The organism is Microbacterium proteolyticum (assembly GCF_014192415.1).
GTDB classification, from domain to species: Bacteria; Actinomycetota; Actinomycetes; order Actinomycetales; family Microbacteriaceae; genus Microbacterium; species Microbacterium proteolyticum.
In genome coordinates this window covers 1,312,420-1,427,408 of the sequence record NZ_JACHXY010000001.1, presented here as the reverse complement: position 1 = coordinate 1,427,408, position 114,989 = coordinate 1,312,420, and the positions used below count along the sequence as shown (strand labels likewise).

Here is a 114,989-nt window from a genome sequence, read left to right as displayed (position 1 = left end):
GCAGCACCGCCACCATCGTCTTCGTCATCAGTGCCGAACCTCCTCATCGAGTATGGCGTGAAAGGCCCATCCGGCGCGAGGAATGGTCAGGAATTCATCGGTGAAACAGACGGGGAAAGCGCCTTTCCGCGTCGTATTGCACGACTCTCGGCGGCAGTCCGCGACCCCGGGCTTGCGGACTGTGGTCGACCCCCGCCGTGGCGCCCACCCCGACGCACCGCTCGGTCCGCGCGGGAGCGGCGAGTCTCGGAGGTCCACCCCCCGGGACTCACCGGCGCGGGTGTTACGGTGCCGAGGTGACTCCGGATGCCATCACCCCGCGCCGCATCCACGTCTCCGCCGCGGTGATCACCGACGCCGACGGCAGGCTGCTGGTCGTGCGCAAGTCCGGCACGACGGCGTTCATGCAGCCCGGAGGCAAGCCCGAGCCCGATGAAACGCCCGCCGAGACCCTCGCGCGCGAGCTCGCCGAGGAGGTCGGCCTGCGCGTCGAGCCCGAGCACCTCGAGCCCCTCGGACGCTTCACCGCGAGCGCCGCGAACGAGCCCGGCTTCGAGGTGGTCGCCGACGTGTTCCGTGTCGACATCGGCGACCAGCAGCCGGTCCCGGATGCCGAGATCGCCGAGCTGCGCTGGGTCACCGCCGCGACGGCATCCGGGCTCGAGATCGCCCCGCTGGCCCGCGAGTACTTCCTGCCCGCCTGAGCCTCACCCTGGTCGAGTGTCCACGACACGCCGTCGGTCGGGAGCGTATGCGGCGTGTCCGGGACGCTCAACGGGCGGGCGGGGCCGCGCGCTGACTCACCAGGAGCTCTTGCGGTAATCCTTCAAGAAGATGCCGAAAAGGTCTTCGCCCGCCTCGCCGCGCACGATCGGGTCGTACACGCGGGCCGCTCCGTCCACGAGGTCCAGCGGGGCGTGGAAGCCCTCCTCGGCCAGGCGCACCTTGGTGAAGTGCGGGCGCTCGTCGGTGATCCAGCCCGTGTCGACGGCCGTCATCAGGATGCGGTCGTTCTCGAACATCTCGCGGGCGCTCGTGCGCGTGAGCATGTTGAGGGCGGCCTTGGCCATGTTGGTGTGCGGGTGGCCGGGGCCCTTGTAGCCGCGGCCGAACACGCCCTCCATCGCCGAGACGTTGACGATGTACTTGCGCTCCGCGGTGGATGCCGCCATGGCGGGACGCAGGCGGCTGACGAGCAGGAACGGTGCCGTCATGTTGGCCAGCTGCACCTCGAGCATCTCGAGCGGCTCGACCTGGTCGACGTGCTGCGTCCAGCTGTTGATGCGGTCCTCGTCGGGGATGAGGCCGCCCGCGTCGATCGCGGTCCCGGTCATCAGGCGTTCGAGCGACGAGGAGCCGGCCGCCATGGCCTCGGCGGTGAGCTCGTCGGCCGTCCGCGCCGCCGATGCGAGGATCGGATGCGCCGACACCGACTGCGCGAGCGCGAGCGGGTGGGCGTCGTTGGTGTGGCCGAAGGTGAGCAGCTCGGGCAGCGGGCCGTCGGGGAGCGGTGCCAACTCGGCATCCACCAGGGGTTTGTACGCGCCAGGGGAGCGCCGGACGGTCTGAGCGGCGTTGTTGATGAGGATGTCGAGCGGACCCGCGGATGCCACGGAGTCGGCGAGTCCGATCACCTGGGCCGGGTCGCGCAGGTCGATGCCGACGACCGTGAGGCGGTCGATCCACTCGGCACTGTCGGGCAACGACGAGAAGCGGCGCACCGCATCGCGCGGGAAGCGCGTGGTGATCGTCGTGTGCGCGCCGTCGCGCAGCAGCCGCAGCGCGATGTACATGCCGATCTTGGCGCGGCCGCCGGTGAGCAGGGCCCGACGGCCGGTGAGGTCGGTGCGGGCGTCGCGCTTCTCGTGGCTCATCGCCGCGCAGTCGGGGCAGAGCTGGTGGTAGAACGCGTCGACGAGGGTGTAGTCCTGCTTGCAGATGTAGCAGGCGCGCGCCTTGATCAGCTCGCCCGCGAACGGCATCGAGGTGCGAGCGGCAAGCGGGATGCCACGGGTCTCGTCGTCGATCCGGTCGGCGGCGCCGGTGGCGGTGGCGGCGACGACCGCGCGGTCCGCATCGGCGATGCGCTGACGCTTCTCTTTGCGCGACTGCCGCTTGACGTCCTTGTAGAGCTTGCCGGTCTGGCGACGCAGGGCGATGTAGGCGGGGTCTTCGGGGTCGAGCGAGGAGGCCGCGTCGATGACGCGTAGCGCGATCTCGAGCTCGTGCGGGTCGATGGCGGTCGACCGCGCGGCATCGCGTTCGGGGTCCAGCAGTGTTTCGGGCACGGGGCATCGTACCGGAGCGTTGCTGAAGAGCGGGTGGGCCGGGCGTGTCGGCCGGGCTAGCGCTGGCCGCCGTCGACCCAACGGGTATGCGCCTTCAGCGCGTGCAGGACCGCGAGCCGCACGACGAGGTAGAGGACGGCACCGATCACCGCGAGGGTCGCTCCCCACGTCAGGATGATGATGAGCAGGTGCGGTCCAGCGAGTCCGGAGAACATCCGGCGAGCCTAGCCGCGAGCGGATGTCGACCGCCGTCGGCGGCGCACGACTCCTGCGTTCCGCAGCAGCCACCGCTGCGCCGGGATCTCCACCAGCTTGTGCATCACCCAGGCGATGGCGAGCGCGATTCCGAAGGCGGCGAGCGCCAGGGGCACCGCCTGCCGCCAGGGGAGTTCGGGATGCCCGTCGGGCCAGCCCGACGACACCGACGCGATGACGAGCAGGTGAACGAGGTAGAAAGCGAACGACACGCGCCCGAGCTCCTGCCAGAGCGGCCGGGCGAGGAAGGTCGAGCGTCCGCGCGCGTCGGCGTTCGCGAGCGAGGCGACCAACAGCGCGTAGAAGCCGACGGTGGCGGCGAGCCCCGGGTGGATGTCGGTACCCGGCACCAGCGGCGCCTCCGACAGCGCGTATCCGGCGACGGCCAGGGGCAGCGCGATGCGGAGGCGGAGCGGCATCCATTCCCCGCGCTTCATCATCACGGCGAGGGTCATGCCGATGACGAATTCGGGCAGGCGGAGGAGGGGAGTGGATGCCGAAGACAGCACGCCCGGCGCGAAGGCCGCGATCTGCGGGGCGAGCGCGACGAGCACCAGGGATGTCACGGCCACGACCGTGAGGATCCGGTTCGAAGCCCGCACGAGGGGGCGGATGAGGAACGGGAAGCTCAGATAGAAGAAGGCCTCGCACACGAGCGACCAGCTCGCGGGGTTGCCCGCCTGCCACCAGTCGGGCACCCAGCCGTTGACGAGGAAGACGTTGGCGACGAGGGGCGCGGCACCGTCGGTGCGGATCTCGGGCACGAGGGTCGCCGCGGCGATGAGCGCCAGCACGACACCCACGACGTGCAACGGGTAGATGCGCGCGACGCGGTGCCACCAGAACGAGCGGACGGTCTGTTGCGGGCGGTATCCCCAGGCGAGCACGAAGCCCGACAGGATGAAGAACAGCGTCACGCCGGTCTTGCCGGCCTCGAACAGCACGCCCCACGCGACCCCGGCGTTGCCGCCGAAGTAGTTGACCGCCATGAGGTGGTGGCCGAAGATCAGCAGCGCCGTCGCCCAGCGCAGGCCCGTGAGCGACGGCAGATTGCGCACGTGGTCGAGCGGGCCGGGGGCCGCCGCCATCGGGGGTGCGACGGGCGCGGTCATCGTGCTGATGGCGATCGCCTCCCGTGTCGTTACCGAGCGCGACCGTGCACCCGTCGACGACACCGTTGGAGCCGACCTGAGCACGTGGAGTCGCGCAGACCTCCCGAGACGGTACTCCCCCGCGGTCCGGAGAATCCTGAAAGGGGAGGGGGTTGACCTCGGGCGACGGCGTTTGCGGCGGCTCGCCGAGACCGGCTCAGCCCTCCGCCGGCAACGCCCGCTGCGCCACCACCCGCCGCGCCTCGACGACGGCCTCCGCGAACTCCGTGTCGGGGTCGTCCATGACGATGGCCGTGGCCCGTGCATGCGCGCTGACGACGTCGTAGGGCGAGGCCGCTGCCCGCTCGACCGCCGCCTCGGCGCGGAATCCGATCGCCGCGAACGCGCGGCTGAGGCTGCGCTGGGTGTCGTGGTCGCCGCGTCCGAACTGGGTGGACAGCTCCTCGGCGAGCGCCTCGTGGGCGTCGTCGGGGACGAGACCGGATGCCGTGCGCCACGCCGCCCGTGCCACCTCGGGGTGCCGGTCGCGCAGCACGGCCGGCGTGATCACTGCGAACGCGGCGGGGTCGCCGATCTTCGACAGCGTGTGCAGCGCCTGGCTGCGCGCCTGCGGGATCTCCGACCCCACTTCGGGCATGAGAGTGACGACGGCCCGAACGGGGTCGTGCCGCGTGAGCGCCCAGGTCAGCATGTCGCGCACGAAGAAGTCGGTCTCGACCGCGCACCTTGCCACCAGCTTGGCGATGTAGTCGTCGTGCGGCCGCGTCCCCGCGGCGAGCGCGGCCTGCAACCGGGCGGACGCGTCGGGGTGCTCGAGGGCTGTGCGGAGGCGTGCAGCGGGGGTGGCGTCGGTCATGGTGCCTCTAGCGTTCCACGGCCCGGGAGGTGTCGGGGCGGCGGCGGACGGTCACGAGCGGAGGAGATTCTCCGAAGGGAGGACCTCCTCCGCGGCATCCATCCTCCACTCGCCGAAACTCCTCCGCTCCACGCGCGACAGCGGTCAGCGCCTGCCCACGCGTCTCTCGACCAGCTTGCGCGCGACGTCCATGAAGCTCGGCGCGTACTTCGCCCACTCCTGGTCGAGCTTGCGCACGTCGATCTTTCCCGTGTGCAGGAGCTCGCAGATCTTCATCCAGCTCTCCCCGGTCGCCGCGGTGAGCGCGCCCGCCACCGCCGCGTTGACGACGACGCCGGCGCCGGGGATCAGCTTCAGGAAGCTGGTCGCCAACGCCCGTCCTGCGACCTGCACACCGAACTGCGCGAGGGCGCCCGCCGAGAGCATGGTCTTGACCTCGAGGTCGTAGATGGCGGCGATCCGCCCCATCATCGTGAGTTGGATCGGCGCAAGAGTGAAAGCATCCGAGACAGGAAGCGGAACGGTCGCCGCTCCCGCAGCCGCCGCGGCCGCCGTCGCGATGATCGGGCGAGCCATCTCGCGCTTCCACGGGAGGTTGAGACGTTGTGCGATGCGAAAGGCATCCTTGTCACGCTCGGGAGCGAGGGCGAGCGTCTCGGTGACAAGGTCACCGAGGCCGTGCCCCTTCCCCTTCCCGTGCCGGTCTCGCGTGGAGGTGAGGATGACGCGCCGGTAGGGCACGCGCAGGCGTTCACCGGTCGCGGCATCCACCGGATCGTTGAGCCAGTCGACGAAGGCCTGCACGTCTTTGGCGACACCCTGATGCCCGGTGAGGGGGTTCTTGATCCAGTCGACCTTCGTGAGCACGAGGATCACCGGAAGTCCCCGCGCGTCGAGTTCGCGGATCATGGCGATGTCGGCGGGAGTGAGGCGATCGTCGTTGGCCTGCACGCAGTACCAGACGACGGATATCTGGTGATCACCGGAGTGCGCCGCGATGGCGTTCAGGTGATCGCGCAGCTGCTGGGCGGGAGGAACGGGCGAACCGATCTCGAAGCCCTCGACATCCCAGATGCCGAGCGAGTCGTCGCTGTAGAACTGCACGCCCCGCGTGACGGGTAAGCCTCGGCCGACCTTGGCCCAATCGCGGCCGAACACCGCGTTGACGAGCGACGACTTGCCGACGCCGGAGCTCCCGACGATGGCGAGGTTGAACCGGCCGTAGCGCGACTTGGCCTCCGAGGTCGCCTCGACGAAGGCCTTCTGATCGAGGTCGGGTGCGTCCGCGTTCTTCTTCGCCATGATGTCTCCTTACCCCCGAAGGAAATCGAGATCGGGCGTTCTTCCCGCGGGATGCGGATGCCACGAATCTACGGCCCGGGGTCCGTCGCGGCGTTTTCGGCGCCTCCCCTTGCGTTCACGGTCGCGACGGGAGGGAATTCCGCACCGCCCCTTGCGCTCACAGTCGCGACGGGAGGGGATTCGGCCGGCGGAGGACCTCGCCCTCAGCGCCGGTCCTCCGCCCGCCGAATCTCCTCCGCTCCACGCGCAGGAACGGGTCAGGGCCGCGGCGCTCTCCGCCGCTCGCGGGAAGGCGGGGTCACGGCTGCCGCCGCACCGCAGCCCACTCCCCCGCCGGGTCGTCGCGTGTGAACACGATCCGGTCGTGCAGGCGCGACGGCCGGCCCTGCCAGAACTCGATCTCGCGCGCGTCCACCCGATATCCACCCCAGTGCGGCGGTCGCGGCACGGGCTCGTCGCCGGGGAAGCGGGCGCCGAGCTCCGCCATCTGCTCCTCGAGGGCGGCTCGGGATGCCACGGGCTCGGACTGATGGCTCGCCCAGGCCGACAGTTGCGAGCCGCGTGGGCGGGACGCGAAGTACGCGTCGTCGCGCTCCGCCGGCAGGGGCGTCGCCGTGCCGAGCACGATGACCTGGCGCTGCAGCGCGTACCAGGGGAAGAGGATCGACACCGACGGGTTCGCAGCCAGCGCCCGGCCCTTGCGCGACAGCCGGTTGGTGAAGAACCACAGCGCCCCGTCGTCGTCGACTCCGCGCAAGAGCACGGTGCGCGAGGTCGGTCGGGCTTCGGCATCCACCGTCGACACGACCATCGCGTTCGGCTCGGGGAGGTCGGATGCGTCGTCGAGCCAGCGCCGCAGAAGAGCGAGAGGGGATGCCGTCAGCGCGCCGTCATCGAGCTCGTCGAGCGTGTAGTCGAGGCGGTGGGCGAGGGGGTTCTCGGTCATCGCGGTCCTCCGGTCGGTCGCGGGCGGCACCATCGTATGACTGTGTCCCCCGCGCGGGTCCCCGCTTGCGGGCGATCGAGATGCGGTGCCGTGCCCGACCGACGAGGGGCCGCCACGAGGGATCTGGCCGGTGTCGGTGGCCCGGAGTACCGTCGTCGCCATGACGCCCGCCGAACTGTTCCTCCGCTCCGACGCCGCGCTGCGCGACGTCATCGACCGCCTCGATTCCGCCGACTTCTCGGCCCCGGTGCCGAAGGAGTGGAGCCAGCTCGAGTCGGCCACGCTGCTCGACATCATCGGGCGGCACGCCTATGACGAAGCCTGGATCCCCGACGTGATCGCGGGTCGCGCGGCGGCCGACGGCGACCCGTTCGCCGAAGGCGACCTCCTGAGCGGCGACGATCCGATCGCCGCGTACGACGCGCTCAACGACGCCGCCACGGCCGCGGTGCACAAGGGCGACATCGCCGACACGTTCCGCTTCACCTACGGCGACTACCCGGCGGCCGAGGGGTTCGCGCATATGGCGACGTACCGCGCGTTCCAGGCGTGGTCGATGGCGAAGCACTTCGGCATCCCGTTCCACCTGTCCCCCGAACTGATCGACGGGTTCACCGAGCACGTCGTGCCGCACGCCGACGAGTGGCGGCAGTGGGGCGTGTTCGGCCCGGCGATCGACCCGCCGGCAGATGCCGATGACGAAACGCGGCTGCTGTGCACGCTGGGGTTCTGGATGCCGTAAGGGGCGGCGGCGCTGCGGACGAGGGCGCCTGTCCTAGGTAAGAAGACCAGCGCCTACGTCTTCACCGGCGAATCGGTGAGCCAGCCTGGGCGTGCACGCGTGTCGGGCAGAGTTCACGAGAGCGGCCGGGATCACGGTGAGCAAGCCGGCGACGGTGGTGGTGCGGCGGCCCGCGGCGGGGGGGGGAGGGGAGCGGATGATGCCTGGGCGTCGGCATCCGTTCCCCTCCATCACGATCAGCTGTCCCGGTCTCCTGTAACCGTCGGAGGTTGTTCCGCTTCCTCTCGTCGGTACTGCATGTCGGTTGCGACCGTCCAGGCCGTGAAGGTCAGGAGAGGGATCACCGACAGAGGCCCAAACACATCAGCCCCTTGCCCTCGGCCCATGTACAGCGCGCTCACTCCGGCGAACCACGCGAACGATGCGACGCAGAGCAGCAGGCGGATGGGGGCGAAGAGGAGCGACAGCCGTAGTCGAAGGGAGGTGCGGTATGTCGGGGGCATCAGCGGCACGACCCTCCGGAGTACGTTCCGAACCACGGCAGAAAGGACGGCTGAATTGTGAAGATAACCGTTGCGTACATCTCCAGGCATCGTTGGGGGCGAGAATTCTGCGCCACTCCAGCCGTGTATACCGCGGCTCCGCCAGCTGCCAGGCACGCCGCGCTTCCGATCGCCGCTCCGGGGGGACCCGCAAGAGCAGAGCCCACGAGGCCACACGCCCCTGCCGCTCCCGTCGCGCCCCACCCGCCCGCAGAGATTGTCGCAGTCTCGGCACGGTTCCAGCGCATGCGCGCGTGGTTCCAGCTTGTCACGGACCACTGCGGGTCAGCAACGACCGGATAGGTCGTGGCGGAATCGGTCTGGACGTGTTGAGTGAGAACGCCATCCTCGATCTCGTAGGAGGTGGGAACGTCCCGCCCGGCGGCGTCGATCGCCCAAGCGGGTTCCACATATCCGACGATCTTCGAGACCTCCACCTCGCCCTTATCGACCTCAACCTCGATCTGCTCTGTCAGCTCGACGCGGCCATCGCTGCGCAATTCCGCCGTCACCCCGTCTGGCAGTACGTAGTCGAATGACCGACCGGCCGTATCGCCTTTGATGACTGTGGTGACGCGCGCGCCCGACGGAAGCGCTTCCACTGTCACGTCCGGACTGTCCCCCTTGCCCGCGAAGACCATCATGCCGTCGGACGATTCCACCCCCGTGTGCAGATCCACAGCATCGGGAAGGGATATCTCGAGGACGGGGTCCTCTTGCAGGCCGACAATCACGTTCGCGTCTGGGTCTCGGGGAAGGGCGACCGTCGCGTCGGCGGTGAGTATCCCGGGAATTGCATCCTGCGAAGCGGTTGCCTCCGCCGCCGCAGTTTGGACGAGGTCGGCGACTGCATCAGCCGCAGCGCCCTGTTCTTCCGCATATGACGGCGGCGCGATGAGTGTCGAAACGGTCACGACCGTGGCGATGACTGCAACCCCGCCTCGGGATCGCATTATCTTCTTTCGCATCTCTCTCCTTTGAGCTTGAGCGTTCTCTCCAACGGCGTTGGAGTGGGTGGTTTCTACCTCTGACGTCCTGTCCGCTACTTGGGGGACAAGGATGGATCCGGCGCCGGGTGAGAAGCGTCAGGAAGGCAGGACGGGGCAACGCGCGTGGTGCTTCAGCAGTAGTCGAGCGGCGAGGGGGCGACCGTGCTCACCTCGCCCGCCGATGGTGGTGGGTAACGCATTGACGCGGCGTGGCCACGTTTCGCCCGCAAATTCACCCATGAGAGCCTTCTGGACGAGATCGGCCTGCGCCTCGCCCTCGCCGACCTCCTCCACGTCGAGGTGGATGTCGCGGCATTCGACACTCTGCGTGGCGAGTTCCGCGAGCGAGTGCTGCGCGGAGCTGTCGAGCTGTGACCGCCGACCTTCACAAGACTCGGGATGCCGCGGCACGGGTCGTCGCGGTATGAAAAGTGATCGCGCAGATCGTCGCGCAAGGTCAGCAGCGCTTTCTCGATGACGTGCAGGCGCAGTGGGCTATCGAGAGGGGACTGATTCGGATCGGCGAGGCCGTCGCCAAGATCCCCGCGCCCGTTCGCGAGCGCTTCGATGGCCAGCCGTGGCGGCAGATCATCGACATGCGAAACCTCGCCGCACATCAACACGACGACCTCGACCCCCACCGGGTGTGGCGCACACTCACGCGGGACGTACCGCGGCTCCGCGAGTACCTCGCGAGGTCGTGCTGCCTGCCCTCTGACGGGCCTGGTCACGCGTCAAGCCTCCCGGTCCACTGAGATCGCCCGTGTGGAATAGGCAGCCGCCGCCCCTCGTTGGCATGGCGTGGCCCCTGTTCCCCACGAAAGGACCCCCGTGAGCCTGTTCAGCCCCACCACCGTCGGCGATGCCGACGTTCGCAACCGCGTGTCGCTCGCCCCGATGACCCGCCTCCGCGCCGACGCCCACGGCGTTCCCGGACCCATCGTCGCGAAGTACTACGCGCAGCGCGCGGGCATCGGCCTGCTGGTGACCGAGGGCGTGTTCCCGAGCGCCGAGTCGCGTGCGTACCCGGGCCAGCCCGGCATCGTCACCGACGCGCAGGCCGCCGGGTGGGCGAAGGTCGCCGACGCCGTGCACGCCGAGGGCGGCACCGTCTTCATGCAGCTCATGAACGGCGGACGCGTCACGCACCCCGACATCACCGGCACCGAGCGCATCGTCGCCCCCTCGGCGATCGCGATCGAGGGCGAGACCCGCCTGGCCGACGGCACCAAGGTCGCCTACGCGGTCCCCCACGCCCTCGAGACCGACGAGCTCGCCACCGTCCGCGACGAGTTCGTCGCCGCCGCCCGACGGGCAGTGGATGCCGGCTTCGACGGCGTCGAGCTGCACGGCGCCAACGGATACCTCCTGCACGAGTTCCTCTCCCCCGCCTCCAACCAGCGCACCGACGAATACGGCGGATCGCCCGAAGCCCGCGCCCGCTTCGTCATCGAGGTCGCCGAGGCCGTCGTGGCCGAGATCGGCGCCGGACGTGTCGGCATCCGGATTTCGCCCGCCCACAACATCCAGGACGTGTGGGAGAAGGATGACGCCGAGACGCGCGCCACGTACGAGGCACTCATCGCCGGACTCGCGCCCCTGGGACTTGCGTACCTGAGCGTGCTGCACGCCGACCCGGCTGGCGAGCTGATCCAGGACCTCCGCCGTGCGTTCGGCGGGACGTTCATCGTCAACACCGGCTTCTCGAGCGTCACCACGCGCGACGAGGCCGTGTCGGCCGTCGACGAGGGCATCGCCGACCTGGTCGCCGTCGGTCGCCCCGCGATCGCGAACCCCGACCTCGTGACCCGCTGGCAGAAGGGCGCCGACGAGAACGAGGTCGACCAGCCCACCGTCTACGGCGGCGACGAGCGCGGGTACACGGACTACCCGTTCCTCCAGAGCTGAGCGACGGGGCGGGGTGGAGGAAGTCCATCCCGCCCCGATCCCGGGCGTCTCACATGCCCGTCATGCCCGCGTCGATCGTGTAGATGCTGCCGGTGACGTACGACGCCTTGTCGGATGCCAGGAACGCCACGACCTCGGCGATCTCCGACGGCTCCGCGTAGCGCTTCAGCGCGACGAGGTCGGCGAAAGCCGCCTGCACGCCCGGGATGTCGTCCGGCGACATCCCCTGCTCGATGCCCCGCATCATGCGCGTGTTGACGGGGCCGGGACACACAGCGTTGACGCGGATGCCGGCCGGCGCCGCCTCCTCCGCCGCGACGCGGGTCAAACCGATGACGGCGTGCTTCGACGCGGTGTAGACGCCGAGCCCCTGGAACGCGATGACTCCCGCCATCGATGACGTGTTGACGATCGCCCCGCCGGTTCCCTGCTCCGTCATCGAGGCGATGACGTGTTTGAGGCCGAAGAAGCTCCCCTTGACGTTGACGTCGAGGATGAGGTCGAGTGTGGCCGCCGTGGTCTCGGTCAGCGGGCCGGTCGCGCCCTCGACGCCGGCGTTGTTGAAGAAGATGTCGATCGATCCGAAGCGGTGACGCGCGATCTCGACGTATTTCTGCACCTCGGCCTCGCTTCGCACGTCGGCTGCGACCGTCTCCGTCCGGTCGGGGTCGAGGCCGAGCTCGCTCACGACGCGCTCGAGAGCCTGCGGATCGATGTCGACGAGGATGACGTTGGCGCCGCCCTCGGCGAAGATCTTCACGGCGGCGCTCCCGATGCCTCCGGCGGCTCCGGTGACGAGCACGTTCTTGTCGGCGAATTCCATGAGGGGTCCCTTTCTCGAGGTGTGAACTCACTGTCTGCGGCGGGCAGGAACGACGGCATGGACGGCGGCGCACGGATCGTCGACCTCCGTGCAGCGCAGCCGGGGGTGGGTGCCACGTGTCGCGCGTGTTTCGCCGCGCTCTCCGCTCTCGATCGCGCGGGAGAGGAATCGTTCACGATCCCCCCTGACGGGGAAACACCCTCGTGACGACGGGATGCCATCGTGGGAGCCGACGACATCTCCGATCGGCTGAGAGGTGGCGAACCGTGTCCGCGACATGGAGCCTGAACGACGTCCGTCCGCGTGAGCGCCATGCATTCTGGCGCGAGACCCTCACGACGGCGTTCACCCCCTTGCGGCCCGAACCGGTCGACGGCGGGCGCTGGGGCGATGGCGCCTCGCTGCGCGGAGACGTGACCACCCGACCGCTCGGTCAGCTCAACATCGCGACGATCCGCTCGTGCGCTCAGCAGAATGTGCACGGCGCGGCCGAGGTGCGACGCAGTGACGAAGAGGTGTTCTTCGTCAATCTCATCGTCCGCGGGCGCTGCTTCGGCGAGCAGCAGGGCAGGGAATGCGACCTCGGACCGGCGTCGATCGGGATCTTCGACGCCCGGCGCCCGTTCCGCTTGACCTACACCGACGACTGGGATGCCATTTCCGTGCGGGTGCCGACACGGGATGCCGCGATGGTGGCGTGGGCGACGAGCGCGCCGACCTCGAGACGCGTGGCCGCCGACCGGGGAACGGGTCGGCTCCTCGCGGGTGTCATGACGGGACTCGCCCGCGCAGACGGGAGTGACATCGACGGCACGCGTGAAGCCCTCGTCGACGCCTTCCTGCTGCTGCTGGGGGCCGCGGCATCCGGAACCGGCGGGGCGATGCCGTCGCACGCCGAGGTCGACGCCCAGCTGCACGACCGTATCCGCGCGCACGTCCGCGACACGCTCCGCGAGGGCCCGGTGGAGCCGAACGACGTCGCGCGACGGTTCCACATCTCGGTCCGCAAGCTCCACCAGCTGTTCGAGCAGTCCGACCGCTCGTTCGGCCGCACCGTGCTCGCGATGCGTGTCGACGCGGTCGCCCGCGACCTGGATGCCGGCTCCCCCGCCACGCTGTCGGAACTGGCCGCCACCTGGGGCTTCGCCGACGCCTCGCACCTGCACCGTGCGTTCCGCGCCCACACCGGGCGCGCGCCCGGCGAGTATCGCCGCACCCGGCTCGCGGCATGACGCTCGCGACCATCGCGGCTCTTGCGACCCACGCCGTCCACGGTCACTCCCGGGTGGTGACCGACGGCGTCTCGATCGTCGTCCTCGCAGGAGAGGGCGACACCGAGGTGCTCGTCGGCGTCGCGGCGGTCCGCCTCTCCCCCGGTGATCTCGTCGTCGTTCCGCCCGGCTCCGACCTGACCGTGACGCCGCTGCCCGGTTCTCGGGCGCTGTACGCCGAGCTTCCCGCCTTCGTCCTCGAGCCGTGGTGCCCACCCTCCGAGAGTCCGGCCGTCGCTCGGGGCGATCTCGCCCGCGTGGCCGCCGGAGCGCTCGTCGCTCTGCACGCCGACCCGCCGGCCGATCCCGCGGCCCTGGCCGACGTGCTCGGAGCGCTGGCCCGCCTCCTCGCGGCGGCCACCGCCGGAGCCCGCCCCGACGTTTCCCCCGACGCGCTCTTGCGCTCTCGCATCCTGCGTCACATCGACACCGCGATCCGGCTGGGTCCGGTCGCACCCGGCGACACGGCGCACCGCTTCGGGATCTCGGTGCGCAAGCTCCACCAGCTCTTCGCGGGGCAGTCGCGCAGCTTCATGCAGACCGTGATGGACCGTCGCGCGTCCTGGTGCGCGCTGGAGCTGCGCACGATCGCGGATGCCACCCCCGCCGCGCTCGCACGACGGTGGGGCTTCGCCGACTCGTCGCACTTCGAGCGGGCGTGGAGTCGCCTCGACCCGTCCGCGGCGGGAGGCCGCGTGCACGGTGGTTGACCCGACGTGCGCCCTCGGACATGCCGTGCCCCGAACCCCCGGCGCAGACTGAGGCCACCCCGGGCCACTCCCGAGCCCCTTCCCTCAGTCAAGGAGCCACGATGACGATCACCGACACCCCTGCCCCTTCGCTCCCGGCCACTTCGCTCCAGGCCATCGAAGAGATCCGCGCCCTCGGTGCGCGCTACAACTACGCCGTCGACGAAGGAACGCCCGAGGAGTGGGCCGCGACCTTCTCGACGGACGGTGTGTTCCATGCCCTCATCGAGGGCCAGACCCCCAAGGGGCACGCCGAGCTGGCCGCCTTCGTTCCCCTGTGCCGCGAGACCTTCGGACCCATGCGCCACCTCACGATGAATGAGCTCATCGAGGTCGACGGCGACACCGCCACACAGACCGCCTACCTGCTGTTCTTCGCCCAGAAAGACGGCGTCGTCGACGGAACCGTCTGCGTCTACGAAGACGAGTTGGTGCGCGAGGACGGCGCGTGGAAGTTCTCCGACCGCAAGGTGCGCCCGGTCATGCCGTTCACGCAGCTGGTGACGCCGGCGTCCTGACGCGGACGACCGAAAGGGCCTCGCACGGACGGTGGATGCCGTTCGCGCGAGGCCCTTCTTCCCATCCCGGGACGCGAGCCCGCGGGGACTCAGCCCATCGAGGCCCGGATGCTCGCCCGCTTCCGGGCCTCGCTCTCGAGCTTCTGTTCCGCGAGGTCGACGATCGTGTCGAGCTGTGCGCGCGGGATGAACACGACGCCGTCGGCGTCGGCGACCACGACGTCGCCCGTGAGCACGGCCACTCCCCCGATCGCGACCGCGCCGCCGATCACCCCGGGACCGTTCTTGTACGGGCCGGCCGGTGTTACTCCGCGAGCGAAGACGGGGAGTCCGAGCTCGCGGATGGCGTCGACGTCGCGCACGCACCCGTCGACGACGAAGCCCGCCACCCCGAGGCTGAGCGCCCGCTCGGCGATGAGGTCGCCGATCAGCGCCCTCGTGGTGTCGCCGAAGCCGTTGAGCACGATGACCTCGCCCGGCTGGACGACGTCGAGCGCGGCGTGGACGATCTGGTTGTCGCCCGCCGCCGTGAGCACGGTGAGCGCCGGACCCACCAGGCGCGCACCCACCCACGTCGGTGAGATGCCGGCATCCGGAGACCCGAGGCGCTGCATCGAGTCGACGACCGCCGAGGCGGCCAGGGGCGCGAGGCGCTCGCGCTCCGAGGCGCTGAGGGGAGCGCGCTCGATGACGGCTGTCGCCACGGCCGAGGTCACGGCGAGACCTGCAGCAGTTCGTCGATGATGGGCGAGATCGTGGCTTCGCGCTCTTCCCAGAGCTTCGCGACCTCGGCTCCCGGCATCCAGGATGCAACGGTGGCGGCGTTGGTGAGCTTCTCGATGACCTCGGGGTCTTCCGCGGCGACCTTGAGGGCGGCCTCCAACGAGGAGCGGATGTTCTCGGGCGTCTCTGCCGGCACCGACAGGGTGAAGCGGCTGTTCATCGGCGCCACCTCGTAGCCCTCGCCGGACAGCGTGGGCACGTCGGGCATGAGTTCGCTCTGCTCGTCCTCGACGATCGCCAGCAGGCGGATGTCGCCGGACTTGTACGGGCCGTAGAAGCTCGACACCCCGCCGAGAGCGAAGTTCACCTCGCCCGACATGACCGCGGCCACCTTGTCGGCACCGCTGTTGTAATGGACGATGTTGAACTCCAGGTCGAGTTCGTTCTCGAGGATCCGCAGGTTGACGTGGTCGTCGCCGGCGCGCGAGTCCGTGCCCGCCGTGATCGTGCCCGGGTCGTCTTCGACGGCGGCGAACAGGTCGTCGATGGTCTTGTAGGGGCTGTTCGCGGCAACGCCGATCACGACCGAGTTGGTGGCGAACGAGCCGACCGGCAAGAAGCTCTCACGATCGAAGGGGGCGTTCTTGGAGGGGTCGAGGTAGCGACCGAGGATCGACGGGATGTTCGTGTAGCCGAACGTCGTCCCGTCGGGTGCCGAGCTGGCGAGCTTGCTGAGTCCGACGACCTGGCTGCCGCCCTCGAGGTTCACGACCTGGATGTTGGCGCCGAGGGAATCCTGCATGGCCGGCGCGACGATGCGGGCCAGGATGTCGTTGCCGGCTCCGGCTGCCGAGGGGACGATCCATTCGATGTCGGTCCCGGCGGCGGGCCAGGCCTCGTCGGCGCCGGCGCCGCCCGAGGTCGACCCGGTGGCGGACGAGCATCCGACGAGGGCCACGGCAGCCAGGGCTGCAACGGCGGTGAGGGTCAGGGAGCGGATTCGCATGCTGTTTTCTCCTTGTGGTGGGGATGACGAAAGTGCGGGGATGGCGAGGGTGCGGGGACGGGACTAGGCGTCGACTCGCGCACGGGAACGGGACCGCGACCGCGACCGCATGAAGGCGGCGAGCGCGGGGCGACTCGCGCCGAGCGCGACCGCGAGGGCGCAGACCACGAGGAGGCCGGTCGCGATCGGGCTGCTCGTGAACACTCCCCAGTCGCCGCGCGAGAGGGCGAGCGACCGCTGGAAGTTCTCCTCGAGCATCGGGCCGAGGATGATCGCGAGCACGAGCGGCGTCAGCGGCACGCGCAGCAGGTGGAAGACGTACCCGATCACGCCCGCCGCGACCATGACGAAGATCTCGAAGGTGCTGCCGTTGATCGAGTAGGTGCCGAGGAACATGAACGCGAGGATCGCGGCCATCAGGTAGGCGAACGGCAGGCGCAGCACGGCGATCCAGACGCGCACGAGGGGCACGTTGAGGATCAACAGGATGACATTGCCCACCAGGAAGCTGGCGATGATGGCCCAGGCGACCTCGGGGTTGTCGCGGAACAGGAGCGGTCCCGGGATGAGGCCGTTGACGGTGAACGCCCCCGCCATGATCGCGACCGTCGCCGACGTCGGGATGCCGAGGGTGAACAGCGGGATCATCGACGACACCGCGAGGGCGTTGTTGGCGGACTCGGGCCCGGCGACGCCCTCCATGGCGCCCCGACCGAACTCGGAGCGGTGCTTCTTCGAGAAGCGCTTCTCGGCGGCGTACGAGGCCAGCGATGTCGCGGCTCCGGGCGAGCCGGGGAGCAGGCCCATGAAGAAGCCGATGATCGAGCCGCGGAAGAACGGCTTCCACGAGCGGCGGAAGTCGTCGCGGGTGGGATAGAGGCGTCCGATCGAGAGGGGCTTGGCGATGCCTGTGGGGCCGCGCTGGGCCTGGGCGAGGATCTCGCTGAGCCCGAAGGCGCCCATGACGATCGCGACCAGGCCGATGCCGTCGAAGAGCTGCGGCATGTCGAATCCGAAGCGGACGATACCGACGCCCGGGTCGAGGCCCACCGTCGCGATCGCGAGGCCCACGCCGGCGCTGATGAGCGCCTTGGCGGGGTTGCTGCCCGCGAAGCTCGTGATGAGCAGCAGCCCGAGGAACGACACGAGGAACAGCTCGGGGGCGCCGAACTCCAGCGCGATCCGCGCGAAGGGGGCGACGAGCACGAACCCGACGACTCCGACCAGCCCGCCGATGAACGACCCCACCGCCGCGATCACGAGGGCCGGGCCGCCGCGCCCGCGCTTGGCGAGCTCGTACCCGTCGAGGGTCGTGGCCACCGATGAGGCTTCGCCGGGGATCCGCAACAGGACGGCGGTGATCGTGCCGCCGAAGGCCGCCCCGTAGAGGATCGCGGCGAGCATGATGATCGCCGTCGTGGGCGAGAGCCCGAACGTGACCGGGATGAGCAGCGACACGGCTGCTGCGGGCCCGAAGCCGGGCAGCACGCCGACGAGCATGCCGAGCACGCAGCCGAGGAGGGCGAACAGCAGGTTCTCGGGGGTGAGGACGGTGAGGAGTCCTTGGAAGAGAGCGCCGAATTCCATGTCAGAGGCCGATCATGCGGAGCACGGTGATGCTCGAGTGCGGGAGGGCGGTGCCGAGCAGGTCGGCGAAGACGAACCGGCTGATGACGGCGACGCCGGCCGCGATGAGAAGGGCGACCCACCAGCGGCGAGCGCTCACGAGCGTCATCACGCTGAAGAGGAGAAGCGTCATGGTGAGGAGGTAACCGAGCACCGGCAGGAGGATCGCGGCGAGCACGAGCGACCCCGCCACGATGGCGACGCGCAGGATGCCGCGACGGTCGGGGAGGGCGATGTCGTCGTCTTCCTCGTCGATCCCGTCGACGACGAGCACGCCGATCGCGGTGTCGGTGGGCGGGTCGACGCGGCTGCCCTCGAAGGGCGTCCGTGCGTCGAGCTCCGACCGGTTCCCCTCGCGCCGCTGCGCGGCAGCCGCACCGAGCAGCTGCAGCGCCCAGAGGACCGCGCCGAGGGCGATCGTGGCTCCCGCGACGACCGGGAAGAATCCGGCGCCCACCCCGGTCACGTTGGTCAGGCCGTAGCCGAAGCCCGACACCATGACCGTGATGCCGGCGACGGCACCGATCGCCACGACAGACCACTCCAGGTACTGCCGCGCCCTCGTCGGGGACGAGGTTTCCACCACATCAGACGCCATCGTCATCCGCCTCTCTGCGGGTTTCCGTGCTAGGTGTGTGTGCAAGGCCGTTGACGCAACTTGCGCACTTGCACAGGATTGCAGGATGGTCCAGACTTGTCAACAGGCGACCCGTTCGATCGGCGTCGCGCCCTCGAAGGAGAGAACATGAGCTTCCGCGCCGTTGCGACTCGCAACACCGCCGCCCTGAGCACCACGGAGCAGAAGGTCATGACGGTGCTGCTGAGCGCCGCGACATCGTCGACGACGGCGGCCGACGTGGCTGCCCAAGCCGGCACGCACGAATCGACCGTGGTGCGCCTCGCGCAGAAGCTGGGCTACCGCGGATACCCCGACCTGCGCCGCGACCTGCGCGCCGACGAGGTGAACCCCGCGCTCTCCGGTGCCCCTATGCGGCAGGAGTCCGGGGCCGACCTGGCATCCTTCGTCGCCGACGAGCGGGCCGGCCTCGAACGCCTGTCGGAGTTCGTCCCCCAGTCGGCGATCGACGCCGCCGCCCGCGACATCGCCGGCGCCGGGGTCGTCTACATCTTCGCCAACGGCGACGCCCGCTCGCTGCAGGAACTACTGGCCCGCCGCTTCCGGCGCTTGGGGATGGTCGTGGTCACCCTCTCGCCCCAGGCGAAAGACCTCGCCGAGCGCTTCGTGCCGTTCGACTCCACCAGCATGCTGATCGGCTTCGCGCTGCGCGAGACACCGCGGATGCTCCCCGCCCTCATCGCCGAGGCGCAGCGCCGGCGCGGGCGCAGCCTGCTCATCACCGACGTGCCGGGCGCGCAGTTCCGGCCCGCGCCCGACCACCTGATCGCTGCCCTCCGCAGCGCCGACAGCGAGTACCGCACCCTCTTCGTGCCGATGGCCATCTGCTATGCGCTCCAGCTCGCGGTCTACCACCTCGACTCCGAGCGGTACCACGCCGTCCGCGAAGACATCGACGGTCTCACCCGCATGCTCGGCGGCACCGACGAGATCCCTCTCCGGCCGTGACCGGCCCCGCCTGGCGGGCTGCGCTCAGCACCCAGGCGGCGCTGTCGCAGGCATCGTGGGTCGGTGTCCGGCTGATGGTCGGCTACCGCGCGCTCGAGCTGGGCGGCGATCCACTGCTGCTCGCCGCGCTCGCGGCATCCTTCGCCGTCCCGACGATCGTCGCGGCGCTTCCCGCGGGTCGCATCTGCGACCGCGTCGGCGGCAGCACCGTCGCCTTCGCCGGCCTGCTCATCGCCTCGGCCGGCGCGATCGTCGTGCTCACCCTGCCGTCGACCGTCCTGCTGCTGTTCGCCGCGACCCTCACGATCGGCCTGGGTCACCTCTGCGTGATGATCGGCCAGCAGACCTTCGTCGCGCACGCGAGCCGCGGGGGTTCGATGGACAGCGGCTTCGGCACGCTCAGCGCCGCGGCATCCATCGGTCAGCTGATCGGTCCGCCGGCCGTCACCATCGCCGCGACCCTCGCCGCGCGCGATCAGCCCGACACGACCGCGGGCTTCGCCGTCTGCCTCGCCTTCACGGTGCTCGCCTTACCTCTGATCCTCTTCCTGCGTCGCGGCGACACGCACCGCCGAACCACCGCCGCGAAGGCCCCGCGCGCTCCGCTCTCGGCGGTGATGAAGGCCCCCGAGTTGTGGCGGGCTCTCGCCGTCAGCGGAGCCGTGCTCGTGACGGTCGACCTGCTTTACACCTTCGTGCCGCTGTGGGCGGTCGAGAAAGGCATCGCCCCGGTCACCGTCGGTCTGCTGCTCGCCCTGCGCGCCGTCGTCTCGGTGGTGAGCCGTCTCGGCCTCGCCCGCATCGTCGCTCGTTTCGGTCGCCGCACCCTGCTTGTCGTGGCGATGCTCACGGGCGTCGCGAGTCTCGTCGCCCTGCCCTTCGCGGACCAGTGGGGCGCGATCCCCGTGATGATCGCGCTCGGTATCGCCCTCGGCCTCCCCCAGCCCCTGACGATGGCGTGGACCACCGCGATCACCCCGCCCGCGGTGCACGGCGCCGCCCTCGGCCTGCGGCTGACCGCCAACCGCGTGCTGCAGGTGCTGATCCCGGTCAGCGTGGGCCTCATCGCCGGCCCCTTCGGACTCGTGGCGATCTTCTGGTCGAACGCGGCCGTGCTCGCGGTGGGGGTGGCGGTTGTCGCGACGTCGCGGACGAGTGATCGCGATGGGGAGGGTTCGGAGTAGCGGCGGCCGCTACGAGACGGCTCGGTACCGCTGCGACTCCCACGAGGTCTAATCGAGGTCGGCCGGCATATTCGGTCGTGCGACCGCCCACGCGCGACGGTCGATCTGATGGAGCACGTCGACGCTCGGCGCGGATCCTCTTAGCGCCGCCGACCTCTCCCCGATCAGGCGCGCTCGGCTCGCCTCGATCTGCGCCGACCGGCAAGAGAGCAGACGCACGACACCGACGAGTTCGGCGATCTCCCCCCGAGTCGTCGAGCGTGTGTCGTGGCGCGCTAGCTCGGCAACCTACGCGGGGGCTGTGCGGGCGGCAAGCTCGCCATCGGCGTTGATGACCGTTTACAGTTTCATCGCGACGCGCGAGTCAAGGTTTGACCACTCGCCATCCGAGCCGATCCTTTTCATGTTCAGCCATTTCAGGCCTGCTCGCATGGCGCCAGAGTACGTTGGGCTTGCGCCTTCCCGGGTGGCCGACCGCGAGATGCATTGGCTCGACCAATCTGCACTTCACAGGACCCGCTGGGCACAGTTGCGGTGCGCGTGGACGACACCAACTCCTTCGACGCGCTCCGTCGGCACTGAAGCCGCCATCTTCCCGCATTCGGAGCCACCGGCCCCTGTATTTCATGAGCGATCACCCGAATACGTGCCACACTTCTTTGACGGGCCCTCGCGTGATGCGCGGCTCCCAAGCAAGGGGACGACATTTGAGCAACACGACCGATACCGAGGCGCACACCGAGCGCGTCGCCCTGGAGATCGACTCTGACGATGAGTTTGCAGGCGACTACGAAGATCCGGGCTCACTCACAGCGAGCGCGATTACGGGCGCGGTCGTTTACACAGTGGACTGGACGGTGGCGACCGTAGTAAATCAGATCGATGCAGATCCGACCGATCCAGAGAGCCAGGGTGTCCTCGTGACAGCGCCTCCGTTCCAACGACGGACTGCGTGGACTGACGAGCGGCAAGGACTATTCATTGAGTCGCTGATGCTTGGATTACCCATTCCGCCACTGGTGCTTGCCGAAAGCATGCAGCACGAGGGCCAGTTCTATGTCCTAGACGGTAAGCAGCGCCTGACAGCTCTGAAGCGATTCTTCGACCCGGCGGATCCGTTGCCACTGAAGGGCTTGGAGATTCTGGCGACCGAACTTGGCGGTAAGACTCTCGCGACCATTCAGGCCTCTGCTGAACTGAGAAAGTTTTCTCGGACTTTGGCGAGTCAACCAATTCGGACGATAGTGGTTAGAAATTGGCGCACTCCATCTCTGCTGCACTTGATCTTTTCCCGCCTTAACAAAGCAAGTGTGCCGCTGGCTTCGCATGAACTTCGACAAGCACTTTTCCCCGGGCCATTCACCAATTTCATAAACGAACAGAGTGGCCTGAGTCGGGAGCTCCAGCGCGCGCGGCGACTTTCGGCGCCCGACTTCCGCTTGCGCGACGCAGAAACACTACTGCGCTATTTAGCGTTTCGAACAAATATAAGCAGCTACAGGGGGGACCTGCGGTCGTTCCTTGATCGAGTACTCAAGGGCGGAAATGATCATTTCGAAGACGCCAGGCCCGAGATCGAGGGGCTCGTCCAGGAAATGGATGCGGGAATCACTACAACATTCGAGGTATTCGACTCAGCGGCCTTTCTGCGATTCGACGGAGAGCGTAACAAGTACATGCCTCGGTTCAACGTGACCGTGTTCGATACCCTGACCTGGTTTTTCAGCGACGCAACTGTCCGAGATGCCGCATCGAAAAACGCCGACGGAGTGCGGCTGGCCTTCGAGGAACTGTCGGCTTCTGACCCTGTTTTCTCGGCCTTCTTGACGTCTACAACAAAGACAAATGACGCCACAGTCGGGCGGCTGGGGCGGTGGGGAACAGCTCTGGGCAACATCCTCGACATGGATCTGGACTACAGGGCATTCGTGTCCCCGGTCATTCCAATAGCGTCGAGAGCGCACGGCTAGATGGAGCTCGGGGAGCCCCTGCGGAGGCCTGCAAGGCGCGCTCGAAGCTATCGGTATTTGACCGTGCGGATCAACCAGCTCGGTCACGAGTTAGGTGTGCGCAGGTCTTTCGTGCCCTCGAGTCAAGGTGAGGTAGACCGGGTTCATGCGTTCCGGCTCCTTGTCCACTCCGAGATACAGGCTTTCGTAGACGATCTCGCGCTACGGATTGTCGATACGACAGCCGATATTGCTGCCAGGACAGGTGCATTAACGCATGCGGGACACTGCTTGTTGGTCTACTATTCGTTCGCACCGCTTGCCACGCCCCGAAATGCGGGGGACGGCCGGTATCCGCCATTCAATGCACAGACCGCTCAGCGAGTTATCGGTCATTCACAGTCCAGGCTAGATAGCGCCATCAAGTCTCATCGGCATGCGGTGGGATCCAACAACGGCATCAAGACCGGGAACGTTCGCCGACTCCTGGTCCCGCTCGGCTATCGCGAGGACGTCTACGCCATCGGTCTGTTCGACAAGCTGGACGACCTTGGAGTGCAGAGGGGGGAGGTCGCGCATAAGTCCGGCCTGATCGGGCTTAGAACTATTCCAACCGGCTCAAACGAGTGGACGCGCTTGGACGCGGTATTGCCCGGGCTCGAAATGATGGAGCGTTTTGCGCCGCGATTGCTTCGCCCTGTCTGATGCAGTGCGACGATGCCGTGGCGCGGATGTGACGGTGCAGAGACTTGAGGGCCGCGAGGTAGGCGTCAAGCACTTAAACCGCTCGAGGACGCCAGCTACGTCTCAGAAGTCATACTCGAGCCCCGGACAACCTCGAAGGCAGATCCCGCAAACAAGAGGCGCGCCAGCCGGGGCAGATCGTAAGGCGCGCTGGACGTCCGCCGCGGGTATGCCCCTGGCGTTAATACGTGCGTCCGCGATTCGGGGTCTCGACACAAGCGCGGCCCCTGTGATCGTCGCCCGAGAGATCTCTTGTATGCATTCGCCTTCGCCGTACACCTCGCCGGCTACGTGGGCACATTCCCAATATTCAACTCCGCAGATGCTGCACTCGGATTGTTCAATGATGAGTTCGACGCTGATTCCAACGCGCTGATGCCCCAGCGCCACTGGGCAAATTTGAGTGTATGAACCCTCCGCATACCTCAGAACGCACATGGCCGGCACACGACGGCGAATGTAATTCCCTATCCGATCCAGGAGTGCGTGCGCACGATCGAACTCTTCACCTTCCTCCAGCCAGTCCATAGCGGAGCGGGCGAGCGCGCGAACCTGATCAAGCTCGGCTTCCAACCCGGCCCAACCGCCCCGGCTCTTTGCATTGCGGAACCGCGCGTCGGCTTCTACCAGACGCTTGACACCTCCCTCTCGGCGTCCTTCAGTCGCCATCGTCCGCAGATCGAGCGATCGATTCGAGCCGATCAAGGATGTCGATCGCAGCTGTAGCGGGACCGTCGTACTTGAACCGCGCCTCTTTCCCGTTGGAAGCTCTGAATTTCCAGTCCACGTGGACGACCGATTTCTCGCGAGGTTCCGGCAACAATCTGGCGATTATCTCTCCAAGCGCTGAGCCCAGACCGTTACTGATCACATCTACGGCATAGGAAGCGACGGGCAACCACACTTCTATCGAGTTGTAGGAGATGAGGTCGCGTTGATCGGAGGTGAGCAACACGTCGGCGCCAGCGGCACGTAAGTACTTTGAGAACGCAGGGGTGCTGTCGGGATAGCCATCTGCATCGCGCCGGGTTGGCATGCCCTGATCGATCCGTACGCGCACACCGTCGAGATACTTCGACGAAAGCATCGCGCTCCTTTCGGTTCGTTATTACTCCACGGGCCCGCCGACGTCGTGCTGCACTTGCATGAAGGAGTCTTGACGGGCCCCAAGTTCTCCCGATGCTATTGACCTTCTATTTTATCTGCGACAGGTCCAACCTTGTCGCTGCCACTGGAACGCCACGGTGATCGTGTCCGTCGGCCCGTTACGGTGCCTCGCCACGATCAAGTACGCCTCACCCGCACACTGGCTGTCTTTTTCGTACGCGGCTCGCGGAGCAGCACCATCATGTCGGCGCCCTGCTCGATCGAGCCCGACTCCCGCAGGTCGGAAAGCGCCGGCTCCTTGTCGGCGCGCTGCTCGGCGCCACGGTTCAGCTGCGACAGGGTGATGACGGGAACCTGCAGCTCCTTCGCCATCAGTTTCAGGGCACGCGAGAACTCGCTGACCTCCTGCTGGCGGGACTCGACGCGCTTACCGCTCGTGAGCAACTGCAGGTAGTCGATGACGACCAACTTCAGGCCCTCGCGCTGCTTCAACCGGCGGCACTTCGCCCGGATCTCGACCAGCGTCATATTGGGGCTGTCGTCGATATAGAGGGGGGCGTCGTTGATGCGACCGCGCGTGGAGGCCACAGTTGTTCAGTCGGGCAAGTCGAACGCGGCCGCGGACCCCCGCGGTGCCCTCGCCGACAGGGTCGCGCACCCGACGCATCAAACCCCGCGGTACCGCTCCACCACGACCCCCGACGCGAACTCCCGCCGCTCCTCTAACTCCAACGCCACCTGCTCCCGCACCCCCTCCAACAACCGCGGCCCCCGCCCCGCGACCACCGGGTGCACAACGAACGTGAACTCATCGATCAGCCCGAGGTTCGCGAGCGCCGCCGGCAACCGCACCCCACCCACCGAGATCCCCCTCCCCGGCTGCGCCTTCAACTCCTTGACGGCCGCGGCAAGGTCACCCCGCACGAGCGAAGCGTTCCAATCCACGGCATCCAATTCCGTCGACACGATGTACTTCCGTATCGGGTCCATGACCTCCGAGAAGGCGACCTCGCTGGCATGCATCCAGTCGGGCCACTCCCCCGACTCCGGCCGGCGCCAGGCCGACTCCATCAGCTCGTACGTCGCGCGGCCGTAGAGCAGGGCGTCGGAGCGGCGCAGTTCGTCGGTCCAGAACGCCATCGATTCGGCATCGGGAGGCAAGCCCGCCTCGTGGTGGACGCACCCATCGAGGGTGACGTTGATGCCGTAGCGAAGCGGTTGGGTCATGGCGATCTCCCTCGACGCGGGCGGTAGTGGCGTCAGGCTAGCGCGGTCACCGGAGCGCCGACAGGGCACGGGCGGTCGCGCCCACCATCTCGTCACCGCCCTGCACGACAAGTCCGCGGCAAGGCAGCGCGGCCCCGGCCGATGCCGCGCTCCCTGCCGCTCGCAATGCGAAGAGCCGCGCCTCAGTACGACATGATCGGCGGCTGATGAATCCGCACCTTCTTCCCGTTCACGATCATGACGAGCCACGTGCATCCAGACCCCGTGGCTTCGAGCACCGTCTCGACGTCCATCCTGAATCCCCCGTCGAATGCGGCATCCTTATCGCTCATCTGATCGAGCGCTTCCTCCATCACCGCCGCAACGATGCTGCGCCCGAACGATTCGTAGTTGTGTGCGCCCAGGTGTTCCTCGACGTACTGCCTGTTCAGTGTGCCGGCCATGTGTCCCCACTCCTTCGTGTGACAGGAACGACGCGGCGTGGTCTCTGATCGCACGCAACTTACGCGCTCCGCACTGAGCATCCACCCGACTGACGTCGCGGTCAATATGCCCCCAAGTGGACGTCTCCGGCGCGCGACGGGCGCTGCTTTCAGACGACCCAAGACGACTCACCGACCTTGCCCTCAGCCTGCCGATTTGCTGCCCGGCTCCGGGTGAAGCGCGTCGTAGTAATCGTCGGCGACGGGCTCGAGCCACTCGTTCGAGGTATTCTCGCCCGGCACGGCGATGGCGACGTGACTGAACCACGAGTCGGCCTTGGCGCCGTGACAGTGCTTCGTGCCGGCGGGGATCACGATGACCGTGCCGGGGGTGAGGCTGACGGGCTCATCGCCCTCCGCCTGGTACCAACCGCGGCCGGCCGTCGCGAGCAGGATCTGACCCCCACCGGCGGTGGCGTTGTGACGGTGCCAGTTGTTGCGGCATCCCGGCTCGAAGGTGACATTTGCGATGCTCATTCCGACAATCGCGAGGGGAGCAAGGTAGGTCTGCTCGCGCGGAAAGAGGCTGTCGAATGTCATCTCAACCGTCCGTCTCGTCGGTGATGTCTTTCAACACCGTCATCGCGGCCATGCCGTTGGGCCAGCCCGTGTAGAACGCGAGGTGGAGGATCGCTTCCTTTAGCTCCTCGGTGGTGACCCCGTTCGTGCGGGCGTAGTCGAGGTGGAATCGCAGCTGATCGGTCCGGCCCATCGCGGTCAGCGCGGCGACGGTGACGAGGCTCCGGTCACGCGGGGAGAGGTCGCTGCGCTCCCACACCTCGTCGAACAGCACCCTGTCGGTGTAGTGGACGAGGCCCGGTGCGAAGTCTCCGAAGGTGCGCTGCCCTCCGGTCCATCCGTTCTGCTCTACGGTCATGCTGTCCTCCCTGTCAGACATCACCACTGAACTGCCTCCCGCGCAGAGGAGGGAGTCTCGGGCGTGACGTGTACTGACAGGGCATCCCACGGCGCGGTGGCCCGCGCGTAACGTCGACCTCATGGACAACAGGGCCGAGGTGCGGGAGTTCCTCACCTCTCGTCGCGCGAAGCTCACCCCGGACGACGTGGGAATCCCCGGCGGCAGCAACCGGCGGGTGCCGGGCCTGCGCCGAAACGAAGTCGCGACGCTCGCCGGCGTGAGCATCGAGTACTACGCCAAGATCGAGCGCGGGCAGATCGCCGGCGCGTCCGAATCCGTGCTGCACGCGATCGCGCAGGCCCTGCAGCTCGACGACGCCGAACGCGAGCACCTGTTCGATCTGGCCCGCGCGGCGGGACAGACGCCGCCGAGATCGCGCCGCAAGCCGGGCACCCCGGCATCCGTCCGCTCCGGAATGGAGCTGATGCTCGACGCGATCACCGGTGGCGCGGCGATGGTGCGCAACGGTCGGATGGACATCCTCGCCGTCAACGCCCTCGGACGCGCGCTGCAGACGGAAGTGTTCGAGTCACCCGGCGACGGAAATCTCGCCCGGTACGCATTCCTCGATCCTCGCGCCCGCGACTTCCACCCGAACTGGGAGAAGGCGGCGGACATCACGGTCGGCATCCTCCGCACCGAGGCCGGGCGCGACCCCTACGACCGCGGCCTGCAAGATCTCGTCGGCGAACTCTGCACGCGCAGCGACGACTTCCGCGTCCGATGGGGTGCCCACAACGTGCGACAGCACGGCGCCGGGAACAAGCACTTCACGCACCCCATCGTCGGAGCGCTGGAGCTGAGTTACGAAGACATGCAATTCGTCCAGCACCCCGGACTCACGTTGCTCATCTACGTTCCGCAGACCGGTTCGGAGAGCGAGGAGCGGTTCCGACTGCTCGCCAGTTGGCAAGCGACGAACGATGTCGCGGCGTCCGCCACGCCGGGAATCGACGCATATACAGCACGGAGGAAGGACTGAGAATGCACACCCGCACACTGGGGCAGGGACTCGAGGTCTCGGCGGTCGGACTCGGCTGCATGGGCATGTCGCAGAGCTACGGGCCCAACCCCGGAAGCCGCGACGACATGATCGGCGTGCTGCGCGCTGCCGTCGACCGGGGAGTCTCGTTCTTCGACACCGCGGAGGTCTACGGCCCCTACGTCAACGAGGAGCTCGTCGGCGAGGCGCTCGAACCCGTCCGCGACCAGGTCACGATCGCGACGAAGTTCGGGTGGAACATTCAGGATGCCAAGAGCGTCGGGCTCGACAGCCGGCCGGAGCAGATCCGCGCCGTCGCAGACGCCTCGCTGAAACGACTGCGCACGGACGTGATCGACCTGTTCTATCAGCACCGTGTCGACCCCGACGTGCCGATCGAGGATGTCGCCGGCACCGTCGGAGAGCTGGTCGCCGAGGGCAAAGTGCGTCACTTCGGGCTGTCGGAGGCATCCGCCGCGACGATCCGACGCGCCCACGCGGTCTTCCCCGTGACCGCGCTGCAGAGCGAGTACTCGCTCTGGACCCGCGACCCGGAGGCGGAGGTGCTGCCCACGCTGGCCGAGCTCGGTATCGGGTTCGTGCCGTTCAGCCCGCTGGGCAAAGGGTTCCTCACGGGCACCGTCGATCAGACTACGTCGTTCGCCGACGGCGACGTGCGATCGACCATTCCCCGCTTCACGGAAGAGAATCGCGAAGCCAACCACGCCCTCGTGACGCGCATCGCCACGGTCGCCGAGACGCGACGAGCCACACCCGGGCAGGTCGCACTGGCCTGGCTGCTGGCTCAGCACCCGTGGATCGTCCCGATCCCCGGTACGCGACGCATCTCTCGCATCGAAGAGAACGCGGGGTCCACGGCGGTGGCACTGTCGGCCGATGACATTGCCGACCTCGACACCCTCGCTCAGAGCGTGGGCGTGCGCGGCGATCGCTACAACGCCGTGCACATGGGGTACGTGGGGCGCTGACGGACAGCTACATCCCCGGCGCCATATCCGCGAACCGCGAATAGTGCCCCTGGAACGCCACCGTGATCGTGTCGGTCGGGCCGTTACGGTGCTTCGCCACGATCAGATCCGCCTCGCCCGCGCGCGGCGAGTCCTTCTCGTACGCGGCCTCGCGGTGCAGCAGCACCACCATGTCGGCATCCTGCTCGATCGAGCCCGACTCACGCAGGTCGGAAAGCGCCGGCTTCTTGTCGGCGCGCTGCTCGGCGCCACGGTTCAGCTGCGACAGCGCGATGACGGGAACCTGCAGCTCCTTCGCCATCAGCTTCAGCGCACGCGAGAACTCGCTGACCTCCTGCTGGCGCGACTCCACGCGCTTACCACTCGTGAGCAGCTGCAGGTAGTCGATGACGACCATCTTCAGACCCTCGCGCTGCTTCAACCGGCGGCACTTCGCCCGGATCTCCACCAGCGTCATGTTCGGGCTGTCGTCGATGTAGAGCGGGGCGTCGTTGATGCGACCGCGCGTGGAGGCGACGGTGGTCCAGTCGCGCGAGTCGAGCGTTCCCTTGCGCATGCTCTGCAGCGGGATCGACCCCTCGGCGCTGAGGAGGCGCATGGCGATCTCGGAGCGGCCCATCTCGAGCGAGAAGAAGATGCACGGCGCGTTCGACTTGATCGCGGCGGCGCGGGCGAAGTCGAGCGCGAGCGTCGACTTACCCATGGCGGGGCGCGCGGCGAGCACGATCATCTGGCCCGGGTGCAGACCATTCGTGAGCTGGTCGAGACCGGCGAAGCCGGTGGGGATGCCGGTCATCGACCCGTCGCGACCGCGAGCGGCTTCGATCTCTTCGACCGCGGCATCCACCGCCATCGTCAGGGGGATGTAGTCATCGGCGCTGTCGTCGCCCGAGACGTTATAGATCTCGGCCTGGGCGCTGTTGACGAGATCGACCGGATCGCCCTCGCCGGCGTAGCCCATCTGCACGATGCGCGTGCCGGCCTCGACGAGGCGACGCAGCAGCGCGCGCTCGGCGACGATCGAGGCGTAGTAGCCCGCGTTGGCCGCGGTGGGCACGATCGAGGTGAGCGTGTGGAGGTAGTCCGCTCCCCCGGCTCGCTGCAGCTCGCCGGTCTTGATGAGCTCGTCGGTCACGGCGACGACGTCGGTCGGTTCACCGTGCGAATAGAGGGTGAGGATGGCCTCGAAGATCAGCTCGTGCTTCGGCACGTAGAAGTCGCCGCCGCGGAGCGTTTCGATGACATCGGCCACCGCATCTTTCGACAGCAGCATGCCGCCCAGCGCACTCTGCTCGGCGAGGATGTCGTGCGGGGGCGTGCGCTCGGGACGCGGCGCTTTTCCGAGACGCTCCTCGGCGATGTCAGCGATCGACACGGGCTCTCCTTCTGCTCTCGGGCCGCCCCTGCGCCCCCCTCACGCGCGCGCGAAGGATGCGATGGCGAGAGGTGGAACGACCTCGGGAGCATCTGATCACTGACGTCCGACATCGACGCGCGCGGCAGTGTGACAGGGATGCCCGAGGGGCTGCCCCCACGGTAGATACCACCCTCGACACACGCAAATGTGCCTGTGGATAACTCTGTGGAGAGTGTGCGGGAAACGCCGCAGTCTCTGTGCACAACTCCTGTGGACAAGTCGGTGGATGACTGTGGATTTAGCGCTGCATGTACCGTCTCACCTGGGATTTGTTTGTCCACAGGTTGTGTGGGGAAATCCCGGTTGAAGTAGGCCTTGAAGGTTGCTCGACTTGACAAATGCATGTGTACAACTCGGGGGATAACTCGGCGTCGGTCTACTGACGCACGGCATCCGATGTCAAATCTCCCGACACCTGGGCGTGTCGCCGCGCCACCATCTCGTTACGTAAGCACTACTGGTGGTTCACCCGCCCTCTTTCGCCCGCGTGGATCCAGGCGTATCGTCGCCGACCTGGAGTCACCGACGATTCACCTTGGGGGGCGAATCATGGATGCCACGCTGAGGACGGGGATGCCGCGCACTCTGCGCGTGTTCCTGCTCGGTGTGCTCGTGTCCGTCGCCATCGCCGTGCTCTCGCTCTTCGCCACCTCGACGTCGGCCTCCGCGGACGACTCCGGGTCGGGTCTGCTGGGGGCCGTCGGATCGACGGTGAACGGCGTGACCGACACCGCCGGAGACGTCGTGGAACCGGTTGCGACCGCCGTTGTGGAGCCGGTCGCGAAAACCGTCTCGGAGCCGGCGGCCAGCGACGCCGCGGATCCGGTCGCTCGAACGGCGGAACCCGTCACCCGGGCAGTCGAGCCGGTCGTCGAGACCGTGGAGCCGGTCAAAAAGGCCGTCGAACCCGTCGTCTCCGAGGTGGTTCGACCCGTCGCGACCGCCGTCGTCGAACCGGTGGCCACCGCCGTCATCGAGCCGGTTGCCGACGACGTCGTCACGCCGGTCGCCAGCCTCGTCGCCGACACGGTCGAACCCGTCACCGAGGCCGTCACGGCCCCCGTGGCGCAGCTCGTCTCCCCCGTGGCCGGAGTCGTCACCGACACGGCCCCTGCCCTCGTGGACACCGCTGACACGCTCGTACGCGGCACGGTCGGCACCGTGGCAGGCGTCGTTACCGACGTAGCTTCCTCGGGCGTCGTGGGCGCGATCGTCGACCCGGTCGTCGACACGACCGAATCCCTCCCCATCCTCGGTCCCATCGTCGAGCAGACCGGCCTGGGTGGCATCGTCACCGGCGTGGCCGGGGCTGTCGACGAAACGCTCCCGGTCGTCGTCGGTACGGCGCCCGAGATCGCCCCGGTCGTCCCGTCGCTCCCCGGCGACGGAGGCGAGGTGCCCTCCCCTGCACCCGGCGTCACGGCTCGTCCCGTGACGCCGCCGGCGGAACCCTCGGACATCCCGGCGCCGGCCGTACCGGAGGCTCTCGAGACGGTGACGGCTCCCCCGGGCCCCGCCGTTTCGGCCGCGGCCGCAACGACACGCGTGGCGACGTCGGTTGCGCAGGTCGCGCGCTATTTCGAGGCTGTGGCCCCGGCATCCGCCCCCTCCTCCACCGACGCACCCGCCACCCCTCTGGGCTCCCAAGACGCCGCTCCCGCAGCGCTTGGGGTCAGCACCGGCGCCGGATCCTCGGCATCCGCAGGTTCGGGAGCGGTAGGAACCACCGCCGCCACCGCCGATCACGGCGCGCTCTCGTTCGCGCTGACACTTCTCGCTCGCGGGGGCGACGTCGACGACGACCTCCCCGGCATCCCCGTCTACGACACCGACGCTTCTCCTGACTGAGGCCGGTCGCGCCGTGCTCTGCACGGCAGACGACCCCGCGCGTTCGCGCACCCTCACTCATCTACAGGAGAAATTCTCATGCGCAAATTCTACTCGCGTGCCCTCTGGGGCGCGCTCGTCGGGAGCGGCTTGGCCGTTCTCGGATGCGGCATCGCGAATGCCGCAGACACCTCGGGAGCAGGCGGACTACTCTCGGGCGACCAGGCCCTCGTCTCGGTCGACCTGCCCGTCACCGTCGGCGGCAATGCCGTCTCGGTGATCGGCGACAGCCACACCTCGGATGCCACCACGACCGGTGGATCGTCCGACTCGGGCGACAGCGGCTCCGGGCACGGTGGTTCCGGGCACGGTGGCTCCGGCCACGACGGTGGCGGCTCCAGCTCGGGTGGCTCCGGCCACGACGGCGGCGGTTCCCGCTCGGGTGGCGACGTGACCACTGACGGGTCGGACAGCCTGCTCGGCGGCAACCAGGGCATCGTGTCGGTCGAGGTTCCCGTCACCGTCGGCGGCAACGCCATCTCGGTGATCGGCGACAGCACCACCTCGGATGCCACCACCACGGGCGGATCGTCCGGCTCGGGCTCCAGCGGCGATGTGCAGACCGACGGATCCGACAGCCTGCTTGGCGGCAACCAAGCCGTCGTGCCGGTTGCGGTGCCCGTCACCATCGGTGGCAACGCCGTCTCGGTGATCGGCGACAGCACCACCTCGGATACCACCACCACGGGCGGCACGAGCGGCATAGGCCACCCGAGCACCGGCCACCCCAGCACGGGGCACTCCGGCACCGGCCACTCGGGCTCCGGTGGAGGCGGCGACGTCACGACCGACGGCACCGAGAGCCTGCTCGGCGGCAACCAGCTCGTCACCCCGATCTCGCTGCCCGTCACCATCGGTGGCAACGCGGTCTCGGTGATCGGCGACAGCACGTCGAAGGATGCCACCACCACCGGCGGCACGAGCGGCTCCGGCGCGGGCGGCGACGTCACCACCGACGGCACCGACAGCCTGCTCGGCGGCAACCAGCTCGTCACCCCGGTATCGCTGCCCGTCACCATCGGCGGAAACGCCGTCTCGGTGATCGGCGACAGCTCCACCGAAGGCGCCACCACCACGGGCGGCACCACCGGCGCGGGCATCGGCGACGTGACCACGGACGGAAGCGACAGCATCCTCGGCGGCAACCAGGCGATCCTGCCGATCTCCGTTCCCGTCACCATCGGCGGCAACGCCGTCTCGGTGATCGGCGACAGCACCTCGAAGGATGCCACCACCACTGGCGGCACCTCGGGCGGCCTGCTGGGCGGTATCTCGACCGACGGGAGCGACAGCATCCTCGGCGGCAACCAGCTGATCGTTCCGATCAGCCTGCCCGTCACGATCGGCGGCAACGCCGTGTCGGTGATCGGTGACAGCACAACGGTCGGTTCGAACACCGGAACGCCGGGTACCCCGGGGACGCCTGGTCACCCGGGGACGCCGGGGACGCCTGGCAACCCCGGGACGCCCGGCAATCCCGGCACTCCGGGAACACCCGGGACTCCCGGCAACCCTGGAACGCCCGGCATCCCCGGAACACCTGGCACCCCCGGAACACCCGGAACACCCGGAAATCCCGGCACCCCGGGAACACCCGGGACTCCCGGTAACCCCGGCAACCCGGGAACACCTGGCAACCCCGGAACGCCCGGCACATCCGGAACACCCGGAAACCCCGGCACCCCCGGCACCCCCGGCAAAACCACGCCGGTGACGGGCTCCATCGCGTCGGTCTCGGCGACGTCGTACTCGGCCGCGGCTCCCGTCGCGTCGGGCACGGCCACGGCCACCGGCAAGACGCTCGCCGTCACGGGAGCTGATGGGTCGGCCGCCGCCGGCCTCGGGCTGGCGGGCTTGCTGGCACTCCTCCTGGGAGGCGCGCTGCTGCTGCGTCGTCACCGCGCGACCGCCTGACGCACAGACCCCGGGGAGGGGGTGACCCCTCCCCGGCAGGCGACACCGGATGCCGGCTATTGGGGGCGGCATCCGGTGTCGTGGCGCGCCCGCGAGCTACAGGGCGCCGCCCCGGCGTTCGCGCTCGAGGAAAGCGATGGTGTCGGGGTTCTGCGGAGCGTCGAGGATCTGCGCGGGCGTGCCCTGCTCGACGATGCGTCCGCCCTTCATGAAGACGATCCGGTCGGCCACCTCGCGCGCGAACGACATCTCGTGCGTCGCCATGAGCATGGTCGACCCGCGGGCGCGCAGCACCCGCACCAAGTCGAGCACCTCGCCGACGAGCTGCGGGTCCAGCGCCGACGTGATCTCGTCGAGCAGCAGCAGCTCGGGGTCGGTCATCACCGCGCGCACGATCGCAACGCGCTGCTGCTGGCCGCCCGACAGTCGGTCGGGGAACTCGCGTGCCTTGACCCCGAGGCCGAGCTGCTCGAGCAGTTCGGTCCCGCGGGCGTAGGCGTCGGCTTTCGGCATCCGGTGCACTTTGCGCGCGGCGAGCGTGACGTTGTCGATCACGCGCAGGTGCGGGAAGAGGTTGAAGTGCTGGGAGACGACGCCGATACGAGCCCGAGCGGCATCCTGGTCGACCGTGGGATCGGTCAGGTCGTCGCCGTTCAGCAGGACCTGGCCGTCGTCGACACGCTCGATGAGGTTGATGGTGCGCAGCAGCGTCGACTTGCCAGACCCCGAGGCGCCGATGAGCACGACGACCTCGTGCTGGTCGATCGCGAGGTCGATGCCGTCGAGCACGACGTGATCGCCGAAGGCCTTGCGCACGCCGCGGACGTCGAGCACGCTCACACGACCCCGCCCATCTGCTCGCGCTTCGCCAGCCGCGCCGAGACGTAGTCGGTGAGCCGGATCATCGGGAGCGCCATGGCCACGAACAGCAGTGCCGCGACGATGTACGGCGTGAAGTTGTAGTACTCGGCCGCAGCGATCTGCGCCGCACGCACGGCATCCACCGCTCCGAGAACCGAGATGAGCCCCACGTCCTTCTGCATCGACACGAAGTCGTTCATCAGCGCCGGTACGACCTTGCGCACGCCCTGCGGGATGACGACGATGCGCAGCGTCTGCCCGTGAGTGAGGCCCATCGAACGGGCGGCGATCCGCTGCGAGGGATGCACCGCCTCCATTCCCGCGCGGAGCACCTCGGCGATGTAAGCCGAGTAGGTCAGCACGATCGCGATGGTTCCCCACAGCACCACCGGCACCCGGCCGAAGACACCCAGGGCGGGCAGGCCGAAGCCCACGAGGTACAGCACGATCAGCAGCGGGATGCCGCGGAACAGATCGGTGTACACCGTGGCCAGGGCGCGCAGTGGGAAGAAGACGGGACCCCGCAGCGAGCGCAGCACCGCGAGCGTCGTGCCGAGGATGGCAACCGCGAACGCGGCGACGAACAGCACCTGGATGTTCAGCCACAGCCCGACGAGGATCGACGGGAAGCTCGCGATCGCGATGTCGACGTCGAAGAAGCTGCGGCGTACGTCCTCCCAGCCGGGGCTGGAGAGGACCGCCCACCCCACCACGACGACGAACACGACGGAGCTGACGAACGCGATCAGCACCGATTTCGTCGACTGCCGACGCCGCTCGAGGCGACGACCGAGTTCGAGCTCGCTCGGACGCCACTCGGCCTCGAGGGGGGTGGATGCCACGACTGCTACTTCAGAACGGGAGCGGCGGCCGTGCCGCCGAGCCACGTCTGCTGCAGTTCGTCGAGCGTGCCGTCCGCCCGGAGGGCATCGACCGCCTCGCTGACGGGCGCAGTCAGCTCCGAGCCCTTGGGGAGCACGAAGGCGAGCTCGTCACCGCCGGCGGAGGAATCGGGCAGCTGGCCCACGACCTTGCCGTCATCGAGCACGGCACCGGCGAGGTAGAACGCGGTGGGGAGGTCGACGATGATCGCATCGACCTGGCCCGCCTGGAGAGCGGCGACGGCATCGTCGTTGGAGTTGTAGACGCTGAGGTTGGCGGTGCCGAGCTGGTCTTCGGCGACCTGGTAACTGGTCGTGGCGCTCATGACGCCGACGGGGATGCCCTTGAGCTCGTCGACGGTGGTGGCGGACACGGCCGGCGACGATCCCGTCGTCACGACGGCCTGCGTGGTCGTGTAATACGGCGACGAGAAGTCGACGGCGTTCTTGCGCTCGTCGGTGATGGAGAACTGCTGCACGTTGAGGTCCCAATCCTTCGAACCCGGTGCAATGGCGCTGTCGAAGGTGGAGCGAACCCACACGACGTCGTCCTTCGAGAAGCCGAGCTGCGTGGCCACGGCGTCGGCCACGGCCGCTTCGAAGCCCTCCCCGGAGGCGGGGTCGTCGTTCTCGACCCAGGGCGAGAACGCGGGTTGACCCGTAGCGATGGTGAGCTTGCCGGCCGTGACGGTCTGCAGAGCGCCCTCGGACGCGGGGGCGGCACCGGCGTCGGAGCCCGTCGGGGCGAAAGCGCAGGCGGTGAGCGAGACGACCGTGACGGCGGCCACGGCGGTCAGGGCGGCGGCGCGGCGCAGGCGTGCGATAGCGGTCACGGTGTCTCCTTGTGGACGTATCGGGGGCATCCCCGGAGTGCTGTGTGGAGCAAATGGTACCTACTCGGCGAGGCTCCGGCCGTCTGCGGAGAAACCCGGCGACACAGGGATGGACGTTGCGCAGGGGGTGGCGGAGCCCTCCGCGGCCTCTCTGAGCCCCTCGATCGGCTCCCGCCTCCCTTCACGCACGGGTCCGGGGCGATTCCCTGGGTTCGGGCGTGGTCTGCGCGCCTCCCCCGACTACGGGGCGTGCCATATGCACCGGGGCGGGCAACGGACGCCCAAGTGCACATCCGAGGCCCCACAGCACGGCGAGCCGCACAGGATCCCCGCGACAGTGCGTAGCGGCGCCTCCCCGCGCCGTCCCCCCCTCCCCCGGTTCGGGGCGCGATCCGCGCATCGGGGCGCGCAATACCCGCCCCAACACACAAACTCCGCCCCGAACCGTGGCACGAAGCGCCGCAACGCCCACCAGCGGAGACGCGGAACGGCCCCGCCCTGCCGAAGCAGGAACGGGGCCGTTCTCGAGAGTGCTGCGAATTACTTCGCGGCGACCACCTGGAGGGTGATCACGGCGGTGACGTCGTCACGCAGGCGAACGGTCGCCTCGTGCTCGCCGACCGACTTGATCGAGGAGGTGATCTGGATCTTGCGCTTGTCGAGCTCGCCGAGACCGGCGGCCTTGACGGCGTCGGCGACATCGGCGGTCTTGACCGAACCGAAGAGGCGACCCTCGTTGCCGGCCTTGACGGCCAGCTTGACGGTGTTCGACTCGAGCGAGTTCTTCAGGGCCACGGCGTCTTCGTGGTCGTGGATCGCGCGGGACTCGCGGGCCGCGCGGATCGACGCGACCTGCTTCTCGCCACCGCGGCTCCAGGCCACGGCGAAGCCCTGCGGGATGAGGTAGTTGCGGGCGTACCCGCTCTTGACCTCGACAACGTCACCGGCGCTACCGAGCCCGGTGACCTCATTCGTGAGAATCAGCTTTGCCATCGGGTGCTCCTTAGCGGCCGGCGCCGGCGTAGGGCAGGAGAGCCATCTCGCGCGCGTTCTTGATGGCGCGGGCGATCAGGCGCTGCTCCTGCACGGAGACACCGGTGATACGACGGGCGCGGATCTTCCCGCGCTCCGAGATGAACTTGCGGAGGGTTGCGACGTCCTTGTAGTCGATGACGCCGACGCGGATCGCCTTCGCGGGGGCTGCGTTCTTTGCGCCCTTCCGCGGCTTGCGGCGGTCGCCAGTGGCCTTGCCAGCCATGCTTCCTTCTTTCGTATGGTTCGGATGCCGAGGCGGTCACGCGGACCGGGGCATGGCATCCGGAATTTCAGGGGTCGTCGCGCCGTGAGGCGCAGCGAAGATCAGAACGGGGTGTCGTCTCCGTAGGAACCGGGAGTGCTCCACGCGTCTGCGCCGCCGTTGTTGCCGCCGCCGTTGTTCGAGCCGGGGGTCGACCACGGCTCGTCGTTCGACTGCTGCACCTGCGGGCGCTGACCGCCACCGCCGCCACCCCCGCCGCCGGAAGCGGCACGGGTGACCTGTGCGGTCGCGTAGCGGAGCGAGGGGCCGATCTCATCGACTTCGAGTTCGATGGAGGTGCGGTTGTTTCCCTCACGGTCCTGGTACGAACGCTGCTTGAGGCGACCGGTCGCGATGACACGGCTGCCCTTCGTCAGCGAACCGGCGACGTGCTCGGCGAACTCGCGCCACACCGAGGCGCGCAGGAAGAGCGCCTCGCCGTCCTTCCACTCGTTCGCCTGACGGTCGAACGTGCGGGGGGTCGACGCGATCGTGAAGTTCGCCACCGGCAGACCGTTCTGCGTGTAACGCAGCTCGGGGTCGGCGGTGAGGTTGCCCACGACGGTGATGACGGTTTCGCCGGCCATCGTCGTTACTTCGCAGCCTTCTCGGCGGACTCGACCTTGCGGGGAGCGGCGGCCTTGCGGGCAGCCTTCTCCTCGGAGCGCTTGGCCTCGGCGGCGACCTGAGCGATCGCTTCTTCGGCGCGCAGGACCTTGGTGCGCATGATCTGCTCGTTCAGCTTCAGCTGACGGTCGAGCTCGTTCGTGGCCTCGCTGGTCGCGACGAAGTTGACGACGGCGTAGATGCCCTCGTTCTTCTTGCGGATCTCGTAGGCGAGACGACGGCGGCCCCAGATGTCGACCTTGTCGATGGTTCCTCCATCGGCCGTGATGACCTTGAGGAATCCGTCGAGCTTCGGAGCGACCTGGCGCTCGTCGACCTCGGGATCGAAGATGACCATGAGTTCGTACTGGTGCGTCACTAACCCACCTCCTTCGGACTAGAACGGCTGACGGGCATTTCCCGGCAGCAGGAGGGTGTGGTGCACGTCATCACGGGCTTACACGCGCATGGGCGTCACCGGACAACCTTCGTAGTCTAACGGATGCCGTGGGTGCGGCGGAATCGCGGGGCGTCGCGGTCGTGCGCACCACCACCGAGAAACGCGATTCGCCGGAGGAAACGCCTCGTCACAGCGTTCCTCGCACAACGCAGCGTTTCTCGCACAGGGCGGCGTTTCTCAGCGACCGCCAGCGCCGGCGCCCGGCCGGGACGGCGCGGGAACGCCTGCGCACTCCCCTCCCCCGATGTCGGACGCTCCCGATACGGTCGAAGTGGGGAGGCGATACATGACGACACTCGCGCAACTCGACACGACACCGCTGACCGAGCCCGTCGACAAGAAAGCGGTCACCGCGTTCACCGCCGAGCTCCGGGCACGCGGCGCTCTACGGGGTCGCACCCTGTCGATCGTCGTCCTGGCGATCATCGGGGTGGCGTTCGCGCTCGTGGTCGTGCCGATCTTCTTCTCGCTGATCGTCTCGATCGTCTCCGAGAGCAGCGGCAATGCCGTCGTCGCCCTACCCTTCCTCGTGATCGCCGCCATCGTGGCGGTCGTGGCCGTCGCGGTCATCCGCGGCTTCGGCGGCACGGCCGTCCGTCGCTACCGGCTCGACCGCTTCGCGCGCGCGAACGACATGACGTGGCATCCGGGATACACGAATCCCCCGCTTCCGGGCATGATCTTCGGCATCGGCAACGACCGGGGCACGCACGACCTCTTGCGACGGGAAGCGCCGCGATTCATCGAGGTCGCCAACTACAGCTACGAAACCGGCTCGGGCAAGAACAAGCAGACCCACCGGTGGGGTTATGCCGCGCTGCGCCTCGACACTCCACTCCCCCACATCGTGCTGGATGCCGTGGGAAACAACGGCCTGTTCGGCGGCTCCAATCTGCCGGTCAGCTTCGGGCGTGGGCAACGACTGAGCCTCGAGGGCGACTTCGACCAGCACTTCGCGCTGTACTGCCCCGAAGGGTACGAGCGTGACGCCCTCTACCTGTTCACGCCCGATGTCATGGCCCGTTTCATCGACAACGCCGCGCAGCTCGACGTCGAGATCGTCGACGAATGGCTGTTCCTCTACTCCCGGCGCGACCTGTCGACGCTCGACCCCGCGACCTGGCAGTGGGTGATGTCGACCGTGGGCGCGCTCGACGACAAGCTCGCGCAGTGGGCGCGGTGGCGAGACGAGCGCCTGGCCGCAGCCCCGACCGCAGGCGCGGTGGCATCCGGAGTGCCGGGGGCGTCGACCGAACCGGCGGCCCTGCTCACCCCTCCCCCGGTCGGCGTCGCGGCGCCCGGGCGACGCCTGCGACGAGGCTTCTCCTGGGTGACCGTGCTGATCGCCGTGGCGATCGGCGCGTGGTGGCTCCTCACCATCGTGTTCGACGTGCTGGCGTCCTGACCGCCGGCACGGGGCAGCGCATCGAACTCGCCTCTGCCGAAGCGACGCGTCAGTGCGCCGACCACCCGCCGTCCATCGTGTAGCTCGCGCCGGTGACCATTGCGGCATCCGGTCCTGCCAGCCACAGCGCCAGGGACGCGACCTCGGTCGGCTCGACGAGGCGCTTGATCGCGGCATCCTGCAGCAGGATCGTCTCGAGCACCTCGTCCTCGGCGATTCCGTGGGCGCGGGCCTGGTCGGCGATCTGCTTCTCGACCAGCGGCGAGCGCACGTATCCCGGGTCGATGCACACGCTCGTGACGCCGTGCGGGCCGCCCTCGAGCGCCGTCGTCTTCGAGAGACCCTCGAGGCCGTGCTTCGCGGTGACATACGCCGACTTGAACGCCGACGCGCGGATGCCGTGCACGCTCGAGACGTTCAACACCCGCCCGAAGCCGCGCTCGTACATGCCCGGCAGCGCCGCTCGGATGAGGAGGAACGGCGCCTCGAGCATGAGCCGGAGCATGAACGAGAAACGCTCGGGGTCGAACTGCTCGATGGGGCTGACGTGCTGGATGCCGGCGTTGTTGACGAGGATGTCCACGTCGAGGCTGAGCTCGCGAAGCGCCGCCGTGTCGGACAGATCGACGACCCACGGGCGCCCGCCGATGTCCGCGGCCACGCGCTCGGCGCCCTCGGCGTTCAGGTCGGCGACGGTGACCTCGGCCCCGGCGCCCGCGAACGCCCGCGCGATGGCCTCGCCGATGCCGCTCGCTCCCCCGGTGACGAGGGCACGACGGCCGGTCAGGTCGGTGCTCATGCGGATCCCTTCGCTCCCACGCGTTCGGCGGTACGGGCCGCGTCGGCGGCGTCGATGTCGCGCAGCGAGATTCCGCGCGTTTCCTTCAACGACAGCACGGCGATCGAGGTGACGATGCACGCCGCGACGATGTAGAGCGCGATCGGCAGCCACGAGCCGAAGTCGCGCAGCCACTGCGTCGCGAGGATCGGGGCGAGGGATCCCGCGAGGATCGCCGTCACCTGGGCGCCGAGCGAGACGCCCGAGTAGCGCATGCGCGTGGGGAACAGCTCGGCCATGACGGCGGGCTGCGGGGCGTACATGCCGGCGTGGAACACCAGGCCGATCGTCACGGCGAGCACGATCATCACGGGGTTGAGCGTGTCGAACATCGGGAAGGCGAAGAAAGCCCAGGTCGCACTGAGGATCGCGCCCGCGAGGTACACCGGGCGGCGTCCGACCCGGTCGGCGAGCCGGCCGAGCGGCGGGATCACGGCGAAGTGCACGACGTGGGCGATGAGCAGCGCGAGCAGCAGCTGACTGGTGTCGTAGGAGTGCACGACCTTCAGGTACACGATCGAGAAGCTGACGACGATGTAGTAGACGATGTTCTCCGCGAAGCGCACGCCCATCGCCTGCACGACGCCCTTGGGATAGCGACGCAGCACCTCGACGACACCGAACGAGGTCGCCTTCTCCTGCTCGACCTGTGCCTTGGCCTCGAGGAAGATCGGCGCTTCCTCGACGTGGCGGCGGATCCAGAAGCCGACGAGCACGATCACCGCGGAGAGCCAGAAGGCGATGCGCCAGCCCCAGTCGAGGAACGCGGCGGGGCTGAGGACGAACGACGTGATCAGCAGCACGAGGGTGGCCAGCAGGTTGCCGACGGGCACAGCGGCCTGCGGCCAGCTCGACCAGAACGCGCGGCGACGGTCGGGGCTCTGCTCGGCGACGAGCAGCACGGCGCCGCCCCACTCCCCTCCGACGGCGAAGCCCTGGATGAAGCGCAGGGCGACCAGCATCGCGGGGGCCCAGTAGCCGACCGAGGCGAAGCCGGGGAGGCAGCCCATCAGGAACGTCGCGGCACCGACGATGATGATCGTCGCCTGCAGCGTCGGCTTGCGGCCGAACCGGTCGCCGATCTGGCCGAACACGATCCCACCCAGCGGACGCGCGACGAAGCCGACCGCGTAGGTGACGAAGGCGGCGATGATGCCGTCGAGCTGAGAGCCCGACGACGGGAAGAAGAACGTGCCGAACACGAGGCTGGCAGCGGTGGCGTAGAGGAAGAACTCGTACCACTCCACGACCGTGCCGGCCATGGAGGCGGCGACGACCCGGCGGATCCGATTCGTAGGGGGTTCGGCACTCTGACGTGCGCGGGTGGGGGAATCCATGACGCTCCTTCGGTGTCGGCGGTGACATCCGCATGCCAGTTTCGGTGGGTGCACGCCCTGCGGCAATGCCCAGTTGCACGACGCCGGTGTGCAGAATTGCAGAATGGATGCCGATACCGTCCGCGCCGACGACCTGCTCATGCTCCTGGCGGTGGCGCGCACCGGCCGGTACACCTCCGCCGCGCAGCTGCGCGGGGTGGACCACACCACGGTCGCGCGCCGCATCGGCGCTCTGGAACAGGCGCTGGGCGGCCGGGTGGTGGCGCAGTCCGGGCGCGGGTGGGAGCTCACCGCCCTCGGCCGGCACGCCGCCGAGACGGCCGGTCGCATCGAAGCGGCCATGTCGCAGCTCGCAGCCGGGGGAGAGGAGCCCGATCCGGTGTCCGGCGTCGTCCGCATGTCGGCGACCGACGGCTTCAGCGCCTTCCTCGCCGCCCCCGCGATCGCGCGTCTGCGCGAGCGGCATCCTGATCTGTCCGTCGAGATCGTCGCCGCCCAACGGCGCGCCTCTCTGCACCGGCCGGGGCTCGACCTCGAGGTGGTGGTGGGCCAACCGCAGACTACGCGGGGGTCGAGCGTCGAGCTCGGGTCGTACACGCTCGGCATGTACGCCTCCCGCGCGTACCTGTCGACGCACGGAAGCCCCCGAGACCTGGAGGAGTTGCAGCGCCACCGCCTCGTCTACTTCGTCGATGCGATGCTGCAGGTGGAGGCCCTCGACCTGCCGCGTCGCGTCGTTCCGCGGATGCGCGACGGGGTGACCTCGACGAACGTCCTCGTGCAGGTCGAGGCCACCCGCGCCGGCGCCGGAATCGGGATGCTGCCCTGTTTCGCCGCAGACCGCCACGACGATCTCGTGCGGCTGCTGCCGGAGGTCGTCAACGAACGGTTGCCGTACTGGATGGTCGTGCGCGCCGACTCGCTGCGCATCCCCGCGGTGGTCGCGCTGGCGGAGGCCCTGCGCGAGCAGACGGCGCGATCGCAGGCGATGCTCGACGGTGTGTGACGCGGGCCTCGGTCGGCTCACCACCCGCTCTGCGCCGACGCCGCGTGGTGCGGTGGCTTCGACAGGCTCAGCCATCGGGGCACCGGCCCGGAGGCCGTCACGGGTGATGACGTCTAGTCGAGCTCGCGCGTGAGCGAGATGGTCTCGCTGACCGTCCCTGTGGCGCCCTGAACCGTGAGGGTGAACACCTGGTCGGCGTCGCTGCAGGCGAAGACAAGGCCGGAGAAGCCGGCTGAGCTGAGGTCGACCTCGGCGGCGGGCTGCGCTGACGCATCCGAGGTTCCGACGCCGATCCACGCGCGCTCGGCGCTCTCGCTGGTCCACGAGAACGTCAGCGGCAGCGTGCTGGCGCGGTCGTCGGGACAGGCGGCGACCGCCGGTTCGACGGAGAAAGCAGAGATGACCGGGCCGTCCGTCGGGATCGACAGGGGAGTGGATGCCGCAGGCGCGGGCGTCGGCGCCGCTTCGGCCGCGGGAGGCGTCGAGGCCGTCGAGACCGTACCCGCAGACGTCGGCTGCGCCTCCGGTGCGGTCGAACCCGTCGCGGTCACCGCCCAGATGGCCAGGGCGATGCCGCCGAGGACGAGGACCGTACCCACGGCGAGCACCGCGCGGCGGGGAGGACGGGGGGATGCCGGGTCGGAGGCCGTGGCATCCGGTGTCTGCGAGGGGTCTTCGGGGTGGGTCATGGGTGGAGCTCCGGAGTCAGGGACTCCGGGGAGGGGCGGGCGCCCCTCCCCGGAGCGGGGTCAGCGCGTCGAGGTCTTCGAGCGCGCCCGGCCGATCACGACCAGCCCGACACCGACCATGCCGGCGGCGAGCGCGAGCCAGCCCAGCGATGACACGTCGGCGGCGCCGGTCTGCGCGAGCGGTCCCGACCCGGTGCCGGGGACCGGCGTCGCCGAGGCGGTGGGAGCGAGCGTCGGTCCGGGTGCGGACGTCGGCTCGGCCGTGGGCTCGTCGGTCGGCTCGGGGCTGGGCTCAGCCGTCGGCACCGCGGTCGGCTCCGGAGTCGGGGCGACCGTGGGCTCGGGCGTCGGCTCCGGGGTGGGTGCCACGGTCGGCGTCGGCGTGGGCGTCGGTTCGACGACCACGGGCTCATCCGCGGCCCAGAACACCGCGCGCGCGATGTCGCTGAAGGCGCCGACCGGGTGCGCGCGGAACGTGGGCGACGTGCCGAACACGAAGGCGCGCGTTCCGGACGGACCCGTGAGCGAGACCGCGGACGCCTGGCCCGCGGCATCCTGGATCGACTGACCGGGAGTGCTGCGCCAGTGACCCGCCACGAACGTGTGGTCCGCCGCGTAACGCTGCTCGACGGTCACACCGGGCGCGGGGTTGGGGAACCAGGCGAACGGATACCCGAACGCCGTGCCCTGCGTGCCCTGCAGCACACTCTCGAACGGCGTATCGACGATGGCGATGCCGTTGGACCCTCGGGTTCCCGTCACCGCGGTCAGCGGAGCGACGTACGCGCTCACGAAGGCGGCGCCGCCGGCACCACGCCCGACCACGGGCTTGCCGGCCGCGATGAACGCCGTCACCCGGTCGACCCCCGCCTGCTGTTCAGGCGTGAAACTGAGTCCGGTTCCGACGTAGAGGAGATCGATCGTCGACAGGTCCACCTCACCCGTGGCCAGTGTCGCGGCGGTGACCGGCACCAGTCCCGTGAAGCCGACCTTGGTGAGGGCGTCGCGGTCGCCGGCGTCGCCGACGTAGCCGATGCGCACGCTATCCAACTCGATGCTGCCCTCGGCCGGGCTCCCGCCGCTCAGGCGGAAGTCCACTCCGAACGTCGCCGCGGCCTCCTCGAGCAGCACGCGCGTCGCCGCGTCACCGCTGACCTCGATGAAGCCGTTGGACCGCTGGGTCAGCGCGACCCCCTCGGCCAGGAGTGCATTGACGGCCTGCCAGTCGGCGACGCCCCGCGGCTGGAAGCTGAGGGTGCCCGAACCGGTCGACACGAATCCGGTGAGCGGGGCCTCGGTGACCGGCTCGACCGCGGTAGTCGGCGCCGGGTCGGTGGTCTCGCCGATTCGCGTGACCTGCGCACCCCACAGCAGCGAGAGACTCCACGCCGAGATGTCGTACATGTCGGGCACGCGGTCCGAGATGTCGGAGCCGTCGGCCAGGAGCACATTCGCGAGGCCGCGCAGCGGCTGATGCATGTCGACGTAGAACGATCCCTCCGGGTAATCGTTTCCGTCCAAGCGCGCCGGGGCGGTGAGGCGATCGACGCGGATGCCGTTGACGAGCAGCTGCTGCACGAGCGTCTGCGCGTCGGAGTCCGAACGCTGCCCGGGGCCCACGGGAATGACGTATGCGCGCGGGAAGTCGGCGTTGTAGATGTCGGTCTCGTCCCAGATATCGGTCCACTCCGCGGGCACGCCCGGGGCGAGGTCCTCGGGTGCGACGTCGGCGGGGATCTCGCGGCTGGGCTCGCCGGCCTCGCCGCGACGGAAGATCTCGATCTGGTTGTCGAGCAGCGCGTCGCTGTGCTCGTCGACGTAGTCCACGACGGTGTCGATGACGACCTCCGCGACCTCGATGTTCACCTTCGCGCGAGCGGGCTGGTCGCCCGAACGCCCGAGCGGCAGCTCGACGGTGTTGGTGATGGCGCCCTGGTACGCCACGTACTGGGGAGCGAAGATCGGGGGCCAGTCGTCCCAGCCCGACCGCTGGTCGCGGTAGGGGATGTTGATGAAGCCGGTGTTGGTCTCGGTCACGCCGGCGGTCGCCGGGTCGTAGTAGGTGTTACCGGGGATGTTGGCCGCGGTCACGGCATCCTCGATCTCCAACGCCGTGGCGTAGGCGTGCGGCACGAAGAGGTCGTACTCGTAGTTCTCACCGTGCGGGGGGCCGCAGGGCTCGACCTGCAGCACGTCCGTGTAGCCGTGCAGGTCGATGAAGTACGTCGGCTGGATGACGCTCGCCAGGTCGCGCACGATGGATGCCTCGGCCGTGGCGCCCGTGATGAAGTCGCGGTTCGGGTCGTAGCCGTTCGCCGTTCCGCGCTGTCCGAGGGCGCGGCCGTCGGGGTTGTTGGTCACCGTGAAGTACACGCGGTGATCGTCGAGCATCTCGGTCGTGGCCGGGTCGCTGGAGGTGGCGAGGTCCTCGATGTAGTTGAGGGTCGCGTCGGTGCCCTCCCACTCGTTGCCGTGGATGTTGCCGTTGAACCACATCGGCACCTTGTACTCGCTCTGCAGCGTCGCATCCGCGGCGGCGGCCGTCGGGTCGGCCTTGACGAGGTCGCGCCAGTCGGACTGCTGCGCCGTCTGCCTGGTGGTCTCGGGGGTCGTGACGGTCACGAGGTAGATGTCGCGACCTTGCGCCGAGGTGCCGACGACCTGCGCCGAGACGCGGTCGCTGGTGTCCATGAGCGTGTTCAGGAAGGGCGCGATCTGGTCGTACGGGCGCACGCCGCGAGCGATCGACGCGTCTTCGGGGAGGTCCGGGAACACCTTCAGCTCGGGCTGGACGGGATAGCTGGTCGGCATGTCGATCAGCGGCGACACAGGTCGCACCACGCTCAGCGAAGGGGGAACCATCGCGGCCGAAGCCGGGAGGGCGGCGAACACGGTGGTCGCGGCGAAGCCGCAGACGACAGTGCCCGCGAGGATGCGTCTCTGCACGGGGTCTCCATGGGGGGTTGCGACCGCGCGATGTGGGGCACTTCGCGCGGCAGGGGGGGACGGTCCGGTGAGCCGAACCTGACAGAAATCTATGGATGCCGTGTTACGCCGCTGTGACAGACCCCGGTCGTCGTGTTACCGCCGCCACAGAGCGCATCGTTCCGCGCGCGACGTGACCGCGAGTGTCGGGGCCGACGCCACACCCCCGCAGACCCGGAAAGATGGATGCCATGACCTCCCCCCAGCGTGTGCGTTTCGGCTATTGGACCCCGATCTTCGGTGGGTGGCTGCGCAACGTCGACGATGAGCAGACCCCCGTCTCGTTCGCCCACATCGCCGAGATCGCCCGCGCCGCGGAGGAGGGCGGGTTCGACCTGACGCTCATTCCCGAGCTGAACCTCAACGACATCAAGGGCGTCGAAGCGCCGTCCCTCGACGCCTGGGCGGTGACCGCGGCGCTCGCGGCCGTGACGTCGTCGCTCGAACTGATGACCGCTGTGCGTCCCGGTTTCCACAGCCCGTTCCACACCGCCAAGCAGGCCGCGACCATCGACGAGATCAGCGGTGGCCGCTTCACCCTCAACGTGGTCTCGGCGTGGTGGGCAGAAGAAGCGAAGCAGTACGACGGCCTCTTCAGTGCTCATGACGACCGCTACGCACGCACCATCGAGTGGGTCGAGGTGCTGCGCGGGCTGTGGTCCGAGACGCCGTTCGCGTACGAGGGCGACTACTACCGCACGGAGGGCACGTTCACCGAACCGAAGCCCCGCGTCATCCCGCGCCTGTACGCCGGCGGCGAGAGCGAGGCCGGACGCACGGCGATCACCCGCTTCGCCGACGCGTACCTGACCCACGGCGGCACGCTCGAAGAGCTGTCCGCGAAGGTCTCCGACATGCGGAGCCGGCGCGTTTCGTCTGGCGGGAAGCCGTTCGAGGCGTTCGGCATGGCCGCGTACGCCGTGGTGCGCGACACCGAGGCCGAGGCGCAGGCCGAGATCGAGCGGATCACCGATGTGCGCGGGGGAGCGGCGTACGGTTCGTACCAGGACTTCGTGAGCAAGTCGAAGCTCGACACCCCGGTCGACCTCAAGGAGTACTCGGTCTCGAACCGCGGCCTGCGGCCTAACCTCGTCGGCACGCCCGACCAGGTCGCCGAGCGGATCGTGGAGTTCGCCAACGTCGGCGTCTCGACGCTGCTGCTGCAGTTCTCGCCGCACCTGCCCGAGATGCAGCGCTTCGCCGCCGAGGTGATCCCGCGCGTGCGGCGCCTGGAGGCGTCACGCGACGCGTGAACCCGCCCCGCCACCACCCCCGCTTGAGTGTCCAAGACACGCCGCGTCGCGGCCGCGCGCACGGCGTGTCCTGGACACTCACCTAAGCCCGCGGCCCTGCGCCCGCGGCCCGGCACCCGCCGCCCGGCACCCGCGCCGCGGACCGCCACACGCGCCGCGGTCACGCGACATGCGGACCCGGACGCCGCGCACAAACCTGTTGAGTGTCCGGAACACGCCGCAGAGACCCGACACGCACGGCGTGTCCTGGACACTCAACCAAGCCCGCGGCCCTGCGCACGCGCCGCGGACCGCTGGGCTACACCGCCGCGCGGAGCGCCTGATCGAGGTCGGCGATCAAGTCTTCGGCATCCTCGAGTCCGATCGACAGGCGCACGAGCCCATCGCTGATGCCCAGGCGGTCGCGCGTCTCTTGCGTGAAGCCGATATGCGTCGTGGTGGCGGGGTGCAGCGCCATAGAGCGCGTGTCGCCGATGTTCGTCATGCGGCTGAACAGGCGCAGGGCGTCGAAGAACCGCTCGGCACCGTCGCGTCCCCCGCGCACGGTGAACGAGAACACCGAGCCCGAGAGCCCGCCGTAGTCACGGACGGCGAGGTGGTGCTGCGGATGCGAGGGGAGCCCCGCGTAGTCGACGCTCTCGACGGCGTCGTGCTGGTCGAGCCACTCGGCAACGGTGCGAGCGCTCGCCAGGTGTTGCCGCATGCGCACCGACAGAGTCTCCATGCCCTGCTGCAGCAGAAAGCCGTTGAGCGGCGACAGCGCCGGCCCGGTGTCGTTGGCGATGCCGAAACGCAGTGACAGCTCGAACGCGCGCGGCCCGAACGCCTCGACGAGCGAGCTGTGCGTCGCGATCGGGGTGTCGGTGATCGCGGGGTAGGAGCGATCGGATGCCACCCAGTCGAACGTTCCGCCGTCGACCACCGCCCCGGCGAGGTTGGCCCCGTGCCCCGAGAGGAACTTGGTGGCCGAATGCACGACGATGTCGGCGCCCTGCTCGATGGGACGGATGAGGAAGGGCGTTGCGATGGTGTTGTCGACCACCAGCGGGATCTCGTGGCGTTTCGCGATGCGGGCGACCGCGGCGATGTCGACGATGTCGTTCTTCGGGTTTGGAAGCGTCTCGGTGAAGATCGCCTTCGTCTCGGGGCGGATGAGGGAGTCCCACTCGGCCTCGTCGGTCGGATCCCAGACGTATTCGACGGTCACGCCCATGCGGGCGAAGGTGCGGTCGAACAGCACGCGCGTGCCGCTGTAGATGCTCGCGGTGGAGACGATGTGCTCACCGGAGCCGGCCAGTGCCAGGAGCGAAACCGTGATGGCCGCCTGGCCGGAGCCCACGACGATCGCGCCCGAACCGCCCTCGAGCGAGGCGAGGCGACGTTCGGCGACCTGGTTGGTCGGGTTGGCATTGCGAGAGTAGAGGTGCCCGAGGTCGGCGCCGGCGAAACGATCGGTCGCCTCCTGGAACGACGCGAACCGGTAGGCCGCCGAGAGATGCACGGGCGTGATGCGCGAACCGTGGGTGAGGTCTTCTTGTTCGCCGGCGTGCACCTGCCGCGTGGCGAAGCCGAAGCCGTCCCACTCGCTGTGCGGTGTCGACGGCTCAGCCACGGACGCCGACCACTTCGCGCGGCAGCAGCGTTCCGAGCCAGCGCGCGATCTCACGCGGTCCCGATCGCGGAGCGGATGCCTCGACGTCGGGGTTGTAGTTGGTGTTCGTGTTGACGTCGTACGTCACCGTGCGACCGTCGAGCGTCTCGATGAACTCGATGCCCGCGATACCCACGCCCTCGGCCGCGAGGAACGCGAGGTACCGGTCGATCAGCGTCGGGTCGACGTCGTCGCGCAGCCGGAACATCGGCTCGGGCTCGACACCGTCGGCATCCGGGATCGCACACGCCTCGGCGGGGCAGAGCTCGAAGCTGCCGGCGCTGGTGTCGACGCGCACGGCGTAGACGAACTCGCCCGCGACGAACTCGGCCCGGGTGATGAACGGCGTCCGGGCGACGAGCAGTTCTTGCAGCAGTGTGATGCCGTCGGGGGAGTGCTCGAAGTCGGGTCCGGCGACCCACGCTGTGAAGTCGTCGATGGAGTCCCACCGCCGCACGCCCAGGCCCTTGCCGCCCTGGTTGTGCTTGCTGATGAACGGCGCGCCGAAGCGCTCGGCGGCCGCCGCGAGATCATCGGTGCCGAAGACGGCCACCGTGCGGGGGACCTCGATACCCGCGTGTCGCAGCGCCGCGTGCTGGGCGACCTTGCTCACCTCGAGCTCGAGGACGTCGGCACCGTTGATGACCGTGCGGCCCCATGACGCGAGCCAGCGGAGGACAGCGCGGCCGAACTCCTTGCTGTGCGCGTGGTCCCGCGTGTGCGCTGACGCGCTCAGTCGCGACCAGAAGACGCCGTCCGGCGGTTCGACCGCGAGGTCGATCGAACCGTCGGTGAGCAGCCACTCTTCGAACGGCACCCCCTCGGCTTCGAACGCGGCCGCGAACGGCGGGATCCACTGGGGATTCTCGTGGATGACATAGACCTTGCCCGACATTCCGCCAGGCTAACGCGACCCTCCGACATCACGCCGACCCGCTCGTCACGCGGGGTCACCGGCGCGCCGGTGCGCGCTCCGGCAAGGGTGCGCGGCATCCGGAGTCTGTATCGTTGCGAGGCTGTGCCACCGGAAGGGATGCCATGACCTCGGAGTACATCGACGCCAACCGCGCCAACTGGGATGAGCGCGCGACCCTCCACGCTGCTCGTGACGGTTCGGGCTACGGCGTGCAGCGCTACGTTGCGGATGCGCAGGCGCTCTCCGACGTCGTGCGCTTCGATCAGCCGCTCCTCGGCGAGATCGCCGGTCTGCGCGCGGTGCATCTGCAGTGCCACATCGGCACCGACACCCTCTCGCTGGCGCGCCTGGGCGCACGCATGACCGGCCTCGACTTCTCCGAGAACGCCCTCACCGAAGCCCGGCGTCTGGCTGCCGAGGCCGGCGTCGACGTCGAGTTCGTCCAGTCGGACGTCCGGGATGCGGCGACCGTCCTGCCCCGCGAATCGTTCGACCTCGTCTACACCGGCATCGGTGCGCTCTGCTGGCTGCCGTCGATCACGGAGTGGGCGGGTGTTGTCGCCGATCTGCTGGCCCCCGGGGGCACGCTGCATATTCGCGAGGGGCACCCGGTGCTGTGGTCTCTCAATGAGGAGCTCCCCGGCCTCGCGCTGACCTTCCCGTACTTCGAGCAGACCGACCCTCTCGAATGGGATGACGAGAACACCTACGTCGAGGTCTCGGCACCGCTGAGCGCGACGCGCACGTACGAGTGGAATCACGGTATCGGCGAGATCGTCACCGCCCTGCTCGACCGTGGCCTGCGTCTGGACGCCCTGGTGGAGCACGACAGCTTGCCGTGGGAGGCGCTGCCAGGTCGCATGACCCCGCGCCCCGACGGCGAGTACGCGCTCACGGAGCAACCCTCGGTCATGCCGCTGAGCTACACGATCCGCGCCTCGAGGCCGGCCTGACGAGGCGCACCGGGTCACAGGTGGGTGAAATTCCTCACGACAGGGGTGACTACATCGATACCCCGCGAGCCAGCCGTGGCAGCCTGATCCTTCGTCCACATCGCGAGGGGGCACGTCGTGCGGGAGACAGTCGATCTGGCGATCATCGTCGCGGTCTACGTCGCGATCATCGGCACCGGGTGGGGTCTTCTCATCGATCCCCTGCGCCCGGCGACCAGATGGGTGGCCGCCGTGTCGGTCGTCCTGACCGGGTTCCTCATCGCGGGCCTGGCACCCGACGCCGTGCTCTCCGTGCCAGTGCTCATCACGGCATTCAGCGCCACGTCGTGGGCACGCGAGAGATGGTGGCGGGCGGCCCTCATTCGGAACGAACTCCCACCCCGAACGCCTCCGCCTCCTCTTCCGTCAGCATCCGCGAACGGATGAGGAATCGCATCCCCGTCGGACCCTCGACCGAGAAGCCGGCGCCGCGGCCGGGAACGACGTCGATCGTCAGGTGCGTGAACTTCCAGTACTCGAACTGCGACTCCGACATGTAGACCTCGATCGGGTCGTCGAGACCGACCTCGATGTCACCGAGGTGCACGTCGCTGGGGCCCGTGATGAACATTCCCACCGGGTAACACATCGGTGAGCTGCCGTCACAGCAGCCGCCGGACTGATGGAACATCAGCGGGCCGTGCTTCACCGTCAAGTCGCGCAGCAGTGCGGCCGCGGCATCCGTCACATCCACGCGTGAAAGGTCTGGCATCCGTTCTTCTCCTTCGAATCCGGAAATGGGTGTGACCCCCGGGACGAACCGGGGGTCACACGGGTCGGGATCGCCGTCACGACCCCGACTCGACCGCTCAGAAGAAGCCCATGGCCCCATCGGCATACGACACCAGCAGGTTCTTGGTCTGCTGGTAGTGATCGAGCATCTTGAGGTGGTTCTCGCGACCGATACCGGACTGCTTGTAGCCGCCGAACGCCGCGTGAGCGGGGTACTGGTGATACGTGTTCGTCCAGACGCGCCCGGCCTCGATGGCACGACCGGCGCGGTAGGCGGTGTCGCCGCTGCGGCTCCACACCCCGGCTCCGAGGCCGTACAGCGTGTCGTTGGCGATCGAGATGGCGTCGTCGAAATCGTCGAACGACGTCACCGACAGGACGGGACCGAAGATCTCCTCCTGGAAGATCCGCATGTCGTTCGTGCCCTCGAAAACGGTCGGCGCCATGTAGTAGCCGTCCGTCAAGTCGCCGCCCAGATCGACGCGTTCTCCACCCGTCAGCAGCTTGGCGCCGCCCGCCTTGCCGATATCGATGTACGACAGGATCTTCTCGAGCTGGTCGTTCGAGGCCTGAGCGCCGATCATCGTCTCGGGGTCGAGCGGGTTGCCCTGGCGCACCTTCTTGACGCGCTCCAGGCCGTCACCGAGGAACTGGTCGTAGATCGACCGCTGGATCAGCGATCGAGACGGGCACGTGCACACCTCGCCCTGGTTCAGCGCGAACATCGTGAACCCCTCGAGCGCCTTGTCGTAATAGGTGTCGTCGCTGCGTAGTGCCACGTCTTCGAAGAAGACGTTGGGGCTCTTGCCGCCGAGTTCGAGCGTCACCGGAATGAGGTTCTGCGAGGCGTACTGCATGATCAGGCGGCCGGTCGTGGTCTCGCCGGTGAAGGCGATCTTGCGGATCCGCTTGTGCTGCGCCAGCGGAGCGCCGGCCTCGATGCCGAAACCGTTGACGATGTTCACGACACCGGCCGGCAGCAGGTCGCCGATGATGTCGAACAGGAAGAGCAGGGATGCCGGAGTCTGCTCCGCCGGCTTGATCACGACGCAGTTGCCCGCCGCCAGCGCGGGGGCGAGCTTCCATGCCGCCATGAGAATGGGGAAGTTCCACGGGATGATCTGACCGACCACACCCAGTGGCTCGTTGAAGTGGTACGCCACGGTGTTCTCGTCGAGCTGGCTGAGCGAGCCCTCCTGGGCCCGCAGCACTCCCGCGAAGTAACGGAAGTGGTCGATGGTCAGGGGAATGTCGGCTGCCAGCGTTTCACGCACCGGCTTGCCGTTCTCCCAGGTCTCGGCGACGGCGATCTTCTCGAGATTCTCTTCGATCCGGTCGGCGATCTTGTTCAGGATGACGCTGCGCTCAGCAGGCGTGGTCTTCTTCCAGGTCGCGAACGCCTTCCACCCGGCCTCGACCGCCCGATCGATGTCGTGGGCGTCGCCGCGACCGACTTCACAGAACGGCTTACCGGTGACAGGGGTGATGTTCTCGAAGTACTCCCCGCTGTGCGGCTCGACCCATTCGCCGCCGATGTAGTGCCCGTACCGCTCGCGATACTGGGCGACGGCCCCGCGTGTTCCGGGGGCGGCGTAGACGCTCGAGACGCCTTCTTCGACGATGGTCATGCGTGTCTCCTTCGACGGTCATGAGTCGCCGCGACGGCTCCGGGCGGCGATGCGCCGACGGTACGCCGAGGGAGGTTGCATCGGGTTGCACCGGTCCGGGCGGGGTTCGCTGATCGAGGCGGGCACCCCTGGCCGCGAGATCACAGGATCCTCGCGACATCGCACGGCATCCCTCTCCATAGCGTGCGATGTCAGCACGAACGTGTTCCCTCGATGGCGCGGCGCGCGGCCCGCACGGCGCCGGGCCCGGGGGCGTGACCACCCCGGCGAGCGCGCGCACCGACGACGGACGGCACGGCCCGGGGCCGTGGCATTTGCTCTGCGTACGCGATTACGCGTCGGCGTCAGCCAGCACCGATCGCAGCGGCGGCACGTTGACTTCGTGCACGTCGACGTCGTCGAGGCGCTCGATGCTCTGCACGCGCGGGGCGATCACGCGGTCATCGGCGACGATCCAACTGCCCACGAGGAGGAACCGATCGTTGCCCGCCGTGATCGGGCCGGTGAGGGCGAACGTCTGGTGCGTCGGCGTGAGGAACGTCACGCGAACCGGCGTGCCATGGGGGAGGGTCGAGGGGTCGACCACGTCGGCCTCGAGCGCCGGCTGCGGTGGGTCGATGCCGAGATCGATGCGCTGGATCTCGGAACTCGTCGCGAGGATCACGTCGCCTACCAGGGGCTGACCGCCCACACCGATGCGCACGGTGCCCTCGAGGGCATAGAGGCCGTAGCGCGGCGAACGCACGATCACGCGGGCGACATCGCCCGCCTTGACCTCGGCCAGCGCCTCGCGGATACGCGCCACGTCGCGACGGGCGCGGGCTGCCGAGAAGATGTCGAGCGCGTTTTCGTCCATATGTTCAGAGTAACGAGGGCCTCCGACATCGGGCCCACCGCGGAGTGAACGCGCACGAAAGCGTCAGCGCCCCTCACTCCCGCTCCAACCGCTCGATCCGCGCGACGAGGCCGGCGCGTTTCGGCGAGCGCGGGGGCAGCATCGACAGACACAACCGCAGCACCTCTTCGTCGTCGCGCCCGTCGACGGCGTCGGCGTAGGCGAGGAGCACGTCGACACCGGCCTCGGCGATCAAGGCCTCTCGCAGCGTCGAGCGCACCGATTCGCGTACCTCGACCACCCCCGGCGCGTCGGACTCGGGCAGCACCGGACCCGAGTAGGCCGCGAGGGCCACCCGGTGCGCGCCGCGATCGAGAAGCGACAGCACGTGCTGGGCGTCGGTCTCGAGTCCGTCGATGAGCCGGTAGGGCCGGGATGCCGGCACCACCCGCGGCGCGAGGGGAACCAGGGCGCGGCGGAGCCGCACCATCTCCGGCCGGAGCGTCTCGACGGCTGCGTGGCCGTAGACGGCCTCGCTCAGCGCCTCGGCCGACAGTCCCTCGCGGTGCACGGCGAGCAGCAGCAGGATCTCGGCGTGGCGCGCGCTGAGTTCGAGCGTCGATCCGCCGATCTCGAGCATCGCGCGGTCACGTCCGAGGATGCGCAGCAGAGCGCGCGCGGGCGCCGAACGTCGCGGCGGAGGAGCCTGTTGCGCACGCAGCCGCGCGACGAGGATCTCGCTCTCGATGGCCCGGGCGGTGGCATCCACCAGCAGTTGCGCCTGGGGCGTCACGGCCTCGGGGCCTCCCGTGACGTCGATCATCCCGATCAGACGGCGCGTCTCCGGGTCGTGCACGGGCGCCGCGGTGCACGACCACGGTTGTACGAGACGGTTGAAGTGCTCGGCGCCGCGGATCTGCACCGAGCGATCGAGGGTCAAAGCGGTCCCGGGTGCGGAGGTGCCCACGGCATCCTCGGCCCAGTTCGCCCCCGCGACGAAGCCCAGGTCACCGGTCAAGGTGCGGATGTGTCGGTCGCCCTCGACCCACAGCAGGCGCCCCGCCGCGTCGCCGACGGCGACGATGACGCCCGACTCCTCGGCGGTGCCGGGAAGCAGCAGGGCGCGCACCATGTCCATGACCCCGGCCAGGGGATGAGCCCGGCGGTACGCCTCGAGTTCCTCCGACGCCAGCTCGAGCGTGGGGAGTCCTTCGGGACCGACGAGGGATGCCATCGACCGCCGCCACGACTCGGTGACCAGCGGACGAACGTCGTCGAGGCGCCGATCTTCATTGCCGGCGAGGAGTTCGTCGTGTGCGCGCGCGATCAGCAGTCCCGAGGTCTCGGGGGAGATGGCCGGTCGCGACCAGGAGGAGGGCACAGGACTCCCATCGGCGGTGACGGAGGTGGGTTCCAGTGTAGGTCGGGCGGCGACCGGGCGGGAGGGGCGAACCCGCAGACCCTCGGCCAGCGCAGCAGCGAGGTCCCACCCGGGGCATGCGCTCCGCCACCCGGTCGATGCAGAGCCGATCCCGGTGAGGTTGTGCGGCCGTCAACCCCCGTTGCCGTGCGCGGAAGAGAAGAGCACGGTGGAGGAACCGACAGAGGGGAATGCCATGAAGGCAGTGCAGTACCGCGAGATCGGAAAAGGACCCGAGGTCGTCGAGATCGACGAGCCCCATGCAGGCCCCGGTGAGGTGCGTCTCAAGGTGACGGCGGCCGGCCTGTGCCACTCCGACTGGTTCGTGATGGATCTTCCCGAGGAGCAGTACACCTACGGTCTGCCGCTCACGCTCGGCCACGAGGGTGCCGGGATCGTGGACGAGCTCGGCGAAGGCGTCGAGGGGGTGACCATCGGCGGGGCGTACGCGATCTACGGACCATGGGGATGCGGTCGGTGCCACGCGTGCGCGGAGGGCGCCGAGAACTACTGCCCGTACGCCGCCGAGATGGGCATCACCCCTCCGGGACTCGGCAGCCCCGGCGCCATGGCCGAGTACGTGATCGTCGACGACCCGCGCCATCTCGCCCCGCTCGACGACCTCGACCCCGTCGCGACGGTGTCTCTGACGGACGCCGGGCTCACGCCGTACCACGCGATCGTGTCGGCGAAGGAGAAGCTCTACCCCGGCGCCACCGCCGTGGTCATCGGCGTGGGCGGCCTCGGCCATGTCGGCGTGCAGATCCTGCGCGCGGTGTCGCAGGCCACGGTCATCGCCGTAGACCTCGGCGAGGACAAGCTGGCACTGGCTCGCGAAGTCGGCGCGCACCACACGGTGACCTCCGATGAGCACGCCGCCGAGCGCATCCGCGAGCTGACGAACGGACTCGGGGCCACGGCGGTCTTCGATTTCGTCGGCGTGCAGCCCACGATCGACCTGGCCCGCGCCGTCGCGGGCATCGACAGCTTCATCCACATCGTCGGAATCGGCGGCGGCATCATGCCCACCGGCTTCTTCTCCACGCCGATGGGTGCGGCCGTGCGCGCACCGTACTGGGGCACGCGCGGCGAGCTCATCGAGGTGCTGGACCTCGCCCGCAGCGGGGCCGTGGGCGTACACGTCGAGCGTTACGACTTCGACGGCGCGGTCGAGGCCTACGCGAAGCTGCACCGGGGACAGGTTCGCGGCCGCGCGGTCGTCGTTCCCTGAACCACGGCGTGAGGGGGTGCCGTCCGATCATGGATGCCACCACCTCATGCCGTCAGCGGCATGCGCAGTCAGCCCCGCGCCGCCCACCACTCCCGGAGGCGCTTCTCGGCCTCGTCCTCGCCGACCACACCCTCGTCGAGCCGCAGGTCGAGCAGGAAGCGATACGCCTCGCCGACCTCGCGTCCGGGCTTCAGCCCCAGCACCTCCTGGATGCGGTTGCCGTCGAGCTCGGGGCGGATCGAGTCGATCTCCTCCTGCTCGCGGAGGGCGGAGATGCGCCCCTCGATGTCGTCGTAGGCGGATGCCAGTCGCTGCGCCTTGCGCTTGTTGCGGGTGGTCACATCGGCCCGGGTGAGGATGTGCAGGCGCTCCAGTTCGGCCCCGGCATCGCGGACGTACCGGCGCACCGCGGCATCCGTCCACGCCCCCTCGGCGTAGCCGAAGAAACGCAGGTGCAGCTCGACCAGACGCGTGACGACGGTGGTGGTCGCAGCGTCGAAGCGCAGCGCCTGCAGGCGCTTGCGGGCCAGGCGCGCACCCTTGACGTCGTGGTGGTGGAATGTCACGCCCCCGCCCGGCTCGAGTCGTCGTGTCGCGGGCTTGCCGATGTCGTGCAGGAGCGCGGCCAGGCGCAGAGGGACATCGGGGGCGGCATCCGGATGCCGGGCCTTTTCGAGCTCGATCGCCTGACGCAGCACGGTGAGGGAGTGCTCGTAGACGTCTTTGTGGTGGTGGTGCTCGTCGACCTCGAGGCGCAGAGCCGGTACCTCGGGCAGGAACTCCTCGATCAGGCCGGTCTCGACGAGCACGCGGATGCCGCGGACGGGGTCGTCGGTCTGCAGCAGACGCACGAGCTCGGCCTGCACGCGCTCGGGGCTGACGATCTGAAGCGACGCCCGCAGGTCGGCGATCGCGTCGAGGGTCTCACGATCGACGGTGAAGTCGAGCTGCGACGAGAACCGGGCCGCACGGAGCATGCGCAGCGGATCATCGCCGAAGCTCACGGCGGGGTCTATGGGGGTGCGCAGACGCCCGGCGATCAGGTCTTCGACGCCACCGGTCGGGTCGACGAGCGTGCGCGCGGGCACGCGGAGCGCCATCGCGTTGACGGTGAAGTCGCGGCGGGTGAGGTCGGCCTCGAGGGTGTCGCCGAACTCCACCGTGGGCTTGCGGGTCACCCCGTCGTAGCTGTCGGCTCGGTAGGTGGTGATCTCGACCTGCTCACCCTTGACGCGCGCGCCGATGGTTCCGAATTCGCGGCCGACGTCCCACTGGACCGACGAGACGGGTTTGATCAGCGCGAGGATCTCGTCGGGACGGGCGTCGGTGGTGAAGTCGAAGTCGTGCGTGGTGCGGCCCAGCAGCGCGTCGCGGACGGGGCCACCGACGATCGCGAGATCACGGCCGGCTTCGGCGAAGGCACGGGCGACGGTGGCGACGACGGGGTGCGCGGCGAGCTCCTCGAGGCGCGCGAGACCCTCGGCCATGTTCAGCATGTCTTCGAGCCTATCCGGGGCCGCCGACAGCGACCTCGCGCCTCCCGGCAGCCCTCATCGAGTGTCCAGGACACCCGATGCCACGGAATACACGTCCGGGTTTCGCGGACACCCGCGTGGTCAGCGGCCGCGACCACGCGCCTCAGTCGGCGAACGAAACGAACCCCGTCACCAGCAGCTCGCGCACGCGCGGCAGGAGATCGGCGCGGAGGTGCGCGGCATCCACCTCCATCAACTGGGCGATGGCGTCGATCAGCACCCCGACGGCCAGATCGCCGTCGCACGCGCCCACCAGCGCCGCGAGGGCCGGGTCGACCTCGATCCGCCGCGCGAAGCCACCGCCCTGGTGCAACTCGATGACCGACGGATCGCCCTCACCCGGACGGTAGTGGCGCGCCTCGGTGACGTCGGGCGCCACCTGCAGCACGCTCGCCGCGAGGTCGTCGTCGTCCAGCAGCGCCGCACGGTCGTGCGCGGCGAGGCAGGCTGCGAGGTGCGGTCCGAACGCGGACTCCCCGCCTCCTGCGACGCGCTCGTACCGCGCCAGGGTGGGGCCACCGGCCAGGGGTTTGCGCAGCAGCAGATAACCGAAGCCGATGCCCGTCACGCCGCGGCGGGCGAAATCGTCGAGCCACGCGTCGATGAGGCGCCCGTACGCGGGAGTTCCCGGAATGGTGCCGCCGTCGCGCACCCACAGCTCCGCGTAGGCGAGCGGATCGAGCACCTCGCGTTCGATCACCCAGGCATCCATCTCCTCGCCCACCCACGAGCGGACACGGTCGAGTCCCGGCTCACCCTCGCGATACTCCCAATTGCCCAGGGACTGCGCGACGCCGCCGGGGGAGAGGTGCGAAACCGCGCCCGCGACGACGGCCGCCACCAGCGAATCGCCCTCCATCCCGCCGTCGCGGTACTCGTACGCCGGAACCCCCTCGACGCGGGGCGTGATGACGAACGGGGGATTGGATGCCACCCGGTCGAACGTCTCACCCGCGACAGGGTCGTAGAGCGAGCCGTGCCGGGTCTCGATGCCGTCGACGCCGTTCAGCAGCGCGTTCAGCCGGGTGAACCGCAGCGCCCGCTCGGAGATGTCGGTGGCCACGACGTGCTCCACGAGGCGGCGCAGGCGAAGAGCCTGGATGCCGCACCCCGTCCCGACGTCGAGCGCGGTCCTCGCGCCGCGGGTCAGCTGCAAGCGGGCCAGGGTCTGCGAGGCCCCACCGACACCCAAGACGTGGTCCTCGGGCAGAGGCCCCTCGAGCGCCGCCTCGTCGAGGTCGCTCGCGATCCACCATTCGACCTCGCCCGCGTCGTCCGAGAACGCCTGCGGCCGCACGAGCACCGCGGGGTACACCTCATCGCCCTCGACACGCACGAGGCCCAGCGCCTCCGCACCGTCGACACCCACCGACGGCAGGGCCGAAGCCACCCGTTCGCGATCCTCGGTGAGACCGAGCCCCCACAGGCGCCCCAGCACGGCGAGGGCATCGTCGCGGGAGTCGACAGCGCGCTCGGCCGGGCGGCGTAGGCCGCGCGCCACGGCGTCATCCGCTTGCGCGCCCCAGGCCTCGCGGAGCGTGGAGCTCGCGTAGTCGGCGGCACGGAGATCGGCGGCGAGCGCTTGGCAGAGGCGGGGGTCGGGTTCGGGGAGCACCGGTCCATTCAAGCGTCTGCGCGAGGCTATCGGGGGGCTTCAAGGCACGCGGGCCTAGACTCATCGCGGTGCGAGGCCCCCTCGTGCCACCGACGCTCGTATGACCGTGACTTCCCCGCCTTCGGGCTCACCCGTGCTGCGGCGCCCCCTCGCGCGCCGGCTGTTGGCGACCCTCGCCGCCGCCGCCCTGGCCCTCGGTGTGGCGCTGCCGTCGGCCGCCGCGTTCGCCGCGACCCCCGATCCTTCGCCGACGACCGCAACCGTCGCCTCGGTGCTGTCCGCCGCTCCCGCGGCGAACGGGATCCTGCGCCCCGGCGACCCCCTGTCGGTCGTTGTCACGCTGTCGGCGGGATCCTCGGCCGCCACAGCGACGCCCGTCGTCCTCTCGGTGGGTGCGGCATCCCTCGGTGACGACGCCTCCCTCGACCGCTGGCTCGGCGGTGATGCGTCGGGACAGACCCTGCAGCAGGTGGCGACGGGAACGGTGGATGCCACCGCCTCCGGCGCCCAGAACTCGGTGACGCTGACCGTCCCCGCGACCGATCCGACCCTCGCCGGCCGCGGTGCCGGGGTCTACCCGGTGCTCGTGTCGACGGCGGGCCTGACGGCACCGAGCGTCGTGGTCGTGCCGTCGGACGGTTCGACCACCCCGATCGCCCTCGTGGTGCCCATCACAGCGGCTCCCCTGACGCGGGGTCTGCTGACCGGCACCGAGCTGGCGGAGCTGACGGCGGTCGACGGAGCGCTGTCGGCCCAGCTCGACGCCGTCGACGGCACAGCGGCCACCCTGGCCATCGACCCGGCCATACCGGCCGCGATCCGCGTTCTCGGCTCAGCAGCACCGCCCACGGCAGTCGCCTGGCTGCAGCGTCTCATGGCGCTGCCGAACGACAGGTTCGCGCTGCAGTTCGGCGATGCCGACATCGCCGCCCAGCTGCAGGCCGGAGTGACCGCGCCGTTGGGTCCGACGTCGCTGCAGTCGTACATGACGGAGGCCGATTTCACCGGCCCGGCGCCCGCCGTCTCCGCCGTCTCGAGTCCGGCCCCGGCCCCCTCGGCGAGCCCGGGACAGCCGACCTATCCGACGCTGACGACGCTGCTCGACATCGGCTCGGCGACGTCGAACGTCTTCTGGCCGGCCACGGGGTCGGCCGGGACCGACACGGTAGCGGCGCTCGGCGCCCTGGGAACCCCCGAGGAACCCGCCCACGTCTTAACGGCTTCGACCAGCGTCTCGGGCGGTTCGCGCGTTGCGGCCGCCGCCGTCGCAGGTGTCTCGACCCCGGTGTACGACGCCGAGGTGTCGAGGACGATCTCCGCCGCAGCCGACGAGAACGATGCCACACGCCGCAGTGCGTCCCTGGCCGCCGCGCAGGCGTACCTGGCCATCGCGCGGGTCTCCGCCGGCGACGAACCGGTGCTCGCCGTGATCGACCGCGGCACCGACCGCTCCCGCGTGAGCCTGCGCGCCACGCTCGGTCTGCTCTCCTCCGCCCCGGGGTTCGCGGCATCGACCCTCGCCGAGGTCTCGAGCCGGCCGGCATCCGAGATCTCCCTCGCCGCGCCCATGGTCGACTCGACGCGGGTGACCGAGGTGGGCGATCTGCTCTCCGACGAGCAGTCGGTCGACCGTTTCGCCACGATTCTCGATCAACCCGAGTTGCTCACCGGTCGCGAACGCGCCGAGATGCTGCAGGTCATCAACGTCTCCTGGACGGGCGACGCCGCCCGTCAGGCCGTCGCCGACCACCGTGCCGGTACGCAGACCACGCTGGACTCCGTCGGCATCCTCTCCTCCGACTTCCGCCTGGTCAGCTCCAGCGCTCCGCTGCGGCCCTGGGTGCGCAACGATCTGCCGTGGCCCGTCACGGTGGTGCTCGACGTCAGCCCGAACGACGCGCGCCTGCGCGTGCAGGATCGCACGACGGTCGAGGCGCAGGCCGCGGCCAATACCCGCGTCGAGGTGCCCGTCGAAGCCCGTATCGCGAACGGCGAGGTCACCGTCGATCTGCAGCTCTACAGCCCCACGGACCAGCCGGTCGGGGCCCCGCAGAGGGTCGACGTCGAGGTGCGCGCCGAGTGGGAGAGCATCGGGTTGATCGTCATCGTCGTGCTCGTGGTGGGCTTCCTCGGCCTCGGTGTCGTCCGGACGATCGCTCGTCGACGTCGCACTCGCACAGAAGAGGAATCCACGCCGACTCCGGATTCCGACACCCCCGTCGACGGCCTCGGCGCGAAGGGGCCGGATGACGACGGGCGCAGCCCCGCAGAGTCCGCAGACGAGACCGCACCATCGCCCGACGAACAGGAGATCCGCCCGTGAGCAGTATCGGACGGGCGAGTGTGCTCATCGGGGCGGGGACGATCGTCTCCCGCGTGAGCGGGCTGCTGCGCATCGTCGTGCTGGTCGCGATCGTCGGCTCGGTGGGCAGCGCTGCGGGTGACGCGTTCGGTCTGGCCAACCAGCTGCCGAACAACATCTACACGGTGATCTCGACCGGTGTGCTCACGGCCGTGATCGTCCCGCAGATCGTCAAGGCCGCCGCACACGCGGACGGCGGCCGCGCCTTCGTCTCGAAGCTCTTCACGCTGGGAACGGTGATCCTGCTCGCGGCGACAGCCCTCGCGATGATCGCCGCCCCGTTGATCGTCACCGTCTACATCGACCCCACCAAGGTCGCGCCCGATCAGATCGCGTTGGCCACCGCCTTCGCGTACTGGTGCCTGCCGCAGATCTTCTTCTACGGCCTCTACGCGCTTCTGGGTGAGATCCTCAACGCGCGGAAGGTGTTCGGCCCGTACACGTGGGCGCCCATCGTCAACAACGTCGTCTCCATCATCGGCTTCGGCATCTTCCTTCTGCTGTTCGGGGGGCCGAGTCCCGACGTCCTGCAGTGGACGCCCACGATGATCGGTCTGCTCGGTGGTGTCGCGACCGGCGGCATCGTGTTGCAGACCGTCGTGCTGCTCGTGTTCTGGCGCCGGGCCGGTCTGCAGCTGCGTCCCGACTTCCGCTGGCGTGGCGTGGGCCTGCGCCACATCGGACGACTGGCCGGTTGGACGTTCCTTATGGTCATCGTGGGGCAGCTGGCCGGAATCGTGCAAACACGTGTGCTGTCCGGCGCCTCGGGTACCGGACCCGCGATCATCGCCACGCAGAACGCGTGGCTGGTGTTCATGCTGCCCTACTCGATCATCGTGCTGTCCATCGGCACGCCTTACTTCACGCAGCTCAGCGAGCACGCCGCGGCCGGTCGACACGACGAGGTGAAGTCCGACATCGTCCGCAGCATCCGCGTCCTCGGGCTGTTCATCGTCGTCGCCACCGCTGCACTGGCCGTCGCCTCCGTGCCGGCCACCCGCGTCTTCACGAACAGCTCCGACGAGGCCCTTGCTGCCGCCCCCGTCCTGTTGTGCTTCCTCGTCTGCCTGCTGCCGCTGGCCGTGCTGTTCGTGGTCCAACGCACCTTCTACGCCTACAACGACACACGGACGCCGTTCTTCTTCACCCTCGCGCAGGGCGTGCTGGTCGCGGTGACGGCCCTGATCGCCGGAGCCGCAGTGGGGGCCGGGGCTCTTCCCCTGGCACAGCTGGCGGCGGGGGTCGCGCTGGGTCAGTCCCTCGCGAGCGTGGTGCAGGTGGTCGTCGCCACGGTGATCCTGCATCGGCGCCTCGGCGGCATCGGTGTCCGCGCCTGGCTGACCCCGCTCGTGCGGTTCGTTCTCGTCGCCGTACCCGCCGCCGCGGCGGGCTGGGGTGTCGTGCTGCTGTGCGGCGGCCCCGAGGGTTGGCTGTCGGCATCCGTCGTGTCGGGCGCTCTGGGAGCCGCGCTGGTCGGATCCGTCGTCCTCGCCGTGTACCTCGGCATCCTGGCCCTTCTCCGGACGTCGGAGCTCGAACCGGCGATCGCGCTCGGCCGGCGGTTCCTCCCCAAGCGCTAGCCCTGCGGCCGTGGAATACGCCGCGGCTAGCATGGGTTTCATCCGACGGAATCAACGAGAGGAAGGCGCAAACGTGCGTCACGTCATCATCATCGGATCGGGCCCGGCCGGCTACACGGCCGCTATCTACGCTGCCCGAGCCAACCTCGAGCCCCTCGTCGTCGCGAGCTCCGTCGAAGCCGGCGGCGACCTCATGAACACCACCGAGGTCGAGAACTTCCCCGGGTTCCCCGACGGCATCCAGGGTCCCGACCTCATGGCCAAGATGCAGGCGCAGGCCGAGCGTTTCGGCGCCCAGGTGCTCTACGACGACGTCGTGTCGCTCGACTTGGACGGCCCCGTCAAGACGATCACGCTCGGCAGCGGCAAGGTCGAAGAGGCCGTGTCGGTCATCTACGCCACGGGCTCGGCCTATCGCAAGCTCGGCCTCGAGGGCGAAGAGCGCCTTTCCGGGCGCGGTGTCTCGTGGTGCGCCACGTGCGACGGGTTCTTCTTCCGCGACCGCACCATCGCGGTCGTCGGCGGCGGCGACTCGGCCATGGAAGAGGCCAACTTCCTCACCAAGTTCGCGTCGAAGGTCTACGTGATCCACCGCAAGGACTCGCTGCGCGCGTCCAAGATCATGCAGGAGCGCGCTTTCGCGAACCCCAAGATCGAGTTCATCTGGAACAGCGCCGTCGATGAGATCCTCGGTGACGACGCTGTCAATGGCGTGCGTCTGCGCTCGACCATCGACGACACGACGCGTGAGCTGCCCCTCGACGGCCTGTTCGTCGCGATCGGCAACGACCCCCGCACGCACTTGGTGCACGACAAGCTGCAGCTCACCGACCAGGGCACCATCTGGGTCGACGGGCGGTCCTCGCGTACGTCCGTCCCGGGCGTCTTCGCCGCCGGCGACGTGATCGACCCCACCTATCGTCAGGCGATCACCGCCGCGGGCAGCGGCACCGTCGCCGCCCTCGACGTCGAGCACTTCCTTGCCGCCCGCGGCGAGGCCGGCGAACCCGCCGTCTCGGAGAGCCCCATCGAAGGCCTCCCCGACGTCGCGGTCGTCTGAGGAACAAATCCTCGCTCACCGGCGTTTTCACCTACTGACGCTTCCATCTAAGGAGATATGCAATGACTGCCAAGGCGACGACCTCCGCCACGTTCGAGCAGGACGTCCTGCAGGCTGACGGACCCGTGCTCGTGGACTTCTGGGCCGAGTGGTGCGGACCGTGTCGCATGGTCGCGCCCGTTCTCGACGAGATCCAGAACGAGAACGCGGGCAAGATCACGATCCTCAAGCTCAACGTCGACGAGAACCCCGATCTCGCGATGAAGTACCAGATCACCTCGATCCCCGCGATGAAGGTGTTCCAGGGTGGCGAAGTCAAGACCACGATCATCGGCGCGAAGCCCAAGTTCGCGCTCGAGCAGGACCTCGCGCCGTTCCTCGGCTGAGACTCCCGACGAAAGCCCCGATTCCTGACGGTTTCGGGGCTTTCGTCGTATCCGGGGATTCGCCGCGTAGGTCCGCGTCACGCGGCCACGAAATATCGACGACATCACGGATCTCGGATGCCGAGCCCTGGGCTCGAAACGAACGCGGATGCCGAGCCGGCTCTCCGCCGACGCCCGGGTCGGTGTCAGAGGGCGCTGAGCGCCCTCAGGATGCGTCGAGACGTACGCTCGCATCCCACCGGCGGTGCGGCTCTTCGTCGCCCAGAATGCGCCACACAGCGCGTGTCAGGGGCGGGTAATCGAGGGAGATCTGCCGGAGCACACGGTAGTTGCGCGAACGGTTCGGGCGTTGGCCCCCGTTCTCCGCGATGTTCTCCGCGCGCAGAGTGAGCACGACGAGTTCGTCGACGCTCGGCAGGTCTTCCATGAAGTCCCACGGGTCTTCACCACCGCGCAGACGCTCGTGGATGAGCACGGCCAACTCGTCGGACGCCTCCGCGCGCAGCAGCTCGAGGCTGGCGCGGCGGCGCAGGGTGTCGTCGTTCGCTGTCACCATTCCAGCGTACGTCGAGCCGCCGACGCCGAGGCCCGCGATCAGATCCCCCGACCCGATACGGTACGGAGACCCCTGGCGATTCAGCCGGTGTAGCCGTCTTCACCGAGGGTCGACAGGATGCGATTCAGATCCTGGATGGAGGCGAAATCGATGCTGATCTGGCCTTTTTTAGCGCCCAGAGACACTCGGACCTTCGTGTCGAACCGGTCACCGAGTCGATCGGCGATCTGGTCCAGTCCCGCCTGACGGGTGCCGGCCGTCGGCTTCTGGCGGACGGGCACCACACCGGGCATCTTCGCGGCTGCCTCGGCGGCGCGCACCGACAAGTCCTCGTTCACGATCTTGTCCGCGAGTTTCTGCATATCGCGCGGGTCGTCGAGCGACAGGATGGCGCGAGCGTGACCCGCACTCAGGACGCCCGCGGCGACGCGCTGCTGCACGGGGACCGGCAGCTTCAGAAGACGGATGGTGTTGCTGATCTGAGGACGAGAACGTCCGATCCGCGTCGCGAGTTCCTCCTGCGTGATGCCGAAGTCTTCCAACAGCTGCTGATATGCCGACGCCTCTTCGAGGGGGTTCAGCTGAGACCGGTGGAGGTTCTCGAGAAGTGCATCACGAAGCAGATACTCGTCATCGGTCTCGCGAACGACCGCCGGGATGGTGGCGAGGCCGGCTTCACGCGACGCGCGAGTTCGGCGCTCACCCATGATGAGTTCGTACGTGCCGTCGCCCTTGTCGCGAACGACAACAGGCTGCAGCACGCCGAACTCGCGGACGGAGTGCACCAGCTCAGCGAGGTCGTCCGAATCGAAATGCGTTCGGGGCTGACGGGGATTCGGAACAATCGACGCCGGGTCGACGTGAATGAGACGTGCGCCCGGAACGGAAACGAGCTGTGCGTCGGCGCCCGACGCAGAGTCGGCCGTTGCCGACGACGACTTCTCTTTCTCGGATGCGGATGCGCCCGGGAAGAACACGTCGACGGGGCGCGCCTCCGACGGTTCGGCGGTGGGTATGAGCGCACCGATGCCACGACCAAGTCCGGTCCTCTTAGCCATCAGGAATCCTTTTCGGTGGTGTCGCGAGCGACGATTTCAACCGCGGCTTCGCGGTATGCGATGGCGCCCGCCGACTGGCCATCGTACGCGATGACCGTCTGCCCGAAGCTCGGCGCTTCGGAAACGCGAACGGAGCGGGGAATGACCGTGTCGAGCACCTCGTGAGAGAAGTGCGATCGAACCTCTTCAGCGACCTGCTGCGCGAGCCGTGTACGTCCGTCATACATGGTCAGCAGGATGGTGGACACATGGAGCTTCGGATTGAGGTGCTTCTGGATCATTTGCACGCTCCCGAGTAGTTGGCTGAGTCCTTCGAGGGCGTAGTACTCGCACTGGATGGGAATCATCACTTCGTCGGCGGCCGTGAAGGCATTGATGGTCAAAAGCCCCAGCGAAGGCGGGCAGTCGATGATCACGAAGTCGAGGTGGTTGCCCTCGATCTCGATATACTCGCGAAGAGCACCGCGTAGACGATGCTCGCGTGCAACCTGCGAGACGAGCTCGATCTCGGCACCGGCGAGATGGATGGTGCTCGGAGCGCAGAGCAGGTCAGGAGACTCGGGGCTCGTCTGAACGATGTCGAGGAGTGGAACGTCGTTGATGAGAACGTCGTAGACACTCGGGGTCTCGGCGTTGTGTGCGACACCGAGGGCCGTGGATGCGTTCCCCTGGGGATCAAGATCGATGACGAGAACGCGGGCGCCCACCGACGCGAGAGCTGCTGCCATGTTGACCGCGGTCGTGGTCTTTCCGACCCCGCCCTTCTGGTTCGACACCGTGAATACGCGGGTACGGCCCGACAGTTTGACATCGACCACCTCGAGCGCACGCCGGCGTGCGGACAGATCCGCGATCTCACGAGCAATGGGGGAGTCGTCGAGAGAAAAGGACGAAGACGCCTCACCGGATTGTTTCACGTGAAACACCTCTCACCTTCGCGAACTCGCTCAGTCTACCTGCGGCCCCTGACATCGCCTGTCCATGTGCATCGTCTTGAAGGTGTGGATGGGACGCGTGCCGGGTAGAACGACTCCCCCGCTCATGACCGTCGCCCGCGTCTCTCACCGTCGCGCGCCTCTTGGTTCACGTGGCGGTCGCCGGTCGCGGTAATCGACGTCGACACCGACCAATGCACAGACGATCGCAGGCCGTCCGTTCGGTCTCGACGTGAGCGCGGATCGTGCATCTCGGCCCCGCATCCTCCGTCCGGCGTGCTGTGCGGAAACGGCCCCACTCCTAACGGACAGGTTGGGTGTTTCACGTGAAACATCGCCGGGGTTTGCTTCCCCGGGGTAAGAGATGGGCATCCGAGTCCGATTCGCAGACCCGCATGTCATCGCGTCGGGCAGAATCTCTCTCCACGCACCTCTCGCGGGAGCGCTCCGTCGGGCACATCCACATCCCCCTCCTTTACGAACAGCGGGGGGCACTGCGGGGCGTGGTGGACCGCTCGCGGACTCCACAGTACTCAGCGCAGCTGCTGGCGCCCCCCTCCGTCCCGGACTGCCGTCGTGTCGCGCGCACCGTCCCGCAGATGGCGTGACCGCCTGTTCAGCACGTGCCCCGCCCGTTGGCAACGGTATGTCGAGGCCGAGACAGCTCGGGCGATCTGGCCCGTATCCGAGGGATCCGAGGAGCGCACCGAATCGACGCCGCAGGAGAATCGGGACCCGACTCTGCACGCGAGCGATCTCGGCGAGAGCGGCATCAGTGCGCTGTGATCCCTACATCCCTCACTCGGTTCGGAGGGACATCGTTCACCGCAGCGCGCATCCGCCTCTCAGGCTGAGTCTTCCCGCGGGGGATTCGGGCCATGTTTCACGTGAAACATCTGCGTTGCAGCAGTTGGGTGCCGGCGAGGTGTGGGGGCTGAGGCGGACGCCAGCCGCAGTGGCGATGCATTGCGTGGTTGCCGTCGTAAGCGCGCGCTCCATCTGGAGCGCCACCGACAGGCCTCGCACCCGGTGCCACGATACGGACCATTCGAACCAGGGCGAGGGGGCTCCGAAACCTGCACGTCGCCTCCGTGCCGCTCGCCGGGTATCCCGCCGCTGATCGTCAACCCGTCACGAGCCGGCACCTCCCGAATGTTTCACGTGAAACACCGTTCTTGCAGCTCAACTTGCCAACAGTGGGGTGGGTAGACGGCGATGAACGTCGCGGATGCTGGGGACGTCGCACCGCTGCCCCCATCCCTGAGGCCCAAGACATCGGGAGCATCCACCTGCAGGTCGTCGTTCGCGCGGCGCAAAGACATGCTCTACTGCAGACCGCCCTGCCGTGGGTCGCGCGACCTGCAACCGTACACCGTGGGCTGAGACAGACCTGACGTGCACAGCTCGGCATGTGCACGGTCGATTCCACACCCATCTCCCCGAGCATCATGTTTCACGTGAAACATGCGGGGCGCTCCCAAGATGACCCTCATCTTCATGAGCGGCTACGCCAGTCCATCAGTCGGTGTGCGTCACGTAGATTCGCTGAATTGTCGATCACGCGGCGGGAACTGGCACGTGCCCAACTGCGATACCAGAACCGCCCAGAGACTGTGACGACGAGCTCCACTCGCCCCCGTCGTGACTCGCCACAATCTGATCCCGGCACCACTGGCGGGGGACATCTCCCACGATCGTTAGGCGTACGCGGACCGGAGCCGCAGGAGCAATCCATAGGCCCGGAGGCCTCGAACGGTGCGCCTACCTCTAGATCGCAGAGTGTTGATTGGTGCGCGTCCACCACGCGAACCAGATGAAATCAGCCAACATTTGGCGTGCGTTGTGTCGCATATCCGTGCCATCTACCTCGCGAGACGTTTCCACAGTTGACCATCAAGACAACACGATCTGAAGCCACACATCACCGTCGGTGGTCTCAATCGTGCCGGCCTGGGGAGTTGGCAGGATCCGAGCATCGTCCCGGGTGCATCACGCCCTTCGGGATCTGGTTGCCCCTTCGACCCTGCGTGCTCGGAGCAGTTCACAATGTTTCACGTGAAACGGTGACGGTTCGCACGTAACGACCTCTGAGGCAGGGCCGACACGACGCCCCGAAGTCGATGGCTCGTACTCCTCGGCGAAGGAACCGCAGCGTGGCCCCAAGAGCACTGAGCCGCAAACGCTCCGACAGCTCCGCTGCGTTGTTACCCAGGGAAGAATGTTCGCTGTCGCTATACGAACGCCCACACGGCGTGACCCCTCTCCGCCGCTGTCACGCGCGGGAGCATTGTTTCTCCGCCGAACCCCAAGGAATCGACCAAATCGGCCACGGTGGGCGCTTCCTGCCAGCGAAGCCACATCGGTTCGCCCTCGGGTGGCCACCCACGATGTCCTCCGCCGAAGTGGCCTACACACGCGGGGGATAGCCACGCTGATCTCTTCCGCACCATCGCCGGGGTGCCGGACTCCACATCCCCTCCCTACTGCCAGATCCACACCCCACATGTTGCTCCGCATGCATCCGCACGCGCTCGGCCTGTATCCCGGTACGAGAACAGGCTGATGGGGAACCACGTTGCGCAGCGCGGGGGGGCTCCCACCCACGAGGGCCATTCATGGGCCTCGCTCCTCCCGCTCAACCCTTCGCATGCGAGCCGTCCGAAATCTTCGAACACCATAGTCCTAGACCCGGCGCACGACGTCTCGACGTCCCCGCGCGCTGTGCGTTCAACGGCATCGGGCACACAAGCGGGTCAGGCTCAAAGACACTCCTGTGTGAGATCCCCCGCGGCACAACCGTGCTCGACCACTGCGGCGCACGACAGCGCTCGACCAGGTGTCAGGGCTCGATACCCCGGGCGCCGATTGCTTTCCTCACCTCGCCCGTCGAGTCCGCCTCAGACGACGCGGACTCGTGCCCCCACGCCCACCGTCGAGCGAGGCAACAGACAGTGAACCGAACTGAGCCGTAGACCGATCGTCGCCGTCGCGATTCAGATTGCGAGCTCGACGCCGCTCGGGCCGCGTCATGACGACGGTGGGGTTCGGACATCGTGGAAGATGCGGAAGCGACAAGAGACCTCCGCCCCGGGACGTCGCCCGTAAGCCGTGCTCGAACGCGACGGGAATGAATGCACAGAGCGTGCAACTACCTCTCTCCGACCGCCGAAGTCGCGCAGAACGCAACTGGAGGAATGTTTCACGTGAAACGTTGTGTGAATACGCAGCTCATGAGAGTGACCCCACCCGATCGACGCGCGACCCAATGCCGGACCAGCGGCACCAAGCGCTACAGCCCTGACCAGCCCGTCGATGCCCGTCCCGCCGCTCTCAGGCACCTCCCGCATGCTCTATCGTGTGACGAGAGAGCACGACATGAGTAGCTCGTCGGCATCCGCGAACCGCGTCATGACACGCAACGCAGGGGAGCGTCGAAGCGCACCCCTGACGCGAACCCCGCAGAGAGCAAGAGTGCCCGCGGCCGGTGACCCACCCGCCGGGCAGTATCGACGGGAACTCGACGTCAGTACAGCGAGAGACTCACGTAAGCTTTCACATGTTTACATGCCCGGACTCAGCGTCCGAGGGTCGCCAGGAACACCCGCGTGGGCTCTTCCAAGACACCCTCTCCGACGATCTCCACAGCCACGTCTTGCAGCCCGTACTGTCTGATCTGTTTGGCCGCGGCCTCGATCTCGCGCCCGACGTTCGCGCCCTTGAGAAACACAAGGCGGCCGCCGGGACGCACGAGGGGAGCGGTATATGGGAGAAGAGTGCGTAGCGCGCTGACCGCCCGCGCCGTCGCCATGTCGAAGACGCGCCCACGCGCCCACTCCTCACCGCGCATGCGCTCGACGCTGACGTTGTCGAGTTCGAGATCGGCGACCTGCTCAGACAACCACGCGGTCCGGCGCTCCATCGGCTCAATGAGCGTCCACTCCACGTCGGGTCGCGCGATGGCCAACACCAGCCCAGGCAGCCCCGCTCCCGATCCGACGTCGACGGCAGCCCCATCGAAGAAGGGAGCAGCGATCACACTGTTCAGGATGTGACGCGTCCACAGGCGCGGCACCTCCAGCGGACCGATCAATCCGCGTTCCTCGCCGTGCGCAGCCAGATTCGCGGCGAACCTGCGCGCGGCATCGATACGGTCACCGAAGAGGTCCGCGGCTGCGACGGGCTCTGCCTCCAGCTGTTCCGGCATCCGCGGTTCAGCCCCGGCGCAGGACGGTGTGCCTGTCCGCACCCTCGCCGAACGACTCGGAATCGTAGCCCCGGTCGGCAGCGATGTCGTGCACGAGCTTGCGCTCGTAGCTCGACATCGCCGGCAGAGAGGCCTGCGACGCCCCCTCGACGAGACGCTCGATGGCGCGGTCGACGAGCATCTCGAGCTGACGCTGACGGGCGTCGCGTGATCCTCCGATGTCGAGGATGAGTCGCGAGAACCGGCCCGTCGCGTTCTGGACAGCGAGGCGAGTGAGCTCCTGCAGTGCCTGCACAGTATCGGGGTGCGCAATGCTCGACAGCGAATCAGCGTCGTCGGCCTCGACCGACACGTACGCGCGACCGGCGCGCACATCCATGGCGAGGTCTCCGTCGATGTCGGCGATGTCGAGCAGACCCTCGAGGTAGTCAGCGGCGATATCGCCTTCCTGCTCGAGTTGCTCTTCGGTGGCGGCGGTCTGCTCGGGGGCAATCTGATCGGACGTCGTCATCATGATCTCCGGAGGTCAGGAAGCGGGTGCGGATCCAGAACCGCCGGCGGCTCCGCCCGCAGCACCGGTGTTCTTGGTGGACTGTTGCTTCTTGGCGCGCTGCTTCCCCACGGGCTGCTGGCGCTTCGGAGCCGCAGCGCGTGCACGCTCGGCCTCGTCGAGCAGACGCTGCTGTTCGGCCTGGTACTTCTCCATCGGCACGACCTTCCCGGCCGCGTCGATGGCCTTGCCCTTGCGCGCGAGGCGCTCTTCGCGCGCCTTCGCCGCGTCGGAACCGGGAGTCGGCATCTCGCGGATGACGATGAACTGCTGCACCATCGTCCACAGGTTGCTGACGAACCAGTAGATGACGACGCCGAGCGGGAAGAAGACACCCGAGAAGATGAAGGCCAGCGGCAGGATGTACAGCATGATCTTCTGCATCTGGTACGCCTGACCGGTCTTGGCCTCCGGCGACAGGTTCTTCGAGATGATCTGCAGCTGCGTGAAGAACTGCGAGGCGATCATGAGCACGACCAGCGCCAGCAAGATGACGACGGTGACCTGACCGTCGGGCTGGCCCCAGGCCGTGACGAGGTTGACATGCATGGATGCCACGTCGAACAGGCGGGCGTCGTAGAACTCGCGCGTGAGCTCCGGCGTCAGCAGTCCCACTCCACCCTGGTTGCTGTTGGCGTGCTTCGACACGTCGTTCAGCACGCTGAAGAGCGCGAAGAAGATCGGCATCTGCACGAGCAGCGGCAGGCAGCTCGACACCGGCGTGGTGCCGTGCTTCTTGTAGAGAGCCATGGTCTCGCGGCTCATGGCCTCGCGAGAGAGCTGGTCGCGCTTGCCCCGGTACTTCTCCTGGACCTTGCGAAGCTCGGGCGCGATCTCCATCATCTTGCGCTGGCTCTTGATCTGCTTCACGAAGAGCGGGATCAGGGCGGCACGGACGATGAGGACGAGGCCCACGATCGAAAGCACCCACGTCAAACCCGCCGCCGGGGGCATTCCCATCGCCGTGAAGAGCGAGTGCCACCCCACCAGCACGAGCTCGACCGCCCATTTCAGCGGCCAGAGGATGGTCCCAATGAGATCGAATTGCACGATCAGTCCTTTCGGGCGGGCACGACGAATCCGTGCCGAGTGAGTTCGTGACGGAAGGCCCGGTGAGGACGGACGTCGTCGATGCCACCCTGAGCCCAGGGATGACACCGTGCGAGACGGGCGGCGGTGAACGCAACGCCCTTCACGAGTCCGTGCTGCTGCACGGCGCCCACCGAATAGGCGGAGCACGAGGGGTAGTACTTGCACACGTCGCCGTAGACGTGCGAGATCGTCGACCGGTACGCGTGCAACAGGGCGAGACCGGCGTTCCGGGGGAGGAGCGGAACGGATGCCAGGGCTGCCCCGGCGGTGAGCCGGCCGGAGCCCGTGGCAGATGTGGGAAGGGTCGAGGCGCTCATGCCGACGCTTTCCGTTCCAGGCACCGCACGACGTCGGCCCGGAGCGTCGCATAGTCGGTCGCCGCCGCCGAGGGGAGAACGCGGATGACGATCGAGGCGCCCCCGCGGATGGACGGGAGCGCCTCGGCGCACACCGCTTTGAGGCGGCGGCGAATGGTGTTGCGCGTGACGGCTGAGCCGACCTGACGGCTCACGATGAAGCCGAAACGCGGTGCATCGGTCTCAGCCGAGGCTCCGACGTACGTCACGGTGTGCGCTCCGGCACAACGAGAACCCCGTCGGACTGTGGCTTTGTAGTCCGATCCGCGGGTGAGTCGGTTCGGCTTCGCGAGCACCGGGTCTGTCAGGCCGAGAGCTCGGTACGGCCCTTGGCGCGACGCGCCGAGAGGATGCCGCGGCCGGCACGCGTGCGCATGCGGGCACGGAAGCCGTGCTTCTTGGCGCGGCGACGGTTGTTGGGCTGGAAGGTGCGCTTGCTCATGGGTCACTCCGGAGGTGGTGTCGCCCGATGCTCTTCTGCCGGGGACGGGGTCGGGACTGCCTTATAGGCATAAGTCAACCGACTAAGGCTACGTCGTGAGGACCGTTAACTCAAACCGAGAAGACGACCGCCCATTATCCCCAGGCGTTGTCCACAAGCGTGGCAAAGACACGCGGCCGGGTCCTACAGTGGATTTTGCTCCGCGAGAGCCGCGAACTAGCGTGGCCCCGGAAGTTATCCACAGGTTCGGCGCGACTCGTCGATCGCCCGTCGCGTCTAGATCCCGGAGGGGATATGTCTCTGCACGAAGTACCGGATGTCCCCGTCTGGTCAGCCGTGCTGGACCATCTTCTCACCGACGACCGCGTCACACCGCAGCTGCACGGCTTCCTCAATCTGGCCGTTCCGCAGGGCGTCATGGGCGGCACGCTCTACCTCGACGTCCCCAACGACCTCACCGCAGCACAGTTCAACAAGCGCATGCGCGCGCCCATCCTCGAGGCTCTCGCCCAGGTGCAGGGCAGCGACCCCGATGTCGGGACGTTCCGTGTCGTGGTCAACCCTGACATCGTCGAGTCCCACCGCGCCGGCGGCTCGGCGGGCGGCGATCGCAGTGCATCCTCGCCGACGATCGCCGTGCACTCGAACGTCATCGACCAGGCCCCGGAGCCGATCGTTCCCGCGTCGCGCAACGACACACGCCTGAACCCCAAGTACACCTTCGACAACTTCGTCATCGGCCAGTCCAACCGTTTCGCCCATGCGGCGGCTGTGGCTGTGGCCGAAGCACCGGCCAAGGCGTACAACCCGTTGTTCATCTACGGCGACTCCGGTCTCGGCAAGACACACCTCCTCCACGCCATCGGCGACTACGCCGCGAGCATGTACGCCGGCATCCGCGTGCGGTACGTCTCGAGCGAGGAGTTCACCAACGACTTCATCAACTCGATCGCGAACAACCGCGGCTCGGCATTCCAGGCGCGCTATCGCGACGTGGACATCCTCCTGATCGACGACATCCAGTTCCTGCAGGGCCGCGCCGAGACCCAGGAAGCCTTCTTCCACACCTTCAACACCCTGCACGATCACGACAAGCAGGTCGTGATCACCAGTGATCTGCCGCCGAAGCAGCTGACGGGTTTCGAAGACCGCATGCGCAGCCGCTTCGAGTGGGGTCTGATCACCGACGTCCAGGCGCCCGACCTCGAAACCCGTATCGCGATCCTCCGCAAGAAGGCGCAGAGCGAGCGACTGCTGATCCCCGATGATGTGCTCGAGTACATCGCGACGGTCGTGTCGTCGAACATCCGCGAGCTCGAGGGCGCGCTCATCCGGGTGTCGGCATTCGCCAGCCTCAACCGGTCGACCCTCGACATGTCGCTCGCGCAGACCGTTCTGCGCGACATCATCGACCAGGACGACGCCAACGTCATCTCACCGACCGACATCATCACGGCGACGGCACAGTACTTCAAGCTGTCGGTCGACGACCTCTACGGTTCCAGCCGCTCGCAGGCGGTCGCAACGGCGCGCCAGATCGCCATGTATCTCTGCCGTGAGCGCACGAGCCTCTCGCTACCGAAGATCGGGCAGCTCTTCGGCAACCGAGATCACACGACGGTCATGTACGCCTACAAGAAGATCAGCGACCTGATGAAGGAACGCAGGTCGATCTTCAACCAGGTCTCGGAGATCACGAGCCAGCTCGGTCGCATGCGCTGAGTGCCATTCTCCCGGAGGGGTCCGTCCACGATCGTGGATCGGACCCCTCCGTCTTTTTCGCCCGCTGATCAGGCCTACAAGCCCGGAGGAGTGGCGTTTCGCCCAAGGTTCTTCACAGTGTGGAAAACCTGTGGATAACTCGACTTTCCTGCGGATGACGTGTGCACGATTGCCTTAACCCTGTGGATGGGCACCCCTCGCCCGATGACCCCACCACTGTTAACAGCACAGGCTCTCCGCACTCCGTCCACAAGGCCGAGACCCCTCTTCCCCTGCTGTTAACAAGCGTGTCGGGAGTTATCCACAGAGTCCACAGCGGTTAACAAGATGAAGACTCCATCTCTTGGTTAAGGCAGATTCGATGACCTTGCCGTCGCGGCAGAGCTCGGCATGCCCGTCGCAGAGGGGGCACTAGCATGGGAAAGCCATACCCGCCGTCAAGGGAGCACCCGTGAAGTTCCACGTCAATCGCGATGTGTTCAGCGAAGCCGTCTCGTTCGTGGTCAAGCTCCTGCCGCAGCGCAATCCGCAGCCGATCCTGGCCGGTGTGCTCATCGAAGCCGGCGAGCAGGGCCTCACCCTCGCCGCGTTCGACTACGAAGCCTCCGCACGCACGACGATCGAGGCCACCGTCGACGAACCGGGCACGATCCTCGTCCACGGCCGCCTGCTCAGCGACATTGCGAGCCGTCTCCCGAACGCTCCGATCCAGATCACCGTCGACGACGACGGAGGGATCCTGCTCACCTGCGGCTCGGCACGATTCACCCTCGCCTCCATGCCGGTCCAGGAATACCCCGCGATCCCCGAGGTCTCCGGGGAGTCGGGCCTCGTCCCCGCCGACGAGTTCGCCACGGCCATCGCCCAGGTCGCCTTCGCGGCTTCGCGCGACGACGTGACCCCGGTGCTCACCGGTGTGCAGCTCGAGGTCACCGGTACGCAGCTCAGCCTCGTCGCCACCGACCGCTACCGCGTGGCCCTTCGTGAAATTCCGTGGGACGGCGGTGCCGCGGCATCCGATGAGCCGACGTCGGCCCTGGTGCCCGCGCGCACCCTGCAGGAGGTCGGCAAGACCTTCGCACACGGCGGCGACATCTCGATCGCCTTCTCGGGCTCCGGCGACCGCGAGATCATCGCCTTCTCGGCGGGAAACAAGACGGTGACGTCGCTGCTCATCAAGGGCAACTTCCCGCCTGTTCGTCGACTTTTCCCGGCCCAGACCGAGCACCACAGCGTCGTGAACACCGCCGATCTCGCTGAGGCGGTCCGCCGCGTCGCGCTCGTGCTCGATCGGTCGGCGCCGTTGCGGTTCACATTCGGCCCCGATGGCGTCTCCATGGATGCGTCCGGCACCGAGCAGGCGCGGGCGACCGAGTCCGTGGACGCGACGCTCGTGGGCGACGAAGTCACCCTGGGGCTCAACCCGCAGTACCTCCTCGAGTCGCTCGGCGCGGTGCGAAGCGAGTTCGCCCGCATCACGTTCACTTCGAGCGACAACGCCAACAAGCTCAGCCCGGTTCTGGTCACCCCCCAGACGTCGATCGACAAGGGCGGCGAGGGCTCGTTCAAGTACCTGCTGCAGCCCAACCTGCTGCTGCGCTGAGCCAGGCGCGCCCAAGCCGTGTCGGAGGGGGCGGGTAGTCTGACCCGGTGATCGTGGAGCAGCTCGGACTGAAGGACTTCCGCAATTACGCGGAAGCCGATGTCTCGCTCTCCCCCGGCGCGAACGTCTTCATCGGTCGCAACGGTCAAGGCAAGACCAACCTCGTCGAAGCCGTCGCCTACCTGGCCACCCTCGGCTCGCACCGGGTTTCCAATGATGCTCCGCTCGTGCGCGACGGGACGGATGCCGCGATCGTTCGCGCACGGCTCGCCCACGGTGAGCGCACGGTCCTGCTCGAGCTGCAGCTCAATCGGCAGGGGGCGAACAAGGCCCGGGTCAACGGCGTGAATGTCCGCACCTCCGAACTCCCGCGTTACGCGCAGGTCGTTCTGTTCGCTCCCGAAGACCTCCAGATCGTCCGCGGCGATCCGTCGGCTCGTCGACGCTTCGCCGACCAGCTGATCGTGCAGCGCACGCCGCGCATGGCGGCGGTGCTCGGGGACTACGACCGCGTCCTGCGTCAGCGCAGCGCACTTCTGAAGTCCGCCAGGGCGCGAGGGCTGCGCGGCGACGCGCTCAGCACGCTGGATGTGTGGGACGACAAACTCATCACCCTCGGCTCGGAGGTGATCGAGGCGCGTCTGGCTTTGGCATCCGATCTCTCCGAACCCATCGCCCACTCCTACGCCGCGATCGCGGGCGCCGATCACGAACCGCGCTTGTCGTGGGCGCTGTCGGTGGGCGGGGGGGACCCCGAGGAGGGGAGCCCTGCGTCCGCGGACCGCACGTCGGGGCCTCTCGCCGAGCAGTTCCGTGCGGCCTTGGTCGCCCGGCGCTCCGCGGAGCTCGAGCGCGGGCTCACGCTGGTCGGTCCCCATCGCGACGATCTCGTCCTGCAGGTGCGCGGCCTCCCCGTGAGGGGATACGCCTCGCACGGAGAGTCGTGGTCGGTCGCCTTGGCGTTGCGGTTGGCATCCGCAGAACTCCTCCGCGCAGAGTCGAGGCTGGGGGATCCGGTGCTCATCCTCGACGACGTGTTCGCCGAGCTCGACGCCGGCCGCCGAACCCGCCTCGCCGAACTCGCGGACGGCTACGAGCAGGTCATCGTCACCGCCGCCGTCGAAGATGACGTGCCCGACGCCCTCCGGGCGCATGTGGTTCGAGTCGACGCCGGCCGCATCACGGAGGCCGGCGATGAGTGACGAACCCGAACTGCCCGAGACGATGTCGACGTACCTGCGGCTGCGGGGACTCGAGCCGACGCCCTATCGGAAGAAGAAGCGCCGGCGGCGTGCGGATGACGGGGAGAACGCCCCCTTCACACCCGGGCGCGACCCGCGCGGTCTCGGCGACGTCCTGTCTGCGCTCACCCATTCGGCCGGGTGGGAGGCTCAGCTGTCGCGCGAGGACCTCGTGCGCACGTGGGACGAAGTCGCGGGAGCCGACACTGCCGCACACACCCGCCCGGTGGCCCTGGATGCCGGCACGCTCACTGTCCAGGCCGACTCCACCGCGTGGGCGAAACAGCTTCAGCTCATGCGCGCGCACATCCTGTCGGAGGTCCTCAGACGTTTCCCCGAAGCGGGGGTCGAAGCGATCCGCTTCGTAGGGCCGGACGTCCCCTCCTGGAAATGGGGGCCCAGAGCCGTTCCAGGCCGCGGTCCGCGCGATACCTACGGCTAGGTCACGGTCGATCCCGACCCGACGCGATTTATCCCCGCGTAGGGGCGTACACGCCATTTCGAGGACCGTCGCGCGGTAAGATGGAGACTCCGACGAATCAATCTGGAGCGCGTTCACTCATGACGTCCGAAAACCCCGACAGCGTTTCCGAGGAACCCGAAGCGACCACCCCCGCGAAGGTTCCCAACGAGTACGGGGCAGACGAAATCCAGGTGCTCGAGGGGCTCGAGGCCGTTCGCAAGCGCCCCGGCATGTACATCGGGTCCACCGGTGAGCGCGGACTTCACCACCTCGTGCAAGAGATCGTCGACAACTCCGTCGACGAGGCCCTCGCCGGCTACTGCGACACGATCGACGTCACGATCCTCAGCGACGGTGCCGTCCGTGTGATCGACAACGGCCGTGGCATCCCTGTCGACATGCACCGTACAGAGGGCAAGTCGACCGTCGAGGTCGTGCTGACCGTCCTGCACGCCGGCGGCAAGTTCGGCGGCGGCGGCTACGCGGTGTCGGGCGGTCTGCACGGCGTCGGCTCCTCCGTCGTGAACGCCCTGTCGACGCGCCTCGAGGTCGAGGTCGAGCGTCAGGGTCACGTGTGGCGCCAGTCGTTCCGTGACGGCGGCGTGCCGCTCGCCCCCCTCGCGAAAGAGGAGGAGAGCGACAAGACGGGCACCACGATCACCTTCTGGCCGGATGCCACGATCTTCGACACCGTCGACTTCGATTACGACACGCTGCGCACGCGCTTCCAGCAGATGGCGTTCCTCAACAAGGGACTCCGCATCAGCCTGCGCGACGAGCGCCCTCAGTCGATCGTGACCGAGGGGGAGCCCGGCGAAGAGGTGACGGCGCCGCGGCACGACTCGTTCCTCTACGAGCGCGGTCTGGTCGACTACGTCGAGCACCTGAACCGCGTGCGCAAGGCCGACGTCGTCAACGACGAGATCATCGAGGTCGAGTCCGAGGACACCGATCGCAAGATCGCGCTCGAACTGGCGATGCAGTGGACCACGGCGTACACCGAGAACGTCTTCACCTACGCCAACACCATCAACACCCACGAAGGTGGAACTCACGAAGAGGGTTTCCGTGCCGCACTGACGACGCTCGTCAACCGCTACGCGCGTGCGAACAACCTCCTCAAAGAGAAGGACGACAACCTCACCGGCGACGACATCCGCGAGGGTCTGACCGCCGTCATCTCGGTCAAGCTGTCCGAGCCGCAGTTCGAGGGCCAGACCAAGACCAAGCTCGGCAACACCGAGGCTCGCGCGTACGTGCAGAAGGTCGTCGGCGACAAGCTCGGCGACTGGTTCGACCGCAATCCGGGCCAAGCGAAGAACATCATCCGTAAGGCGATCGATGCAGCGACCGCCCGCCTCGCCGCCCGCAAGGCGCGTGAGACCGCACGCCGCAAGAGCGTGTTCGAGTCGGCCGCGATGCCCGACAAGCTCAAGGACTGCACCTCGAAGGACCCCTCGATCAGCGAGATCTTCCTCGTCGAGGGTGACTCGGCCGGTGGCTCGGCGGTGCAGGGCCGCGACCCGCACACCCAGGCGATCCTGGCGTTGCGCGGCAAGATCCTCAACGTCGAGCGTGCCCGCCTCGATCGCGCCCTCGGCAACAAAGAGGTCCAGGCGATGATCCAGGCCTTCGGCACGGGTATCGGCGAGGACTTCGATATGGCCAAGGCGCGCTACCACAAGATCGTCCTCATGGCCGATGCCGATGTCGACGGCCAGCACATCACCACGCTGCTGCTGACGCTGCTGTTCCGCTATATGCGCGGACTCATCGAGGCGGGCTACGTCTACCTCGCTCAGCCGCCGCTCTATCGCCTCAAGTGGTCGAACCACCCGCACGAGTACGCCTACAGCGACCGCGAACGCGACGCGATGCTCGTCGACGGACAGGCTTCCGGACGCCGCATTCCCAAAGACAACGGCATCCAGCGCTACAAGGGTCTCGGCGAGATGAACGACCACGAGCTGTGGGAGACCACGATGGACCCCGAGACCCGCACGCTCAAGCAGGTCACGATCGATGACGCCGCCTCGGCCGACGAGATCTTCTCGGTGCTCATGGGCGAAGACGTCGAGTCGCGTCGTACGTTCATCCAGCGCAATGCCAAAGACGTCCGCTTCCTCGACATCTGATCGCGCCGACGCGACCCCACGGCACCGACAGACGACGCACGCACTACGGAACTGAGAAGACATGGCTGACGACACCACTCCCGAGCCCCCCCGAGCGCCGGAAGAAGCCGCTCACAATCACGGCAAGATCGACCAGGTCGACCTGCAGCTCGAGATGCAGCGGAGCTACCTCGACTACGCGATGAGCGTCATCGTCGGGCGCGCTCTGCCCGACGTGCGCGACGGACTCAAGCCGGTGCACCGCCGCGTGATCTACGGCATGTACGACGGCGGCTTCCGTCCCGACAAGTCGTTCTCGAAGTGCGCTCGCGTCGTCGGCGAGGTCATGGGGCACTACCACCCGCACGGTGACGCCCCCATCTACGACGCTCTCGTGCGCCTCGTCCAGCCGTGGTCGCTGCGCTACCCGCTCGCGCTGGGTCAGGGCAACTTCGGCTCCCCCGGCAACCAGGGCGCGGCCGCGCCGCGTTACACCGAGACGAAGATGGCCCCTCTCGCGCTCGAGATGGTGCGCGACATCGAAGAAGAGACGGTCGACTTCGAGGACAACTACGACGGTCAGACCCAGGAGCCGACGGTCCTGCCGGCGCGCTTCCCCAACCTGCTCGTCAACGGTTCGGTGGGCATCGCCGTCGGTATGGCGACGAACATCCCGCCGCACAACCTCCGCGAGGTCTCGTCCGGCGCGCTGTGGGCCCTGGAGAACCCGGATGCCACGCGTGAGGAACTCCTCGAGGCGCTCATGCAGCGCATCCCCGGCCCCGACTTCCCCACGCGCGCGCAGATCCTCGGAACGCGCGGCATCAAAGACGCGTACCGTACGGGTCGCGGCTCGATCACGATGCGTGCGGTGGTCAACATCGAAGAGATCCAGGGCCGCACGTGCCTGGTGATCACCGAACTCCCCTACCAGGTCAACCCCGACAACGTCGCGGTCAAGATCGGCGACCTCGCTCGCGAGGGAAAGATCACCGGCGTCGCCGACATCCGCGACGAGAGCTCCGGTCGTACCGGTCAGCGCCTGGTCGTCGTGCTCAAGCGCGACGCCGTGGCCAAGGTCGTGCTGAACAACCTCTACAAGCACACCCAGCTGCAGGAGAACTTCGGCGCCAACATGCTGGCGATCGTCGACGGTGTGCCCCGCACGCTGTCACTCGACGGCTTCATCAGCCTGTGGATCGACCACCAGGTCGAGGTCATCGTCCGCCGCACGCGGTACCGCCTGCGCAAGGCCGAAGAGCGCATGCACATCCTGCGCGGCTACCTCAAGGCGCTCGACGCTCTCGACGACGTCATCGCGCTCATCCGTCGCTCGCCGACGGCCCAGGATGCCAACGAGGGTCTGCAGACGCTCCTCGACATCGACGACATCCAGGCGCAGGCCATCCTCGACATGCAGCTGCGGCGTCTGGCGGCACTGGAGCGCCAGAAGATCGTCGACGAGGCGACCGAGCTCGAGGCGCGGATCGCCGACTATAACGACATCCTCGCCACCCCCGGCCGTCAGCGCACCATCATCCGCGACGAGCTCACGGCGATCACCGACCGGTTCGGCGACGACCGTCGCACCGAGATCCTGCACGGCTTCGACGGCGACGTCTCGATCGAAGACCTCATCGCCGAAGAGGAGATGGTCGTCACCGTCACGCGTGACGGGTACATCAAGCGCACGCGCAGCGACAACTACCGGTCGCAGCATCGCGGCGGCAAGGGCGTGAAGGGTGCGCAGCTGCGCGCCGACGACGTCGTCGAGCACTTCTTCGTCACCACCACGCACCATTGGCTGCTGTTCTTCACCAACAAGGGCCGCGTCTACCGTTCCAAGGCTTACGAGGTTCCCGAAGCCGGACGGGATGCCAAGGGCCAGCACGTCGCGAACCTGCTGGCGCTGCAGCCCGATGAGGAGATCGCCCAGATCCTCGACATCCGCGACTACGAGGTCTCGACCTACCTGGTCCTCGCCACGCGCGCCGGCCTGGTCAAGAAGACGCGTCTGTCCGAGTACGACACCAACCGTCAGGGCGGCGTGATCGCCATCAAGCTCCGCGGTCAGGTCTCGGAAGACGGAGACGAAACCGAGCAGGGCGGCGCCGACGAGCTGGTCAGCGCGATGCTGGTCGACGAGGGCGACGACATCCTCCTCATCAGCCGCCTGGGAATGTCGCTGCGCTTCTCCGCCACCGACAGCGCGCTGCGACCCATGGGTCGGTCCACCTCGGGCGTGAAGGGCATGGACTTCCGCGAGGGAGACAGTCTGCTCTCGGCATCCGTCGCCAAGGATGACGAATTCGTCTTCGTGGTGACCGAGGGCGGCTACGCCAAGCGCACCGCTGTCACCGAGTACCGCATGCAGAACCGCGGCGGACTGGGTATCAAGGTGGCGCGTCTGACCGATGATCGCGGTGTCCTCGCGGGCGGGATGATGGTGTCCGAGGGCGACGAGGTCCTCGTGGTTCTTGCCAGCGGCAAGGTGGTACGCTCCTCCGTGGCCGAGGTGCCCGCCAAGGGACGCGACACGATGGGTGTCGTATTCGCCCGGGCCGGTGGCGACGATCGCATCATCGCGATCGCCCGCAACGCCGAGCGGAACCTGGCCGAGACGACGGAGACGACCACGGAGCCCCCCGCATCCCCTGCGGATGAGGCCGACGCCTCCGCTCCCGAGACCCCTGAGGAAAGTACTGACGCATGAGCACGGTAGCTGACAAGCTTGCGAAGAAGTCGACTCACAAGACCCCGGCCAAGCAGGTGCGACTGCGCCTGGTCTACATCGACTTCTGGTCGGCCGTGAAGCTGTCGTTCCTCGCCGCGGTGGCCCTGGCCATCGTCACCGTGGTCTCGTACTTCCTGCTGTACCTGGTCGTCGCGGCAACCCTCCTGCCGCGGCTCGACGAGTTCTTCACCAGCTTCACCGACGGTGGCGCAACGCTGTCGCAGTACGTCGGACTGCCCCAGGTGATGGCGTTCGCGGCGATCATCGCCATCCTGAACCTCGTCGTCGTGACGGTACTCGGTGCCGTCACTGCGGGGATCTACAACCTCGCGGTGAAGGTGACGGGCGGCCTGCTCGTCGGGTTCACCTCGAACTGACGTCGATTCGTGAAAACCTCGGGATTCCGGTAAAGTCTTCGAGGTTGACGTGATCACGTCAGCGAGACGGGGCTATAGCTCAGGCGGTTAGAGCGCTTCACTGATAATGAAGAGGTCCCAGGTTCAAGTCCTGGTAGCCCCACCCCTTCCCTCGCGGGGCCTTAGCTCAGCTGGTAGAGCGCCTGCTTTGCAAGCAGGATGTCAGGAGTTCGAATCTCCTAGGCTCCACAACATCGAAGAGCCGGTCCATGAGGACCGGCTCTTCGCTTTTCACTTCGCTAGAGTCTGGTCATGGACATGCGGGTCGCCGCGTACGCCGTCGTCACCGACGCCGACGATCGCGTGCTGCTCGCTCACTGGATCGACGGACGACGCGCCGCGTGGACGCTGCCCGGTGGCGGGCTCGAGGCGGGAGAGGACCCCGTGCAGGCGGTGCGCCGTGAGGTGCGGGAGGAGACCGGGTTCCGGGTCTCGGTGGGTGACTTGCTCGGCATCCATTCGCGGGTCATCCCCGCCGAAGCGCGTCTGGCCGATGATTCGTCCGGCCCGCTGCACACTCTGCGCATCGTGTACCGCGCGCGGATCGTGGGGGGCCGGCTCCGCAACGAGACGGACGGCTCGACCGACCGAGCGGAGTGGTTCACGCTGGGGGCGGCCAGAAGACTGCGCCGGGTGCAGTTGGTCGACATCGCGTTGCGGATGGCGGGCCTGCGGACCTGACGCTTCTCAGGCGCGGTCGGACGTGATGTCGGCGACGACCGCGTCGTACGCGGCGATCAGGTCATCGGCGTCGACGAACAGGCTGTATCCGTGCGCACCGGCGCCCATGGCGATGCGGGAGCCCACGATGCGTTCGTCGGCGTAGACGGGCCACGCGGTGGAGCTACCGATGGGCACGATGGTGCCACGTTCGTAGCCCGTCGCCGCGAGAGCCAACTCCGGATCGGGAAGGCGGAGCTTGTTCACGCCCACCACGGCGCGGAGCTTGGGCCACGAGATCGCGCGATCGCCGGGAACGAGGGCGAAGAGATAGGTGTCGTCGGACCGCTTGACGACGAGCGTCTTGACGACGGACGCCGAGGGGATGCCGAGCAACTCGGCCGCCTCATCGAGGCTGGATGCCGCGGGACGCTCACGGACATCGACAGAGAGGCCGCGCTCACGCGCGGCCTCTCTGACTCTTGTGGTGGGATCGCTCACGCGTCCGGAGCCCGCAGCGGGTCGTCCGCCACCCACAGCTCGTCGTCGGCTCGCAGGGTCTGCCAGGCCGCGTACGCGACGCCGGCGGCGGCCACAACACCCAGGATGATGGCGATGACGCCACCGGCACCGATGCCGTCGTGCTGCGACGGCAGCTTCTTGGCAAGACGCTTCGACGCCTGCTTGCTGTACTTCTCGGCACGCTTGGCGTACTTGTGGGTGTCGAGTTCGAACCCACGTCCTTTCGCGATGCGGTCGCGGGTGTCGCCCGCGGCATCCCACACCGACATCGCTCCGCCGACCACGGCTCCGGCCGCGGGAACGACCTTGTTGCTCAGGAAGCGGTTGCTGTATTTCACGCTCTTGTCGACGTACGGTGCGGCGTACTTGCTGTAGCCGTCCTGTACGGCGGGGACGAGATCTTCGCGGCTGAAGCGACCGAGCTGGTGGCCGGCTTCACGAGCGACCTTCCCGCTCTCGCCCAGCAGCACCTGCTGCGACTCCCACACCTTTGCGGCGTGCTTCTGGAGCTTGCGCAGTTCCTTCTTGCTCTTGCGGCTGAGGCCCACGGCTCATCCTCCCTGTCGATGGGATGTACGTCCGATCATCTTGCCAGACCGGGCCGCTCGGCCCGCCGACCCTTGCAGATAACTCTGAGAGAATGTACCCATGGCCAACCACACCGCCGTCGCGACCCTGCACACCAACCACGGCGACATCGTCGTCAACCTGTTCGGAGATCACGCTCCCCGGACCGTCCGCAACTTCATCGGTCTTTCCGATGGCTCGCAGGAGTGGACGAACCCGGGGACGGGTGCCAAGGGCGACGGTCCCCTGTACAAGGACGTCATCTTCCACCGCATCATCCCCAACTTCATGATCCAGGGCGGCGACCCGCTCGGTCAGGGCGTCGGCGGACCCGGGTACAACTTCAACGACGAGATCAGCCCCGAGCTCGACTTCACGCAGCCCTACAAGCTGGCCATGGCGAACGCTGGCCTCCGCCGCAACGCCATCACCGGTCAGCCCGAGGGCACGAACGGCTCGCAGTTCTTCATCACCACCGATCCGACTCCGTGGCTCCAGGGCAAGCACACCATCTTCGGTGAGGTCGCAGACGACGCCTCGAAGGCCGTCGTCGATGCGATCGCCGCTGTCCCCACCGCCGCCGGCGACCGTCCGATCGAGCCCGTCGTGCTCCAGTCGGTCGACGTCGTCTCGGTCTGACCTCACAGGCGGCGGCGGGTGTCCACCACCGAGGAGTTCCGTCGCAACAGCGACAACTTCTGTTACCGGCATCCTGACCGGCAAAGCTTCGTGCTCTGCCAGCGGTGCATGCGCACGGTCTGTTCGGAGTGCCGTACCCCCGCCGCCGTCGGCGTCATCTGCCCCGAGTGCATGGCGCGGCAGCAGTCCGCTCAGACGCCCGCGCAGAAGAAGGCGGAGCGGCGCTGGGGCTCACGCTCGCGATCGATGACCGTGGTCGCTTCAGGCCGACCGCGTGCGACACTCGCCATCGTCGCCGTGACCGGGCTCGTCTACATCATCGGCCTGATCCCCGGTGTCGGAGGTCTGGTCTCCAACCTCCTCGCCTTCAACAGCATCTTCGTGCTGCCCCAGGCGGGAGTCTTGCAACCGTGGCGGCTGTTCACCGTCGCGGTGGTTCACAGCGGGTTCTTCCACGTCGGCCTCAACATGTTGGCGCTGTGGTTCATCGGGCGAAGTCTCGAGCCGATGCTCGGCCGGGCCCGATTCCTGGTGCTCTACCTGTTGGGCGCGCTCGGCGGCTCGGTGGCCGTGGCGCTGCTCGCACCCGGTGTCTGGACGGTGGGAGCGTCGGGAGCGATCTTCGCGCTGTTCGGGGCGCTGCTCGTCATCGGGCGGCACATCGGTGCCGACATCCGGGTGATCGGGATCCTCATCGGGATCAACTTCGCGTGGCCCTTCGTGCTCGCGGCCATCAACGCCATCGGATCGGGCGACTTCATCGGGTCGCTGACCGCGGTGGGGATCTCCTGGCAGGCCCACCTGGGCGGCCTGATCACCGGCGCGCTGGTCGGACTGATCTATGCCCGCACACGTAGTGCTTCGCGGCGCGGTGCCCAGACCGGGCTGCTCGTGGGGCTCGGCGTCGCGCTCGTCGCACTTCTGGCGATCCCCGCCGTGCTGTTCTGATCTGAGTTATCCACAGGTTCATCCACAGGTGGGGATGAATTACACCGGTGTAAGTCAGCGCCACCGGGTGGTCATGAGGAAGCCCACGAAGGCGATGCCGAAGCCGATGACGAGGTTCCACGCACCGATACCGGGAATCGGGAACGTGGAGTTGCTGAGATAGAAGACCAGCACCCATACGAGGCCGACCAGCATGAGGCCGATCATGATGGGGAGGAACCACACCGGGTTCGGGGCCGAGTTACCGTCGGTGCGTTCTGCGATCGGGTCGTCGCCTTTGCCAGTTCGAGCCATGGGCCACAGTCTAATGCTCAGCGGTCACCGAACCCACGGAACTAGACTCGCCCCGTGCAGACCGACACGCAGCCGCTGACCCGCCGTGATCGGCGCGCGGCGTCGACGCCGCCGCCCGCACCCGCCCCGCGTCGACGCGTCTCGGTCATCGGTGTGATCGGGGATCTGCTCGTTACGGCCGGGGTCCTCGTCCTGCTGTTCGTGGTCTGGCAGCTGTGGATCGGCGACGCGATCATCGGCGCCCAGTTCAAGGACGAGGGCAAACAGCTGAGTCAGCAGTGGGCAACCGACCCCCAGCTCCCGGCGCCGAGCGCCTCGGCCGCGCCCGCCGCCCCCGACCAGCCCGCCGGTCCTCCGACGGCGGAGCCACCCGCGCTCGAGCAGCCGGGTGACGCCGAGCGTTTCGGCGTCGTTCACATCCCGCGGTTCGGTCCCGACTACCTCTTCACCGTCGCGGGCGGTGTGAGCGCGTCGCGCACCCTCGACCCGATCGGCCTCGGTCATTACCCCGATACGGCGATGCCGGGCGAAGTCGGCAACTTCGCCATCGCCGGGCACCGGGGCAGCCACGGTGCCCCCTTCGCCGATCTGCCCTCACTCCGTGTGGGGGATGCGGTCGTGGTCGAGACCGAGGAGGGGTGGTTCACCTACCGTTACCGCAACCTCGAGTACGTGCGTCCCGACGGTGTTGACGTCTTGCTCCCGCTGCCGCAGCAGCCACAGGTACAGGCGACCGACCGCGTCATCACCATGACCACCTGCAGCCCGCGCTACGGCTTCTCGGAGCGCGCGATCGCGTACGGCGTTTTCGAGTCGTTCACGCCCCGTACCGACGCGGGTCCCCCGCTTTCCCTCACCACTGGAGCAGCCTGATGTACGGAGCCCTCTGGCGAGTCCTGCCGGGTCCTTGGTGGATCCGCCTGCTGATCGTCCTCGTGCTGCTCGCCGCGGTGCTGTACGGACTGTTCTTCTACGTCTTCCCCTGGGTGAGCGACATCGTGTATCCCCAGGAGGTCGCGGTCGAGTGACCGCGTTGCGCGTCGCCGTCGTCGACAACCGCGACAGCTTCGTCCACACCCTCGCCGGCTACGTGCGCGACCTGGGCGCCGTGACCGTTCTGACGGCGGCCGACGACCCGGCACTTCCCGGTCGGATCGTGCGCGACGCCGATGCGATCCTCATCTCACCCGGTCCCGGCCACCCGGATGACGCCGGCACCTCGGTCGACGTGGTGCGAGCGGCCTACGCGGAGGGCGTCCCGGTCCTCGGCGTCTGCCTCGGTCACCAGGCGATCGCCACGGCCTTCGGGGCTCGCGTGGGACACGCACCCGAGTTGCTGCACGGGATCACCAGCGTCATCCGCCACGAGGGCGCGGGGGTCTTCCGTGACCTCCCCGACGGGTTCGCGGCGACCCGGTATCACTCGCTCGCCGTCGACCCGGGTACTCTTCCCGCTGAGCTCGAAGTGACCGCGCGCACCGAGGGGGGCGTGGTCATGGGCCTCCGGCACCGCCGGGCGCCGATCGAGGGAGTGCAGTTCCACCCGGAGAGCGTGCTCACCGAGGGGGGCCACCTCTTACTCGGACGTTGGCTCGAGGACGCCGGTCTGCGCGGTGCAGCGGCGCGCGGCCGGGGGCTTCACCCCCGCGGGGTCAGGAGCCCGAGCACACCGTCAGCGTGATCTCGCTGTGGACGGGCACCTCGCCCGGTGCCAGCGACTGCGTGGCGACCGTCGGCGGGGTCGCGGCCCGGCATCCTGGGTCGTCCTGTCGCGCGACCGTCAGCTGCTTCTCTTCGGACTCCAGCTCGCGCTGCGCGGCCTCGAGGGTGTAGCCGGTGTAGTCGACGATCACGACCTGACCACTCGCGATCACGAGGTTGACCGTCGTGCCCTTCGCCACCGCGGAACCGGACTCCAGGTTGGAGGAGATCACCGTTCCCTCGGCGAGGGCGGGATCGTTCTGACGACGGATGGATCCGACCGACAGTCCCGCCGCCTCGAGGGAGGAGCGCGCCTCGTTCTCGTTAATGCCCTCGAGGGTGGGAACGGTGGCGGTGTCGGGACCCGTGGAAACGTAGAGGGTGATCTTCTGTCCCGCGGCCACGTTCGTGCCCGCTTCAGGCACGGTGCTCACCACGTTGCCCGCAGCGATGTCTTCGTCGGATTCGTTCACGCGGGCCGTGGTCAGCTGCTGTCCCGTCAGGGTCTCGGCGGCGCGTTCGTACGACATGTCGACGACGTTCGGCACCGTGAGCGAGGTCGTCGGCACCTCGTCGTTCGGCTGGATCTGCATCACCCAGATGAGCACCGCGACCAGGAGCACCGCGAGCACGCTGACGCCCGCCCAGATCCACGCCACAGGAGGACCCGCCTGCGTGCGCCGCATCGTCGTATCCGTGCTGAGCTGACGCAGGGAGCGCGCGGTTTCGGCCGCCTGCCGGGGGTTCGGCCCGTACAACTCGTTCGAGAGCGCCGACATCTGGCGCTTGGTGGGCACCCTGCCGTCGGCGGTCTCATCGAGTGCTTCGCGGAAGCTCGCCGCATCCTGCGGACGCTGGAACGGGTCCTTCGCGAGGGCGCGGAGCACGATGGCATCCAGAGCCCGCGGAATGGACTCGTCGATCTCGCTGGGAGGGAGGGGGGCCTCGCTGACGTGCTGGTACGCGACGGCGACCGGCGTGTCACCCCGGAACGGCGTGCGTCCGGTGAGCAATTCGTAGAGCACGACGCCCGTGGAGTACAGGTCGGCACGGGCGTCGACCGATTCGCCCTTGGCCTGCTCGGGCGAGAAGTACGCGGCTGTGCCGACGATCGCCGTGGTCTCGGCGACGGTCGACGACGAGTCGGAGACCGCGCGGGCGATGCCGAAGTCCATGACCTTCACGCGGCCGGACTCGGTGATCATGACGTTGCCGGGCTTGATGTCGCGGTGCACGACACCGGCACGATGGGAGTACTCCAACGCTTCCAGGATGCCGTCGACGTAGCGCAACGCGTCGTCGGTCGGAACCTTCCCCTGCCCGATGACGTCTTTCAGTAGGCGCCCGTGTACGAGCTCCATCACGATGTACGGGACGGGGCGCTCGACGCCGTCCACACCCGTCTCGGCGTCTTCGCCCGCATCGAACACGCGCACGATGGTCGGGTGGGCCATGCGCGACGCCGCCTGCGCCTCGAGCCGGAAGCGCGTGCGGAAAGCAGCGTCGCCGGCCAGGTCGGACTTCAGGATCTTGATCGCGACCGTGCGGCCGAGCGTCTGGTCGTACCCGCGGTAGACGCTCGCCATCCCACCGCGACCGATGAGGTCGTCGACACGATAGCGCCCGGAGAGGACGCGCGTCTCAGTGGTCACGAATGGAGCTCCTGGCGTGAATGCGGGTGGGTCAGTTGGTCGTCGCGGTCGGGGACGGCGTGGGCGTGGTGTTGCCGCCCGTGATCGACGCCGATGCCTCGCCCGAGGGCCCCGCCTGGCGGTCGGGACTGCCCGAGCAGCTGACGGTATAGGTGACCCGCAGCGTCTGGCCCGCGGAGTTGCTGACCTTCAGAGCCGCGTTCCGTGCGTCAGGCGGGAAGGACGACGTCGACTGACCGTTGGCGTCGAATGTGCCGTTGGTCGCCGTGAAGTTGTACGAGGTCACCGAACCGGTACCCGACGGGCAGGTGTACTGCTGCCAGGCCACCTGGATGTCGCTGCCCGCCGAGACCGACGCGCTCGGAAGGGTCGGCGTGCCGGGCGTCTCGAGAGGCGTCTGCTCCCCGTAGAAGCGCACCGTGATCGTGGTGCCCGCCTCGACTCCACCGGTGGGGTTCACGTTGTAGATGAGTCCGACATCGCTCGCCTGGGTCGCCGCGTTGCCCACCTGGCAGTCCGCGACGAGGTCGTTCTCCTCCAGGATGGCGCGGGCCTCATCGCACGTCTTGCCCTCGAGCCCGAGAGACGACACCTCGACGCGCTGTGAGGTGGGCGTGGGCGTCGGCGTCGCCGAGGTCTGCGACGGCGTGGGCACCGCCGAGGGAGTGGCGTTCGTGGGAGCGGGCTCGGGCTCGCTCTGGTTGGAGACGACGTTGAAGAGCGTGACACCGAGGACGAGCGCCAGCAGCGCGATCAGGGCGATGAGCGGCCACGTCCACCGTGAGCGCTTCTTCTGCCGGGCGGGGTCTTCTTCGGTGTGCTCCTCGGTCAGCATCGAGGTGGCCGCCGCCGGTGTCGGCATGAGTCGCGTCGCCGCGGCCGTCTGACCGGAGGTCAACAGCTGCGTGGCGTCGTCGGCGACAGCGGCACCCGCGGCGACGGCCGGCACGGCCGCGGCTGCCGCGGTCAGGTCGCCGCGCCGAAGCGCCGTCGCCGCGCGCGACACGGCGGCCGAGGACGCGGGACGGTCATCCGGCTTCTTGGCGATCATGGCCATGACGAGGTTCTGCACCGGCACCGGCACGGTGGGGGGCAGCGGGGCGGGTTGCTCGTTGATCTGCGCCATCGCGATGGCCACTTGGGACTCGCCCGTGAAGGGGCGCTTGCCGGCGAGGCTCTCGTACGCGACGATGCCGAGCGAATACGTGTCGGTGGCGGGCGACGCGGGGTGACCCGAGGCCTGCTCGGGCGAAAGGTACTGCACGGTGCCCATGACCTGGCCGGTGGCCGTCAGCGGTACCTGGTCGGCGATGCGGGCGATGCCGAAGTCGGTGATCTTGACCCGGCCGTCGGGCGTGATCAGCAGGTTTCCCGGCTTGATGTCGCGGTGCACGAGACCGGCGGCGTGGGCGGCCTGGAGGGCCGCGGCCGTCTGGGCGACGATGTCGAGGGTCTTGTCGGTCGACAGGGACCCGTCGCGCTCGATGATCGTGGAGAGCGCCTCACCGGGAACGAGCTCCATGACCAGGAAGGCGCTGCCGTCTTCCTCGCCGTAGTCGAACACGCTCGCGATGCCCTCGTGGTTGACGAGGGCCGCGTGTCGGGCCTCGGCGCGGAAGCGCTCGAGGAACCCGGGGTCACCCATGTACTCGTCTTTGAGGATCTTGATCGCAACCGTACGTCCGATGACGTGGTCGGTCGCTTCCCAGACCTCGCCCATGCCGCCGATCGCGATCCGCGACTCGAGCTCGTACCGCCCGCCGAAGGTCACACCCTGTGTCGGTCTCATGTACCCAGCACCGCCTCCATGACCTTCTTCGCTATCGGGGCGGCGATCTCGTTGCCGCTCCCGCTCTGCCCCTGGCCTCCGCCGTTCTCGACGACCACGGCGACGGCGACCCGGGGGTCTTCCGCCGGCGCGAAGCCGGTGAACCAGAGAGTGTAGGGACGGGAATCGTTCTCCGCGGTGCCGGTCTTACCCGCCACCTGGACCCCGTCTATTCTTGCATTCGAAGCCGCGCCGTCCTGGACGTTCGCCGTCATCATCGACACCATCTGCGCCGCGATGTCGGTATCGAGCGCCCGCCCGAACTCGCTGCTGCTTCCTTCGCTCGCGACCGACAGATCCGGTCGGATCACACGATCGATCATGCGCGGGTTCATCACCACGCCGCCGTTCGCGATGCCCGCCGAAACCATCGCCATCTGCAGCGGTGTCGCGCGCACGTCGCCCTGACCGAATCCGCTGAGGGCGGTCTGGGGGGCGTTCGGCGAGTCGGGATAGGTGGATGCCGTGGACTGCAGCGGCATCGTGAACTGCGTGTTGAAGCCGTACTTCTCGGCCTCGGCGCGAATGGCGTCATCGCCCAGGTCGATCGCCAGTTCGGCGAAGGGGATGTTGCAGCTCAGCCGCAGCGCCGTCGCGATGGTGACCGTGTCGCCCTCGCCGCACGTGCCGCCTCCGGCGTTGCTCACGACGTTGGTCGACTGGGGGAGCGTGTACGCCGCGAGGTTCGGGAAGGTGGAGTCGGGGGTGTACCGACCGGATGCCAGTGCAGCCGAGGCCACGACGAGCTTGAACGTCGAGCCGGGAGGGTTGAGATCTCCCTCGATGGCCCGGTTGTCGAGCGGCTTGGAGGCATCGGCGACGAGCTGGTCGTACGCCGCATTCACGGCATCCGTGTCGTGCGACGCGAGGGTGTTCGTGTCGAAGCTGGGCTTGGAGACCATCGCGAGGATGCGGCCCGTCGCGGGTTCGATCGCCACGACCGCGCCCTGCTGGTCACCGAGTGCGTCCCACGCCGCCTTCTGCACGTTCGCGTCGACCGAGACCTCGACGTTGGCGCCGCGCGGCAGTTGGCCGGTGGCGGCGCGCTCGATGCGTGAGAAGTAGTCCGCGTTGTCGGAGCCGCTGAGCACGCCGTTCTCGGTGGCCTCGATGCGGGTCTTCGAGTCGAGCACCGGGTTCATGTAGCCGGTCACGGGCGCCCACATCGCGGCATCCGTGTATTGGCGCTGCCAGCTGTAGACGTCGTCGGAGGGAACCGAAGAGGCTATGGCGGTGCCGCTGGCGATGATCGAACCGCGCTGGACTTCGTACGAGTCGTAGAGGGCGCGGGTGTTCCCCGCGGTGTTCGTCAGGTTGGCGGCCTGCACCACCTGGATGATGCTCGTCGAGGTGAACAGAGCGAGGAACATCGCGAGCATGACGATGCTGAGGCGGCGGAGCTCTTTGGTCACGGTGCCTCCTTCGTCGTCGGGGCGTGTACGGGCGGGAGAGAGCGTGTCATCAGCCGATCACCACCCGGGGGCGGCTGCGGACCGCATCGGAGATGCGCAACAGGAACGCCACGATGATCCAGTTCGCGATGAGTGAGGATCCACCGGCGGCGAGGAACGGCGTGGTCAGGCCGGTCAGGGGGATCACACGGGTGACACCGCCGACCATGATGAACACCTGCAGCGCGATGGTGAACGAGAAGCCCGTGGCGAGGAGCTTTCCGAAGTCGTCTTGCCCGGCTAGTCCGATCCGGATGCCGCGACTGGTGAACACCATGTACAGCGCCAGGATCGCGAACAGCCCCACGAGCCCGAGCTCCTCGCCGAGGCTGGGCACGATGTAGTCGCTCTGCGATAGCGGCGTGATGTACGGACGTCCCTGACCGAGGCCGGTGCCGAACAGGCCGCCGTGCGAGAGACCGAAGATGCCCTGCACGAGCTGGTAGCTGCCGCCGTCGCGGTCGATGACCTCGGGGTCGAAGGCGCTCAGCCAGTTGGCGAAGCGTCCGTTGACGTAGGGAAGGACACGGGATGCCAGGAAAGCCCCGCTCGCGACCAGCACGAGTCCGATGACCACCCAGCTCGTCTTACCTGTGGCGACGTACAGCATCGCCACGAACATGCCGAAGATGAGCAGGCCCGTGCCGAGGTCGCGCTGGAGCACGATGATGCCGAGCGAGACGAGCCAGATGATCAGCACGGGGCCGAGCTCGCGCGCGCGGGGCCATGTCATGAACAGGAAGCGCGTGCCCGTGGAGGTGAGGCTCTCCCGCGTGCGTACGAGGTAACCGGCGAAGAAGATCGCCAGGCAGATCTTGGCCAGCTCGCCCGGCTGGAACGAGACGAAGCCGAGTGATACCCACACGTCGGCGTTCTGGTCCGTGCCGAGGCCCGGCACGAACGGAAGGAGCAGCAGCAGGATGCCGATGAGACCGGAGAGGTAGGTGTAGCGGAAGAGCACCCGGTAGTTGCGCACGAAGATCAGCACGGCGAGGGCGGCGACCATCGCGATGACGGCCCAGGCGATCTGGCGGTGGCCCGTGGCATCCCATCCGCTGGCCTGATCGGCCAGATCGATGCGGTAGATCATCGCAATGCCGAGACCGGTGAGGACGGTGGCGATGGGCAGCACGAACGGGTCGGCGTCGCGGGCGCGCAGGCGCAGCACGACGTGCGTGACGAGCGCCAGGACCGCGGGGATACCCGCGAGGATGAGGAACCCGGTCTCGATGGCACCCGTCGCCCCGAGCTGCACGAGGGAGACCGCCGCGCCGTAGACGACGATGGCGAAGACGAGCAGCCCGAGTTCGCGGTTGCGCTGCGTGGCGGGCACGCGGATCTTCTTGAGGGCTCGCATGACGGCGGTGTCGGTGGACACGGCATCCGTCGAACGGGTGAGCTTCTGATCTGTCATCCGCTTGCCTCCTGGTCGGGGCGCAGGCGATCGACGATGCTCTGGGCGTCGGCGAGCGAACCGGCCGAGATGGTGGTCTCCACCGTCTGCCGGTCGAACTCCGACAGCTCGTCCAGCGCGACGTCGGTGTCTTCGTAGACCGTCGAGAGCGTGAGGGGGCCGATGGACTGCTGGATGCCGTGGTAGATGACGACCGAATTCTCGTCGGCGCCCACGTAATAGCGCGTCTGGGTCCAGTTGTAGCCGGCGAACAGGCCGAACCCGATGCCGGCCAGCACGATGAGCAGCGCCGCGAGCCAGCCGAACCGCCGCCGGCGCGCGCGACGACGGTCTTCTTCGATCAGCTCCTCGAGGAACTCGGCAGCCGGCTCGAAGTGCGTGGGCTCGTTCGCGACCTGGCGGGCGTGGTGCAACCAGCCGCCGCGTCCGGTGCGCGCGGCCGGGACGACGACACCGCTCGGGTTCGACGCCGAGCCGACGACCGTCGGGGTGCCGATGAAGACGGGGTGCTGACCCCCCACGTCGACCAGCACGACGGTGACGTTGTCGGGAGCGCCGCCGTCGAGCGCCTGCTTCAGCAGCGCGTCGGCCGTGCGCGCCGGCGGCATGCCCAGCGCGAGGGTCTTGGCGGTGTGGTCGTCGTCGACGACGCCCGACAGTCCGTCGGAGCACAGCAGCCAGCGGTCGCCGTCCTGCGTCGGCATGATGAAACTGTCGACCTCGGGGTCGGGGTCCATGTCGCCCAGCACGCGCATGAGCACGGAGCGCCTCGGGTGGTAGCGCGCTTCTTCGGGGGTGATGCGCCCCGAGTCGACCAGGCGCTGCACGAAGGTGTGGTCGGCGGTGATCTGGGTGAGCGTGTCGTCGCGATAGAGATAGATGCGCGAGTCGCCGATGTGGCCGATGACGGCGTAGTCGTCGACCATGACCAGCGCGCTCACGGTGGTGCCCATGCCGGCGAGCTCGGGGCGGCGTCCGACGGTGTCGATCAGCTCGGTCGCGGTCTCGGCCAGGGCGTCGCGGATGGCGTGCTCGGCATCGGTCGGCGAACGGAACGGCTGGTCCAGCTCGGTGAGGCGACCGATGGCCAGGCTCGAGGCCACGTCGCCGCCCGCGTGCCCGCCCATACCGTCGGCGACCACGAAGAGGTTGGACCCGGCGTAACCGGAGTCCTGGTTGTTGGCGCGCACCTTGCCGGTGTGGGAGATGGCGGCGCTCGAGCCCTGGAAGACCATGGAGGTGGCTTACGTCCTCAACTCGAACGTCGTCGCGCCGACCTTGATCGGAGCGCCCACCTTCACCTGCACGGGGGCGGCAACGCGAGCGCCGTCGTGGGAGGTGCCGTTCGTGGAGTCGAGGTCTTGCAGCATCCACTGCTCACCCCAGAGCACGAGGCGGGCGTGGTGGCTGGAGGTGTAGTCGTCGCGGATAACGAGGCCCGATTCGCTCGAGCGTCCGATCGTGAGCGGCTCGGTTCCCAGCGGCAGTTCGAGCCCGGCCTTGGGGCCGCTGGTGATGACGATGCGCGAGACGGTCGAGGTGGTGGCGAGCCCGCCCGCCGGAGCGGGGGCCGGCGCGGAGGGGCGCTTGACCTGGGTGGTCACGGCATCGGGTGAGGCCACGGGGGCCGCGGCCGCCGGAGCCGGGGATGCCACGGGCTCGGGGAGCTTTCGCACCTTGACGCCGAAGAGGTCGGCGCGAAGCGAGTAGACGACACCGAAGACGAAGAACCACAGCAGGATGAGGAAGCCGCCCTGCATGAGAAGAAGAGTCAGTTGACTCATGACTGGGGTCCCCGTTCCCGGACGTCGAAGATGCTCGTGGCGTCGGGCGCCTGCGGGCGCCGCGGCGGTTGCGCCTGCGCGACCACGCGGAACACGATATTGGTGCGGCCGATCGAGATCGTCGAATCGGGCGGCAGGGCGGCCTCGGACACCTTGCGACCGTTGAGGGTCGTGCCGTTGGTCGAGCCGAGGTCGCGGACCATCGCGCGCTCGCCGTCCCAGAGGATCTCGACGTGCTTGCGGCTGGTGCCGGCGTCGGGGATGGTGATGTCGGCATCGCTGCCGCGGCCGATCACCGTGCGAGATCCCGTGAGCGGATGCCGCGTGCCGTCGATATCGACGACACCGCGCCAGGCGATGCGGCCCTCGGTCGTCTGCGAGTCGACGCGCAGCGTCCCTGTGGACAGGGAGGCGTCGCGCTCGATCGAGATGGCGACGGGGCCGGCGAACGAATAGCCCTGAGTCCGCGCGTGTTTCTTGACCAGGGTGTCGAGCTCGGAGACGAGGGTCGAGCCGAGCGCGCTCATCTTCTCGTCATCGGTGGGCGAGAGACGCACCGCGAAGGTGTTGGGGGCCAGGATGCGATCACGCGTGACGACCACGGCCTTCTTGTCGAGCTCGCTGCGCAGCGCGGCGGCGATCTCCACCGGCTGAATGCCGCTGCGGAAGGTCTTCGCGAACGCACCGTTGACGGCGCGTTCGAGACCTTTCTCGAAACTGTCGAGTAGTCCCACGAGACTCCTTCGGGCAGGCAGACCAGTAGGCACATCGTAGTCAGCGCGGCTGGGCAGGTCATGGACGCCGCGTGCGGGGCCGCGTTTCGTGAGGCGGTCGTCGCCGTGATATTCTCGCTAAGTTGGTCGCGTGGCATCCTCGATGCCGCGCATGCGCGAGTGGCGGAATAGGTAGACGCGCTGGCTTCAGGTGCCAGTGCCTTCACGGGCGTGGGGGTTCAAGTCCCCCCTCGCGCACAGACGAGAAAGGCCCCCGGGTTCATCCCGGGGGCCTTTCTCATGCCTGCAGGAGCGGAAAGCCCGCAACCCGTGCGGGGGTGGGCGCACGCCGCCGGAGGCCCCGCGCGCCGAAGAGGAGCGCTCACGGGTTCGTCTCCGGAACGCTCCTCTCATCTCCAGGCACGGCTGCGACCCGGTTCGACACCGAGACGCGGCCCCGGCACACCGGTACGCCACAGCGAGGACTCCCGCTCACGGGCACGTCGACCCGGCAGGCGTCACCGATGAGCGCACGTACGACGCCGAGGGCACACCACGATCTCTTCGGTGACCTCTCGAGCGTCGGCGCGCGTAAGACGCCGAATGCGTGCGGTCAGGCCGCCCCGTAGTGCTGCTGACGCGAGTTCGCTCCCTGCGATGCGTACGCGTCGAGCACAGCGTCACTGATGCGACCACGATCCGACACCTCGAGGTTGTTGGCCCGCGCCCACTCCCTGATCGCACGCCGCTTCATCGTGCGCTGCGACCTCGTCAGATGACGGGCGTTCTCGAAGCCCTCGGTCCTGGCGGCGGCGATGAACGGCGCCAAGGCCTCGCGGAGTTTCTCGGTGTTGCCTCGCGTCAAATCGATGGAGTATTGAACTCCCTCGAGAGCAAATGACACCGGGGTGGAATCCAAGTCCAACTCGGATCCGTCCAAGTCGTCGAGTCGACGAAAAACCTGCTCGAGTGCCACAGCACTCCCCTCCCATTGTGCCCCCACACAAGAGCAATCATAGCGGCCGATCCATCAATTTCCAGGGGACGTTGATCGAGCCGACATCATGTGCATGAATCGACTCCGTGCACTCCGGCGGGCCGGACAGCGGTCGGCGGTGGCGCCTCCCTCTCCACATCTCGCGACTTTCCGCGCCTTCGCGTACGCGTGCACGCGCGACACACAGAATTCGGAGCGACGCGCAACCCACCCCCGAAAATTGCTTCCTGGGAGGAACCTGGACATAACGAGAACCCGCCCTCGAGCGGGCATCGGTTCACACTCGCGAAAGGAACACCAATGGGATTCTTCGGATTTCTCCTCCTCGGCCTCATCGCCGGCGCCATCGCCAAGCTGATCCTCCCCGGTAAGCAGGGCGGCGGCTGGCTCATCACGCTTCTCCTTGGCGTCGTCGGCGCTCTGCTCGGCGGCTTCCTGGGCAGCGTGCTCTTCAACGCGCCCCTGGAGAACTTCTTCTCCATCCAGACCTGGCTCCTGGCCATCGGCGGTTCGATCATCGTCCTGCTGATCTACGGCCTCATCGTGGGACGTCGCGCCGCGCGCTGACCCTGTGAGGAAGGCCCGGGGCGGTGGGACCGCGCCCCGGGCCTTTCGTCGTTCCAGACTGCTCGTCAACCCGGCCCCGTCCGGCATCTCCCCTCCATACCGTGGTCTCATGCCCCGTGACACCCTCTCTGCGCAGACGCTCGCCCGCCGCATCGTTCAGACCGCGTCGGCTGACGTCGAATCCACCGAAGCCGCAGCCCTCGCCGACGCGCCCGATGGGTTGCATCAGCACCGCACCGTCGTCAGAAGGCTGCGAAGCGTCGTCACGGTGCTTCGCCGGATCTCGCCGGCCGCGGAGACCCGAGAGCTGGGCGCGGCCCTGAAGGCGTGGGGCCAGCTGCTCGGCGAAGCGCGTGATGCCGAGGTGCGCGCGGAACGCGCCGAGGACGCCCTGAGGGAAACAGGAGTGGACGATGCCGACGCGCGTCGCCGGCTCGTGGGTGACGAACGCGCGGCGTACCGCCATCTCCACGCCCGTGTCGTCGCGGCGCACGAGACAGAGGCGTCTCGCGCCCGTACCCAGCTCGTGCGCGAAGCGGGGCTGCGCCTCGAACTCGACGACGACGCCAAGGCCAAGAAGGTCTTCCGCCGCCTGCTCCACAGGGAGGCCGACCGTGTCGCACGCGCGGCACGGCGCAGCGACGGGTCGACCGAGCACCTGCACGACGTGCGCAAGGCCGCGCGCCGGCTGCGTTACCTCGCCGAAGCCGTCGATCGCGCTGATCCCGACCTGCTCGGAGGCGACGTCCGACGCGTGGGACGGTCCGCCAAACGGGTGCACAAACTGCTCGGCGAGCACCGGGACGACCTGCTGTTGGCGGAAAGGGCGAACGCCCTCCACCGTCGAGCGTTCACCGCGCAGGAGGACACTCGCCCCTATGACGCGGTCGCCACGCTCGCCGCGGATCGGGCCGAGGCGCATCTGAAGGATGTGCCGAAGGCCCTCACGCAGGTGAAGAAGGCGGCCAGGCGCCTGGGCTGACTCGTTGCGGACGCCGATGCTCCGTCGACCCCGTCTCTCGTTCCTCGTCGTCCTGATCGTCGGCGGGGCGATCGCGTCGATCGCGGTGTGGCCCCAGATGATCGGCATCCACCGCCTGCCGTTCGTCGCGAACGTGCTCTCGCTGCGAGGGGTGCTCGCAGGTGCTCTCGGGGTGCTGGCACTGGTGGTGGGCGGGGTGGCCGTGCGGCAGAAGACGTGGGGTGTCAGCGCCGCCCTCGCGCTCGCGCTCGCCGGAGCCTCTCTGGGAAATGCCGGCGTGCTCACCGTCCGCGGGTGGGGCGCGCCCGCGGTCGAGGGTGATCTCACCGTCGTGGCGTGGAACGCGTACGGGGGCGGGGCCTCACCCGAGAGCGTTGCGCGTCTCGTACGCGACACCGAAGCAGACGTCGTCAGCCTGCCCGAGACCGACGCATTCGCTGCGGCGGAGATCGTCGGCATCCTGGCCCGAGACGGGGTGTCGATGCAACACGACACCGTCGCCGCGGCCCCGGGCGGCGAGACGATCCCGACGTCGATCCTCATCTCGACCGCGCTGGGGGCCTACGCGCGCGATGCGTCGATCGCATCGACGCCCGGGCTGCCCAGCGCTGTCTGGCGGCCCGTCGACGGCCGGGGGCCCACACTCGTGGCCGCCCACCCCATGCCGCCCCTGCCCCGGGTGATGGACCAGTGGGACGCGGGTCTGCGGTGGATCGCTGAGCGATGTGCGGACGCCGAGGTGATCGTCGCGGGCGACATCAACGCCACCGTCGACCACTTCGCCGGCCTCGGAACCGGAGGCGGGATGATCGGTGGATGCCGCGACACCGCGGCCGAGGTCGGCGCGGGCGCCCAGGGAACGTGGCCCGTGCGGCTCCCCGTCGCTTTCGCGGCCCCCATCGACCACGTGCTCGTCGGCGCCGGTTGGCGCGTGGAGTCGTTCACGGTGCGCACCGACTTCGACGGTGCCGGCAGCGATCACCGGCCCATCGTCGCCACGCTCACTCGACGCTGAGCATCGGCGTCACTCCAGGGTCGGGGGCAGGACGTAGACGACGTCGTCGCCGTCGCGTCGGTGCTCGACGAAGCCGATGCGTGCGAGGACGTCGTGAGACGGCTCGTCGCTCGCGGCGACGCACGCGTACAGCGGCCGCTCCGCCTCCCGCGCGGTCAGTAGACGCAGAACTTCGGTGGACGCATCGCCATCGGCGTCGGGAGCGACGGCAAGGAGGATCTCACGGTCGCCGTCGACGTCCATCGCCGCCGCGATGCCGACCACCACGGCATCCTGGACGATGGCGAGGTAGACGACATCGGCGCGCTCCGTCCACGCGTCGAAAGAGGGGCGATCGTCGAACTCGGCACGCGGCCATGCCGATCCGCTTGCGTGGACGGCCGAGAACGCGGCATCGCGGTCGTCGTCGTGAAGATCTCGCAGCTCGATGTGAGGCATGCCGTCACGCTAGTGGCGCCGGATGAACCGACCGCCGCACTTGTGCGGTCAGGCGAAACCATGCAGAGCGAGGAACGTCCAGGTCGCGCCGTTCGCATCGCGCGCGGCGACCTGCGTGTGCAGGTGCTGGAAGAGCGTCGCGCGCGTTTCGTCGGAGATGCTCTCCCAGCCGTCGAGATTGCGTCGCAGGACGAGGTCGGTCTGCTCCAACGCCCGCGAGAAGACGAAGTTGCGTGATGCGGATGCCATATGGGCGTAGAACGTCAGGATGGCGTCGACGTACGAACGCGACGTCTCGGCGTCGCGCATGCGATCGACGAGGCCGACGGCGAGATCGATCTCGTCGTCGGTGCATCTCGCCAGGGCCACGCGGATGGCGCCTGCGATGGTATGGGCGGCGTATTCGCGCATGTCGACACGGGCTCTGTCGGTGACTTCGGACACCCGCGTGTAACGGTTGGCCGCGATCTCGACGAGGCCGATGCGCTCGAGCTTCTGCAGGGCCTCACGCACCGGTGTGCGGGAGATGCCCATCAACTGCGCCAACTCGACGTCGCGCAGTCGGTCACCGGGTCGCAGACGGCCGTCGACGATGGCCCCGCCGAGGGCACGATACGCCTCGTCGACGAGGGCCGAAGCGCGGCGGCGATCATCCATCAGGCGGAGTTTACGGCTTCCAGATATCACAGAACATCGACATAAGTTACTGTTTCTCTCTTTTCGTGTCGCGCGCACGCCTCTACGCCGGTATTGTCATCACGTCACGCCTCGCGTGGCATATCCGGGGGGATCCGTCGACGCCCGGGCTTTGAGCCTTGCTCAGCCCGGGCGTCGTATGGGCTCGGGGTGCGCGAGGCCGTGTTCCGTCTCACGCAACGTTTGTGTCACGGTGCCGTGCGCGCGGGGAATCCGCCCGTTACCGTGGGGGCACAGTCCGGCGCGCTCGGTGTCGGCTCGAGCGGGAAACGGCATCAGGATGAGCACGCAGGGCACGGTCAAGTGGTTCAACTCGGAGAAGGGCTTCGGCTTCATCGCCCCGGATGACGGCGGGCAGGATGTGTTCGCCCATTACAGCGCCATCCAGTCGGGCGGTTATCGCTCGCTCGAAGAGAACCAGCGCGTCGAGTTCGAGGTCGCCCAGGGCCCGAAGGGCCTGCAGGCGGAGGACATCCGTCCGCTCTGACTTCTTCCGAGTCCGAATCGGATGCGCCCCGGCCGATGACTGCGTCGTCCGGGGCGTTTCAGTTGTCGGACCGAACGAGATCCACCCCGGCCGCCGCGAACTGCCGGATCGTCGCGTGCGGGAGGAACGCCCGTGTGAGGGCGGCGCCGATGCGCGTGAGATCCGCCTCGTCGCGGTAGAGCAGGTACATGGTCTCGTAGCGCGGGTGGAATTTCTGCTTGAAGCGGTGCAGCGAGGCGAAGCCGTATACGGGTTCGAGTGCATCGGCCATACGCTTCTGCAGGTTGGCGATGACACCGGCATCCGCGGGGTACTCGTGCGCGAGCGGTGCCCCCGACAGTGACATCACCTCGGCACCCTCGGCGGAGAACTGCCGGGCGGAAGCACCGATCAGGAACTCCATGACAGGGCCGAAGCCGCCGTCACGGCGCCGCATGAGGTCGAGCGTCCATCCGCGGATTTCACCGTCGCCGTAGATGGGCAGCCACGAGAGGAATCCGTCGACGTCGCCGGCGGGCGACACCGCGAGGGCGATCCGGACCTCGGGGTCGGATGCCTCGTGCAACGTGCCGAGCGTGAAGCCCATCTCGGGAAGGCCCTTGTCGCCGACCCAGCTCTCGGAGATCGCGCGCAGCTGCTGGCGGACACCCCAGCTCTCGTCGCGCAGTCGCGAGAGGCGGAACGTCATGCCCTCGCGCTCAGCCCGATTCAGTGAGGTGCGCACAGCCCCCCACGCCTTGCCCGTGAACTGCAGACCCGGGAGGTCGACCACCGTGTCGTCGGCCACGACGATGTTGCGCCAACCGCTCGGCACGGCGGCGAGCGTCGCCGCCCCGGCGCTGAAGAAGCACGGGGTCAGGCCCGCCGCCTCGGCGCGGTCGATGAAGGCCCGCACCGTGTCGGCTCGCACGTCGGAAGGACCGAGCGGGTCGCCGAGAGCCAACGCGACGCGGGAGCGTCGCTGGTACGCCACGATCCCGCGGCCGAAGCGGGCGTACGACATGCCGTCCCACGTGGTCATCCACGACAGGGTTCCCCCGCCGGTTGTGCGCAGCTCCTTCTCGACATCGTCGGCGGTCGGCGCCGGCGCGTCGCCGAGAGCAGCGCGCGGACGCGCGCGGAACGCCGCCCGAACGAGTACGAAGTAGACCGACGCCACGATCCACAGGGCCGACGAGGCCAGGACGCTGGTGACATCGGCATCCACATCGGCCTCGATGCCGCTCATTCCGGACAGAAGCAGGATGCCGACGGCGAGCACGACCAGGACGAGGTTCAGGGCGCAGTAGACCATCACGACGACCCACGCCCACCGTCGGCCGCGTCGCAGCGCCGTAGCCACGAGGAGGACGATCACGGTGTTCACCGCGACGTCGATCCACGACCCTGAGGCCGCCGCGGAGGTGCCGAACGGGCCGGTCATGGGTGCGACGTAGCCGAGGATCTCGATGGCACCGAGCGCGCACAGCACGACGAAGGCGACCAGGCGCTGTTCCCGCACGCTCACGCGCTGCGGGCGCAGCGACCGGTCGACCGCGAGGACCAGCAGCACGGCGAGGACGTGCTCGAGGTCGGGCAGCGAGCCGTAATAGAAGAACGACACGAGCAGCACGGCGAGGAAGACCGTCCACGCGCGCAGACGCCACGGAGAGGGCAGCAGCGCGAGCGCGGCGGCGAGGCACGCGAACAGGCCGCCCGACGGACCGACGTCGAGGGCGCCGGCCTCCTGCTGAGCCCACGACCACGGCAGGAGCGCGGCGCCCCACAGGAACACCGAGGCCGCGAGGACGGAGAACAGCTGGCCGCCCGCGAAGATGATGGCCGCGGCGCGGGAGCCTCGGCGCGCCTCGAGAAACCCCATCGCCGCGAGAATCGGGATGCCGGCCGCGTAGACCCAGGGGGCGTCGACGAAGAAGGTGCCGGTGATCGGCGTCCACCACCGACCGGCCGCGAGGGCGGGGAGTCCGTAGGCGACCGCGGAGAACAGGTCGGAGTCGACGAAGGGCCGCCACAGGCCGCCGGAGAACACTCCCGCCAGCAGCAGGATGCCGGCGAGCGTCAACGTGACCGGAACGCGCCTCGCCACCGAGAGCGAGCGAGCGACAAGGGTCTTCTGCGCCATGCCGCTCACCATAGGGCACGCGTAGGTCGTGCCGTGAGGCGACGAAGCGGGCGGCGCGGTCGACGGGTGCCGACGTGTGTGGATCAGGCGGCGCGGGGCGCACCGGGCGGCGCGGGTCAGCGCAGGGCGGACCAGGCGGCGCGGGCGGCGGTGAGCGCCTGCGTGGCGTCGGTGGCGGCGCGGGCCTCGGCGAGGTGGCGTCGCGCGCGCTCCACGCGCAGGCGCCGGGTGATGCGGTCGACCTCGGGTGCGGCATCTCCCCGCGCCTCGATGCGTGCCTCGACGCGCTTCTCGTCAGCTGTCGCGCTGGCGGTCTCGGCGGCGGCGAGGGCCGCGCGGGCGCAGGCCAGGGTGCCCGGGAGCGCCGTGCGGGCGGCCTCGACACGTCGGCGCATGCTGACGGCATCGCCGAGGATCGCGTCGCGCTCTTCTCGTACGCGGGCGACGGTGGCGACGGCTTCGCGCGGGCGTCGCGACGCGGCGGCGGCGGCGTCGTTCAGCTCGTCAGCCGCCGCGCGCAGGCGATCGGCCGCTCCCGGCGGGCACGCTTCGGGGCGGGAGGTGGCCACATGGATCGCCTCATCGATCTCGGCGCGGGCGGCGGCCACCTCGGCCTCGGCGTTTCCGGCGGCCTGGAGGGCCACGCGGTGGCCGTCTTCGACCTCGCGCAGATGGCGTGCGGCGCGGCGCAGCTCCGCCGTGGCGCGGACGACGTGGTCGCCGTCGGCGTCGGTCTCGGCGCGTCCGAGGGCGTCGTCGGCATCGGCGAGAGCGCGTCTCGCCCGACTCGCCGCCACCGCGGCCTCGGACCAGTCGGCGTCGTCGAAGCGTGCGCGCAGAGCGTCGACCAGCGGCTCGGGGTCACCCGACATCGCGACCAGATCGTCGCGGCGATGACGCGCGGCCGCGAGCAGACCGGCGGGTGAGCGGTGCTCGCGCTGCCAGTCCGCGAGGCGGGCGCGCACCGCGGAGACCTGCTCGCGCTGCGCATCGAGCCCCTCGCGCAGCCGTCGGGCCTGATCGCGTCGGCGGGCGGCCACGCCGGTGTAGTCTTCGAGCACCAACAGGTCGCCGAAGCCCCGGTCACGGGCGCGATGCGCCGTGGTGCGGGCGCGACGCAGCTCGGTGGGCACGTCGTCGGCATCGAGTGCGTCGGCGGCCTCGAAGGCGAGGTCGAGATCGTCGACGTCGTCATCGAGTGCGAGCAGGGCGGATGCGGCGCCGGACACCGCCCGGCCGGCGGCCGCTCGCGCGCGGGAAGACCGGCGGTGCACGCGGACGGCGATGACGACGATCGCCACCACGAGGGCGGCGGCGACGAGGGCGATCGCCGCCGGCACCGCCCACGCGAGATCAGGCATCGGCGTCCGGCATGTCGCCCACGAGGAGCAGCGCCCGCAGCTGATCGACGTCGTCGACCGCGGCCTGCGCACCCTCGGCCTCGTGGGGCCAGCTGAAGCCCCACCGCACGAAGATGACCGGCACGCCGGCATCCAGACCGCCCTCGACGTCGTGGTGCCGATCGCCGATCAGCACGGGTCGCGAGGTGTCGGCGCCGCCGGCTTCAAGGCGGCGCAGCGCTTCGCGCACGATGTCGGACTTGGCGCTGAGAGTGCGTTCGTCGAGCGTCGCCCCGACCATCGCCTCGAGGTCGGGGGCCAGGCCGAAGTGGTCCATCAGCGCGACGACCTGCACCTCGGGTTTCGAGCTCGCCGTCGACTGGGGGACCCCCACCGCGTGCAGGTCGTGCACCAGCTCGCCGACACCGGGGTACAGCCGTGCGCTGACCGTGTAGCCCTCGCTCTTGTTCAAGCCGCGGTAGAAGGCGACGGCCTCGACGGCCTGCTCGGCACTCATGCCGACGTTCACCTGGAACGACTCGTACATGGGCGGGCCGATCCAGTGCGAAAGTTCGCCGCGCGTCGGCGGCTTGTACCCGAAGTGGTCGAGCGTGATCGTCAGACGGCGGAGGATCCCCTCGGATGCGTCGACCAGGGTTCCGTCGACGTCCCACAGGACGCACGAGAAAGGAGAGCGTTCGGGCATGCGTCCACGCTACCGGCGCGGCATCCCGATGGGCTGTCGGATGCCGCTCCGGGGGTCGAGACGTGAACGATCCTCGAAGACCTATTGGCGCGGGGGGTGATCGGGGAACCGGTCGCCCACGTCAACGAGCACACTCACGATCACGCCCACCACGAGGCCTACCGCTCCGCACACGACGGCCCAGCCGGCACACCACGCGAGCAGGGACTGTAGGAGGAACGTTGGATTGTCCGCGTGCATCGCGAGAGCGGAGGGGAACCACCCGATCAGCACGAAGAGAGCACCGAGCAACGCGCCGCACACTAAGCCGATCGTCCCGCACGTCTCGAGTCGACGGATGAGCGGGAGCGCACGTCGGGTCATGGCGGCCACGGGCGCAGGAGAGGACGAGTGAGGGTCTACAGCCCGAGCTGCCTCTTCAGCTCCGCCGTCTGCTGAGCAGTGAGGCAGCCTTTCGGCAACGCCCGCGTCGCGTTGACGCTGAATGAGCGCGTCTTCCCGCCGTACGTGATCTTCGCGAAGCCGGGTCGCGATTCGAGGACGCAGATCGTCGGAGCGGGCGGCGTAGGCGGCTCGGTGTACGTGTCGGCGGGCCTGCCCCAGTTCCACTGGTTGGTGCCGTTCGAGAACTTGTAATTCGCCGACGCCGTCGCCACGAGCTCGCCCTGGGCGTTGATCGACCAGCTCATGAGGGTGCTCGCCGGGGCACCCTCCACCTTGTCGGCATCCCAATGGGCATCACCCTTCACGGCGGGGTCGTCGACGACCCAGTCCTGACTGACGACGGGGGTGTCGAGCGTCATGCGCGGATAGCCGGGGAGGCACCCGTCGGGGAAGGGATAGACGCGCTCACCGACGACTCGCCACGCGACGGATCCGTCGGCGCCTCGATCTCCGACGTCGCCCGCCACCGTGACCTTGATCTGTTGAGCCCGCGACAACGTCACGGAGGTCGAGAACTTCCCCCTCGCATCGGTGTGGCCGTGCGTCTCGACCGCCGCGTCGGTTCCGCCGACGATCTGCTCCGCGACCTTCACATCGACACCACCGGCGACATCCGTGGGCTCGTGCGCAACTCCGACGCGGACCTCCGCGCCGCCCCCGGACGTGCAGAAAGGCTCGCCCCACACCGCGGAGAGAACCGGGGCCGTAGAGCGAGCGGCAGGCTGGTCCGCGGCGAGAGCCGGGGACGCGGCGACGAGCGCGAGCGCCGTGGTCATCGCAGCGACCGTCGTCACGATCCGGACTCGAGCGGAGAGCGGCCGTCGGGCGCTTCTGGCGTACATTTCGTCCTTTGAGAATCAGGGCGGAAAGCCCGACCGGCGAATGGGTGGGCGGGAAGGAGATGGCAGCGCGTGCAGTCCCCGCTGCCCGGACAGTAGCAGTCGAGCGTTCCGGTTCGCGCCGATCCCCGGAACGCGCTCCGCGCGCGGACCTCGCGGCGTGCCCGGTTCTGACGGTGGGCCGCTGCATCCACGTATGGCGGCTGCGGGCGATCAGCGCCGCGGCATCCTTGGTCTCGGATGCGCTCAGAACAGGCGGGGGGCGCCCGACTGCACGCCCTTCATCTCGTCGTAGTCGAGGGTCAGGCACCGGATGCCGCGGTCGGTGGCGAGCACGCGCGCCTGCGGCTTGATCTCCTGTGCGGCGTAGACGCCCGTGACGGGGGCGAGCAGGGGGTCGCGGTTGAGCAGCTCGAGGTAGCGGGTGAGTTGCTCGACGCCGTCGATGTCTCCGCGGCGCTTCACCTCGATCGCGACCGTGCCGCGACCGTCGTCGTTGCGCAGCAGCAGATCGACGGGGCCGATGGCGGTGGGGTATTCGCGGCGCACGAGCGTGAGGTTCTCGCCGACGACCGACACCTGCTCGGCCAGCAGACGCTGCAGATCGGCCTCGACGCCGTCTTTGATCAAGCCGGGGTCGACCCCCAGGTCGTGGGCGGTGTCGTGCACGATCTCGTGGATGCGCACCAGCAGGGCATCGCCGGTCTTCGCGTGCGTCACACGCCAGCGCTCGATCACCCCGTCTTCGACGTCGACCTCGTCGGGCTGCTCGAGCGTGAGGGAGCAGGGCGGGCTCATCCAGTTGAGCGGCTTGTACGAGCCGCCGTCGGAGTGCACGAGCAGACTGCCGTCGCCCTTGTGGACGAGCAGTCGGGTGGCGAGGGGGAGATGCGCGTTGAGGCGGCCGGTGTAATCGACGGAGCAACGGGCGATGACGAGACGCACCCGTCGAGCCTAATCGCGCCGTGCGGGCTCGGCAGGCTCGGAGGCCGTGGCCTTGTCGACGACGAGAGGCTTCGCGGCGCCCGAGAAGAGCCCGGATGCCACGATCAGTCCGACCACGATCAGCAGCGTGGGGAGCAGACCGATGTGGTCGCCGATCCATCCGAGGATCGGCGGGCCGCACAGGAACGCGACGTACCCGATGGTGGCCGCGGCGGCGACGCGAGAGGCGGCCTTGGCGGGGTCGTCGGCGGCGGCCGACATGCCGATCGGGAAGCCGAGCGAAGCGCCGAGACCCCAGAGAGCGGCGCCGAGGAAGACGAGGGGGCCGAACGGGGCGAGGATGAACAGCAGCAGTCCCGCCGCGGCCGTGCCGGCGAGCACCCGCAGCACGAGCACGCGCCCGAGCTTGTCGACGACGGGACCCCCCACGATGCGTCCCACCGTCATGGCGACGGAGAAGACGGCGAGAACCGCCGGGCCCGCCTCTTCGGGTGCGCCGTGTCCGTAGACCACGGCGGACGGCAGCCAGTCGTTCGCGCTCCCCTCGGCGAAGGCCATGCCGAGCATGATGACGCCGAGCGTGTAGGTGCGGGGCTCGCGCCACGCCTGGAGCGACACGGCGAGGCGTTCGCGCCAGTGCGCGCGCTCTTCGTGGGCGGGGGCGTCCATCGCGACCTCTGCGCGCGGCACATTGGCCACCGAGACGAAGGCGACGACCAGGATGACCACTCCCATCGCGGCGCAGTGCGCCATCACCGGGATGCCCAGGCTCACGGCGAGGAAGCCCAGGCCCGCCCCGATCACCGTGCCGAAGCTGAAGAAGGCGTGCAGCAGGGGCATGATCGTGCGGCCGGTGGCCTTCTCGAGCGCTGCGCCCTCGACGTTCATCATGACGTCGACCGCACCGTTGCCGAACCCGAAGAGGGCGAGTCCCACCAGTGCGACACCGAAGAGCTGGAGAGTGTCGGCGCCGAACCCGATGATCGCGAGACCGATACCCACGACCACGAGCGCGACGAGCATGCCCGATCGGGCGCCGATGCGCGCCATGACGGCGGGGGCGATGGAGAGTCCGACGATGGATGCCACGCCCATGCCGAGCAGGAGCAGTCCCACGCCGGAATTCTCGATGCCGAGGGACTCGCGGATGGCGGGCACGCGCGACGCCCAGGTCGAGATGCTGAGGCCGCTCGCGAGGAAGATCGCGCAGATCGCGATGTGCCAGCGCACGAGCTGCGAGCGGGTCAACGTGGAGTGCATGCCCACACTCTAACGAATCGATTCGACATCGATCGAATCGATTCGGGATCCCTGCGCTCGACGGGTAGCATCGCCCCGTGAGCACCCGTCGCGCGACCATCAACGACGTCGCCCGCGAAGCTGGCGTGTCGCCGTCGACCGCGTCGGTCGTCTTCAGCGGCAAGACGCCCACCTCCGAAGCGACCCGCGCCCGCGTGCTCGCCGCCGCCGAGAGCCTGGGCTACACCGGACCCGACCCCCGCGCGGCATCGCTGCGGCGAGGGCGGTCGGGCATCGTCGGGGTCGTCTTCGACCAGCACCTGGGTACCGCCTTCCTCGACCCCGTCACCACGCACATGATGGACGGCCTCGCCGACGGCGTCTCTCGACTGGGCGCGGCCCTGTTGCTGCTCCGCGACGACGGTGTGACCGTCAGCGAGCCGTCGCTGCACACGGCCCCCATCGACGCTGCCGTCCTCATCGGCTGCAGCCCCCGGATGCGCGACTCGCTCGAGATCGTGCGAGGCCGCGGCATCCCGGTCGTGGTGGTCGAAGGCGACGCGGGCGACGGGATCCCTCGCGTGCTGCTCGACAACGCCGACGCGCAGCGAGCCGCCGCCCGCCATCTCGCCGACCTCGGGCACGACGACGTCGTGATCGTCACCCTTCCGGTCGACACCGGACGCCGACGCGGGTGGCTCGCCGCCGACGCCGTCATCGGCGTCGATGTCACCGCCGACCGACTGCGGGGCGCGCGAGAGGTGTTCCCCGATGCGCCCGCACTCGCCGCGGCGACCAGCTCGATCGACGAGGGCGCGATCGCCGGGCGCACGATCTTCGCCGAGCGTCGGCCCACCGCGGTCCTCGCGCAGAGCGACCTGCTCGCGGCGGGGGTCATCCGCGCCGCCGAAGAGGCAGGTCTCCGCGTGCCGCAGGACGTCAGCGTCACCGGGTTCGACGGTGTGGTGGTCGACGGTCTCGCCCCCCACGTTCTGACCACTCTCGTGCAACCCGCCACCGCGAAGGGACGCGCCGCGGGCGAGGCGGTGGCCGCGATGCTCGAGGAAACGGTGCCCTCCGGTCTCGACCTCGAGTGCACCTTCCGGGCCGGGACCACGACGGGCCCGCCTCGTAGCACATGACATCCGTGGGTACGGAGACTCTCATGCTCCGCATAGAATAGGACCGACACCCCGAGAGCCCGGGCAACCGCCCGTCGACCCCGAGGAGGCCCGCGCATGTTGGTGTTCCTCGGCGCGTTCGCGGCCCTCCCGCTGCTCCTCCCGTGGCTCGTCTCACGCATCGGCCCCCGAGCGTTCTACGTCGCGGCCGTGCTGCCACTGCTGGCGTTCGCGCACGCCGTCGTGCTCGCCCCCGCGGTGCTCGCCGGAGACATTCCGTTCGAGGAATACCGCTGGATCCCGGCCATCGACGTCTCGCTCTCGATGCGGATGGACGTGCTCGGGTGGCTGTTGACCCTCGTGGTCACGGGCGTCGGTGCGCTCGTCATGCTCTATTGCCGCTGGTACTTCCGCGGCAAGACCCAGGGTGTCGGGCAGTTCTCAGCCGTCCTGCTGGCCTTCGCCGGCGCGATGTACGGGCTCGTGCTGACCGACGACATCGTCGTGCTGATCATGCTCTGGGAGATCACGAGCGTTCTGTCGTACCTGCTCATCGGGTACTACCACGCCCGATCCTCCAGCCGACGCGCGGCCCTGCAGGCGCTCCTGGTGACGACGCTGGGCGGCCTGGTCATGTTGATCGGCGTCGTACTCATGGTCGTGCAGGCGGGAACGTCGAGCCTGTCGGCCATCCTCGCCGACCCGCCGACCGGCACCGTCGTCGACATCGCCGTGCTGCTGCTGCTCGTCGGCGCCCTGAGCAAGTCGGCCATCTTCCCCTTCCACTTCTGGCTGCCCGGCGCCATGGCCGCCCCCACCCCCGTCAGTGCCTACCTGCACGCCGCGGCCATGGTGAAGGCCGGCATCTACCTGATCGCGCGCCTGGCGCCCGGTTTCGCCGAGACGCCGTTCTGGCGTCCGACGCTCATCACGCTCGGCGTGTTCACCATGCTGCT

109 protein-coding genes, 3 tRNA genes and 1 pseudogene (2 of these 113 only partly in view) are annotated in these 114,989 nt (G+C 68.4%); 46 read left to right on the top strand and 67 right to left on the bottom strand.

The features are described 5' to 3' along the window. A protein-coding gene (locus tag FHS07_RS06545) for an LPXTG cell wall anchor domain-containing protein (protein WP_183419019.1) crosses the window boundary here: on the bottom strand, positions 1-28 show its beginning. Its footprint begins 344 nt before the window's first position; 28 of the gene's 372 nt are visible here — the first part of the coding sequence; it begins with the start codon at positions 26-28; its stop codon lies off the left edge, out of view. A gap of 268 nt (positions 29-296) precedes the next feature. Between FHS07_RS06545 and FHS07_RS16455 the strand changes: the two genes are divergently transcribed. Next, positions 297-704 carry an NUDIX domain-containing protein gene (locus FHS07_RS16455; RefSeq protein ID WP_183419018.1) on the top strand — a complete coding sequence of 136 codons (408 nt, stop codon included), beginning with the start codon at positions 297-299 and terminating at the stop codon, positions 702-704. A gap of 96 nt (positions 705-800) precedes the next feature. On the opposite strand, the gene FHS07_RS06535 is transcribed toward FHS07_RS16455, so the two are convergent. The 6 genes from FHS07_RS06535 to pdxH form a co-directional block, all read right to left on the bottom strand. Then, positions 801-2,288, bottom strand: coding sequence for an SDR family NAD(P)-dependent oxidoreductase (locus FHS07_RS06535; RefSeq protein WP_183419017.1), 1,488 nt, complete (start codon positions 2,286-2,288; stop codon positions 801-803). A 56-nt stretch (positions 2,289-2,344) separates the two neighbouring features. Further along, entirely contained in the window at positions 2,345-2,503 is a 159-nt protein-coding gene (locus FHS07_RS06530) for a hypothetical protein (RefSeq protein ID WP_183419016.1), read from the bottom strand. Positions 2,504-2,512: 9 nt separating this feature from the next. Beyond that, a complete protein-coding gene (locus FHS07_RS06525; RefSeq protein WP_183419015.1) occupies positions 2,513-3,655 on the bottom strand; it encodes an acyltransferase family protein in 1,143 nt (380 codons plus the stop codon). A 196-nt stretch (positions 3,656-3,851) separates the two neighbouring features. Continuing rightward, on the bottom strand, positions 3,852-4,511 hold the full coding sequence (locus FHS07_RS06520; RefSeq protein ID WP_183419014.1) for a HEAT repeat domain-containing protein: 660 nt from the start codon (positions 4,509-4,511) through the stop codon (positions 3,852-3,854). A 144-nt stretch (positions 4,512-4,655) separates the two neighbouring features. Further along, positions 4,656-5,813: a GTPase family protein gene (locus FHS07_RS06515; protein ID WP_183419013.1), complete on the bottom strand. Its 1,158-nt coding sequence runs from the start codon at positions 5,811-5,813 to the stop codon at positions 4,656-4,658. Positions 5,814-6,111: 298 nt separating this feature from the next. Next, positions 6,112-6,759, bottom strand: coding sequence for a pyridoxamine 5'-phosphate oxidase (gene pdxH, locus FHS07_RS06510; protein WP_183419012.1), 648 nt, complete (start codon positions 6,757-6,759; stop codon positions 6,112-6,114). Between the two features lie 160 nt (positions 6,760-6,919). On the opposite strand from pdxH, the gene FHS07_RS06505 reads away from it, so the two are divergent. After that, the gene (locus tag FHS07_RS06505; protein ID WP_183419011.1) at positions 6,920-7,501 is read left to right on the top strand and encodes a DinB family protein; all 582 of its coding nucleotides are present in this window, start codon (positions 6,920-6,922) and stop codon (positions 7,499-7,501) included. Between the two features lie 502 nt (positions 7,502-8,003). On the opposite strand, the gene FHS07_RS06500 is transcribed toward FHS07_RS06505, so the two are convergent. Next, complete coding sequence (locus tag FHS07_RS06500) at positions 8,004-9,011, bottom strand: hypothetical protein (RefSeq protein WP_183419010.1); 1,008 nt, start codon at positions 9,009-9,011, stop codon at positions 8,004-8,006. Between the two features lie 452 nt (positions 9,012-9,463). On the opposite strand from FHS07_RS06500, the gene FHS07_RS06495 reads away from it, so the two are divergent. After that, complete coding sequence (locus FHS07_RS06495; RefSeq protein ID WP_183419009.1) at positions 9,464-9,787, top strand: HepT-like ribonuclease domain-containing protein; 324 nt, start codon at positions 9,464-9,466, stop codon at positions 9,785-9,787. A 76-nt stretch (positions 9,788-9,863) separates the two neighbouring features. Next, positions 9,864-10,940, top strand: coding sequence for an oxidoreductase (locus tag FHS07_RS06490; RefSeq protein ID WP_183419008.1), 1,077 nt, complete (start codon positions 9,864-9,866; stop codon positions 10,938-10,940). A 49-nt stretch (positions 10,941-10,989) separates the two neighbouring features. Here FHS07_RS06490 and FHS07_RS06485 read toward each other — a convergent pair whose 3' ends face one another. Continuing rightward, positions 10,990-11,763, bottom strand: coding sequence for an SDR family NAD(P)-dependent oxidoreductase (locus FHS07_RS06485; protein ID WP_183419007.1), 774 nt, complete (start codon positions 11,761-11,763; stop codon positions 10,990-10,992). A 266-nt stretch (positions 11,764-12,029) separates the two neighbouring features. On the opposite strand from FHS07_RS06485, the gene FHS07_RS06480 reads away from it, so the two are divergent. From FHS07_RS06480 to FHS07_RS06470, 3 genes are all read left to right on the top strand, one after another. After that, complete coding sequence (locus FHS07_RS06480; RefSeq protein WP_183419006.1) at positions 12,030-12,995, top strand: AraC-like ligand-binding domain-containing protein; 966 nt, start codon at positions 12,030-12,032, stop codon at positions 12,993-12,995. Then, positions 12,992-13,744 carry a helix-turn-helix domain-containing protein gene (locus FHS07_RS06475; RefSeq protein WP_183419005.1) on the top strand — a complete coding sequence of 251 codons (753 nt, stop codon included), beginning with the start codon at positions 12,992-12,994 and terminating at the stop codon, positions 13,742-13,744. The genes FHS07_RS06480 and FHS07_RS06475 overlap by 4 nt, the downstream gene beginning before the upstream one ends. A 101-nt stretch (positions 13,745-13,845) precedes the next feature. Beyond that, positions 13,846-14,301 (top strand): nuclear transport factor 2 family protein, encoded by a 456-nt coding sequence (locus FHS07_RS06470; protein WP_183419004.1) that lies wholly within the window; start codon positions 13,846-13,848, stop codon positions 14,299-14,301. 89 nt (positions 14,302-14,390) lie between these two features. Here FHS07_RS06470 and FHS07_RS06465 read toward each other — a convergent pair whose 3' ends face one another. From FHS07_RS06465 to FHS07_RS06450, 4 genes are all read right to left on the bottom strand, one after another. Continuing rightward, positions 14,391-15,017, bottom strand: a complete 627-nt coding sequence (locus FHS07_RS06465; RefSeq protein WP_343054624.1) for an RraA family protein — start codon at positions 15,015-15,017, stop codon at positions 14,391-14,393. After that, positions 15,014-16,030: a Bug family tripartite tricarboxylate transporter substrate binding protein gene (locus tag FHS07_RS06460; RefSeq protein WP_183419003.1), complete on the bottom strand. Its 1,017-nt coding sequence runs from the start codon at positions 16,028-16,030 to the stop codon at positions 15,014-15,016. Before FHS07_RS06460 ends, FHS07_RS06465 begins: the two co-directional genes overlap by 4 nt. A 63-nt stretch (positions 16,031-16,093) precedes the next feature. Continuing rightward, positions 16,094-17,617, bottom strand: coding sequence for a tripartite tricarboxylate transporter permease (locus tag FHS07_RS06455; RefSeq protein ID WP_183419002.1), 1,524 nt, complete (start codon positions 17,615-17,617; stop codon positions 16,094-16,096). Position 17,618: 1 nt separating this feature from the next. Continuing rightward, complete coding sequence (locus FHS07_RS06450) at positions 17,619-18,254, bottom strand: tripartite tricarboxylate transporter TctB family protein (protein ID WP_183419001.1); 636 nt, start codon at positions 18,252-18,254, stop codon at positions 17,619-17,621. 147 nt (positions 18,255-18,401) lie between these two features. Between FHS07_RS06450 and FHS07_RS06445 the strand changes: the two genes are divergently transcribed. The 4 genes from FHS07_RS06445 (at position 18,402) to FHS07_RS06430 (ending at position 23,079) form a co-directional block, all read left to right on the top strand. After that, positions 18,402-19,241, top strand: a complete 840-nt coding sequence (locus FHS07_RS06445) for a MurR/RpiR family transcriptional regulator (protein ID WP_183419000.1) — start codon at positions 18,402-18,404, stop codon at positions 19,239-19,241. Continuing rightward, entirely contained in the window at positions 19,238-20,425 is a 1,188-nt protein-coding gene (locus FHS07_RS06440; RefSeq protein WP_183418999.1) for an MFS transporter, read from the top strand. The genes FHS07_RS06445 and FHS07_RS06440 overlap by 4 nt, the downstream gene beginning before the upstream one ends. A gap of 707 nt (positions 20,426-21,132) precedes the next feature. After that, on the top strand, positions 21,133-22,395 hold the full coding sequence (locus tag FHS07_RS06435) for a DUF262 domain-containing protein (protein ID WP_183418998.1): 1,263 nt from the start codon (positions 21,133-21,135) through the stop codon (positions 22,393-22,395). A 420-nt stretch (positions 22,396-22,815) separates the two neighbouring features. Further along, the gene (locus FHS07_RS06430) at positions 22,816-23,079 is read left to right on the top strand and encodes a hypothetical protein (protein WP_183418997.1); all 264 of its coding nucleotides are present in this window, start codon (positions 22,816-22,818) and stop codon (positions 23,077-23,079) included. Between the two features lie 697 nt (positions 23,080-23,776). Here the strand turns inward: FHS07_RS06430 and FHS07_RS06425 are convergent. From FHS07_RS06425 to FHS07_RS06400, 6 genes and pseudogenes are all read right to left on the bottom strand, one after another. Next, the gene (locus FHS07_RS06425) at positions 23,777-24,205 is read right to left on the bottom strand and encodes a hypothetical protein (RefSeq protein WP_183418996.1); all 429 of its coding nucleotides are present in this window, start codon (positions 24,203-24,205) and stop codon (positions 23,777-23,779) included. A gap of 111 nt (positions 24,206-24,316) precedes the next feature. After that, positions 24,317-24,819, bottom strand: a pseudogene (locus FHS07_RS06420) (DnaB-like helicase C-terminal domain-containing protein); the annotation flags it as partial. Between the two features lie 72 nt (positions 24,820-24,891). Beyond that, positions 24,892-25,452 (bottom strand): dihydrofolate reductase family protein, encoded by a 561-nt coding sequence (locus tag FHS07_RS06415; RefSeq protein ID WP_183418995.1) that lies wholly within the window; start codon positions 25,450-25,452, stop codon positions 24,892-24,894. Positions 25,453-25,634: 182 nt separating this feature from the next. Beyond that, a complete protein-coding gene (locus FHS07_RS06410) occupies positions 25,635-25,895 on the bottom strand; it encodes a hypothetical protein (protein ID WP_183418994.1) in 261 nt (86 codons plus the stop codon). A gap of 183 nt (positions 25,896-26,078) precedes the next feature. Beyond that, positions 26,079-26,411: a cupin domain-containing protein gene (locus FHS07_RS06405; protein WP_246383131.1), complete on the bottom strand. Its 333-nt coding sequence runs from the start codon at positions 26,409-26,411 to the stop codon at positions 26,079-26,081. Between the two features lie 64 nt (positions 26,412-26,475). Continuing rightward, complete coding sequence (locus FHS07_RS06400) at positions 26,476-26,811, bottom strand: carboxymuconolactone decarboxylase family protein (protein WP_183418992.1); 336 nt, start codon at positions 26,809-26,811, stop codon at positions 26,476-26,478. A gap of 121 nt (positions 26,812-26,932) precedes the next feature. Here FHS07_RS06400 and FHS07_RS06395 point away from each other — a divergent pair, with 121 nt between their 5' ends. Together FHS07_RS06395 and FHS07_RS06390 are read left to right on the top strand one after the other, a co-directional pair. Continuing rightward, complete coding sequence (locus FHS07_RS06395) at positions 26,933-27,835, top strand: helix-turn-helix transcriptional regulator (protein WP_183418991.1); 903 nt, start codon at positions 26,933-26,935, stop codon at positions 27,833-27,835. A 2-nt stretch (positions 27,836-27,837) separates the two neighbouring features. Then, positions 27,838-28,824 (top strand): aldo/keto reductase, encoded by a 987-nt coding sequence (locus FHS07_RS06390; protein WP_183418990.1) that lies wholly within the window; start codon positions 27,838-27,840, stop codon positions 28,822-28,824. A gap of 7 nt (positions 28,825-28,831) precedes the next feature. Here the strand turns inward: FHS07_RS06390 and dnaB are convergent, their stop codons facing one another. After that, positions 28,832-30,199 (bottom strand): replicative DNA helicase, encoded by a 1,368-nt coding sequence (gene dnaB / locus FHS07_RS06385; protein ID WP_055952596.1) that lies wholly within the window; start codon positions 30,197-30,199, stop codon positions 28,832-28,834. A gap of 591 nt (positions 30,200-30,790) precedes the next feature. Here dnaB and FHS07_RS06380 point away from each other — a divergent pair. Both FHS07_RS06380 and FHS07_RS16655 read left to right on the top strand, forming a co-directional pair. Beyond that, positions 30,791-32,089, top strand: coding sequence for a hypothetical protein (locus FHS07_RS06380; RefSeq protein ID WP_183418989.1), 1,299 nt, complete (start codon positions 30,791-30,793; stop codon positions 32,087-32,089). Positions 32,090-32,167: 78 nt separating this feature from the next. Next, positions 32,168-34,042 carry a chaplin family protein gene (locus FHS07_RS16655; protein ID WP_183418988.1) on the top strand — a complete coding sequence of 625 codons (1,875 nt, stop codon included), beginning with the start codon at positions 32,168-32,170 and terminating at the stop codon, positions 34,040-34,042. Positions 34,043-34,138: 96 nt separating this feature from the next. Here the strand turns inward: FHS07_RS16655 and FHS07_RS06370 are convergent, their stop codons facing one another. The 7 genes from FHS07_RS06370 to rpsF form a co-directional block, all read right to left on the bottom strand. Then, positions 34,139-34,882: an ATP-binding cassette domain-containing protein gene (locus tag FHS07_RS06370; protein WP_183418987.1), complete on the bottom strand. Its 744-nt coding sequence runs from the start codon at positions 34,880-34,882 to the stop codon at positions 34,139-34,141. Further along, a complete protein-coding gene (locus tag FHS07_RS06365) occupies positions 34,879-35,745 on the bottom strand; it encodes an ABC transporter permease subunit (protein ID WP_183418986.1) in 867 nt (288 codons plus the stop codon). Before FHS07_RS06365 ends, FHS07_RS06370 begins: the two co-directional genes overlap by 4 nt. A 5-nt stretch (positions 35,746-35,750) precedes the next feature. Beyond that, positions 35,751-36,617, bottom strand: coding sequence for an ABC transporter substrate-binding protein (locus FHS07_RS06360; protein ID WP_343054622.1), 867 nt, complete (start codon positions 36,615-36,617; stop codon positions 35,751-35,753). 540 nt (positions 36,618-37,157) lie between these two features. Further along, the gene (gene rplI / locus FHS07_RS06355; protein ID WP_055952614.1) at positions 37,158-37,610 is read right to left on the bottom strand and encodes a 50S ribosomal protein L9; all 453 of its coding nucleotides are present in this window, start codon (positions 37,608-37,610) and stop codon (positions 37,158-37,160) included. Positions 37,611-37,620: 10 nt separating this feature from the next. Continuing rightward, entirely contained in the window at positions 37,621-37,875 is a 255-nt protein-coding gene (rpsR, locus tag FHS07_RS06350) for a 30S ribosomal protein S18 (RefSeq protein ID WP_013584646.1), read from the bottom strand. Positions 37,876-37,976: 101 nt separating this feature from the next. Next, a complete protein-coding gene (locus FHS07_RS06345; RefSeq protein WP_183418984.1) occupies positions 37,977-38,501 on the bottom strand; it encodes a single-stranded DNA-binding protein in 525 nt (174 codons plus the stop codon). 5 nt (positions 38,502-38,506) lie between these two features. Continuing rightward, on the bottom strand, positions 38,507-38,899 hold the full coding sequence (gene rpsF / locus FHS07_RS06340; protein WP_013584644.1) for a 30S ribosomal protein S6: 393 nt from the start codon (positions 38,897-38,899) through the stop codon (positions 38,507-38,509). 367 nt (positions 38,900-39,266) lie between these two features. On the opposite strand from rpsF, the gene FHS07_RS06335 reads away from it, so the two are divergent. Continuing rightward, positions 39,267-40,385 (top strand): hypothetical protein, encoded by a 1,119-nt coding sequence (locus tag FHS07_RS06335; RefSeq protein ID WP_183418983.1) that lies wholly within the window; start codon positions 39,267-39,269, stop codon positions 40,383-40,385. A 49-nt stretch (positions 40,386-40,434) separates the two neighbouring features. Here the strand turns inward: FHS07_RS06335 and FHS07_RS06330 are convergent, their stop codons facing one another. Then, complete coding sequence (locus FHS07_RS06330) at positions 40,435-41,184, bottom strand: 3-hydroxybutyrate dehydrogenase (RefSeq protein ID WP_183418982.1); 750 nt, start codon at positions 41,182-41,184, stop codon at positions 40,435-40,437. After that, complete coding sequence (locus tag FHS07_RS06325; protein ID WP_183418981.1) at positions 41,181-42,560, bottom strand: MFS transporter; 1,380 nt, start codon at positions 42,558-42,560, stop codon at positions 41,181-41,183. The genes FHS07_RS06330 and FHS07_RS06325 overlap by 4 nt, the downstream gene beginning before the upstream one ends. 103 nt (positions 42,561-42,663) lie before the next feature. Here FHS07_RS06325 and FHS07_RS06320 point away from each other — a divergent pair, with 103 nt between their 5' ends. Beyond that, positions 42,664-43,566, top strand: a complete 903-nt coding sequence (locus tag FHS07_RS06320) for a LysR family transcriptional regulator (protein WP_183418980.1) — start codon at positions 42,664-42,666, stop codon at positions 43,564-43,566. Positions 43,567-43,679: 113 nt separating this feature from the next. Here FHS07_RS06320 and FHS07_RS06315 read toward each other — a convergent pair whose 3' ends face one another. Together FHS07_RS06315 and FHS07_RS06310 are read right to left on the bottom strand one after the other, a co-directional pair. Then, a complete protein-coding gene (locus FHS07_RS06315) occupies positions 43,680-44,255 on the bottom strand; it encodes a hypothetical protein (RefSeq protein ID WP_183418979.1) in 576 nt (191 codons plus the stop codon). Between the two features lie 60 nt (positions 44,256-44,315). Further along, entirely contained in the window at positions 44,316-47,201 is a 2,886-nt protein-coding gene (locus tag FHS07_RS06310) for a M14 family zinc carboxypeptidase (RefSeq protein WP_183418978.1), read from the bottom strand. 230 nt (positions 47,202-47,431) lie between these two features. Here FHS07_RS06310 and FHS07_RS06305 point away from each other — a divergent pair, with 230 nt between their 5' ends. Continuing rightward, complete coding sequence (locus FHS07_RS06305; protein WP_221189137.1) at positions 47,432-48,493, top strand: LLM class flavin-dependent oxidoreductase; 1,062 nt, start codon at positions 47,432-47,434, stop codon at positions 48,491-48,493. Positions 48,494-48,791: 298 nt separating this feature from the next. On the opposite strand, the gene FHS07_RS06300 is transcribed toward FHS07_RS06305, so the two are convergent. Both FHS07_RS06300 and FHS07_RS06295 read right to left on the bottom strand, forming a co-directional pair. Then, positions 48,792-50,105 (bottom strand): PLP-dependent transferase, encoded by a 1,314-nt coding sequence (locus tag FHS07_RS06300; RefSeq protein ID WP_183418977.1) that lies wholly within the window; start codon positions 50,103-50,105, stop codon positions 48,792-48,794. Then, positions 50,098-51,039: an ATP-grasp domain-containing protein gene (locus FHS07_RS06295; RefSeq protein ID WP_183418976.1), complete on the bottom strand. Its 942-nt coding sequence runs from the start codon at positions 51,037-51,039 to the stop codon at positions 50,098-50,100. The genes FHS07_RS06300 and FHS07_RS06295 overlap by 8 nt, the downstream gene beginning before the upstream one ends. A 143-nt stretch (positions 51,040-51,182) precedes the next feature. Here FHS07_RS06295 and FHS07_RS06290 point away from each other — a divergent pair, with 143 nt between their 5' ends. Continuing rightward, positions 51,183-52,013, top strand: a complete 831-nt coding sequence (locus FHS07_RS06290) for a class I SAM-dependent methyltransferase (protein WP_183418975.1) — start codon at positions 51,183-51,185, stop codon at positions 52,011-52,013. A 358-nt stretch (positions 52,014-52,371) separates the two neighbouring features. On the opposite strand, the gene FHS07_RS06285 is transcribed toward FHS07_RS06290, so the two are convergent. The 4 genes from FHS07_RS06285 to FHS07_RS06270 all read right to left on the bottom strand — a co-directional run bounded on the left by FHS07_RS06285 (position 52,372) and on the right by FHS07_RS06270 (position 56,628). Next, positions 52,372-52,764, bottom strand: a complete 393-nt coding sequence (locus FHS07_RS06285; RefSeq protein ID WP_183418974.1) for a DUF779 domain-containing protein — start codon at positions 52,762-52,764, stop codon at positions 52,372-52,374. A gap of 97 nt (positions 52,765-52,861) precedes the next feature. Next, positions 52,862-54,412, bottom strand: coding sequence for an acetaldehyde dehydrogenase ExaC (exaC, locus tag FHS07_RS06280; RefSeq protein ID WP_221189136.1), 1,551 nt, complete (start codon positions 54,410-54,412; stop codon positions 52,862-52,864). Between the two features lie 331 nt (positions 54,413-54,743). Then, positions 54,744-55,268 (bottom strand): hypothetical protein, encoded by a 525-nt coding sequence (locus FHS07_RS06275; RefSeq protein ID WP_183418973.1) that lies wholly within the window; start codon positions 55,266-55,268, stop codon positions 54,744-54,746. A 73-nt stretch (positions 55,269-55,341) separates the two neighbouring features. Then, entirely contained in the window at positions 55,342-56,628 is a 1,287-nt protein-coding gene (locus tag FHS07_RS06270; RefSeq protein ID WP_183418972.1) for a GAF domain-containing protein, read from the bottom strand. 235 nt (positions 56,629-56,863) lie between these two features. Between FHS07_RS06270 and FHS07_RS06265 the strand changes: the two genes are divergently transcribed. Beyond that, entirely contained in the window at positions 56,864-57,898 is a 1,035-nt protein-coding gene (locus FHS07_RS06265) for an NAD(P)-dependent alcohol dehydrogenase (protein WP_183418971.1), read from the top strand. Between the two features lie 68 nt (positions 57,899-57,966). Here the strand turns inward: FHS07_RS06265 and FHS07_RS06260 are convergent, their stop codons facing one another. Both FHS07_RS06260 and FHS07_RS06255 read right to left on the bottom strand, forming a co-directional pair. Further along, positions 57,967-59,394 carry a CCA tRNA nucleotidyltransferase gene (locus tag FHS07_RS06260; protein ID WP_183418970.1) on the bottom strand — a complete coding sequence of 476 codons (1,428 nt, stop codon included), beginning with the start codon at positions 59,392-59,394 and terminating at the stop codon, positions 57,967-57,969. Between the two features lie 142 nt (positions 59,395-59,536). Next, positions 59,537-61,048 carry a DUF7059 domain-containing protein gene (locus FHS07_RS06255; RefSeq protein WP_183418969.1) on the bottom strand — a complete coding sequence of 504 codons (1,512 nt, stop codon included), beginning with the start codon at positions 61,046-61,048 and terminating at the stop codon, positions 59,537-59,539. 106 nt (positions 61,049-61,154) lie between these two features. On the opposite strand from FHS07_RS06255, the gene FHS07_RS06250 reads away from it, so the two are divergent. From FHS07_RS06250 to trxA, 4 genes are all read left to right on the top strand, one after another. Further along, a complete protein-coding gene (locus tag FHS07_RS06250; protein WP_183418968.1) occupies positions 61,155-63,371 on the top strand; it encodes a DUF6049 family protein in 2,217 nt (738 codons plus the stop codon). After that, positions 63,368-64,990, top strand: a complete 1,623-nt coding sequence (gene murJ, locus FHS07_RS06245; RefSeq protein WP_183418967.1) for a murein biosynthesis integral membrane protein MurJ — start codon at positions 63,368-63,370, stop codon at positions 64,988-64,990. The genes FHS07_RS06250 and murJ overlap by 4 nt, the downstream gene beginning before the upstream one ends. 73 nt (positions 64,991-65,063) lie before the next feature. Next, positions 65,064-66,050 (top strand): thioredoxin-disulfide reductase, encoded by a 987-nt coding sequence (gene trxB, locus FHS07_RS06240; protein WP_183418966.1) that lies wholly within the window; start codon positions 65,064-65,066, stop codon positions 66,048-66,050. A 62-nt stretch (positions 66,051-66,112) separates the two neighbouring features. Further along, positions 66,113-66,436: a thioredoxin gene (trxA, locus tag FHS07_RS06235; RefSeq protein WP_183418965.1), complete on the top strand. Its 324-nt coding sequence runs from the start codon at positions 66,113-66,115 to the stop codon at positions 66,434-66,436. 205 nt (positions 66,437-66,641) lie between these two features. Here the strand turns inward: trxA and FHS07_RS06230 are convergent, their stop codons facing one another. The 9 genes from FHS07_RS06230 to rpmH all read right to left on the bottom strand — a co-directional run bounded on the left by FHS07_RS06230 (position 66,642) and on the right by rpmH (position 75,629). Then, complete coding sequence (locus tag FHS07_RS06230; RefSeq protein WP_425488142.1) at positions 66,642-66,989, bottom strand: tryptophan synthase subunit alpha; 348 nt, start codon at positions 66,987-66,989, stop codon at positions 66,642-66,644. A gap of 83 nt (positions 66,990-67,072) precedes the next feature. Next, the gene (locus FHS07_RS06225) at positions 67,073-68,050 is read right to left on the bottom strand and encodes a ParB/RepB/Spo0J family partition protein (RefSeq protein ID WP_183418963.1); all 978 of its coding nucleotides are present in this window, start codon (positions 68,048-68,050) and stop codon (positions 67,073-67,075) included. Next, positions 68,050-68,976 carry a ParA family protein gene (locus FHS07_RS06220; RefSeq protein ID WP_343054621.1) on the bottom strand — a complete coding sequence of 309 codons (927 nt, stop codon included), beginning with the start codon at positions 68,974-68,976 and terminating at the stop codon, positions 68,050-68,052. The genes FHS07_RS06225 and FHS07_RS06220 overlap by 1 nt, the downstream gene beginning before the upstream one ends. A gap of 3,583 nt (positions 68,977-72,559) precedes the next feature. After that, positions 72,560-73,189, bottom strand: a complete 630-nt coding sequence (rsmG, locus tag FHS07_RS06215; RefSeq protein ID WP_183418962.1) for a 16S rRNA (guanine(527)-N(7))-methyltransferase RsmG — start codon at positions 73,187-73,189, stop codon at positions 72,560-72,562. 7 nt (positions 73,190-73,196) lie between these two features. Continuing rightward, complete coding sequence (locus FHS07_RS06210; RefSeq protein ID WP_183418961.1) at positions 73,197-73,703, bottom strand: Jag family protein; 507 nt, start codon at positions 73,701-73,703, stop codon at positions 73,197-73,199. A gap of 12 nt (positions 73,704-73,715) precedes the next feature. Beyond that, positions 73,716-74,792: a membrane protein insertase YidC gene (gene yidC / locus FHS07_RS06205; protein WP_425488145.1), complete on the bottom strand. Its 1,077-nt coding sequence runs from the start codon at positions 74,790-74,792 to the stop codon at positions 73,716-73,718. Next, complete coding sequence (yidD, locus tag FHS07_RS06200; protein ID WP_183418959.1) at positions 74,792-75,148, bottom strand: membrane protein insertion efficiency factor YidD; 357 nt, start codon at positions 75,146-75,148, stop codon at positions 74,792-74,794. The genes yidC and yidD overlap by 1 nt, the downstream gene beginning before the upstream one ends. Next, on the bottom strand, positions 75,145-75,483 hold the full coding sequence (gene rnpA, locus FHS07_RS06195) for a ribonuclease P protein component (RefSeq protein WP_183418958.1): 339 nt from the start codon (positions 75,481-75,483) through the stop codon (positions 75,145-75,147). Before rnpA ends, yidD begins: the two co-directional genes overlap by 4 nt. 8 nt (positions 75,484-75,491) lie before the next feature. Continuing rightward, positions 75,492-75,629, bottom strand: a complete 138-nt coding sequence (gene rpmH, locus FHS07_RS06190) for a 50S ribosomal protein L34 (protein WP_055952712.1) — start codon at positions 75,627-75,629, stop codon at positions 75,492-75,494. Positions 75,630-75,923: 294 nt separating this feature from the next. Here rpmH and dnaA point away from each other — a divergent pair, with 294 nt between their 5' ends. The 10 genes from dnaA (at position 75,924) to FHS07_RS06140 (ending at position 86,603) form a co-directional block, all read left to right on the top strand. Continuing rightward, positions 75,924-77,351, top strand: a complete 1,428-nt coding sequence (gene dnaA / locus FHS07_RS06185; RefSeq protein ID WP_183418957.1) for a chromosomal replication initiator protein DnaA — start codon at positions 75,924-75,926, stop codon at positions 77,349-77,351. Positions 77,352-77,802: 451 nt separating this feature from the next. Next, entirely contained in the window at positions 77,803-78,954 is a 1,152-nt protein-coding gene (gene dnaN / locus FHS07_RS06180; protein ID WP_183418956.1) for a DNA polymerase III subunit beta, read from the top strand. Positions 78,955-79,001: 47 nt separating this feature from the next. Further along, positions 79,002-80,156, top strand: a complete 1,155-nt coding sequence (gene recF / locus FHS07_RS06175; RefSeq protein WP_183418955.1) for a DNA replication/repair protein RecF — start codon at positions 79,002-79,004, stop codon at positions 80,154-80,156. Beyond that, complete coding sequence (locus FHS07_RS06170; RefSeq protein ID WP_183418954.1) at positions 80,149-80,637, top strand: DciA family protein; 489 nt, start codon at positions 80,149-80,151, stop codon at positions 80,635-80,637. Before recF ends, FHS07_RS06170 begins: the two co-directional genes overlap by 8 nt. Positions 80,638-80,756: 119 nt before the next feature. Further along, positions 80,757-82,793: a DNA topoisomerase (ATP-hydrolyzing) subunit B gene (gene gyrB / locus FHS07_RS06165; RefSeq protein ID WP_183418953.1), complete on the top strand. Its 2,037-nt coding sequence runs from the start codon at positions 80,757-80,759 to the stop codon at positions 82,791-82,793. Between the two features lie 61 nt (positions 82,794-82,854). Further along, the gene (gene gyrA / locus FHS07_RS06160) at positions 82,855-85,485 is read left to right on the top strand and encodes a DNA gyrase subunit A (protein ID WP_183418952.1); all 2,631 of its coding nucleotides are present in this window, start codon (positions 82,855-82,857) and stop codon (positions 85,483-85,485) included. Further along, positions 85,482-85,883 carry a DUF3566 domain-containing protein gene (locus tag FHS07_RS06155; RefSeq protein WP_183418951.1) on the top strand — a complete coding sequence of 134 codons (402 nt, stop codon included), beginning with the start codon at positions 85,482-85,484 and terminating at the stop codon, positions 85,881-85,883. Before gyrA ends, FHS07_RS06155 begins: the two co-directional genes overlap by 4 nt. 68 nt (positions 85,884-85,951) lie before the next feature. Then, a tRNA-Ile gene (locus FHS07_RS06150) sits at positions 85,952-86,025 on the top strand. A 13-nt stretch (positions 86,026-86,038) separates the two neighbouring features. Further along, positions 86,039-86,111, top strand: a tRNA-Ala gene (locus tag FHS07_RS06145). A 63-nt stretch (positions 86,112-86,174) separates the two neighbouring features. Further along, complete coding sequence (locus tag FHS07_RS06140; protein WP_183418950.1) at positions 86,175-86,603, top strand: NUDIX hydrolase; 429 nt, start codon at positions 86,175-86,177, stop codon at positions 86,601-86,603. Between the two features lie 6 nt (positions 86,604-86,609). Here FHS07_RS06140 and FHS07_RS06135 read toward each other — a convergent pair whose 3' ends face one another. Together FHS07_RS06135 and FHS07_RS06130 are read right to left on the bottom strand one after the other, a co-directional pair. After that, positions 86,610-87,083 (bottom strand): YbaK/EbsC family protein, encoded by a 474-nt coding sequence (locus tag FHS07_RS06135; protein ID WP_183418949.1) that lies wholly within the window; start codon positions 87,081-87,083, stop codon positions 86,610-86,612. Continuing rightward, the gene (locus FHS07_RS06130) at positions 87,080-87,652 is read right to left on the bottom strand and encodes a DNA helicase (RefSeq protein ID WP_183418948.1); all 573 of its coding nucleotides are present in this window, start codon (positions 87,650-87,652) and stop codon (positions 87,080-87,082) included. Before FHS07_RS06130 ends, FHS07_RS06135 begins: the two co-directional genes overlap by 4 nt. Positions 87,653-87,752: 100 nt before the next feature. Here FHS07_RS06130 and FHS07_RS06125 point away from each other — a divergent pair, with 100 nt between their 5' ends. Together FHS07_RS06125 and FHS07_RS06120 are read left to right on the top strand one after the other, a co-directional pair. Next, the gene (locus FHS07_RS06125; protein WP_183418947.1) at positions 87,753-88,310 is read left to right on the top strand and encodes a peptidylprolyl isomerase; all 558 of its coding nucleotides are present in this window, start codon (positions 87,753-87,755) and stop codon (positions 88,308-88,310) included. 18 nt (positions 88,311-88,328) lie between these two features. Continuing rightward, a complete protein-coding gene (locus FHS07_RS06120; RefSeq protein ID WP_343054619.1) occupies positions 88,329-89,258 on the top strand; it encodes a rhomboid family intramembrane serine protease in 930 nt (309 codons plus the stop codon). A 54-nt stretch (positions 89,259-89,312) separates the two neighbouring features. On the opposite strand, the gene FHS07_RS06115 is transcribed toward FHS07_RS06120, so the two are convergent. Then, complete coding sequence (locus FHS07_RS06115; RefSeq protein ID WP_055952750.1) at positions 89,313-89,552, bottom strand: cell division protein CrgA; 240 nt, start codon at positions 89,550-89,552, stop codon at positions 89,313-89,315. Positions 89,553-89,606: 54 nt separating this feature from the next. Between FHS07_RS06115 and FHS07_RS06110 the strand changes: the two genes are divergently transcribed. From FHS07_RS06110 to FHS07_RS06100, 3 genes are read left to right on the top strand one after another with little or no spacing between them, the layout of a single operon-like run. Beyond that, positions 89,607-90,425 carry a class E sortase gene (locus tag FHS07_RS06110; protein WP_183418946.1) on the top strand — a complete coding sequence of 273 codons (819 nt, stop codon included), beginning with the start codon at positions 89,607-89,609 and terminating at the stop codon, positions 90,423-90,425. After that, positions 90,425-90,580: a hypothetical protein gene (locus tag FHS07_RS06105; protein ID WP_183418945.1), complete on the top strand. Its 156-nt coding sequence runs from the start codon at positions 90,425-90,427 to the stop codon at positions 90,578-90,580. The genes FHS07_RS06110 and FHS07_RS06105 overlap by 1 nt, the downstream gene beginning before the upstream one ends. Continuing rightward, the gene (locus tag FHS07_RS06100; RefSeq protein ID WP_183418944.1) at positions 90,577-91,233 is read left to right on the top strand and encodes a glutamine amidotransferase-related protein; all 657 of its coding nucleotides are present in this window, start codon (positions 90,577-90,579) and stop codon (positions 91,231-91,233) included. The genes FHS07_RS06105 and FHS07_RS06100 overlap by 4 nt, the downstream gene beginning before the upstream one ends. Here FHS07_RS06100 and pknB read toward each other — a convergent pair. Genes pknB through FHS07_RS06065 form a run of 7 tightly spaced genes read right to left on the bottom strand, consistent with a single transcriptional unit; the run spans position 91,205 to position 100,116 of the window. After that, positions 91,205-92,905, bottom strand: a complete 1,701-nt coding sequence (gene pknB / locus FHS07_RS06095; RefSeq protein ID WP_183418943.1) for a Stk1 family PASTA domain-containing Ser/Thr kinase — start codon at positions 92,903-92,905, stop codon at positions 91,205-91,207. The genes FHS07_RS06100 and pknB overlap by 29 nt on opposite strands. Positions 92,906-92,936: 31 nt before the next feature. Beyond that, positions 92,937-94,694, bottom strand: coding sequence for a protein kinase domain-containing protein (locus FHS07_RS06090; RefSeq protein WP_183418942.1), 1,758 nt, complete (start codon positions 94,692-94,694; stop codon positions 92,937-92,939). Continuing rightward, positions 94,691-96,145, bottom strand: a complete 1,455-nt coding sequence (locus tag FHS07_RS06085) for a penicillin-binding transpeptidase domain-containing protein (RefSeq protein WP_183418941.1) — start codon at positions 96,143-96,145, stop codon at positions 94,691-94,693. The genes FHS07_RS06090 and FHS07_RS06085 overlap by 4 nt, the downstream gene beginning before the upstream one ends. 49 nt (positions 96,146-96,194) lie before the next feature. Further along, positions 96,195-97,598 carry an FtsW/RodA/SpoVE family cell cycle protein gene (locus FHS07_RS06080; RefSeq protein ID WP_183418940.1) on the bottom strand — a complete coding sequence of 468 codons (1,404 nt, stop codon included), beginning with the start codon at positions 97,596-97,598 and terminating at the stop codon, positions 96,195-96,197. Next, positions 97,595-98,833 (bottom strand): PP2C family protein-serine/threonine phosphatase, encoded by a 1,239-nt coding sequence (locus tag FHS07_RS06075; protein ID WP_183418939.1) that lies wholly within the window; start codon positions 98,831-98,833, stop codon positions 97,595-97,597. Before FHS07_RS06075 ends, FHS07_RS06080 begins: the two co-directional genes overlap by 4 nt. Before the next feature lie 9 nt (positions 98,834-98,842). Next, complete coding sequence (locus tag FHS07_RS06070; protein WP_183418938.1) at positions 98,843-99,382, bottom strand: FHA domain-containing protein FhaB/FipA; 540 nt, start codon at positions 99,380-99,382, stop codon at positions 98,843-98,845. Continuing rightward, complete coding sequence (locus FHS07_RS06065) at positions 99,379-100,116, bottom strand: FhaA domain-containing protein (protein ID WP_183418937.1); 738 nt, start codon at positions 100,114-100,116, stop codon at positions 99,379-99,381. The genes FHS07_RS06070 and FHS07_RS06065 overlap by 4 nt, the downstream gene beginning before the upstream one ends. A gap of 153 nt (positions 100,117-100,269) precedes the next feature. Between FHS07_RS06065 and FHS07_RS06060 the strand changes: the two genes are divergently transcribed. Continuing rightward, a tRNA-Leu gene (locus FHS07_RS06060) sits at positions 100,270-100,353 on the top strand. 355 nt (positions 100,354-100,708) lie between these two features. On the opposite strand, the gene FHS07_RS06055 is transcribed toward FHS07_RS06060, so the two are convergent. Further along, positions 100,709-101,071 (bottom strand): Lsr2 dimerization domain-containing protein, encoded by a 363-nt coding sequence (locus FHS07_RS06055; RefSeq protein ID WP_183418936.1) that lies wholly within the window; start codon positions 101,069-101,071, stop codon positions 100,709-100,711. A gap of 321 nt (positions 101,072-101,392) precedes the next feature. On the opposite strand from FHS07_RS06055, the gene FHS07_RS06050 reads away from it, so the two are divergent. The 3 genes from FHS07_RS06050 (at position 101,393) to FHS07_RS06040 (ending at position 103,656) form a co-directional block, all read left to right on the top strand. Beyond that, positions 101,393-101,659 (top strand): GlsB/YeaQ/YmgE family stress response membrane protein, encoded by a 267-nt coding sequence (locus FHS07_RS06050; protein ID WP_183418935.1) that lies wholly within the window; start codon positions 101,393-101,395, stop codon positions 101,657-101,659. A gap of 109 nt (positions 101,660-101,768) precedes the next feature. Continuing rightward, positions 101,769-102,641 carry a CHAD domain-containing protein gene (locus FHS07_RS06045; protein ID WP_183418934.1) on the top strand — a complete coding sequence of 291 codons (873 nt, stop codon included), beginning with the start codon at positions 101,769-101,771 and terminating at the stop codon, positions 102,639-102,641. Between the two features lie 16 nt (positions 102,642-102,657). Beyond that, entirely contained in the window at positions 102,658-103,656 is a 999-nt protein-coding gene (locus FHS07_RS06040) for an endonuclease/exonuclease/phosphatase family protein (protein ID WP_183418933.1), read from the top strand. A 9-nt stretch (positions 103,657-103,665) separates the two neighbouring features. Here FHS07_RS06040 and FHS07_RS06035 read toward each other — a convergent pair whose 3' ends face one another. Then, positions 103,666-104,094, bottom strand: a complete 429-nt coding sequence (locus tag FHS07_RS06035) for a GNAT family N-acetyltransferase (RefSeq protein ID WP_183418932.1) — start codon at positions 104,092-104,094, stop codon at positions 103,666-103,668. Between the two features lie 48 nt (positions 104,095-104,142). Then, positions 104,143-104,751 carry a GntR family transcriptional regulator gene (locus FHS07_RS06030; protein ID WP_183418931.1) on the bottom strand — a complete coding sequence of 203 codons (609 nt, stop codon included), beginning with the start codon at positions 104,749-104,751 and terminating at the stop codon, positions 104,143-104,145. 319 nt (positions 104,752-105,070) lie between these two features. Here FHS07_RS06030 and FHS07_RS06025 point away from each other — a divergent pair, with 319 nt between their 5' ends. Then, the gene (locus tag FHS07_RS06025) at positions 105,071-105,277 is read left to right on the top strand and encodes a cold-shock protein (protein ID WP_055952808.1); all 207 of its coding nucleotides are present in this window, start codon (positions 105,071-105,073) and stop codon (positions 105,275-105,277) included. 58 nt (positions 105,278-105,335) lie between these two features. Here FHS07_RS06025 and FHS07_RS06020 read toward each other — a convergent pair whose 3' ends face one another. From FHS07_RS06020 to FHS07_RS05995, 6 genes are all read right to left on the bottom strand, one after another. Continuing rightward, on the bottom strand, positions 105,336-107,399 hold the full coding sequence (locus FHS07_RS06020) for a bifunctional lysylphosphatidylglycerol flippase/synthetase MprF (RefSeq protein ID WP_183418930.1): 2,064 nt from the start codon (positions 107,397-107,399) through the stop codon (positions 105,336-105,338). Between the two features lie 116 nt (positions 107,400-107,515). Next, a complete protein-coding gene (locus FHS07_RS06015; protein ID WP_183418929.1) occupies positions 107,516-108,760 on the bottom strand; it encodes a hypothetical protein in 1,245 nt (414 codons plus the stop codon). Further along, positions 108,753-109,445, bottom strand: a complete 693-nt coding sequence (locus tag FHS07_RS06010) for an HAD hydrolase-like protein (protein WP_183418928.1) — start codon at positions 109,443-109,445, stop codon at positions 108,753-108,755. Before FHS07_RS06010 ends, FHS07_RS06015 begins: the two co-directional genes overlap by 8 nt. Positions 109,446-109,843: 398 nt before the next feature. Continuing rightward, positions 109,844-110,683 (bottom strand): hypothetical protein, encoded by an 840-nt coding sequence (locus FHS07_RS06005; protein WP_183418927.1) that lies wholly within the window; start codon positions 110,681-110,683, stop codon positions 109,844-109,846. A gap of 291 nt (positions 110,684-110,974) precedes the next feature. Then, the gene (gene nucS / locus FHS07_RS06000) at positions 110,975-111,673 is read right to left on the bottom strand and encodes an endonuclease NucS (RefSeq protein WP_055952826.1); all 699 of its coding nucleotides are present in this window, start codon (positions 111,671-111,673) and stop codon (positions 110,975-110,977) included. 9 nt (positions 111,674-111,682) lie between these two features. Then, positions 111,683-112,933, bottom strand: a complete 1,251-nt coding sequence (locus tag FHS07_RS05995) for an MFS transporter (protein ID WP_183418926.1) — start codon at positions 112,931-112,933, stop codon at positions 111,683-111,685. A 77-nt stretch (positions 112,934-113,010) separates the two neighbouring features. On the opposite strand from FHS07_RS05995, the gene FHS07_RS05990 reads away from it, so the two are divergent. Together FHS07_RS05990 and FHS07_RS05985 are read left to right on the top strand one after the other, a co-directional pair. Continuing rightward, the gene (locus FHS07_RS05990) at positions 113,011-114,054 is read left to right on the top strand and encodes a substrate-binding domain-containing protein (protein ID WP_183418925.1); all 1,044 of its coding nucleotides are present in this window, start codon (positions 113,011-113,013) and stop codon (positions 114,052-114,054) included. A gap of 96 nt (positions 114,055-114,150) precedes the next feature. Then, positions 114,151-114,989, top strand: the 5' portion of a protein-coding gene (locus FHS07_RS05985; RefSeq protein ID WP_183418924.1) for a Na+/H+ antiporter subunit A. Its footprint extends 2,089 nt past the window's final position; 839 of the gene's 2,928 nt are visible here — the first part of the coding sequence; the start codon lies at positions 114,151-114,153; its stop codon lies beyond the right edge, outside the window.

Coding starts and splice junctions, on each gene's coding strand:
- FHS07_RS06400 (WP_183418992.1), bottom strand. CDS start 26,811: ATGACCGTAGAGCAGAACGGATGGACCGGAGGGCAGCGCACCTTCGGA.
- rsmG (WP_183418962.1), bottom strand. CDS start 73,189: ATGCCGGAACAGCTGGAGGCAGAGCCCGTCGCAGCCGCGGACCTCTTC.
- FHS07_RS06290 (WP_183418975.1), top strand. CDS start 51,183: ATGACCTCGGAGTACATCGACGCCAACCGCGCCAACTGGGATGAGCGC.
- FHS07_RS06455 (WP_183419002.1), bottom strand. CDS start 17,617: ATGGAATTCGGCGCTCTCTTCCAAGGACTCCTCACCGTCCTCACCCCC.
- FHS07_RS06075 (WP_183418939.1), bottom strand. CDS start 98,833: ATGGTCTTCCAGGGCTCGAGCGCCGCCATCTCCCACACCGGCAAGGTG.
- FHS07_RS05995 (WP_183418926.1), bottom strand. CDS start 112,933: ATGCACTCCACGTTGACCCGCTCGCAGCTCGTGCGCTGGCACATCGCG.
- FHS07_RS06330 (WP_183418982.1), bottom strand. CDS start 41,184: ATGAGCACCGACCTGACCGGCCGTCGTGCCCTCGTCACCGGGGGAGCG.
- gyrA (WP_183418952.1), top strand. CDS start 82,855: ATGGCTGACGACACCACTCCCGAGCCCCCCCGAGCGCCGGAAGAAGCC.
- FHS07_RS06315 (WP_183418979.1), bottom strand. CDS start 44,255: ATGACCCACCCCGAAGACCCCTCGCAGACACCGGATGCCACGGCCTCC.
- FHS07_RS06260 (WP_183418970.1), bottom strand. CDS start 59,394: ATGCTGAACATGGCCGAGGGTCTCGCGCGCCTCGAGGAGCTCGCCGCG.
- FHS07_RS06265 (WP_183418971.1), top strand. CDS start 56,864: ATGAAGGCAGTGCAGTACCGCGAGATCGGAAAAGGACCCGAGGTCGTC.
- FHS07_RS06320 (WP_183418980.1), top strand. CDS start 42,664: ATGGATGCCGATACCGTCCGCGCCGACGACCTGCTCATGCTCCTGGCG.
- FHS07_RS06335 (WP_183418983.1), top strand. CDS start 39,267: ATGACGACACTCGCGCAACTCGACACGACACCGCTGACCGAGCCCGTC.
- FHS07_RS06090 (WP_183418942.1), bottom strand. CDS start 94,694: ATGAGACCGACACAGGGTGTGACCTTCGGCGGGCGGTACGAGCTCGAG.
- gyrB (WP_183418953.1), top strand. CDS start 80,757: ATGACGTCCGAAAACCCCGACAGCGTTTCCGAGGAACCCGAAGCGACC.
- FHS07_RS06505 (WP_183419011.1), top strand. CDS start 6,920: ATGACGCCCGCCGAACTGTTCCTCCGCTCCGACGCCGCGCTGCGCGAC.
- FHS07_RS06530 (WP_183419016.1), bottom strand. CDS start 2,503: ATGTTCTCCGGACTCGCTGGACCGCACCTGCTCATCATCATCCTGACG.
- FHS07_RS06080 (WP_183418940.1), bottom strand. CDS start 97,598: ATGACAGATCAGAAGCTCACCCGTTCGACGGATGCCGTGTCCACCGAC.
- FHS07_RS06025 (WP_055952808.1), top strand. CDS start 105,071: ATGAGCACGCAGGGCACGGTCAAGTGGTTCAACTCGGAGAAGGGCTTC.
- FHS07_RS06325 (WP_183418981.1), bottom strand. CDS start 42,560: ATGGATTCCCCCACCCGCGCACGTCAGAGTGCCGAACCCCCTACGAAT.
- FHS07_RS06115 (WP_055952750.1), bottom strand. CDS start 89,552: ATGGCTCGAACTGGCAAAGGCGACGACCCGATCGCAGAACGCACCGAC.
- trxA (WP_183418965.1), top strand. CDS start 66,113: ATGACTGCCAAGGCGACGACCTCCGCCACGTTCGAGCAGGACGTCCTG.
- FHS07_RS06460 (WP_183419003.1), bottom strand. CDS start 16,030: ATGCGAATCCGCTCCCTGACCCTCACCGCCGTTGCAGCCCTGGCTGCC.
- FHS07_RS06345 (WP_183418984.1), bottom strand. CDS start 38,501: ATGGCCGGCGAAACCGTCATCACCGTCGTGGGCAACCTCACCGCCGAC.
- FHS07_RS06405 (WP_246383131.1), bottom strand. CDS start 26,411: ATGAGCATCGCAAATGTCACCTTCGAGCCGGGATGCCGCAACAACTGG.
- FHS07_RS06470 (WP_183419004.1), top strand. CDS start 13,846: ATGACGATCACCGACACCCCTGCCCCTTCGCTCCCGGCCACTTCGCTC.
- FHS07_RS06010 (WP_183418928.1), bottom strand. CDS start 109,445: ATGCCCGAACGCTCTCCTTTCTCGTGCGTCCTGTGGGACGTCGACGGA.
- FHS07_RS06225 (WP_183418963.1), bottom strand. CDS start 68,050: ATGGCTAAGAGGACCGGACTTGGTCGTGGCATCGGTGCGCTCATACCC.
- FHS07_RS06305 (WP_221189137.1), top strand. CDS start 47,432: ATGACCTCCCCCCAGCGTGTGCGTTTCGGCTATTGGACCCCGATCTTC.
- exaC (WP_221189136.1), bottom strand. CDS start 54,412: ATGACCATCGTCGAAGAAGGCGTCTCGAGCGTCTACGCCGCCCCCGGA.
- FHS07_RS06285 (WP_183418974.1), bottom strand. CDS start 52,764: ATGCCAGACCTTTCACGCGTGGATGTGACGGATGCCGCGGCCGCACTG.
- FHS07_RS06295 (WP_183418976.1), bottom strand. CDS start 51,039: ATGTCGGGCAAGGTCTATGTCATCCACGAGAATCCCCAGTGGATCCCG.
- FHS07_RS06415 (WP_183418995.1), bottom strand. CDS start 25,452: ATGACCCAACCGCTTCGCTACGGCATCAACGTCACCCTCGATGGGTGC.
- FHS07_RS06500 (WP_183419010.1), bottom strand. CDS start 9,011: ATGCGAAAGAAGATAATGCGATCCCGAGGCGGGGTTGCAGTCATCGCC.
- FHS07_RS06445 (WP_183419000.1), top strand. CDS start 18,402: ATGAGCTTCCGCGCCGTTGCGACTCGCAACACCGCCGCCCTGAGCACC.
- FHS07_RS06030 (WP_183418931.1), bottom strand. CDS start 104,751: ATGGATGATCGCCGCCGCGCTTCGGCCCTCGTCGACGAGGCGTATCGT.
- yidD (WP_183418959.1), bottom strand. CDS start 75,148: ATGAGCGCCTCGACCCTTCCCACATCTGCCACGGGCTCCGGCCGGCTC.
- FHS07_RS06105 (WP_183418945.1), top strand. CDS start 90,425: ATGTACGGAGCCCTCTGGCGAGTCCTGCCGGGTCCTTGGTGGATCCGC.
- FHS07_RS06520 (WP_183419014.1), bottom strand. CDS start 4,511: ATGACCGACGCCACCCCCGCTGCACGCCTCCGCACAGCCCTCGAGCAC.
- FHS07_RS06275 (WP_183418973.1), bottom strand. CDS start 55,268: ATGGACGAAAACGCGCTCGACATCTTCTCGGCAGCCCGCGCCCGTCGC.
- FHS07_RS06475 (WP_183419005.1), top strand. CDS start 12,992: ATGACGCTCGCGACCATCGCGGCTCTTGCGACCCACGCCGTCCACGGT.
- FHS07_RS06410 (WP_183418994.1), bottom strand. CDS start 25,895: ATGGCCGGCACACTGAACAGGCAGTACGTCGAGGAACACCTGGGCGCA.
- rpmH (WP_055952712.1), bottom strand. CDS start 75,629: ATGAGCAAGCGCACCTTCCAGCCCAACAACCGTCGCCGCGCCAAGAAG.
- FHS07_RS06155 (WP_183418951.1), top strand. CDS start 85,482: ATGAGCACGGTAGCTGACAAGCTTGCGAAGAAGTCGACTCACAAGACC.
- FHS07_RS06035 (WP_183418932.1), bottom strand. CDS start 104,094: ATGCCTCACATCGAGCTGCGAGATCTTCACGACGACGACCGCGATGCC.
- FHS07_RS06170 (WP_183418954.1), top strand. CDS start 80,149: ATGAGTGACGAACCCGAACTGCCCGAGACGATGTCGACGTACCTGCGG.
- rplI (WP_055952614.1), bottom strand. CDS start 37,610: ATGGCAAAGCTGATTCTCACGAATGAGGTCACCGGGCTCGGTAGCGCC.
- rpsR (WP_013584646.1), bottom strand. CDS start 37,875: ATGGCTGGCAAGGCCACTGGCGACCGCCGCAAGCCGCGGAAGGGCGCA.
- FHS07_RS06380 (WP_183418989.1), top strand. CDS start 30,791: ATGGATGCCACGCTGAGGACGGGGATGCCGCGCACTCTGCGCGTGTTC.
- FHS07_RS06390 (WP_183418990.1), top strand. CDS start 27,838: ATGCACACCCGCACACTGGGGCAGGGACTCGAGGTCTCGGCGGTCGGA.
- FHS07_RS06015 (WP_183418929.1), bottom strand. CDS start 108,760: ATGCCTGATCTCGCGTGGGCGGTGCCGGCGGCGATCGCCCTCGTCGCC.
- FHS07_RS06515 (WP_183419013.1), bottom strand. CDS start 5,813: ATGGCGAAGAAGAACGCGGACGCACCCGACCTCGATCAGAAGGCCTTC.
- pdxH (WP_183419012.1), bottom strand. CDS start 6,759: ATGACCGAGAACCCCCTCGCCCACCGCCTCGACTACACGCTCGACGAG.
- FHS07_RS06140 (WP_183418950.1), top strand. CDS start 86,175: ATGGACATGCGGGTCGCCGCGTACGCCGTCGTCACCGACGCCGACGAT.
- dnaA (WP_183418957.1), top strand. CDS start 75,924: ATGTCTCTGCACGAAGTACCGGATGTCCCCGTCTGGTCAGCCGTGCTG.
- FHS07_RS06485 (WP_183419007.1), bottom strand. CDS start 11,763: ATGGAATTCGCCGACAAGAACGTGCTCGTCACCGGAGCCGCCGGAGGC.
- FHS07_RS06450 (WP_183419001.1), bottom strand. CDS start 18,254: ATGGCGTCTGATGTGGTGGAAACCTCGTCCCCGACGAGGGCGCGGCAG.
- FHS07_RS06125 (WP_183418947.1), top strand. CDS start 87,753: ATGGCCAACCACACCGCCGTCGCGACCCTGCACACCAACCACGGCGAC.
- FHS07_RS06070 (WP_183418938.1), bottom strand. CDS start 99,382: ATGAGTCAACTGACTCTTCTTCTCATGCAGGGCGGCTTCCTCATCCTG.
- FHS07_RS06050 (WP_183418935.1), top strand. CDS start 101,393: ATGGGATTCTTCGGATTTCTCCTCCTCGGCCTCATCGCCGGCGCCATC.
- FHS07_RS16655 (WP_183418988.1), top strand. CDS start 32,168: ATGCGCAAATTCTACTCGCGTGCCCTCTGGGGCGCGCTCGTCGGGAGC.
- FHS07_RS06210 (WP_183418961.1), bottom strand. CDS start 73,703: ATGATGACGACGTCCGATCAGATTGCCCCCGAGCAGACCGCCGCCACC.
- FHS07_RS06020 (WP_183418930.1), bottom strand. CDS start 107,399: ATGGCGCAGAAGACCCTTGTCGCTCGCTCGCTCTCGGTGGCGAGGCGC.
- FHS07_RS06425 (WP_183418996.1), bottom strand. CDS start 24,205: ATGCTTTCGTCGAAGTATCTCGACGGTGTGCGCGTACGGATCGATCAG.
- FHS07_RS06395 (WP_183418991.1), top strand. CDS start 26,933: ATGGACAACAGGGCCGAGGTGCGGGAGTTCCTCACCTCTCGTCGCGCG.
- FHS07_RS06040 (WP_183418933.1), top strand. CDS start 102,658: ATGCTCCGTCGACCCCGTCTCTCGTTCCTCGTCGTCCTGATCGTCGGC.
- FHS07_RS06045 (WP_183418934.1), top strand. CDS start 101,769: ATGCCCCGTGACACCCTCTCTGCGCAGACGCTCGCCCGCCGCATCGTT.
- FHS07_RS06525 (WP_183419015.1), bottom strand. CDS start 3,655: ATGACCGCGCCCGTCGCACCCCCGATGGCGGCGGCCCCCGGCCCGCTC.